Raw genomic sequence first — 115,077 nt, forward strand, 5'->3', positions numbered from 1 at the left:
CGTTTGGAATGTGGACCTCCTCGGCGAACGCGCCGGGAGCCTGGTTCATGAACCCGAGGCCGATGTGGTTTTCACAGATGTTTTCGCGCCCGTTACGACAGAGGTCACAGGTCCCGCAGGCGAAGTTGAACGGGATAGCGACCGCCTGGCCCTCCTCGACGTTTTCGACGTCCTCGCCGACGGAGACGACTCTGCCTGTCGGCTCGTGACCGAGGACGTGTGGCGGGTCGGGCCGGTAGCCGAACCAGTCCCAGTCCCCCTGCCAGCAGTGCCAGTCGGACCGACAGATACCACAGCCGATGACCTCGGCGACGGCACCGTCCGGCTCGGGCTCGGGGCGTTCGACATCCTGTACTGTTAGCGGTTCCTGAAACTCTTCTAGTAGTACTGCTTGCATTACAGTATTAACATTGAATATCTTACTAATGAATATTATGGTTTTTCGACTACACTATTTTTATACGAAGGAAGTGTCCTGTCCAGAGTATCGGAGATATCTGGTGGCTGCCGAATAAGTCTAGATATATTTAAAAAGGCCAGCCACTACTTCGAGGACCAGTAGTATATGTCAACGATATCTATGTCGGCTCAATCGGAGGAGCTTCGAGAAAGCAGGCGAGAAACGATTGCGTCAGCGGGCAATCCTCAGTTCAGCCAGCCGTAGTCGCCGTCGGCGTCGCCAAAGCGGCCATCCGGCGGGTCGAAACGATAGAGGTCCTGTCCGAGTGCGGCCCACGCGAGGCCGTAGACGGTTGCCGTTGCTGGCTGGAGTTCGAATCCGAGAAACGCGATGGTCCCGACTCCCAGCAACACGCCCAGCCAGGGTGGCTGGATGCGTGTCCTGACGAGGCCGGCAGCGACCAGTATCGACCCGCTGACCAGCACGAGCACGCCGATTCCGATGACCGCCTCGCCACCACCGTCGAGGAGGCGGACCAGTTGCCCGGCCGCGAAGACGAGGCCGCCGAGGCCGCCGACCCACGCGCCAACGGTCCCGGGCCGCTTCATCCGTGCGCCGTAGAAGTCCTCGACGGCGTAGTGGCCGACCACGATACCGAGTGTAGAGATGACGATACCGGCTATGATTGGCAGGTTCGTTGCTGTCTGGTCGGTCGCGGACAGCGCAACGGCCCAGCCGATCCAGACGATACCGCCAACGGCAGCAACCATACCAGCGCGCTGACACCGTAGCTTCGCCATACGGGCGAGTTGGCGGCGTGCTACAAATGCACACCGGACCTGTAAACGGCGTCGCTGGTGACCCGGGTTCGGTGTGGCTCGGTCGCACGCCACAGACCGGCCGGGGGTTTCGCAACAACTTTGCACTGGCCGGTCCGTCGGTCCCACATGAAACTCGCCGGCATGGCCAGCAACCGCGGCCGAAACCTCATGAACATCGCGGACCGCGCCCCGGGCGGGGCGTCCTTCGCCGTCGTTCTGACCAATGACGCCGACGCGCCGGTGCTCGAAGCAGCCGCCGAGCGCGGCATCCCGACCGAGGTCGTCGAGCGTGACGCGGACGAGTCGCGCGAGTCCCACGAGGAGCGCGTTCTCGACGCGCTCTCAGAGTACGACTTCGACCTCGTCACGCTGGACGGGTACATGCGCGTCCTCAGCGAGACGTTCCTCGACGAGACACCGACCGCGTTGAACGTCCATCCGAGCCTCCTGCCGAACTTCACCGGGGCGAACGCCCACGAGCAGGTGCTCGACGCCGGCGTGAAGGTCACCGGCTGTACCGTTCACGTCGTCGACCAGAGCGTCGACGGCGGCCCCATCGTCACGCAGGAACCCATCCCCGTCTTCGAGGGTGACGACGAGGACAGCCTCAAAGAGCGCGTGCTGTACGAGGGTGAGTTCACCGCTTACCCGCGGGTCATCGAGTGGTTCGCGGAGGACCGCGTCACCGTCGACTGGGATGCAGGCACGGTCTCAGTGGATGGCGACGACGGCGGCGACTTCCCCGCCCGCCGCATCGTCTCGGACGACCTCGCCGCGAGCCTGCGCTACGGGGAGAATCCACACCAAGACGCCGCGCTGTACACTGACACGACCGTTTCCGAGGCCAGCGTTGTCCACGCTGACCAGCTCAACGAAGGCGCGAAGGCGCTGTCGTACAACAACTACAACGACGCCGACGGCGCGCTGAATCTCATCAAGGAGTTCGAGGAACCGGCCGCCGCGGTCATCAAACACACCAATCCGGCTGGCTGTGCGACCGCCGACTCCGTGGCCGACGCCTACCAGAAGGCCCTGTCGACGGACCCGATGAGCGCTTTTGGAGGGATTGTCGCCTTGAACCGCGAGTGCGACGCCGCCACCGCCGAGCAGATCATCGACTCTTTCAAGGAGGTCGTCGTCGCGCCCGGCTACACCGACGCCGCGCTCGACGTGCTGTTCGAGAAGGACAATCTCCGCGTGCTGGATGTGAGCCCCGGGGACGGCCGGACGGGCGAGTCCGGTCGGTCCGAGAACTTCGAGGTCACGGACAGCCTGACCGAGAAGCCCCTCGTCGGGGGGCGACTGGTCCAGGAGCGTGACTCCCAGCACCTCTCGGCCGACGACTTGGAGGCCGTCACCGAACGCGAGCCGACCGACGAGCAAATCGAGTCGATGCTGTTCGCCTGGCACACGCTCAAGCACGTCAAATCAAACGGCATCCTCTTCGCCGACAGGACGGAAACGGTCGGCATCGGCATGGGGCAAGTATCCCGCGTCGACGCCGTCCGGCTGGCCGCGATGAAGGCCGACGAACACGCGGAGGGGAAAGATGCCGAGGGCGCAGTGATGGCTTCGGACGCCTTCTTCCCGTTCCCGGACGGTATCGAGGAAGCCGCCGACGCCGGCATCGAGGCGGTTATCCAGCCCGGCGGCTCGAAGAACGACGAGAGCGTCATCGAGGCCGCGGACGAACACGACATGGCGATGGTGTTCACCGGGCAGCGGTCGTTCAGACACGACTGAGCGACAGTCTAATACTCGATAGACGAGTCCAAAGTCTATCGGTGGTTTAGACGGACTGACGGCGGGCTTTTCGGCAAGTCTTCTCCGGGCTGACTGTCGGCAACGAAAGACGTTTCATACCGGCTATTCAACCAGCGACCGATGGCAGACAATGACGAAAGGGAAGAGGCGGTTCGCGACGCTGTCGATGTCTCCCGGAGCGGCGCACCGGCGGGCGGTCGCGTCATCCGGGACCGGTTCTCGGCGGACGAGATCTTCCAGCGCATCATCGTCGCGGCCGACGAGGAGGTGACAGTCGGGACTCGTGAACTGTTCTTCGCCGGCGTCGCGGGCGGGTTCGCTATCACGGTCACGTTCATGTTGTACGCGTCATTGTACGCGAAGACCGGCGGCGACCCGATACTGAGCGCGCTGTTGTACCCGCTCGGATTCGTTTTCATCATTCTTGGGGATTACCAGCTCTACACCGAGAACACGCTCCCGCCGGTCGCGCTCGTCCTCGAACGGCTGGCGAGTATCCCGTCGCTGCTCCGTATCTGGGTCGTCGTCCTGGTGTCGAACGTTTTCGGCGGAATGCTCGGGGCGCTCGCGCTGGCGACGACCGACGTTCTCTCCGAGGACGCGGCGGCGGCCGCCGCCGGCTTCGCGCAGAAAGCCATCGCGACGTCACAGCTAACGCTGTTCTCGAAGGCGGTGTTCGCCGGCCTCATCGTCGCCGGCGTCGTCTGGGTCGACTACTCGTTGCGGGACAGCATCTCCCGGCTCGTGTTGATCTACATCGCCTTTCTGGCGATTCCGTTCGGGAACCTCTACCACGTTGTCGTCTCCGCGACGGAGATGTTCTACCTCGTGTTCATCGGCGAGCTGGCGCTGTCTGTCGGCCTCTGGCAGTTCGTTCTCCCGGTACTTCTCGGCAACTCCGTCGGCGGCGTCGTGCTCGTGACCGTCGTCAACTACTTCCATACGACCGAACGGCGGCTCGAAACGGCGCGGGATCAGGGGTCCAAGCGCCAGCTCACAATTCGGGAGTGGATCTGGGGCGGGTGGTCCGCTTCGGGCCGCTCGTACGTGCCGGCGACCGACGAAGTCCCCCGAAGCGATCCGGAATCGCGAGAGAACAAGCGCTGACACAAACCATTTCAACGCCCTCCGGCTATCGTTGGTGTGAACTGGGTGAGAGATAACCGGCTGCTGCTTCTGTTTGCCGCCGTCGTTCTGACGACGCTGGGGGCTGTCGGGCTGGGAATCGTCGGTGTCGTCGCGACAGTCGGGGCGCTTCTCGGCGGCGGCGCGGTCATCGAGACCTTCGCCGGGTTCCTGCTTGGCACATTGCTCCTAGTGGGCGTAGACATCGTCTTCTCGGTCGCGCTGGTCCGTGCGCTGGCCCGGCGGGCGTCGGTGCCGAAGAGCCAGCGCGTCGCTGGTGGGCTCACCCGTCTCGAATCAGTCGTGCCACCGCTCGCGTCGCTCGGCCTCTCCGACGTGTTCGCACCGCCGGAGCCGACAGTTGAGGAGCGACACGAGGCGTTGACGCGCCGGTACGTCGAGGGGGACCTCTCCGAGGCCGAGTACGAGCGGGAACTGCAGGCGCTTCTCGGCGAGTCAGAGAACCCGGATTCTGAACTGCTGGACGCCGTCGACATGGAGACCGACCTGTCGCGGACCGCGGCGACCGACGCCGAGTACGAACCGGCCCGGGAATAGCACTGAGCGGGTTTTACATAGTCGCCCGACGACGGGTCGCGTATGGACGCACCCACGTTTCTCGAAGTCGAGGTGGAGCGGGACGCTGTCGCCTCGGCGCTCGACGCCGTTCCCGGCGTCGCCGTTGCCGACGACGACGCTGCTGTCCCATCACCAGCGGGGCCGGACGGAGCCGAGGATTCCGGCCCGGGTCTAACGGACCGCCTCAAGTCGCTGTGGCGACAGTGGGGACTCCTCGGCACGGGGCTGTCCCTCATCGCGCTCGGCGCGGCAACGGCCGGGCTCTGGTGGTACCGCCGCCGCAACGCCGACGGAACCGATGCCGGGAGCACCGCCGGGGACGCGTCGGAATGGGCCACGGAACGTCCGGACGAGACGCCACCACCGGCTGAACCGAGCGTTGACACGCCATCACCGGCCGAGACGGAGTTCGAGCCGACAACCGTAGTGGAAGATGTCGACGAAACGCCGACTCCGGAGGCGCAGGAAACGTCGCTGGCCGCAGAGATGCCACAGACTGAGTCCGAGTCCCGACAGCAAGACACTGAGACGGGTTCGGAGCTATCTGGCGCTCCCAAGTCAGAGACCGAGACGGACACTCTGGAGCAAGCGGAGACGGAGCCCGCTGAGACGGATACGGACGAGCGACCGGAGGCGAAGATCGACCCGGCACCGCTGCTGGGTGCCGCGTTCCTGATTCTGTCGAGCGCGCTCGGTCGGTGGGCCACGCGCGACCGCAGCGACCAGCCGTAATTTCGCCGGCAGGTCAGTGGGGGACCAGTTGGCTACGCGGGCTGTTCGTGGCGTCTTCGCGGCGGACACACGTAACAGTCCGACAGGCTAAAGCGAACGGCTCCGATAGCCCGACCATGGAGTTCCACGAGGCCGCGAACTTCCTCTTCGAGTTGCGCCGGTTCGCCTCGCGACCCGGTACTGCTGCCACGCAGGACCTGCTATCGTCGCTCGGTGACCCACAGGAGGGGCTTCGCTGCGTCCAGATTGCGGGGTCCAACGGGAAGGGGTCAACCGCGCGAATGGTCGAACGAACGTTGCGGGAGGCCGGCCTCGATGTCGGACTGTACACGTCCCCGCATCTCGACGACGTGCGCGAGCGGATCCGGATCAACGGAAGGAAGCTCTCCGAGGCCGCGCTCGTCGAGTTCGTCGAATCGGTTCAGGCGTACGTGACCGAACAGGGCGCGGCCAACGATTCGCCTACCTTTTTCGAGACGATGACTGCGATGGCGCTGTGGGAGTTCGACCGCCAGGACGTAGACGTTGCAGTGCTGGAGGTCGGTATCGGCGGCCGATACGACGCCACGAGCGTGGTCGACCCGGTCGCAAGCGCCGTCACGTCCGTGACGCTCGAACACACCCACATCCTCGGCGATACCGTCGAGGAAATCGCCCACGACAAGGCCCACGTCGCCCCGGACGGCAATCCGCTGGTGACCGGGACGACAGGCGACGCGCTCGCGGCCGTCCGCGAGTTCACCGACGATGTCGTGACCGTCGGGAGCGCCGTCGAGACAGACCAGAACCCGTCCGAGAGCGAGGCCGATATATCCGTGAGCTACGGCGGTCGTGAAGGCCTGGAGGGGGCGGTCTCGGTCGACGGCCCCGACTGGAGCGTCGATACCTCCCTCCCGCTGCTGGGCGCTCATCAGGCACAGAACGCCGGAATCGCGGCCACGCTGTGCCGTCAGGTCGCGGACGTCTCGCAGACGGACCTCGAACGCGGACTCCGAAACGCTCACTGGCCCGGTCGGTTCGAGGTGATGAACGAGTCGCCGCTGGTCGTCCTTGACGGGGCACACAACCCCGGGAGCATCGAGCGCACCGCGGAGACGCTGTCCTCGTTCGACTACGACGACCTCCACGTCGTCATCGGCGCGATGGTCGACAAGGACCACGAGCGTATCGCCGCGGCGTTACCGGGCCCTGACCACGTCGTCGCTTGCCAGCCCAACGTCGACCGGGCCGAGTCCCACCACGTCGTCGCGACCGCGGTGGAGAACACGACCGACGCCACCATCGAGACGCGAAGCGACGTCTCCGGGGCGCTCGATATCGCACTCGACGCCGCGGACTCCGGTGATGCAGTCCTCGTGACCGGGTCGCTGTACGCCGTCCGGGAGGCCCGGACCGGCTGGTCGCGCTCGCTGGTCCCCAAGCAGGTCGACTCGCTGGCCGAGGCCCGCGAGACTATCGAGAGCGCCCACGTCACCGACACCGGGGCCTGGCGGATGCGGGGGAAGGGCGTCCACCGCGTCCTGCGCACCCGCGTCCAGCCGCGACAGGCCCAGTACCTCAAGGAGGAACTGCTGTCCCTGGGCGGCGAGTGTGCGATTTCCGGCCTGAACGACCAGGACGAGGAGTCCCTCGACGTGGTCATGATGGCGACGATGGCCCAGTACAAGCGCCTCGCGGAGAAGCTGGACGGCCAGCCCTACGGGCTCGCGTCGTTCGCCGACGAACTGCGGGCGGCGCTGTCCATCCAACAGTCCGAGCCCGACACGTCGGCAGCGTATCCCTGGGACGACGGGACGGCCGTCATGGGTATCTGCAACATCACGCCGGACTCCTTCCACGACGGCGGCGAGTACAACGCCGTTGAGGACGCTGTCGCCCGCGCTGAGCAAATGGTCGAGGACGGCGCGGACATTCTCGACATCGGCGGGGAGTCGACCCGGCCCGGTGCCGAACCGGTCCCGGTCGAGGAGGAGATCGACCGCGTGGTGCCGGTCATCGAGGCGCTTTCGGAGCTGGACGTCGCCATCTCCGTCGACACGCGGAAGGCCCCTGTCGCGCGGGCGGCACTCGACGCCGGGGCAGACATCCTGAACGACGTGTCCGGCCTCGAAGACCCCGAGATGCGCCTCGTCGCTGCCGAGTACGACGTGCCGGTGGTCGTGATGCACTCCATCGAGACGCCGGTCGACCCCGACAGCGACATCCACTACGACGACGTGGTGCAGGACTGCATCGACCAACTGACAGAGCGCGTCCTGCTCGCCGAAAAGGTCGGACTCGACCGCGAGCAGATCATCGTCGACCCGGGCATCGGCTTCGGGAAATCTGCCACGGAGAGCTTCGAACTGCTCGACCGCCTCCCGGAGTTCGAGGCACTCGGCTGTCCCGTCCTGGTCGGCCACTCCCACAAGTCGCTGTTCGGACTGGTCGGGCAGGAAGCGGGCGACTGTCTTGAGGCGACTATCGCCGGGACAACGCTGGCGGCCGAACGGGGGGCCGACATCGTTCGCGTCCACGACGTCCCGGAGAACGTTGCCGCGGTTCGGGTCGCTGAGGCAGCTCAGAACCCGGAGAAATTCGAGGACTGAGCGGCGCTGTTTGTCCGTAATGCCACCGGACCGAAAGCACTTACGCCACCACCGAGCACCGCTGGTATGGATCAGCGAGACGTTGTCCGCGAGGGGTACGACGAAATTGCGAGTACCTACGCCGAGAAGCGGGACGGGAACGGTCGCGAACGGACCCTTGTCGAATCGCTTGCAACGGCCCTCCCTGATGGTAGTCGTGTCCTCGATGCGGGCTGTGGTGCGGGTACGCCGGCAATGGAAGTTCTCGCCGATCAGCACGATACCATCGGACTGGATATCTCAGCCGAACAGCTCCGTACCGCTTGTGATACTGTCGACTCCGACGGACTGGTCCGTGGTGACCTGGCGACGCTCCCGTTCGCTGACGGTACGTTCGACGCTGTTGTCTCCTACCACGCCGTCATCCACGTCCCGAAAACCGAACACACCGCCGTCTTCTCGGAATTCAACCGCGTGCTCCGGTCCGGGGGACGACTGCTGGCCGCACTCGGTGACGACCCGTGGGAGGGTACCAACGACGACTGGCTGGACACCGGTACCGCCATGGCCTGGAGCTTCCACGGGCGAGAGCGTAACGCTGACCTGCTGACTGACGCCGGCTTTCACATCGAGTCGGCCGAGTCGGTCGACGACGAGCTTGGGGAGACCTTCGCTATCTTTCAGGCACAAGGGTAGAGCGCCAGCGTTCCCAGACTCCGGGCAGCCGTATCAGAAGGACCGTCCGAATCGCGATTGGTCGGGAGATTCCGTTTCGAATTACTGACGAATATGTATGATACCACCATCCCACCCGTAATATTCGGGGTGTCCCTCGATAATACTTTCAACAATGAGAATCGGGAGCGAACATATAAGGTTTGTATCGGTGGAGGTCCGCCATGGAATTACGGGACGGGAGTAAGAACTCCCGAGAGCGTATCAACTCTTCTGACAGAAAAGGGGTCGACGGCGGAACGCTTACCGATCGTATCGGACTGGACGCCGAAGAGATCCGCTGGCGGAAGGAATTCACTGGATTTGACGAGTCGGATATCGATAATCTCACTGCGATGGAGGCGAAGACGAACGCCCGGGCCGAATCTGTCGTCGACGACTTCTACGATCACCTCGAATCGTTCGACGAAACCGTCGAGATTTTCGGGCGGTCCACCAAGTCGGTCGACCAGCTCAAAAACACCCAGTCGCAGTACCTCCGCGACCTCGTCGCCGGGACCTACGACAGACAGTACTTCGAGAACCGGGCCCGTATCGGGAAGATTCACGACATGCTCGACCTCGGCCCGAAGATCTATCTCGGGGCCTACAGCATCTACTTCGAACATTTCCTGCGGACAATCGTCGAGGACTTGCAGTCGGGCGACGCCGCCCGGGACGAGGCACTCGAAGAGATGCGGTCGCGTGCGCTGTCCGTGTTCAAACTCCTCAACCTCGACCAGCAGGTGGCGATGGACACCTACATCGACTCGTACAGCCAGCGCCTGGAATCGGCAATCGACGACCAGCAAGCGCTGATGGAGGAGGTCGAGAGCGGACTCCAGCAGCCAATCGACGAACTGAGCGCCTCAGCCGAGGAAGTCGCCCAGACGAACCAGCAAATCACCGACACAGCCGAGACACAGTCCGAGTCGATGGACGAGGTGGCGGGCGAAGTCGCGGATATGAGCGCGACCATCGAGGAGATCGCCTCGACCGCCGAGGAGGTCGCGAGTACCAGCACGTCGGCCGAGCGGAAGGCCGAACGCGGGAACGAAGCCGCACAGCAGGCCGCGGCTATGATGAACGACGTCGACGACGCCGTGGACACGGTTTCCTCGGACATCGCCGGCCTGCAAGAGCAGGCCGACGAGATCGACGACATCGTCGAAGTGATAAACGATATCGCGGACCAGACGAACATGCTCGCTCTGAACGCGTCTATCGAGGCCGCACGCGCCGGAGAAGCCGGCGACGGATTCGCCGTCGTCGCCGACGAAATCAAGACGCTCGCCGGGGATTCTCAGGAGCACGCGAACCGGATCGAAGACACCGTCACGGAGATCCAGGACGAGACCGTCGACGCCGTCGAGAGCCTCGAAACCGTGACAGAGCAGGTGACGGAGGGCATCGATCAGGTCGAGACGGCGGCCGAACAACTCGAAGAGATCGTGTCGGCAGTCAACGAGGCAGCACAGGGCATACAGGAGGTCTCGGCGGCCACCGACGACCAGGCGGCGTCGACCGAGGAGGTCGCCAGCATGATCGACGAACTGTCGAGCGGCATCGACGACATGACGGCACAACTGGACGACCTCGCGGCGACGAACGAAGAACAGACGGCGAAGATTCAGGACGTGGCCGAGACCGCGCGCCGGCTCGATACCGACACGGAATAAGATCGACCTACAGTCAGCGCGTCTGGCTTACTCCTCGACTTCGGGCGGCTCGACGGCCTCGGCCTCCGTCTCGGTCACGCGGATGCCCTTGGAAGCGAGGTGGCGCATCTGCCGGCGGACGAAGTCCTCTTCTGTCGTCCCCCGCGTCGCGAGAATGACCATCCGGGCGTCGCCGGCGGGGCGCATCGTCCGCCCGGCCCGCTGTGCGCCCTGCCGACGGGACCCGCCCAGTCCAGACGCGACGAGCGCGAGTTCGGCGTCCGGCAGGTCGATGCCCTCGTCGCCGACGCGGGAGACGACCAGCGTGTTCAGTTCGCCGCGGCGGAACTCGTCGAACAGCTTTTCCCGGCGGGCGTGTGGCGTCTCGCCGCTGATAAAGGGCGCGTCGATGGCCTCGCTGATGGCCTCGCCCTGGTCTAAGTACTCGATGAACACGAGCGCCTTCGCGGCCGGATTCTCGGCCAGTGCGTAGCGTATCTCGTCGATTTTCCCGGTGTTGCTGGCGGCGGCCTGCCGGCGGTCGTGGCCCGACGTGGAGCTGTATTCGGACTGCTCGGTCTCGTTGCCCCACGGTACGAGGCGGATTTCGACCTCGGGTTCGGCCACGTAGCCCTCGTCGAACAGTTTCCCCCAGTCCGTGCCGATTGGCGGGCCGATGAGCGTGAATATCTCCTCCTCGTCGTCGCTCTCTCGGGTCGGCGTGGCGGTCAGGCCCAGGCGGTGTTTGGTCTGGAGGTCCGCGCTCCGGCGGTGGATGGGCGACGGGACGTGGTGGACCTCGTCGAAGACGATGAGTCCCCACTTGCGCTGGTCGAACAGTTTCCGATGGCGGTCCATCCCGGCGGTGCGGTAGGTAGCGATGGTGACCGGCCGGATGTTCTTCTCGCCGCCGTGGTACTCGCCGATGTCGTCGTCGGTCAGCGAGGTATGCCGGACCAGTTCGTCGTGCCACTGCGTCGCGAGTTCGCGCGAGGGGACGAGAATCAGCGTCTCGCCGCCGACGGCGGCCATCGCGCCCATCGCGGCGACGGTCTTGCCCGACCCGGGCGGGCCGACGAACACGCCCGAGCCCTGTTCGGTGAACCGCTCCACCCAGTCCTGCTGGTAGTCCCGCAGGCGCAGGCGGAGGTCCATCTCGATGGCGTCGCCGGTCTCCAGGTTCCGGTCGTCCCGGACTGGATAGCCCGCCTCGTACAGCGTGCGCTTGATCTCGGCCGTGGCGTCCTCGTTGACCCACGACTCCGAGTCCGAAATCGGAGCCCGGAGGTGGTCGTCGTCGAGTTTCGGCCGGGCGACGTTGCCCATCAGGTCGTCGCTCTCGGCTTCGAGGACGACGTAGCCGTCCTCGTGGGTCGTCAGGCGGAACTTCCGGGCGCGTTCCCACTGGCTCGTCACCCACTCTTCGAGGTGGGGCGAGCGCTCGCCCAGCACGTCCCGCATCGTCGTCAGGAGGTCATCAAGGGACTCGTGGGGGGCGGCCCAGATGTCCTCCTCGCGGAGTTCGTACACGTAGCCGCCCGAACGGTTGGTGTCCTGCAGGCGCGCGAACTGTGAGAGTTGCGCCCGCGTGAACTGATCGGGGTGTTCGACAACGACTTCGCGGCGGTCGGGAAACAGGACGACGCGTTCGCGGTCGGTCACCTCGGCGATATCTGCCGGATACCATACAGACTCGACCTCGGACACGTCCTGGCGCTCGATGTCACCGTCGTCGGCGAGGCGGTCCAGTGCTTCCCGCGCCTCGTCGGGCGTCAGATCCGTCTTCCGGGAAAGTTCTGTCGCCGTCAGGTGTGGACGGCCGACGGCGTCGATAGCGTCGTAGACGGCGTCGAGTTCGAGTTCCGCGAGGTCCGAGTCGTCGTCTCGGTCGGCTGGCTCCTCGGCTGTCACTACTGATTGGTGGGTGTCGACGCTCAAACGGGTTTCGTCTGGGCGACCGCCCCGTCGGTCCGAACACGTACATTAATATAGCGCCACTTAGACCTGCCGGCATGGTTGAGGGAATCGCGGCTGGACCGTGGTCGATCGTGCCTGCGCTCGTCGCCATCGGTCTCGCCTGGTACACCCGGGACGCCCTGATCGGGCTGTTCGTGGGCATCGTCATCACAGGCGTGCTGGTCGGCGCGTTACACCCCCAGGCGGTCGGGGTCCCGTCGGACCTGATCACCGCTGGCGGTGAGGTGGCGACAGTCCAGCCACAGGCCGAGGACGGCAGTCCCTGGACGGTCGGCGTCGGTGGTATCGTACTCGGAGCGATCTTCGGGCTGAAGCTCGTGCCGGAGATAATCGCCACGGCCCCGCTGTTCGGGGAGTGGTACGTCAAGAACGTCCTGCTCGCCATCTTCGCAATCGGCGGGCTGATCGGACTGATGATCCGAGCCGGGGCGATTCAGGGCGTGCTGGAGGCGCTGGTGGCGCGGGCCGACTCCGCCGCAGACGCCGAGAAGGCCGCGTTCCTAGCCGGGATCGCCATCCACATCGACGACTACTTCAACTGCCTCGTGGTCGGCTCGATGATGCGGCCGCTGACCGACAAGTTCGACGTCTCGCGGGCCAAACTGGCCTACTACGTCGACTCAGCGGGGTCGCCGGCCTCCCGGCTCGCGTTCTACTCGACGTGGGGGGCGGCGATGGTCGGCTTCATCGGGGGCGGCCTCGTCGAGGCACAGCAGCAGGGGACGCTGCCCTCGGGCATGACCAACTTCGTGAACACCGGCGGCGAGCAGGTCACCGCGGCGACCGGTGCCGTCTGGCCGCTGTTTTTCAACACGCTGTTTACCGGCTTCTACTCCTGGATCGCGCTCGGTCTCGCGGGACTCGTCGCGTGGCAGGTCGTGCCAAACATCTACGGGATGGGGACGGAGGAATCCCGAGCGAGAAACGAGGGGAAGGTCGTCGGCGACGACGCCGACCCGATGATTTCCGCGGAGATGGACGAGTACGAGGTGTCAGAGACCGCGACGCCGGACTGGCGGAACTTCGCCTGGCCCATCCTCACTATGATCGTCGTCGGCCTCGGCGCGATGTTCTGGCGGGCCAGCCCCGTCATCTACGTCAAGGGGAAGGAAGGGATGGGGGCCACGCTGCTCCAGCTCGGCAGCTGGCAACTCATCACGCCCCCGAGCGGTCCGTGGGCGTTCAACATCGGCGGCGTCCAGTTGGGTCTCGCGTCCTTCTCGGCACTCATCCTCGCCTTCCTGCTGTATCGCTGGAAGGGCGACATCCCGTCCAACGACGATGCCACCGACGCGATGATGGTCGGCTTCAAGGGCATCCTCCTCGCGGCTGTCATCCTGATGTTCGCCAGTTCCATCCAGAACGCGGTGACGATACTGGGTATTTCGTCGTTCGTGACGAACGTCTTCGGCGGCGTCCCGGCGTTTATCATCCCGGTCGGCGTCTTCCTCGTGACCTCGTTCGTCAGCTTCTCCGATGGCTCGTCGTGGTCGACCTACGGCATCATGTTCCCAATCGCCATCCCGCTCGCGTTCTCGACGGGCGCGAACCTCCCGCTCGTCCTCGGCGCGGTGTTCAGCGGCGGTATCTTCGGCGACCACACCTCGCCCATCAGCGACACGACCGTCCTGGCGTCGTCGACGAGCGGCAGCGACCACATGGTCCACGTCCGGAGCCAAGCGCCTTACGCTCTCATCGCGGCGGGTATCGCGGCCGCGCTGTTCCTCGTGTTCGGGCTGGTGCTCCCCGAAGGGTTCCGCGTCATCCCGTACTGACTGGTGGCGATTGTTCGCGTCATCAGCGCGTCTGAGCGGTGTTCCGATTAGAAAAGACCGGTCTCCTCGATACGCGACTCGTACAGGTCCTCGTACTCTGCCCGGACCTGTGCGTGGTCGAACTCGGCGCAGGACTCGTCGACAGTCCGGCGCTCGAAGTCGGCCGATTCGGCGATTTTGTCGGCGATCTCCTGCGGGTTCGTCACCCGGAACGCGCGGTCGCGCTGCTCGATGAGTTCGTGGGCCGACGACTCGGCCTGGTACTCCACGATACCGATACAGCCACAGGCCATCGCCCAGAGGAGATCCGTGGCAAAGCACTCCCGAAACGCCGTCTGGACGAATACGTGCGCGCCCTTGTAGATCGAGACGCGCTCCTCGATGTCGCACGCGCCAGCGAAGGTCACGCGGTCGTCGATACGGAGGTCGGCCGCCTCCTGTTCGTAGTACCCCCGCTCCGGGCCGTCGCCGATGATCGTCGCCGACCAGCCCTTCTGTCTGAGTTCCGCCAGCCCGAGCAGCAGCGACTCGACGTTCGCGCTGCCGTCCAACCGGTGGGCGTACACCACGTCGATCTCCTCATCCGTGTCGGCGTCCCGGACGAGGTCCATGTCGATGCTCTGTGGGAGGACCGTGGTCTGGTCCGCCGTCGCTCCCCGCTCTCGGACCCGCGTGCGGACGAGTTCGGAGGGGGTGACGAGACAGTCCGACGCGCGGAGCGCGAGGTCGGCCCGGCGGCTCTCGGGCACGTCTTCGTCCCCATACCACTCCGTGAGAAGCGGGGCGCGAGACAGCGTTGCACCGGTCTTGGCCGCGAGTGCGACCGACGACGGCGTCGGGTGGACGTGGACGACGTCCGGGCGGAACCGGGCGAGCATGGCCGGGAGGCGGACACAGAAAGAAGGGACAGTCGGCGAGACGGTGACGGCGCGGTACGTGACGCCGTCGCGCTCGCGCTGATTGTCGAACCCCGGCCACCACTGCGAACAGAACACGGTCACGTCGTGGCCGGCAGCGGCGAGTTCGGTAGCCACCCGCTCCAGCCGGGTCCGGCCCACTGTGTCCCGGTACTGACTCGTCTCCATGGCGACGACCGCGACACGCATACAGGTGCGACGACGTGGCCGCTCAAAAATCCACCCGTTCGCGGTTGACGGCGACAGATGGCGGATTGGCCGCCGGAACTGTCGTTCGACTGGATGTTTATTACAGCGACCGCGCAACGTGTCAGTGTATGAGTGATGATGACGACCTCGAAGCGGAAGTACGGGACCTCCGCGCCGAGGTCGATGCCCTCCAGACACGTATCACCGCCCTGGAATCGGCACTCGACACCGACCCGCCTCCGTCTGCCGGGGACGAAACTGCAACCACTGAAGCGGACGCAGCGGCTCCCGGATCGGAGGCCACACACGGTTCGGAGTCAGGGACAGCGACCGGCGAGACAGCCGACAGCGGAGCGCCGTCCGGCGAGCGGAACTGGGAGCGCGACATCGGGATGAAGTGGCTCGGCGGGGTCGGCGGACTCGCGCTGGTGGTCGGCGTCGTCTTCTTCATCCGCCTGGCCATCGAGGCGGGCTACCTCGGTCCGCTCGGGCGCGTGCTAATCGGCACAGCAGGCGGGCTCATACTGCTCGCTGGCGGCCGGTACGCCGCCGAGCGGCAGGGCTACGACCGGTGGGGCCGACTCGTCGCGGGAACCGGCCTCGCAATCGCGTATTTCAGCGTCTACGCGGCCTACGGCTTCGAATCGTACCGCGCCGCCATCGGAGCGCCGCTGTGGGTGGTCATGCTGGTCCTGACAGCTCTCGTGGCCGCCACAGCGGTCGTCTCGGTGCGGGACCACGCGCCGGCCGTCGCTGGCGAGGCGTTCCTGCTGGGATACGTCACTGCCTACGTCGGACTCGACGCCGGTTCCTTCGTCGTCTCGCCGGCCTACGTCGTGCTTCTCACGGCCGGGCTGGTGACCATCGCAGCCGTCCGGCCGTGGAGCCGGCTCGTCCTCGGCAGCGTCGTCCCGGCCTACGTGCTCCACATCGCCTGGATGAACAGGCTAGAGCCACCCGAAGCGGTTGCCACCGCCATACTCACCGCGACGTTCGCCGTCTACGCCGCTGGTGTGTACGTGCTCCGTGCGAGCGACCGAACAGACCGATGGCACCGCCGACTGGTGGAAGCGACGACCGGTCTCAATGCCGTGTTCGCCGCGATCCTGCTGGAAGGCGTCGTTCGTCGACTCATCCCGACAGCGCCGGACGGAGTGGCTGTCGGCGCAGTCGGACTCGCCCTCGTCGGCGTCTACGCCGTCACGGGGTCACGCCTCGGACAGCAAGACAGCGCCGCTGGGATGCTTGCCGTCGTGCTCCTCGCCGTCAGCGTCGTCCTCGCGGCCGACCCGTTCTTTGCGACCGCCGGACTTCTCGGCCTGCTCTGTGGGGCGCTGACGGTCGGGTCCCGCCGCGACGCGAGGGCAGTTCGTATCGGCGGGCACCTCGTCGCTGTCGGGACCGTCGCCAAACTGCTCGCCGTGGACGCGACCGAATTGCCGGCGTTCTCGCTCGCGGACCCGCTGGCGACCGCGATGGGGCGACCAGCCGCCTATCTGCTGGGAATCGCGGTCTTCTACGCGCTCGGTCGGTGGTTCGGCGGGGCATCGACAACGGTTCCCGGCATTGACCGCGAACTCTCTATGGCTGCTCCGTACGCCTGGACAGCGACCGGGCTCGCGGTGGTGTTCCTGGGACTGGAGCTTTCGGGGGCCGGGCTATCGGTCGCATGGGCCGTCCTGGGGCTCGCGTTCGTTGGGGCTGGCCTCGCGTTTGACGCCCGCAGTCGCCGGCTCCAGGGCGTCGTCGTCCTCGGCCTGGTGACAACCAAGGTGTTCCTCTACGATACGCAGGGGCTCGATACGCTCGCCCGGACCCTCTCGTTCCTCGTGCTGGGTGGCATCCTCCTCGTCGCTTCGTACGCGTACGCCCGCTGGCAGGGTGAGGAGCCGCTCAAGCGGCTTTCTGGGTAACAGCCGCCGCGTTCCGCTGAATCAGACCACGGCCGCCACAAAGGGTTTTGCCGGTCCCTGCCCTCCCTCCGGTTGTGACCGCGTACGACCTTTCGCGCTATCTCAACGTCCGGAGCGCCTACGGCAGCTCGTTCGCGCCGGACGGGACGCTCGCTTTCCTGATGAACACGACCGGCGTTGCCCAGCTCTGGTCGCTCACCGAGCCCCACGGCTGGCCCGAGCAGCTGACCTTCTACGATGACAGCGTCAGTTTCGTCGACTACTCGCCCGAGCGCCAGGAACTCGTCTTCGGCATGGACGAGGGCGGCAACGAGCGGGCGCAGCTGTACCGGCTCGACGCGGACGGGCGCGTCCACGAACTCACCGGAATGCCCGACGCGAAGCACCGCTGGGGCGGCTGGTCGCCCGACGGCGAACGCTTCGCCTTCGCGTCGAACCGCCGCGACAAGGCCGTGTTCGATATCTACGTGCAGGACCGCGCCGCGACCGGCGACGACGCGGACCTGGTCTGGGAGGGCGACGGCTGGCTCTCCGTGGGCGGGTTCTCGCCCGACGGCGAGCGCCTGCTGGTCAGCGAAGCCCACTCCAGTTTCGACCAGGACATCTACGTGCTGGACATCGACAGCGGGGACCTCAGCCATCTCACGCCGCACGAGGGGAAGGTCCGCTACACGAGTGCGTCGTGGGGACCAGACGGCGATTCGGTGTATCTCGTGACCGATGCGGAGAGCGACACGCTCGAACTGGCCCGCCTCTCGCTCGACGGCGACCTCGACGTCGTGCGCTCAGACGACCAGTGGAACATCGACGGCGTCGCGCTGGACGAGGACAGCGGCCGCCTCGTGTACTCGCGCAACGTCGACGGCTACAACGAACTCACCGTCGGCGAACTGACGGGGCCGACGACCATCGAGACGTTCCCGACGCCGGACCTGCCGGGCGGGCTGGCTGGCGGCGTCGCCTGGGGACCCAACGCCGAGCGTTTCGCCGTTAGCGTCACCGGGCGGCGGGTCAATACCAACGTGTTCGTCGTCGAGACCGAGACGGGCGAGAGCGAGCAGTGGACGGCCGCTTCGACGGCCGGCATCCCGCGCGAGACGTTCATCGAGCCAGAGGTCGTCCGGTTCGACTCCTTCGACGGGCGAGAGATTCCGGCGCTGTTCTCGCTGCCGGACGGGGCAGCTAACGGGGCCGGTGCTGACGGCGACACGCCCGTCATCGTCGACATCCACGGCGGCCCGGAGAGCCAGCGCCGCCCGTCGTTCTCGGGCCTGACCCAGTACTTCCTCTCGCGAGGCTACGCGGTCTTTGAGCCCAACGTCCGCGGGTCGACCGGCTACGGGAAGGCTTACACGCACCTCGACGACGTGGAAAAGCGGCTGGACTCGGTGAAGGACCTGCGGGCCGGCGTCGACTGGCTCCACGACCACCCGGCCGTCGACCCCGACCAAATCGTGGCGATGGGCGGCTCCTACGGCGGCTTCATGGTGCTGGCGGCGCTGACGGAGTACCCCGACCTCTGGGCGGCCGGCGTCGACGTGGTCGGCATCGCCAACTTCGTGACGTTTCTTGAGAACACCGGTGACTGGCGACGCGAACTCCGCGAGGCCGAGTACGGCTCCCTTGACGAAGACCGCGAGTTCCTCGAATCCATCTCGCCCATCAACAACGTCGACCGCATCGACGCGCCGCTGTTCGTCCTCCACGGGGCCAACGATCCGCGTGTTCCAGTCGGCGAGGCCGAGCAGATCGCCGAGCAGGCGGCCGAACGGGGAGTTCCCGTGGAGAAACTCGTCTTCGACGACGAAGGACATGGCATCAGCAAGCGGGAGAACCGCATCGAGGCCTACACCGCTGTCGTCGAGTTCCTCAACAAGCACGTCTGAGAGGTCCGACCGAATGCTGTGACGGGCGGTATTACAGGGAATCACAGCCGGCGCACAGGGTAGTTTCAAACTATGAGAGCGTTCAGGCGGATTTATTACGCTGCCGAAGCACCGTTTCGTATGGAGATAGCCGAGCGCTCGCGAGCGCGGGTGCAGGAACGCCTCGCCCGGCTCGAACAGGAGTTCGGCTCGACGCCGGTGGACCAGACCACCTTTTCGGTGGGGGCGGAGGGGTACCAGCGCGCTGTCGAACGCTCGCGAGAGGGGCAGGTGGATGTACACGCGTTCGTCCACAACGAGTCGGGCGACGTGCTACTCAGCGACGCCGACGGGTCCTGGGAGATCCCACAGGGACAGACACAGGGGGCCGAGCGGCCGGCGGCAGCGGCCGAACGAGTCGTCACCGAAACAGCCGGCGTCTCGTGTACCATTCGGGACGCGGTTCGGGCGACCATCTGTGGTGTGCGAAACGAGACAGACCAGAACGCCGAGACGGTGTATCGACTCAGTATCGTGTTCGACGCCGAAGTCAACAGCGCCGCACTCGAAGGCGATGACACCGAGACGGTCGATGGGGCCGACGCGTCGATTCGATGGGACGACTCGAGCGATGTCGCGGTCGCAGAACTAGTTTAGATAACACCAGTGACTGTTGCTGCTTCTATCGCCGCTTCTTCGCTCATCCCGTCGCCGAGCACCGTGTAGCGGTCCCGTATCTGGTGGGCCGTGGTCAGCGCCTCGATCACTGTCTCGTCGTCGATGCCGAGCTCGTCCGCCGTCGTCGGCGCGCCGATGGCCGCCAGCGCGTCTCTGGCGTCTTTCCACTTGCCTTTCTGGCCGCTGTGGAGGTACTCGGTCATGATCGAGCCGACACCGACCTGATGGCCGTGGAGCGCGCCGTCGGGGACGAGCCGGTCCAGCTGGTGGGAAAACAGGTGTTCCGCGCCGCTTGCCGGACGCGAGGAATCGGCGATGGACATCGCGACGCCGGAGGAGACGAGCGCTTTCACGACGATCCACGAGGACTCCTCCAGACCCTGTTTTATCGAATCGGCGCTCTCGACGAGCATCTCGGCAGTCATCTGGGAGAGCGCACCGGCGTACTCGGAGTAGTGGACGTTTTTCAGGCGGTGGGCAAGCTGCCAGTCCCGGACCGCGGTGTAGTTCGAGATGATGTCGGCACAGCCGGCGGTCGTCAGCCGCCAGGGGGCCTCTGCCAGCACCTCGGTGTCGGCGATGACGGCCAGTGGTGGTTCGGCAGCGACGCTGTGGCGCGTATCGCCTTCGGGGACCGAGCCACGGCCCGAGACGATGCCGTCGTGGCTCGCCGCCGTCGGCACCGAGACGAACCCCAGCCCGAGGTCGTCGGCTGCCATCTTCGTGATGTCGATGGCTTTCCCGCCGCCGACGCCCAGTAGGAAGCCCGCGTCGATCTCCGACGCGTGGTCGATGACCTGCTGGACGGCGTCGAAACTGGCCTCCTCGATGACGATCTCGGATGGGTCGTACCCCTCGTCCTCGAACTGTGCGACCACTTTCTCGCCCGCGACCTTGTGCGGCGTCGGACTGGAGACGATGAGCGGCCGCCCGGTCAGGTGGAGCTCGCTCACGGCCTCGATTGTCCGGCCGAGGACGCCGTGCCCGACCACGACGTTCCGGGGGAGGCGGATCCAGGTGCGTTTCTCGAACATGGTTGCCTGTCTCCGGGCACGCGTGAAAACAGTTTAGGTGCAACTGGCGGTCCGACTGTGCGGTAACCGAAATCTTTTGACAACAATCACACGCCAGTTTTCCAAAAACAATTATTAACATCACTGTTTGGGTGTGCCTGTCATGCCACATGACACGACTGACGACGGTATGCGGGCGTCTCGGCGGACATTTCTGAAAGCGACCGGTGTGGCCACGGCAGCGGCCGCAACCGGCGCAGGTGTTGGGACCGCCGCGGCGCAACCGGACGTCGATTCGCTCGTCGGCGACCTCACACTGGAACAGAAAGCGGCCCAGATGACACAGGTCGCGATCAGCTCCTTCGAGGCGGAGCCGGAGGAATCGAACGTCCCCGACAGCTTCGGGGTCGACACGGTCGGCGAGTACTTCAGCGAACTCGGCGTCGGGTCGATCCTCTCCGGTGGGGCCGAGCCGCCGAGTTTCGACGCCAACGCCGTAGTCCAGGGAATCAACGCCCTACAGGAGTACAACCTGACGAACGCCGACCACGACATCCCGTTCCTCTACGGCGTCGACGCGACACACGGGAACGGCCTGCTGGAGGGGGCAACGGTGTTCCCCCAGCGGCTGAACATGGGTGCGACGCGAGACCTGAGCCTGATTGCAGAGGCTGAACGCCACACGAGCGACGCAACGGCGTCGATGGGCGCACACTGGACGTTCGCGCCGACGACGGACCTCCAGCGGGACCCCCGGTGGGGGCGCTTCTTCGAGGGCATCAGCGAGGACCCGAAACTCGAAGCGGATGTCTCACGGGTACGAGCGCGAGCGCTCGAGGACGACGACCGGCTGACGGCGTGTGTCAAACACTTCGCGGCCTACTCGGTCCCGAACAACGGCAACGACCGCGCACCGGCCTCGACGTCGCTGCGTGACCTCCGGACGAACATCCTCCCGCCGTACCGGGAGGCACTGGAGTCCGAGCCCGGGACGGTGATGGTCAACAGCGGGTCGATAAACGGAGTTCCGGCCCACGCCTCCCACTGGCTGTTGACGACGCTGCTCCGGGACACCTACGGCTACGAGGGGATGGTCGTCTCGGACTGGGACGACCTCAACCGGATGGTTACGAACCACGACTACGCGCCCGATTTCGAAACGGCGACCGAGATGGCCATCAACGCCGGTGTCGACATGTACATGATCGGCAACGGCGGCGACGCGCCGGGACCGGTCCAGTTCATCGACACCGTCGTCGGACTCGTCGAGGACGGCGCGATTCCCATGGAGCGCATCGACGAGGCTGTTCGGCGGAGTCTTGAACTGAAGGCTGACCTCGGCCTGTTCGAACAGCCGACGGTCGACGAGTCCCGCATCGGGAACGTGCTCGGCGGCGCACAGGAGACCGCTGAGACGATGGCAAAGGAGTCGCTGGTCCTCCTGAAAAACGACGACGACACGCTCCCGCTGTCCGGCGACGAGAACGTCCTGCTGACCGGGCCCGGCGTCGACGGCGACGGCAACAACACCCGCGCGCTGATGCAACACGGCGGCTGGACGCTCGGCTGGCAGGGGGCCAGCGCCGGCGGCCCGTACCCGCGCCAGAACCTCCTCGAAGACGAACTGGGCGCTCGCGTCGGCAGTCTCACGCACGTCCCAACCTCGTACGAGAACACCACCTGGTGGGCCGGAGAGGGCGACGGCGAAACCAGCAAAGCGACGAGAACGGCAACTTCGACTTCACCGACGAGCAGCGGTCACAGGTCGAATCGGCGGCCCCCGAGTCCGACGCCGTCGTCGTCGTTCTCGGCGAGGGAACCCACAACGAGGGCTTCGGCGACCGTGACGAACTGGTACTCGACGAGTCCCAGCAAGCGCTTCTGGACACCGTCGTCGCGTCCGCCGACGATTCGACGCCGATCATCGGCGTCATGCTCGCCGGCGCGCCGCGGGGGTCCCCGGAGACGTTCAGCCGGCTCGACGCCCTCCTGTTTGCCGGCCAGCCCGGCAGCGACGGCGGGGTCGCCATCGCCGAGACGATGGTCGGCGAGTACAACCCCTCGGGCAAGCTCCCGTTCAGCTGGCCCGAGAACGTCGGCACGACGCCCGTGCAGTACAACCGCTACGAGCCGACGTCGACGGGCGGGACGGACAACACTGCGATCTACGAGTACGGCCACGGCCTCTCCTACACTGACTTCGAGTACGGGAGCGTCTCGGTCACACAGCCGACCGTCGGCAACCCGGCCAATCAGTCCGAGGTGACCGTCGGCGTCGAGGTGACGAACACCGGCGACATGCCCGGCGAACACATCGTCGAGGTGTTCAACACCCAGTCCTACGGCTCGGTGCTCCAGCCGAAGCGCCGCCTGCTCGGCTACGAGCGCGTCTCGCTGGATTCCGGCGAGTCAGCCACGGTGGACGTGACCGCTGACCTGACGGCGCTGGAAGTCGTCCCCGGTGACGTGCTCGGAGTCGGGCCGAAGGTCGTCGAAGCCGGCGAGTACGAACTCACTGTCGGTCAGGACGGCCCGACGACCACGCTCACCGTCCAGAACACGGCGAGCATCACCGAACCGGACCCCGTTCCGGGCCTCCTGAACGGGTCAGGGGGCAACCCCGGTCGGGGCAATGGGAACGGGAGCGGAAACAACGGCAACAACGGGAACGGAAATGGCAACGGCGACAACACCAGCCGCGACCCCACCATGAAAGACGTCGTCGACCTGCTCGACGAGGTTCGGCAGCGTTCCTGACCAGGCCGCCGCGGTCCCGCTCTGCTGGTGCTCCCCGTGCTCTGGAGCACCACAACGTACAGACACACGCCGGCCCGCTCGCACGCCCACGAATCATTATATATTCTCAGTAACATTATCTGAAACAGCGATCCAATGACACGAAGCCAGCTAACACGGTTTGAGCGGGACAGTTATGCCTGACTCCACACGCCAACCCAACGCGGCCGTCCGGGACCGACTCCAGCAGTACGGCCTCTCCGAAACAGCGGCCGATACGTACCTCGCCGTCGTCGAAACGGGACCGGCAACGGCCCGGACGGTGGCCGAGACGGCAGGGGTCTCCAAGAGCTACGTGTACGACATCTGTGATTCGCTGGCCGCGGACGGCTTCGTCACCGTCGACGACCACCGGACGCCGACGGTCATCCGTGCGACGCCCCCGTCGGAGGCATTCGGCGCGCTGAAACGCGAACTCGACACGCTGGAGGCAGCGGTACAGACCCGGTACGAGGACACCTCGTCCGACGACAACGCCTTCGAGGTGGTCAAATCCAGACCGACTATCGTCAAACGGCTGGAACAACACATCGACGCCGCCGAGTGCGAAGTCGTGCTCCAGGTCCCGGCCCGCCGACTCCCAGATATCCGCGACACGCTCCGCCGCGCCCGCAAGCGGGGCATCCTCGTGCTCCTGACGCTGTCGAGTTACGACCCGGCAACGATAGAACTTGAACTGGAAGGGGTCGCCAACGCCGTCCGTCTCGGCCTCGACGGCGCGCCCTCGTTGCTTGCGACGGACCAGCAGCGCGGGTTCGTCTCGCCGTCGACGATGCTCAGTTGGGACCACGACGAGACGAACGCGATCACGTTCACGCAGGAGGCGGTCGCGGCGGTGTTAGTTGGTTCCTACCTGGGCAATTACTGGCCGATAGGCGAAGAGGTCCTGGTTTCGCGGCCGCCATCGCTTCCGGCCCGGTACGACATGTTCCGTCCCGTCGTGTTCACGACCACGCTCGCGCTCCGGGCCGGGAAGTCCGTCGTCGCAGACCTGTACGCGCGACCGACAGGCTCGGATGACGATTTCGAAGTGATATCCGGCACGGTGGTCGATATCCGACAGAATCTCGTCGAGCCACACAACAGCGATTTCGGCTTCGAGAACTCGCTGGTCGTCGACACCGGACAAGGCCGCATCACCGTCGGCGGATACGGCGCGTTCTTAGAGGACTACGAGGTCAAGCACACGACGCTCCGCCGGGCGTAGTGATCACCCGGTCAGGCGGTCGATGAGCGTCGCTTCCGTGTCCCGGTCCGGGCCGAACTCCCGGCCGGTTCGGTCGTTCTCCCGATGCTCGGCGACGGTCACGGCCAGCGCCGTCTCGTGGGGCGTCGACGACCAGCCCAGGTCACGGAGCTTCGCCGTCGACAGCAGATGCGGCGAGTCGCGGTAGATGGGGAAGTCGTCGGAGTCCAGTCCCGCCGCCGCGAGTTCGCGCTCGCCGACACCGATGGTCTCGACGTCCGTCTCGTGGACCTTGGCGAGCAGACCGATCCACTGCCGGAGCGTCGGCGCGTGCTCGTCGCCGACGTTGTACGCCTCGCCGGCCGTCCCTCGCTCCGCGACGAGGCGAAGCGCGCTCGCCACGTCCTCGACGTAGGCCATCTGCCACAGACTGAGGCCGTCGCTGGGAACGACGATTCGGTCGTACTCGGCCACGCGGTCGACCCAGTAAGCGAACCGCTCGGTGTAGTCGTGGGGGCCGTACACGACTGTCGGTCGGACGCTCATCGCACGCACACCGTCCTCCGCGGCGGCGAACACCTCGCGGTCACCCTCGGCCTTCCGCGGCCCGTAGGTCTCCGCGCTGTCGGTTGTGGCCTGCTCGGCAGTACAGCCCGCAAGCGGCGTCTCTCCCTCCCGCTTGGGCGTCCGTTCGACGCCGTAGGCCGCGCCACTTGAGATATACACGTACGCGTCGACGTCGGCAAACACGTCGGTCGCCACCCGGACATCCCGCGGGAAATACGCTACGCAGTCGACGACTACGTCGGGATCGATCTGCTTGCGGGCGGTTTCGAGTGTGTCCCGCTCGTTCCGGTCGCCCTTGATGTGAGTGACATCGGAGTTCGCGAACGGATTCGAGCGCTGGCCGCGGGTGAGCATCGTCACGTCGTAGCCCGCGTCGCGGAACTCGGTGACCGTGTGTCGACCGATGAACCTGCCGCCGCCGATGACAAGGACGCTGTCCATAGCTGTGTCTGTCCCGGCGGCATCAAAAAACGGCACGTCCGAGTCGGCTCCCCGCCGCAATGACGAGGCTATCGTCTCAGTCGTCTGTCGAGGCGGCGAAGTCGGCTTCGGCGGCTTCGGCACTCGGTGCGGCCTTGGCCGGCGGCTCGTTGCGCACGTCGTCGCGCTCGCGGTCGGCGATGACCTCGGCGTAGGCGTCGGGCATCACCTTCGTGAAGTGCTCCACTTCGGCGTCCCAGTCATCGAGCAGTTCCGCCGCGCGGTCGGAGTCGGTGTAGGCGGCGTGGTTCTCGACGAGTCGGGTGATCATCTGGCGGTCCTTCCCTTCGAGGGTGTCGGACAGCGACACCATGCCGGTGTTTGCCTTCTCGGCGAACTCGCCGTCGGGGTCGTAGACGTAGGCGACGCCGCCGGACATCCCGGCCGCGAAGTTCTTGCCCGTCTCGCCCAGCACGACGATAGCGCCGCCGGTCATGTACTCACAGCCGTGGTCGCCGACGCCCTCGACGACGCCCTTGACCCCGGAGTTGCGGACGGCGAAGCGCTCGCCGGCCATGCCGTTGACGTAGGCTTCGCCCTGGGTCGCGCCGTACAGCGCGACGTTGCCGATGACGATGTTCTCCGCCGGGTCGAAGGGAGCGTTGTCCGGCGTGTTCAGGATCAGCTTCCCGCCGGAGAGGCCCTTGCCGACGTAGTCGTTGGCCGTGCCGGTCAGCTCCATCGTCACGCCCTGTGCGAGGAACGCGCCGAAGGACTGGCCGGCCGTGCCGTCGAAGTCCACCCGGATAGTGTCGTCCGCGAGGCCGTCGCCGCCGTGCTCGCGGGAGATGCGGTTCGAGAGGGTTGCCCCGACCGCACGGTCGACGTTGTTGATCTCGGTGTCGATAGCGACCGGATCACCGTCGTAGATGGCGTCCTCGGCTGCGTCGATGAGGTCCCAGTCGAGCTGTTCGTCGACTTCGTGTGTCTGTTCCTCCTGCTTGTAGCGGCCGTCGTTGTCGGCCGGCTCCGCGATGACTCCCGAGAGGTCGAGCTTCTGGGCCTTCGGCTGGGACACGTCGTCGCGCTGTGCCAGCACGCTCGGTCGGCCGATCATCTCGTCGACCGTCTCGAAGCCGAGTTCGGCCATGATCTCCCGCAGTTCCTGTGCCACGAACGTCATGTAGTTGACGACGTGCTGTGGCTCACCGGGGAACCGCTCACGGAGGTTCTCGTTCTGCGTGGCGATGCCGACCGGGCAGGTGTTCTCGTGGCACTGTCGGGCCATCACGCAGCCGGAGGTGACCATCGAAGCGGTCCCGAAGGTGTACCCCTCGGCACCGAGCAGGGCGGCCACGGCCACGTCGCGGCCGGTCTTCATGCCGCCGTCGGTGGTCACCTTGATGCGCGAGCGCAGGCCGGTCGCCCGGAGCATCTGGTTGGCCTCCGAAACACCGAGCTCCCACGGGAGGCCGGCGTTCTTGATCGAGGTCTTGGGCGACGCGCCGGTCCCGCCGTCGTGGCCCGAGATGTGGACCACGTCGGCGTTGGCCTTGGCGACGCCGGCCGCGATGGTCCCGATGCCGTCCTCGGAGACCAGTTTGACGTTGATGTCGGCCTCGGGGTTCGACGCCTTGAGGTCGTGAATGAGCTGCTTGAGGTCCTCGATGGAGTAGATGTCGTGCAGCGGCGGCGGCGAGATCAGGCCGACGCCCGGCGTCGCGTAGCGGACGTGGGCGATCATCTCGTTGACCTTCTTGCCGGGCAGGTGACCGCCCTCGCCGGGCTTGGAGCCCTGGGCCATCTTGATCTGGAGCTCGTCGGCCGACGCGAGGTAATCCGAGGTGACGCCGAAGCGACCGGAGGCGACCTGCTTGGTCGTACACTCCTTTTCGGTGTCGAAGCGCTCGGGCGGCTCGCCGCCCTCGCCGGTGTTGGCGTTGGCCCCGAGCCGGTTCATCGCGATGGCGTTGTTCTCGTGCATCTCGGGCGACAGCGATCCGAGCGACATCGCCGCGGTCTCGAAGCGCTCGACGATGTCTTCGACCGGCTCGACCTCCTCGATGGGGATGGACTCGCGGTCGGAGTCGAACTCGAGCAGGCCGCGCAGCGTCTGGAGCTCCTCGTTCTGGTCGTTGACCAGCTCGGCGAACTCCTTGTACGTGTCGTAGTCGCCCATGCGGACGGCCTGTTGAATCTTGCCGACCGTGTTGGGGTTCCACTGGTGGTGGATGCCGTTCGAGCGGAACTCGTACTCGCCCTGGCGGGGCATGTCGGGCTCCTCCTCGCTCCAGGCCACCTCGTGGCGCTGGGAGAGGTCGTCCTCGATTTCCTCGATGCCGATACCCTCCGTTCGGCAGGTCGTTCCCTCGAAGTACTCGGCGATGAAGTCCGAGGAGAGGCCGACGGCCTCGAAGATCTGAGCACCCTGGTAGGACTCGACCGTGGAGATACCCATCTTGGCCATCGTCTTCAGGAGGCCGTCCTCGACGGCGGTGATGTAGGCGTCGATGGCGTCGGCGAGGTCCGCGCCGTCCGGGCCGGCCACCAAGTCCTCGATGGTTTGGTAGGCCAGGTAGGGGTTGACCGCGCCGGCCCCGTAGCCGATGAGCGTCGCGAAGTGATGGACGGCTCGCGGGTCGCCGGACTCGACGACGATGCCGACGTGGTTGCGGAGGCCGTTGCGGACGAGGTGGTGGTGGACGCCACCGACGGCCAGCAGGCTGGGAATCGGGACGCGGTCCTCGCTGGCCGCGCGGTCCGAGAGCACAAGGATGTCGTGCTCTTTGGCAGCGGCGTCGGCTTCGGCCCGCACGTCTTCGACGGCCTGCCGAAGGTCGCCACCCGACTCGTAGGTGATGTCGATGACCTTCGTGGACATGTCGTTCGCGTCCAGGTCCTTGATCGACGCCGTCTCTTCGTCGGTGAGGATCGGCGAGTCGAGGACGAGTTGGCGGGCGTGATCTTGGCTCTCGTCGAGCATGTTGCGCTGGAAGCCCAGCCGGGACTCCAGCGAGGTGACCAGTTCCTCGCGGATGTAGTCGAGCGGCGGGTTCGTCACCTGGGCGAACAGCTGCTTGAAGTAGGTAAACAGCGGGCGGTTGAACTGCGAGAGGACCGACAGCGGCGTGTCGTCGCCCATGGAGCCGACGGGGTCTTTCCCCTTCTCGGCCATCGGCTCGATGAGGTGGTCGACCTCGTCGTACGTGTAGCCGTACATGGCCTGGTGGCTCCGGAGGGCGTCCGCGGGGTCCTGTGGCTCGTTGTCTTCGCGGTCGGCGACCTCGTCGAGGGCGACCTGTTCCTCGGCGACCCACTCGCCGTACTTGTCGTCCGTGATGTCGTCGAACACTTCCTCGTCGGGGATGACACGCCCCTCTTCGGGGTCGGCGAGGAAACACTGTCCGGGCTGGAGCCGGCCGCGTTCCCGAATCTCGCTCGCGTCGTGTTCCAGCGCGCCGGCTTCCGAGGACATCACGAGCGTGTTGTCCTCCAGCACGTCGTAGCGGCACGGGCGCAGCCCGTTCCGGTCCAGCACGGCACCGATGCGGTCGCCGTCGGTGGCTGCGACGAGCGCCGGGCCGTCCCAGGGCTCGACCAGCGAGGCGTGGTAGTCATAGAAGTCGCGCCGGTCGCCGGTCACGTCGTTCATCTCGCCGCGCCAGGCTTCGGGGATGAGCATCCGGAGGGCGTGGGGGAGGTCGCGGCCGCCCTGAAGCAGGAGTTCGAGCGCGTTGTCGACGCTCGCAGTGTCTGACTGCTCGGGATCGTCGATGATCGGTTTGATCTTCTCTAAGTCGCCCTCAAACTCGTCGCTCTGGATGTCGGTCTCCCGAGCGCGCATCCAGTTGATGTTCCCCTGAATCGTGTTGAACTCGCCGTTGTGGATGACACGGCGGTAGGGGTGGGCAAGGTGCCACGCGCCCAGCGTGTTCGTCGAGAAGCGGGCGTGGACCATCGCGAACGTGGACTGCAGCCGCTCGTCTTCGAGGTCAGGGTAGTAGTCTTCGAGCTGTTCGGCCTTGAGCAGGCCTTTGTACACCACTACGTCGGTGGCGAGCGAGACGACGTAGAAGCGCTCGTGGCCCGGCGGTTTCTCTTCCTTGACGGTGTTTTCGAGCGACCGGCGGCCGATATACAGTTGGTTCTCGAAGGCGTCGCCGGTCTCGCCCGTCGCGGAGGTGACGAAAAACTGGACGATGGCGGGCTCTGATTCGAGCGCCGTTGCGCCCAAGTCGCTGTTGTCCGTGGGAACGTCGCGCCAGTCGAGGACATCGAGGCCCTCCGCGGCGAGTTCCGTCTCGACGAGGTCCTTCAGACTCCCGGCGACCTCGTCGTCTTTCGGGAGAAAGAGCGTGCCAACGGCGTATTCGCCGGCAGGCGGCAGGTCGGCGTCGACTTCGGCAGCGAAAAACTCGTGGGGGATCTGGAGCATGATGCCCGCTCCGTCGCCCGTATCTTGCTCGGCTCCTGTCGTCCCTCGATGTTCGAGGTTGTCGAGGAGTTCGAGTCCGTCCGATACAACCCAGTGGTCGCTCTGGCCGTCGAGGTCCATGACGACCCCGACGCCACAGTTCGACCGTTCGTCCGTGGGATCTGCAAGCCCGGCGTCACCTGCAGAGAGACCTGTCTGTCGCTCAACCATGTGTTTCACGACTGGGGATGCCACTATAAGAGGGTAATCCTAATGGTATTAGTGTTGTTTAACCCCACATTAGGGAGTATATATTTATAACGATTGTTGGGGCTGTATCATGGTTTATAAACGGTCGTCCGCGGGCTGGCGGTTCACACGCTGTTCAGCCGAGCACAGGAGCGGATGACTGCTCGATACCCGAAACGTAGGCCGTCATGTCAGTCGTCGTCAACATTCCGACGACTCCTTCCGTCTCATCGACGACAGGAAGGTGGTGGACACTGTGGTCCAGCATCAGGCTTGCGGCCGCCTCGATGGGGTCGTTTGCCGTTACTGTAACCGGCTCCGTCGTCATGAAGTCAGACACGTCTAGCGCCGTCGTATCGCCACCTTCTGCGGCGATTTCGACGAAATCCGTGGAGGTGAGAATCCCCAACAACGCTCCGTCAGCGTCAACGACAACAACAGAGCTGATGTTCTCGTCGAGCATCCGCTTGGCGACCGCTTTCGCGTTCGCGTCAGCAGCAACAGTGGTGACAGGCGATGACATAATTCGTCCGACAAACACGTCGTCCATGACAGCCGATAACATAGGGCGAGGTATAACCGTGTTGGTTCCGGATATTTACCGATTGCAGCGATGCAGAGAAATATATAAGGTCTTAATATTCCGCGCTCGCGACGACGAATGCACCACCCAATCAGTCGCCCACTGTCTCCCCGACGCCGCACCCCAGCTGGTCGATCATCTTGGGGCTGTCGGCCCACCGCTGATGACCCAGAATGGGCGATACATCCACGGTTCCCACGACGGTATCTGTTCGCCGTTTGGCGTTTGTATGACTGTAGTCTGACGGCGATTTATATACATAGAGACAGCAGTGATCATCGGGGGCACGGAGGAAAATGTCACACGCTCCCCGACCCCATCCTTCCTTCATACTGCCGGCTGTGTTAGTGAAGATGCCCGCTACCCAGAGGTGGCAAGACACTTCACCGGCTCACAGCCGGCAGTATCGGTGGGCCGGCAACTATCTATGCAAGCCCCTCGTATATGAATTAAACCATGTCTGGTCATGGACCCAGCGTCGCCATCGCCTGTCAGGGCGGCGGCAGCCACAGTGCGTTTACCGCCGGTGTGCTGCAACGACTCCTGCCAACTGTCGACGACGAGTACAATCTCGTGGGGTTGAGTGGTACTTCCGGTGGCGCGCTCTGTGCGGTCACGGCCTGGTACGGACTGCTCAGTGATGGCCCCGACGACGCCGAGAAACTGCTGGGAGACGTCTGGCGTGACGTCGCCGCCACGACACCGCCCTCAGTCCTGCTGAACGAGTCGCTCGTCTGGCGCAAGCGACTACAGAATCTCATGGTCCCTGCGGCCGACATCTCGCCCTACGCGACGCCAGGAGCAGTCGGCCACGACTGGTTCCTATCGCTGCTCGACCGCCACATCGAGTTCGACGAGTTCGACAGTCTCGCCGACGAGGCACCACCACATGTGACCGTCGGCACGGTCAACGTCAACAGCGGCGTGTTCGAGACGTTCACCGACGATGCCATCACAGCGAGGACGGTGCTGGCCTCGGCCGCGTTCCCACTGCTGTACAAAGCCGTCGAACTGAACGGCCACTGGCACTGGGACGGCCTGTTCTCACAGAACCCACCGATCCGGGAGTTCCTGACCAGCGACCGACCGAAACCGGACGAGATCTGGGTCATCCAGATCGAGCCACAGACCCGCGACGACCGCCCGACATCGCTTGCGGAGATCACCGACCGCCGGCAGGAACTATCGGGGAATCTCTCGCTGAATCAGGAGCTGTTCTTCGTCCGGAAGGTCAACGAATGGGTCGAAAAGGGGTATCTCCCGGACGATTTCAAACACATCGAGATACGGCGACTGGGACTCGATGAAAAGCTGACAGCAGCTTCGAAGCGCGACCGCGACCCTCGGTTCATCGAGGACCTCATGGAAACGGGCCGGGCCGAAGCCGGCGCGTTTCTGGACCGGATACCGGAGTAAGCACCCGCCTTCTCAGTAGCTCTTCGCGAAGTACGCCGTCTCCTCGGCGTCCTCACCGCAGATGGCGCAGTCGTCGTGGATCGGCTCCTCGTCGCGGTCGAGGGGAACCATCACGATTTCGGCCGCGATAGCGTCTTTGATCGGTTCCTCACAGTCCGCGTCGCCACACCAGCCACACTTCACGTAGCCGCCGTGCTGGCCGATAGTGCCCAGAATCTCCTCACGGGACTCAGCCTCGCGGATTTCGCCCTCCAGCGTCTCCTCGGCGTCGGCGTACAGCTTGGCGTGGACAGTGTCGAGGTGGTCGGTAACGGTGTCGGCGATGCCCTCGCGGTCGACGGTCGCGTTCTCACCGTCGGGCCGGTGGACCAGCGTGGCTTCCCCGTCCTCGACCTCGTGGGGACCGATTTCGATTCGGAGAGGAACGCCGTGTAGTTCGTGCTCGTTGTACTTGAAGCCGGGATTGCGGTGCTCGCGGTCGTCGAGTTCGACGCGGACGCCGGCCTCGTCCAGTTCGGCGGCGAGGTCGGCGGCGTAGTCGATGACTTCGTCCTTGTTGTCCTCCTGCCAGATGGGGACGACGACGACCTGATCGGGTGCGAGCGCGGGCGGGAGCACGAGCCCCTGGTCGTCGGAGTGGGTCATGATGAGCGCGCCCATTGCACGCCAGGACAGCCCCCAGGAGGTCGTGTGGGCCGTGTTTTCTTCCTCGTCGGCGTCGGCGTAGGTGATGTCGAACGCCTCGCCAAAGGAGGTCCCCAGGTAGTGGGAGGTGGCGGCCTGCACAGTCTTCCCGTCCGGCATTAGCGTCTCGATAGTCGTCGTGGTGTGTGCCCCGGGGAACTTGTCGTGCTCGGGCTTGCGGCCCTTCAGCGGCGGCATCGCCATGACCTCCTCGTAGAGGCGCGCGTACTGGTCCAGGCGGGTCATCGTCTCCTCCCACGCGCCGTCCTCGTCGGCGTGGGCGGTGTGGCCCTCCTGCCAGAGGAACTCCTTGGTTCGGAAGAACGGCTTCGTCTCGGTGGCCTCCCACCGGACGACGGAACACCACTGATTCAGCCGCATCGGGAGGTCCCGATGCGAGCGGGTCCACTGGGCCATAAACGGCGCGATGATGGACTCACTGGTGGGCCGAACGGCGAGGCGCTCTTCGAGTTCCTCGTGGCCGCCGTGGGTCACCCACGCGACCTCGGGGTCGAACCCCTCGACGACGTCTTTCTCCTTCTCCAGATAGCTCTCGGGAATAAACAGCGGGAAGTAGGCGTTCTGAACGCCGGTGTCCTTGAACCAGCCGTCGAGGTTGTTCTGGATACGCTCCCAGATGGCGTAGCCGCGTGGGCGCGTGACGATGAACCCGCCCATGGGGGCGTAGTCCGCGAGGCCGGCCTTCTGGACGACCTCGGCGTACCACTCGCCGGGTGAATGCTCCTTGCTCTCGGTTATGCCGAGTTCCTGCTCGCCACTCATTAGGTGTGTCGTGGCCCACGGCGCTAATAAACTCCCCGAAGGGTGGTGAGCCGCTGGCACGCCGACCGGACCAGTTCTATGCCCCGCTTCGCGCCGCGAGGACCGTCGTAGCGGAGGTCGATCTCAGCTCTATTCCGCCCGTATAGAGAGACTATCTCCGGGCTCCGGGGTACCGAAGGCCGATGCCGCGGAGCCGCCGCGCAAGAACAGCTCCTGATACGGGTCGCCACCTCCAGCCGACCCCGGGACGATAGCGAGGGACCCCTCCGGAACGTCCGATACAGCGTCCCTGACGACGACCTCTCGGGATGCGCCGTTAAGTTCGACAGCGACTGTGTCACTACCGGGTTCGAACTCCGAGGTTCGAATCGAGGTCTTGACGTTCCCGTAGCCGTCGACGTGACAGACCACGGACTCGGGCGGGGCCGGGACGTCGTCGAGTGAGCGCTCCGCCCCGAGCGAAGAGCGATTGCCGCTTGCGATTTCGGCAACGCGGCGCGGGAACACGTCCCGCGACCGGAACTGGCCGGTGTCGGCCGGGAGCTCGATTTCGCGGAAGGTCGTCGCGCGGCCGGCGATAAACGAGAGGTTGTAGCCGGCGTCGACGGCGACGACGGGGACGCCGTTGTCCAGTTCGAGATAGCACAGCGCCCCGCCGGTGTCGGCCCGCTCAGGCGTTGATTCCGTGGTTCGTGGTGCGGTGTTCGAGTAGATAAGCAGGTCGTCGAACGCGGGGTTGTGGACGCCGAGTTGTGCGATCCAGAATCCCGTTGCGACGGTGGAGAACGGCTGGATTTCGGTCGACTGGACGGAAATGGTCGGGTCTGCGGCGGTGAGGCGGTGGACGACCTCCGAAAAGGCCGGGTCTGACGGGCCGTAGTCCGCGATGAGATGGACGAACGTGCTCATGTGAAGCTCCGGTCGCTACCACGTCGGTGAACCTGTATAATCTTGTGCCTCAGTAACAGAGCCAGCGCTGTCAAACGCACCCCGCGCCGACACTCAGGCACCGATTGTCGTCAGCGAGGCGATAGAGTCAGCGACACGGCGTTCCATTCCCGTCCCGGTGAATCCCGGCGCGGGGTCGACAGCCTGCGCGTAGAACCCCTCCTCGCCCGCGACGAACTCGACGCAGAGTGCCCGCGCGCCGAAACGGTCCAGCAACTCCCGGACGCGGGCCGCGAGCGTCACCTCGACGGTTTCCTCGCTGATGACGTGGTCCAGCCCGGTGACTTCCGACCGGACCTGAATCGCCCGAAGATGGGTTTCGCGGCCGTCGTTGACGGCGAAGTACTTGTACTCGACCGGCTCCGCCCGGACCCGAGCCTGGTAGAAATCGCCCTCGTCACTGTTCGCCGGCATCCCGTCCCAGGCGTAGCGAGTCCGGGCGACGTAGTCTCGATCCGGCTTTTCGAACCAGACGGTCGGGACCTGACAGCCGACCTGCTCCAGTCCGTGGAGGGCGACGAGTCGGCAGGCCAGCGCCGTCGTCGGCAGGAACCCGTTCCACGTCTCGACGCCGACCCTGTCGGCGTAGCGAAGGGCGCTGAACGACTCGGGCCGGAGCGTCGTGTTGACGAGTGCGGCCAGGTCGTCGATATCGGCTCTGGCCACCGGGTTTCCGGGGCGGAGAAACTGGACGTCGAACCCCCGGGCGGAGAGCCGCTCTGCGACGGCACCGAACACCGGGTGTTCAGGCTCGCAGATGAAGCCGATGCAGTCCATACCGCCACGTCTCAGCGGTCCGATAAAAAAGTCGCGCAAAACCGAACGACTGAGGCACCGTGGTTCCGAAGTAAACGCCTGATGAAACCGCTCAGTATTGGGGGCCATCTCGGTGCCGGGAGCTGGGACATCGCCGCCGTCGTCGTCCTCTCCGCTGTGGCCGGGGCAGTCCTGTGTGGGCTCGCCTTGGTTGCGTACCGCCAGCGCAGGACGCGTCCGTATCTGTTGATTGCGCTGGCACTCACCGCGCTGTTTGCCCGCCCGCTCATCGCGCTGCTGTCGGGGTTCTCACTGGTCTCAGGACCGACCCACCATTTCCTCGAACACGCGCTCGATACCCTCTTTGTCGTCCTCGTCCTCGGCGCAGTGTACTACGCCCGGACCGTCGAGAAACGACTCGACGAGGAGGGACTATGAGCGACACCAGAGCCCGCATCTACCGACACATCGAGTCCCATCCCGGAGTCCACTTCCGGGAGCTAACGCGGGCACTGGATCTCGCAACGGGACAAGTGCAGTACCATCTGGGCCGACTCGACGGCGTTCACAGCGAGTCGGTCAACGGGCGCACACACTACTACACGGCGTCGTTCGACCCCTGGGAGCGCCACGCCATCGCCTTCCTCCGTCGCGAGACGGCGAGAGACGTTCTCGTCACGCTCATAGAGCGCGAAGCCGCTCACCCCGGCGAAGTGGCCGACCACCTCGACATCGCTCGGAGCACGCTCGAACACCACCTCAGCGGCCTGGTCGAACACGACATCGTCGAAAAGCGTCGGGACGGGGGACGGGTGACGCTGGCGCTCTGTCGGCGTGACCAGACGGTCGAACTGCTCGCGACGGTCGACCCCACGGCCCCCGACCGCCTGTCTGACCGCTTCACCCGGTTACTCGACCGCCTCTTCGAGAGCGGCTAGTTCGACTACCCGCGGACAGTGGCCGATTTCGAGTCCCGTACCACAACCCAATTGCACGGGCAGTCCATAGGGTTGGTGATGACTGAACGCGGAATTTCCCGACGCGAGTTCGCCAAGAGCGCCGTCGCCATCGGCGGCACCGCGGCGCTGGCCGCCTGTCTCGACCGCGGGTCGGGAACGGTGCCCGAGGGTACCGACGACCCCTCGTCGCTCCCGGAGCGCCAGCACGCCTGGGACGCGTCGCTGGCGACCGACGACGCGGGGAACCACCGACTGTCGCGCCACCACGTCCTTCTACTACTGGATTACACCGGCGACGGAACGCCGACAGATGCCGACCGCGATCAGGTCGAGACGGCGCTCCGAGACCTCGAACAGGCCTACGAGTGGAGCAACGAGGGGCTGCTGTTCACCCTCGGGTACAGCCCGACCTACTTCGACCGCTTCGAGGCCGACGTAGCCGGCGTCGACCTGCCAGAGCCGATGGCGCTTGCCCCCTTCGAAGACCCCGAACTCGACACGCCGGACGCGCTCCTGCACCTCGCCAGTGACGACGAGCGGGCCGTCATCGAGGCCGAAGAAGCGCTGAAGGGCAATCGGGACGCTGCGAACGACCACGAAATGAGCGCGACCTTCCAAGGCGTCCTGCACGAGGCAGAGCGACGGACGGGTTTCGTCGGAGCCGGCCTCCCCGCCGAGAATCAGGATGTCGACGGGGTTCCGGACTCCGACCCGGTCCCCGAAGAGGCCCCGCTGTTCATGGGGTTCAAGTCCGGATTCAAGGAAAATCAGGCCTCCGAGGACCGCGTAACGGTCGATTCGGGACCGTTCGCCGGCGGCGCGACCCAGCACCTCTCGAAGATCCGGCTGCAACTCCAGCAGTGGTACGAACAGGACTCCCGGGACCAGCGCGTCTCGAAGATGTTCTGTCCGGCCCACGCCGACGAGGACAGGGTCGAAGGCGTCGGCGAGAACCTCGGCACTGACAACGGTGCCGGCGAGTGCCCCGAAGACGTGGTCGACAGCGGTCGACGGGAGGGTGTCGTCGGCCACGCACAGAAGATGTCCCGCGTCAGGGACGACGGAACACCGACCCTTCTCCGCCGGGACTTCAGTTCGACCGACGGCGGCGAAGCGGGGCTGCACTTCCTCTCGCTGCAGCGCTCTATCGCCGACTTCGTCGCGACGAAACAGGCGATGAACGGAACGGACGTCGCTAACGACTCGGCTGTCGGCCAGCGGGTGAACAACGGTATTCTCCAGTACATGACAGTCACCCGACGCGGGAACTACCTGCTCCCGCCGCGTGCCCTGCGGGCGCTCCCACCGGCCGACCCGGCTTGACTGGCCCGGTGCCGTCAGGATACCGGGTCGCGGTTCTCGACTGATTCACGGGATAGGCCGTCGGCGCTGACGCTGTAGCGATACGACTGGGTGAAGTAGTCGGATATCGGGCCGTCCGTCGCTGTCGAGTCGGCCGGCGGGTCGGTCGTCGACGATCCTGTACAAGTGATGACGACGTCGTACCCCCACGACCGTTCGGTGACGTTGTCGACGCGGCAATCGAGGCTCATCTCGGTGTGTTCGCCCTGCCACAGACCGTTGTAGACGCTCCGATACTGGTACTCGTAGACGAACTCACGGGCGGAGAACTCGTTCAGTGTCGTGGGTCGGGCGGGCGGGTCCTTCGGACCGTCATGGAACTCGACGGTCCCTGTCGGGGATGCACCGGTTGTCGCTGTTTCTGACGAGGCCGGTGACTCCGGTGACGGCGCGCCGAAACATCCCGCGGTCAGGACGACGAAGCCGAGGACCGCAGTGCGGGCGATTTTGGAGGACACGGCCGGGATTGCACCGACCGATAGCAAATATCTTGTGCCGTCTAGGTCCCGCCACGGCATTCGGCTATCGTACCAGAACGGTCTTTCAGACGAGGACCCAAAGGCGGTGCATGAATCGCCGACAGTTCCTCGCCAGTGCCGGCCTCGCCGGCACGACGGTCCTGGCGGGGTGTGGTTCGCTGAGTTCCCAGTCGACACGCGCTCCCCCGCTGGTCGAGAACCGCCCCGACGCCACGTACCGCCCCACCCACGCTGAGGGCATGGGGATGGCGGGGATGGCACAGGCAGGCGAGTACATGGTCGGGCTGAGCTACTCCTTTCCCCACCGCTTCTGGACGGTAACCGGGACGACAGCCGAAAAGGTCGACATCCGGAGCGAGGACAGCGTCCACCTGATGGCGACCGTCTGGGACCCCGAGACCGAGATGGTACTCCCGGTGTCTGCCGGCCTCTCGATCACCATCGAACGCGACGGCGAGACGGTCGCCGACAAGTCCCCGTGGCCGATGATCTCCCAGAACATGGGCTTTCACTACGGCGACAACTACGCGCTCGACGGCGACGGCGTCTACCAGCTTTCCGTCCGCGTCAACGGGATGGGGGAACGCCGACTGGGGGCCTTCGACGGTCGGTTCGGCGAGGCCGGCGAGGCAACGGTCGAGTTCGACTTCGCACAGAGCACCCGCGACCAACTCTCCTTCGAGGAGTTCCCGGACTCACAGGGCGAGCGCGGGGCGGTCGACCTGATGAACATGGACATGGTACCGACATCGCGGGTCCCAGAAGTGTCGGCCCTGCCCGGAACGGTCCTCGGGACGGACAAAGGGAGCGACGGCGTGTACGCCGTTACGTGGGTACAAGACGCCGCGTTCCTCTCCGATGGCGAGTCGTATCTCGCCGTCTCGGCTCGGACGCCGTACAACCGCGTTCCCCTCCCGATGATGTCCCTCGACGGGAGTGTTGAGGCCGACGGCGAAACGGTGTTCGACGACGCGCTGACCGCTGGGGTCCACCCCGAACTCGGGTATCATTACGGCGCAGTCGTCGAGACGGCGACCCAGGAGCCGTCTGTCGGTGTCGATGTCGTCGCCCCGCCACAGGTGTCCCGCCACGAGGGGTACGAGACGGCGTTCCTGACGACGCCCTCGTTCTCGTTTTCGGGTAGCTGACCGCCTCGACCAGTCGTTTGGTTGCGAGAGCGGACCACGGCTCACTCCACGGCGAACGGACTCTCTGTCTGTTGCCACGGCCAGCCCGGGACCCGCGTCTGGACCCCGGCCGCGAGTGCGGCGTCGAGGTCATCAGCGCCCGCCGCCTCCCCGTCGTTTCCGTGCGTCCGAACATCTGCGACGTGGAAGGTCGCCTCCGCAAGCAACCGGAGCGGTTGCTCGCCGGCGATCATCGCTGCCAGCTCACGGCCCAGCAGTTCGTCGACGACGAAGCCCGGGTAATCGCTCTCGACGTCCAGTTCTCGAAGCAGACGAACCAGCGCGGCGACGTTGACCGCACGGTCGCCGTCGGCGAACACCTCGTCGATGGCGGCCGTGTAGGCGTCGTCTGTGAGCGGGTCGACGTCGACGTCGAACTGGGACCCGAGATGGGCTCGCGTTTCGTTCACCAGCGGGACGACGTCGCTACGACGGTCCTGTACCCATTCGTACTCGTCGCGGACTGTGTCCGGTGTCAGTCGCATGGCGGCGTCTCACACGGTGTGCGTTTACTCCTTTGGACTCCTTTGGGCAACAGCGCGTCGACCGCGGTCCGGCCCCCTACCCTCCGTATTGCGAAGGCTTTTATAACACGAGGGGAATACTGAGAAATAGAGGTCGGTTTTCCGGACATCTCTCCACGTCCGGAGGCAACTCACCGATAACTGATGACTTTATTAGAGAGCGTACATCCCGCGGCTCCAGGTCGGCCCGCACCAGCCGTGGACGGCCCCGCTACCGGGATGATACCCCGTTTTGAGCTATGAGCACTGTAGACAAGCAACTCGAAGACGTGAAGGCAACGATTGACGAGGAAGTCCCGCGCCGTATCTCCGTCTCGGATGTCACGTACGAGGGACCGGAACTCGTCATATACACGCGGGACCCGAAGGAGTTCGCCGCGAACAGCGACCTCGTTCGCCGGCTCGCATCGAAACTCCGCAAGCGAATTACGGTCCGCCCGGATCCTGACGTACTGGCTCCGCCAGCAGAGGCCGAGGCGGCGATTCGGGAACTCATCCCCGAGGAGGCCGGCGTCATGGACCTGAATTTCCACACCGACACCGGCGAAGTCGTCGTCCAGGCACAGAAGCCCGGCGTCGTCATTGGCCGGCGCGGCTCGACCCTGCGTGACATCACGCAAGAGGTCGGCTGGACGCCCGAAGTCGTTCGAACGCCCCCCATCGAGTCCTCGACAGTCGAGAACGTCCGGAACTTCCTCAAACAGGAGCGCGAGGACCGCCGGGACATCCTCGAACGCGTCGGCCGGCAGATCCACCGCGAGCCGATGTCCGACGACGAGTACGTCCGCATCACGACACTGGGCTGCTGCCGAGAGGTCGGCCGCGCCGCGTTCATCCTCTCGACGCCGGACACGCGCATCCTCATCGACTGTGGCAACAAGCCCGGGGCCAACGGCGAAAAGCCGTATCTGGACATCCCGGAGGCGTTCGGGGCCGGGACCAACGGCATCGACGCCGTCGTCCTGACCCACGCGCATCTGGACCACTCCGCGCTGGTCCCGTTGTTGTTCGAGTACGGCTACGACGGTCCCATCTACTGCACCGAGCCGACGCGGGACCTGATGGGCCTGCTGACGCTCGATTACCTCGATACCGCCGCGGACGACGGCCGGACCCCGCCGTACGACTCCGAGATGGTCCGCGAAGCGATCAAACACACCATCCCGCTGGAGTACGGCGACGTGACCGACATCGCGCCCGACATCAAACTGACGCTGCACAACGCCGGCCACATCCTCGGCTCGTCGGTGTGTCACTTCCACGTCGGCGACGGCCTGTACAACGTCGCCTTCTCCGGCGACATCCACTACGATGACACGCGCCTGTTCGACGGCGCAGTCAACGACTTCCCGCGGGTGGAGACGCTCGTGCTGGAGTCGACCTACGGCGGCCGCAACGACTACCAGACCGACCAGGAAGACTCGGAGCGAAAGCTCAAACAGATCGTCCAGAACGCCTACGACCGCGACGGGAAAGTCCTCATTCCGACCTTCGCCGTCGGGCGGTCACAGGAACTCATGCTCGTCCTCGAAGAGGCGATGCGGAACGGCGACATCCCCGAGATGCCGGTCCACCTCGACGGGATGATCTGGGAGGCGACGGCCGTTCACACGACCTATCCCGAGTATCTCCGCGACGGTCTGCAGGACCGTCTCTTCGACGAAGACGAGAACCCGTTCCTGGCTGACCAGTTCAACCCCATCGACGGCGGCGACGAGGAACGACAGGAGATCGCCGATGGCGATTCCGCTATCATCCTCTCTACTTCGGGGATGCTCACCGGCGGGCCGGTCATGTCCTGGCTCGAACAGCTCGGCCCCGACCCGGACTCGACGCTTACCTTCGTCGACTATCAGGCGCAGGGAACGCTCGGCAACCGAATCCAGCGCGGCATCGACGAGGTACCCGTCGGCGGCAGCGGGCGCAGCGAGAAAGTCCCACTGGAGATGACCGTCGAGACAGTCGACGGTTTCTCCGGCCACGCCGACCGACAGGGGCTGGAAAACTTCGTGAAGACGATGAACCCCCGACCCGAGAAAATCCTCTGCGTGCACGGCGACGAATCCGCGACACAGGACCTCTCCTCGTCGCTGTACCACGACCAGAACATCCGGACCTTCGCGCCGGAGAACCTCGAAACGTTCCGCTTCCGCTAATCCAGTCACCGTTGCGGTTCGTTCTCACTCCCCGATAGCCGGACGAACCTCTATACGGCAGGCGGGTGAACTACCGCGTATGGACATCATCCAGTATCTCGACGAACTCGAACCGGTCGGAATGGTGCTCATCGGACTCGTGCTGTTCATCATCCCGGAGCCGGCCACCTCCACGCTGGGTATCGGACTGATGGCACTGGGCGGCGCGTGGTGGTTCTACGAGTGGAACCGGTAAGATAACCCACAGCAGTTCTATGGATCACGACCGCATTCACGCACAGGAACCGTCACACCACCGCGACCGATGGACCGTCGGCACAATCACGGAGATAGCGGAGCGAGACGGTCACTGTGTCGTCACCGTCGAAAACGAGTCCGGTGCGCCGACTGAACTCGTCGTCACCATGGCCATTCGCGACCTGTTCGTCAGTCGGCTGGACATCGGCGACGACGAGAGTCCGGTCGGCGAGCGCGTCTGGTTCCGGAAACGCGGCGGGTCGTAGCCCGCCGCTGACGCGTCCGGTCAGCGTTCGACGCCCCGGACTTCTTCTGCTGGCGCGGGACGCTACGACAGGTCGACGGTCCGGTCGGCCCAGCGCCGGAGCCTATCGAGCGCGTCCCGCTCGGCCCGTGACACCGGGTCATCGACGCCCAGTTCGTCGCTATCGAAAGCGTTCAGCACGGCCACGTCCGCCTCGTCACAGTAGTCGGTGAGCCGGCTGACCGCAGCGGAGTCGTGCTGAAACGGAATCGTCGCGTCGTTGACGAACACCGCACGGGGATTCCCCGGGAGCGTGTCCATCTGGTGCTCGGCACGGCGGGCGTTTTCCCGGGCGAGGGCGACCGCTTGGTCGTTCGTCTCGCTCTCGGCGCGGGGCGCACTGGCATCGGTTCGGCCTATCCAGACCGACTCTGGGACGGTGATGAATCGGTCAAGACGGCCGCCCAGCACGGTTCCGTCCCGTTCGAGTTCGGGCGCGAAATCGAGGACGACAACGCCCTCGGGTCCTTCGCTGTCGAGCCAGGCATCTATGGCGGCAGCGGTCGTCCGCGTCTTGCCGGCGTTCGAGGGACCGGTGACGAGCGTCGACCCCGAGAGCGGGAACCCGACGCCGGTCACGCGAGGAGTTCCTCCCGCAGGAACTTCCCGCCGAGCCCGGCCATGGCGAGGCCGAGGACGACGGCGAAGGCCAGCACGAACCCGGAGAGCGGTCCGATACCGCCGCCGAGCTGTTCGACGACGAAGTTCGCGGCGAGCCCGCCCGAGACAGCGATGAGCGCCAGCCCACCGACGTTCGCTACCAGCGAGTTCGACTCCGGAACCGCGTCGGAGTTCAGGAGATAGAGGACGAGGGCGATGACGAACGGGGTACCGACGGTGCCGAGCGCGAGCACGAGGACGAGTTGGCCGAGCACGTTCCCGCCGATGAACGCACCGGGCGCTGACAGCAGCGCGACGGCGACGAGTAGCCCGCGGTAGCGGCTGTCCTCGATAGTGGTGCCCCAGCCGAGCTTGTCGGCGAGCAGGAACGGCGGGACGATGGTGTTGCCCCCAAGCGTCGACACGGCAGCGCCCCAGAGGCCCAGCAGGAACAGCCAGCGGGCGCTGTCGCCGACCAGCGGGCCGAGGGCCTCCGCAGCGCCGACCGTCGTCAGGTCGCCAGAAGTGAGCACGCTAGCCGTCACCAGGAAGATGGCGAGGCTGTAGATGCCGAAAGCCACCAGCATGGACGCCCCGACGTCGACCGTCGCGAGGTCGTAGTCATCGCGGGTCCAGCCCCGCGCCCGCATCGTGTAGGAGTGCATCGTGATGAGCGTGATGTGGACCGCGCCGCCGAGGATGCCCGCCGCGACCAGCGCGCTCCCGGACGGGACGGACGGGATCAGCCCGGTCGCCGCCGCGCCGGCGTCGATGGGGACGACGAACAGACTGGCGACGAACGCGACGACGACCAGCAGAACGAGGACTTTCGCGGCCAGTTCGAGGAATCGATAGCCGCCGCCCGCCAATCCCGCCGCGAGGATGAGCGCCCAGGCGACGCCCCAGACGCGCGCGTCGATACCGGTCACCGTCGCCGAGACCGTGGCGACGGTCTTCATGATGACGAGCTGTGCGACGCCGGCCGCAAGCACCGCGTCGCCGACCAGCAGCCATGCCCACGTTTCGCCAAGGTGGTCCTCGACGACGGCGACGATGCCCCGCTCGGTCAACAGTCCCAGCCGCATCGCGAGGTACTGGGCCAGCGCCCCCGCCCCCGCGGAGAGGACGACGACCCATAGGAGGCTGTAGCCGAACGCACCGCCAGCGGTGACGAGGCTGGCAATCGTCGCCGGGCCGGCGGCGATTGCACCTGCGATCCAGGACGGCCCCATCGCTTCGGCGTATTCACCGAGCGTTCCCTTGCTAACAGCCGAACTGTCGACGGTTTCGGTCGAACTCATACCTCCGGCTTGGGTGAGGCCCCCTGAAAACCCTGCCGACATATCGTTCGGTGGTATTCTTCGGTAATTCAGCTGCTGTACAGCGGTTGTGCGAAAATGACAGCACTTACCGAATTGGCACACTATCCGCTCACCGGGTGAAACAGTGCCGCAGCCGACAGTGGCTGAGCCGACTCAGAGCTCGACGGTTCCGAGGTCCGATTCCAGTTCGTCGACGTGGTCGTTGTACGCGTCGACGAAGTCCGCGAACTGTGGGGCGTACTCGCGGATGTCGGCGGCCGAGGGCGGTTCGTACTGCGAGAGGAGATAGAGGCCGTTGCTCCCGCCGACCCGGAGATACGACGCGCCGTCGGTGTCCCACTTCAGTTCCCAGCGCGTGCCGCCGATTCGGTCGGTGAAGGTCCCGTAGTCCCCGCCCTCGTAGCGCTGGAGTTCCCGAGCGATCTGGTCGCAGATCTCGCGGATGCGACCGAGGACGCGGTCGCGTTCAGCCACGACACCGTCGGTCGTCGCGATGTCCGGAAACTCCGTCGACACGTCGTCGAGAACGCCGTCGAGGGACGCGACGTAGTCGTTGAACCCCTCGACGAAGGCGTCGTAGTCGGCGAGTGCGGCAGCCAGCGGCTCCGGCTCCGGCGGCTGTTTGGTCGAGATGACGTACGTGTCGGAGCCACGCGACGGCGAAAAGCGGAGGTACTCCAGGTCGCCGCCCTCGTACTTGACGGTCCACTCGCCGCGGTCGGTCTCGATGTCCGCTTGTCCGTAGTCGCCGCCCTCCAGCCTGGCGAGCTGGTAGGCGACCTGTCCGGCGTGGTCCCGGACCGCCGCGACCAGTTCGTCACGCTGCTGTGCAACGGCCGTTGCGTCGGCGGGGTCCACCGGTGGCCACTCTGTCACAGTAGACGGAAGCGACGGGACAGCAATAACAGGCTCGGTCGGCTACTCGGACTCGAGCAAGGCGTCGTCGCCGTGGCGCTCGCGGAGGCCCTCGAAGTACTCGCGCTGTTCATCGATGTTCTGCGTGGATTCGGCGTAAACGTCGGCAAAGAGGTCCGTCGGGTCCGCGGCATGTGCTTCGGCGTTGTCGATAATCTCGCCGAGTCGCTCGCCGATGGTGTCGTCCATCACGTCGATCTTCTCGTCGTCCAGCAGATTGCAGTTCCGCAGAAACGCCTCCATGCGGTCCAGCGGGTCGCGTTCGCGCCACTGCTCGACCTCCGCGTCGTCCCGGTACACGTCCGGGTCGTCGGCGGTCGTGTGCGCGCCGAAGCGGTACTGGACGGCCTCGATAAAGATGGGTTCCTGCTCCTCTCCGTCGGCACCCACCGCTCGCTCCCGGGCGGCCTCGGTGACGGTGTAGGTCGCCAGCGGGTCCATGCCGTCGACCTGTACGCCGTCGAAGCCGTACGCGTCGGCTTTCTGTGCCAGCGTCTGGCTGGCGGTCTGGCGCTCCCGCGGGACGGAGATGGCCCACTGGTTGTTGTTGCAGAAGAACACCGTCGGCGTCTCGAACACGCCGGCGAAGTTCATCGCCTCGTGGAAGTCCCCCTCGCTGGTGGCCCCGTCGCCGAAGTGGACGACGCCCGCGCGCTCGTCGCCCTTTTTCTTTGCCGCCCACGACCACCCGACGGCGTGGGGCAGGTGCGCGCCGATGGAGATGTTCAGCGGGAACACGTTCACGTCACCGATAGCGGCGTTGCCCGCTTCGTGGCCCATCCAGTAGAGGACGTACTCCCAGGGGAGCCCGCGGGCGACGAGCGCGCCGTGCTCCCGGTACTGGTAGAAAATAGTGTCCTCGTCGGCCAGCGCATACGTCGACCCGACCTGAGACCCTTCCTGGCCCGCCAGCGAGGAGTACGTGCCGAGCCGGCCCTGCCGCTGGAGGCTTATCATCCGCTCGTCGAACCGCCGCGCAAAGCGCATATCGCGGTACATCGACACCAGTTCCTCGTCGGACAGGTCCGGGATGAGGTCTGGGTCGACGATTTCACCGTCTGAATCGAGCGCCTGTACCCGGTCGTCGGGTGCCCGACTGAGAACGTCATATGACATGTCGTACCACCACACTCGAAGCGGACGAGCAAAAAGCTGTGTCAGTTTCGGTCGGTGGTGTTTAGTTTAGCAGTGACGACTGCAGAGAGCCAGAAAGCCCTCGCGTTCTCAGCTTTGGCTCGCGGCTCCGCCGCTCGCCGAGACGAGGGACCGCCGGTCCCTCGCGACCCGCGGCTCGTTGCGCTCCAGTGGGTGCTTACTTCGCCGGGGTTCGCTGAGAACGCGACCCCTTTCAGTCCCACCCAGCATCGCTTTCCCAACCGGCTCGGGTGGGATTGAAAGGGGCGGCTGGCTGAACGACGTTCGCAAGAGCGAAGCTCTTGCGCAGCCCATCAGAAATCTTTGATTTCTGAGGACGGCGGACGACGCAAGCACTGCAACGAACGTAGTGAGTGAAGCGCGCAGCGAGGTCGTTCGAGAGAGCTTTGCTCTCTCGTGATGACGAAAGACGCGACGCGTCTTTCGAACCACCCCCGAGTTCAGCCAGGACGAGAGCTTCGCTCTCGCGGGCAATCGGACGCTGCGCGTCCGATGACAGCCGGGGCTTTCTGGCTGTTCGTAACTTCTATTCACTCACTAAACACTGCCTTTTGATCTCAGTCGAGCCACTCCAGCACACGCCGACGGGCGTCGGCCTGGTCGTCGGGCATGACCTCAAGCACGACGTCGCCGTCGAACTCCGAAGCCAAAATTTCGGCCGTTCGTTCGAGGGGTATCTCCCCGTTGCCGAAGGGGAGGCCGTCGTTCAAGAGCGTTCCGTCGGTGAAGTGAACGACCTGAATCTGGTCGCCGTAGCTTTTCAGGAGGTCCGAGAGTGACTCCAGATACGCTGGCTCGGACATGAACAGGTGGGCCGTATCGAGCACCAGATCGTGGCCGCGGTCGAGCAGGAGGTTGGCGAGCGAGAACTGGCTCGCGCCGGGGTTGTTCTCGTAGCCGCAGGGGGCGGCGAGGTCGTAGCTGTCCAGCAGGGTGGTGTGCGTGTGCTGGGCGTACTGGCTGTGGACCACCAGATAAGCGTCGAGTCGCTCGGCCAGCGCGTCGCTCCGGCGGAACGGTTCCGGATCGTCCGGGCGAGCGTGAAGCGTGTGGACCGACGCCGCCGAGACGGGTGACTGTTTGACCATCGCCGCTGTAGCCCCAACATCGTCGAGGTCCGACGGCCGGAGGTGGAGTTCCACGCTGTCGAAGCCCCGGTCGGCCGCGGCGTCGAGCTTGGCTGTGGTCGGCGGGCACTTGCCGACGAGATTCATTGGAGGGAGATTCCACGACGGCAAAAATAAAACAGTCCCTTCGTCGACACGGCTGGCCCGAGTATTCATGCTGTTTCCGTCCAATATGTCGGTGATGCCCGGCAAAGAGAGCGCAGAGACAGACGAGAGTGGGGTGACGCTCTGGTGGGAACACCACCTGTCGCACACACATGCAGTACTCTGGACCGTCATCCTCGTCGCAACAGTCGGGGACATCCTCCTGACGATGACCGGGCTCACGGTCGGACTGCAGGAGGGGAACGTCGTCGTCGTCCGCAGGATGCTCGCGGAGTTCGGACTGGCGGGCTTCTGGCTGGTGAAGTTCGGGGCGATGCTGTGGCTGGTCGCCGGGTGGCGACTGCTCTCCGAGCGCAACGCGACGGTGTTTCTCGCCCTGTTCGCCGTGGTGACGCTCGCGGTCGTCGCCTACAACTCAGTCACCATCCTGCAGTACCGTGGGGTAATAACGACTGCTGCGGTGCTTTGAGACGCTGAGACGTTAGGATTCTGGAACACCGGGGTTAAGTACCACTGGGTGTGACCACGGAGTAATGGATAGACGTTCCTTCCTGACAGCGGCCGGCGCGACGGTGTCCGTCTCGTTTGCCGGCTGTGCCGGGCTGGGCGGTAGCGACGAGTCGAGCACTGAGGCGTCGAGTACGGACGAGTCAACCGCGACCGGGACGAGTACCGGCGACGCCGGCGATGTAGAGGAAACGCTCGTCGTCGGGACCTACAGCGCCTTCGTCGACTCGCCGTCGACGAGTCCGGGCGCGTGGGTGAAACAGCGCTTCGAGGAGGAGTTCGACGCCCGCCTGATCTGGCAGACGCCGAGCAACGAGGTCAACCACTACATCGAGCGCCGGAACGCCGGCGTCGACATCGAGGCCGACATGTACCTCGGGCTGAACACGGATCACCTCGTCCGGATCGACGAGAACCTCGACGACGGGCTGTTCGCCGACGTCGGCGACGTGGCCGGGCAGGACGACATCAAGCCGGGACTGCAGTTCGACCCCGACGGCCGGGCGATCCCCTACGACACCGGCTACATCAGCCTGGTGTTCGACGGCACGGAGACCACCGCGCCGGAGACTTTCGACGGCCTGCTGGCCGAGGAACACGCCGGCGACCTCATCACGCAGAACCCAGCCAGTTCGGCCACCGGACGGGCGTTCCTGCTGCACACGGTCAAGGAGTTCGGCCCCGACAGCTATCTGGACTACTGGAGCGACCTGCAGGACAACGACGTTCGGGTGCTTGGCTCCTGGAGCGACGCCTACAGCGCGTGGTCGGGCGGCGAAGCGCCGATGGTCGTCTCCTACTCCACCGACCAGGTGTTCGCCGACCAGAACGACGCCGACCTCGAGGAACACCAGATCCGCTTCCTGAACGACCAGGGCTACGCCAACCCGGAGGGGATGGCGGTGTTCGACGGGGCCGACACCCCCGACCTCGCCCGGGAGTTCATGGGCTTCCTGCTGCGCCCGGAGATCCAGGGCGAGATCGCCGTCCGAAACGTCCAGTTCCCGGCGACCGAGTCCGCCGATCTCCCCGAGGACTACGCCGAGCTGGCACAGGAGCCCCCGGAGCCGGTCACCTTCGGCTACGACGAGCTCAAGGGCTCCGTCTCGGGCTGGATCTCAGACTGGGAACGGCAGTTCGCCTCGAACTGACGACGACGGACTGTGGCCCGAGATTTCAGCGACGGTGCAGATGGTGTCGACAGTGGTAGTGGCGACAGTGAGGAGTCAACGGAGACAGCGAGCAGTCCGTCCCGGGAGCGAGGCCGGACCGTCCGCAACACTGTCGAGCGTCGGGCAATCGTCGGGTTCGCGGTCGCAACTATCGCCCTCTTGCTCGGCATCTTCTACTACCCGGTGGCGACAGTCTTTATCGACAGTGTCCTCGTCGACGGCCGCTGGACGGGCCGGGTGTTCGCCTCGATACTTCGGGACCCGTTCTACCTCGGTGAGCCGGCGCGGTTGCTCGTCGGCGAACCAGTGGGAGCCGTCATCGAAAGCATCCGCTCACCGGACCGGCGGCTGGGCGTCATCGGCTTCACGGCGTACCAGGCGGCGCTGTCGACGGTAGCCAGCGTCGCCCTCGGCCTGCCGGCGGCGTATCTGCTGGCCCGCTACGAGTTCCCGGGCCGGCGGACGCTCCGATCGCTGACGATTCTCCCCTTCGTCCTCCCGTCGATAATGGTCGGGGTCGGCTTCGTCGCCACGTTCGGCCGGAACGGGACGCTAAACGCCGTGCTCGGCGCGCTCGGTCTGGGACAGGTGAACCTCCTGTTCACGCTGGAGGCCGTCGTCATCGCTCACGCGTTCTACAACGCCCCGCTCGTCGCCCGAGTGACCACCGCCGCCTGGGAGTCCGTCGACGCCAGCGCGGTCGAGACGGCGCGGAGCCTCGGCGCGAGTCCCTTCCGGGCGTTCCGTGACGTGGTCGCTCCGCAACTGTACCCGTCGGTGCTGATGGGCGCGGCGCTGACCTTCGTGTTCACCTTCAGCACGTTCCCCATCGTCCTCGCGCTGGGCGGGTTCCAGTTGGCGACCGTCGAGGTGTTCGTCTACCGACTCATCCGAGACCTGGAGTACGCCGAGGCGGCCGCCCTCGCGCTGATTGAACTCGGCATCTCGCTTGGGCTGCTGTACGCGTATCTCCGGTACGAGGCCAAGCACACCGTCCGGTCGCGGGGGATTCGCCCGCTCCCGCGCCGACCCCTGACGCCCCCGTCGTTCTCGGTCCGTGAACTGCTCCCTCGGCTGGGGCTCACCGTCTACGCCGTCGTCGCGCTGGCGGTGTTCGTCGCGCCGATAGCGAGCATGATCTTCGCCAGCCTCAGCGGGCCGGAGGGCCTGACGCTGGCGAACTATCGGTTCCTCGTCGACCGCCAGACGACCGGCGCGTCGTTCCAGGTCCAGCCGTGGGACGCCGTCCGGAACTCGCTGCTGTTCGGCGTCGCCTCGCTCGCCGTCGCGCTACCGATGGGCGTCGTCGTGGCCGTCCTCACGACGCGGGACTACCGCGGCCGGAAGCTCATCGACGCCGTCGCGATGGCCCCACTCGCCGTGTCGGGTATCGTTGTCGGCCTCGGCCTGCTCCGGGGCCTCGTTTTCGGTGTCGAGGTCGGCGGCTCGCGAATCGCCGTCGGCGGCGGCCTCGCCATCATCGCCGCCCACGCCGTCGCCGGCTACCCGTTCGTCGTCCGGACGGTCGCGCCCGGCCTCGAAGGTATCGACCACACGCTGGTCGAGTCCGCCCGCGCACTCGGCGCGCCGCGAGCCAGAGCGCTCGTGGACATCGAACTGCCGCTGGTGTGGCCGGCCGTCATCGCCGGGGCCGCCTTCGCCTTCGCCATCTCTATCGGGGAGTTCTCGGCGACGATTGTACTCGCCTCCGGAACGAACCAGTTCACGATGCCCATCGCCATCGAGCGGTTCATCGGCCGCCGGCTCGGCCCCGCGACGGCGATGGGCGTCGTCCTGCTCGTGGTCACCAGCGCGAGCTTCCTGCTCATCGACCGGCTTGGGGGTGACGACGTTGGGTTCTAAGGAGCCGCCCCCGGACGGAGCTGACTCGGACCACGCCGCCCCGACGGCCGTCGAACTCGACGGCGTCACCAGACGCTACGGCGAGACGACTGCCGTCGATGACCTTTCGCTCTCCGTTCGGGAGGGCGAGTTCTTCACGCTGGTCGGCCCCTCCGGCTGCGGGAAGACGACGACACTCCGGCTCATCGCCGGCTTCGAGGAGCCGACGCAGGGCGAAGTCCGGTTCAACGGTGAATCCGTCACCGGCGTCCCGCCGGAGGACCGCGACGTGGGCGTCGTCTTCCAGAACTACGCGCTGTTTCCACACATGACCGTCGGGGAGAACGTCGCCTACGGGCTCTCGTTCACCGACCCGCCCGGCGGCGGCAGCGACGAGGAGCGGGTGCGAGAACTGCTGGAACTGGTCGACCTCGGTGATATGATGGACAGAGACCCCGACACGCTCTCTGGCGGCCAGCAGCAGCGGGTGGCGATGGCCCGCGCACTGGCCCCTGGCCCCGACGTACTCCTGCTCGACGAGCCGATGAGCGCCCTCGATGCGAAGCTCCGGGAACGCCTCCGGGTGCAGGTCCGCGAGATTCAGCAGGAACTGGGCATTACGACGATTTACGTCACCCACGACCAGGAGGAGGCGCTGGCGGTGTCCGACCGCGTGGCGGTCATGCGCGACGGGACGCCGGAACAGGTCGCACCGCCGCGGACCATCTACCGTGAGCCGGCGACAGAGTTCGTCGCCACCTTCGTCGGCGACAACAACGTTCTCAGCGGTGAGGTGACGGCAGTTCGGTCGACCGACAGGGTTGACGATTCCAGCGACGAGAGTGGACGATCCATCGCGGACGTGACGGTCGACAGTACGACGCTCTCAGTGGCCCTGGATGGTGACAGCGACCCGGAGGCCGCTGTCTCGGCCGGGGACCGGCTCACGTTCTGTGTGCGACCGGAGCGGCTTACCCTCGGTGCCGACCGGAACGCGCTGACGGCGACCGTCACGAGCGCGGAGTTCCTCGGGGAGACGACGCGCGTTCACCTCGACTGGGAGGGCCGAGAACTCCTGTTACGAGCCGAAGACCCGCCGACGGGCACGGTGACAGTCGGCTTCGACCCGGCGGACGCACACACTGTCGACAGACAGTAGTAAGCTACCAATCCCCACGCCCACGCCGGAATGGAGCCTGTTTTAACCCACCTGTGGTTATCGCCGATATAAATATGACACGCGGGGCCGTCGCAGGTGGTCGGCAGAGGCGTATCGGAGCGTGTCGACAGGGCTGGCGGGAACACCCAGCTTCAAACCAAAGCCATGTCGGAGTCCGGCCGGCTAGGCGCGACGGGGTACAGTGATGGTCGAGTTCGAACCCCGGCTGTTCGACGATATCGACCCGGCTGAGCGGCCGTCGCTGGGTGCCGCTCTCGTGCCGATCGCGGGGATGATCGTGTTCCTCAGTGTGGGCCTCATTGCCTTCGACTTGGACCCACAGTTCCCGCTGTTCTGGGGGATCGCCTTCACCGGCCTGTTCGCACGGTATCACCTCGGGCTGACGTGGGAAGACCTGTACGACGGGATCGCCAGCAGCCTGCTCATGGGCATGCGGGTAATTCTCATCATGTTCACCGTCTACGCGCTCATCGCGTCGTGGATCCAGGCGGGCACGATTCCCAGCCTGATGTATTTCGGTCTGGAGCTGTTCACGCCGACGGTGTTTCTCCCTGTAGCGGCTATTCTCTCTGCCATAATCTCCTTCGCCGTCGGCTCGTCTTGGACGACGGCCGGGACGCTCGGGGTGGCGCTCATCGGTATCGGTTCGGGACTGGGTATTTCCGAGCCGATGACCGCCGGCGCTATCCTCAGCGGGGCCTACACGGGGGACAAGCAGTCCCCGCTCTCGGATACGACGAATCTGGCCGCCGCAGTGACAGATACCGACCTGTACGAGCACATCAACGCGATGCGGGCCGGCACGCTCGTGGCGTTCACCATTGCCGTCCTCCTGTACGCCGGCCTCGGACTGCGGGCCGCTGGGGCCATTCCTGTGGACCGCGTTGCGTCTATCCAGGCGGCAATCGAGAGCACGTACGTCGTCTCGCCGCTCGTATTTTTGCCAATCGTTGTGACTTTCGGGCTTGCGCTGCGTGGCATCCCCGCACTGCCGACGCTCGGAACGGGCGTGTTCGCTGGCGTCGCGACCTCGATGCTCGTGCAGGGAACCGGATTCGGTGCCGCCTGGTCGGCGGCACAGTCCGGGACAGCCCCGGAGACGGGCATGGAGCTCGTGAACGGACTCTTAGAGAGCGGGGGGCTGACCGGCGGGGCCTGGATCGTGACGATTGCGATCGCCGCGCTCGCGCTGGGCGGCCTGCTCGAACGTGCTGGCGTGCTCGCGGTCCTCTCTCACCATCTCGGGCGACTCTGTCACAACGTCGCGAGCCTCACAGGCGTGACCGCTGTTTCCGCTGTTTCGATGAATATTCTCGCAGCAGAGCAGTACGTGAGTATCGTAGTCCCGGGGATGACGCTCGGCAATCTGTACAACGAACAGGGGCTTGAGAGTCAGAACCTCTCCCGGGCCATCGAAGCGTCCGGAACGACGACAAGTGCGCTCATCCCGTGGAGTAGCGGCGGGCTGTTCATGGCCGGGACACTTGGCGTCCCGACGCTGGAATACGCGCCGTACTACTTCTTCGGCTTTCTCTCGCCGCTCGTGCTCCTGTTCATGGGGGTCACTGGCTGGCAGATCGTCTATGCGGATCGAACCGACAGCGAAGACACGGGTGTGCAGTCCAGTGGTGCCGGGTCGGTGACAGCAGGCGAGGACTGATTCGCCTGACACTACCGACAGTGGCGGCTAATCATGCCTAGTACCGGCTAATCATGTCTTCTAGTTCGCGTGTGCGCGAAGGCCTCATAAGCCTACAGCACCTACGTTAAACGATGACACCACAGAAGCCATCCGCTGACGGCGAGCAGGCGGCCGACGGTCGGGCGACCGATGCAGGTCCGGCGGTCGACTACGAGACGGTGTCGGTACCAGTGCTGGTCGTCGGCGCTGGCGCTGCCGGGGCGCGGGTCGCTATCGGACTCGCCGAGAACGGTGTCGAACCGCTGGTCATCGGCAAGCGGGACCACGGCGATGCGCACACGACCTGGGCGGCCGGCGGCATCAACGCCTCGCTGGGGTCGCTCGACCCGAAGGACGACTGGACCATCCACGCGGCAGACACGCTGGACGAGGGCCATTTCATCAACGACCCGAAAGCGGTCGAGCTGACGACCAAGCACATGCCCGACCGCATCCGGGAACTCGACGACTGGGGCATGCCCTTCGACCGGACCGAAGACGGCAAGATCAATCAGCGATACTTCGGCGCGCAGTCGTTCCGCCGGACCTGCTTCGTCGGCGACCGCACGGGCGAGGCGATGCTCGACACGCTCGTCGACAGGGCCCAGTCGCTCGAAATCCCCTACCGCGACAACGTGATGATCACGCGCCTGCTCTCGGATGGCGATCATGTCTACGGGGCGGCCGGCTACGACATGGAGAGCGGCGAGTTCATCCTCTTCGAGTCGGACCACGTCGTCCTGGCGGCGGGTGGGTCCTCCGCGCTGTACAACCGCCACTCCTCGCGTGACGAGGAGAACAACGGCGACGGTCCGGCGCTGGCGCTCGATGCCGGCGCGTCGCTGATGGACATGGAGTTCGTCCAGTTCCACCCGACGGGGATGGTCGGCGACCGCTACGGCGAGGACTGGGACGGCCGCCTTGTCACCGAAGCGGTCCGGGGCGAGGGCGGTCGACTGCTCAACAAAGACGGCGAGCGGTTCATGGAGGAGTACTCGCCTGACCAGATGGAACTCGACGCGCGGGACGTGGTGGCCCGCGCCATCGCTCAGGAACTGCGTGAGGGCCGCGGGACGGAGAACGGCGGCGTCTATCTGGACATCTCGCACCGCGACGACGACTACATCAAATCGCGGCTCCCGCGGATGTACGAGCGGTTCATGGATCTCGGCGTCGACATCACGGAAAAGCCGATGGAAATCGCGCCGACCGCCCACTACTCGATGGGGGGCGTCGATATCGACTTCGAGACCGGCGAAACCGGCGTTGGTGGGCTCTACGCCGTCGGCGAGACGGTGGCAGGCGTCCACGGCGCGAACCGCCTGGGCGGGAACTCGCTCGCGGAGACGGTCGCCATCGGCGCGCTCGTCGGCGACCACGTCGCGGCGCAGGTGACAGACGACCGCGACACCGCCCTGCCGGCTGGCCAGCGTGCCATCGCCGAGCGCGAGTTCCGGTCGCTGCAAGAACTGGAGGCGACGGACGGCGACGAAACACCAGAAGAGCTACTCGCGGACCTCGGCGACCTGCTGTGGGACCACGCCGGCATCCTCCGTAACGGCGAATCACTGTCGGACGGGCTCGCCGCGCTCGATGTCCTCCGTGAGCGGACGGGGAACATCGGCATCGATGGCGACCGGACCAGCCTGTCGTTCGAACTCGCCGTCGACCTGTTCTTCAGCCTCACGGTCGCCGAAGCTCTGCTGCTGAGCGCGCGAAAGCGCGACGAGTCCCGCGGCGCGCACTACCGCACCGACGCGGCCGACGTGGACCCAGACTGGCGGCGGAACATCCTCGTGGACCGCGGCGACACCGGGCTCGAACTGACGACCCGCGGCGTGGCCGAGCCGAGCGAGGCCGTCAGCGAGGCGGTCGACGTCGGCTACGAACTCGACTACCACCATCTGGAGTGAGGCCGACTCCCGGGGACCGAAATTCAAGGCGGTCCCCGTGTAACTGTCCCCATCGTGGCTCCGACCCGCCGAACCGTCCTCGCCAGCGGTGGCCCCGCCCTCGGGAGTCTCACCGCTCTCTCGGGCTGTCTTGGTGCTGCTGGCGACGCGGAGGTGGCGTGTCCGCCGTCGGTCCCGACGGACGCGTCGGTGCGCATCGGGTTCGTCGGCGACGTGATGCTGGGCCGGAGCGTCGACGAACGCTGGCGCGATGCCCCCGACGGACCGACGGCCGTCTGGGGGTCGATGCTCGACGAACTCCAGTCACTCGACGGGCTGGTGGCGAACCTCGAATGCTGTCTCTCGGACCGCGGCGAACCGCGGCCCGGCCGTACGTTCCACTTCCGAGCGAGCCCGAAATGGGCCGTGGCCGCGCTGGACCGCGCCGGCGTCTCCTGTGCCGGACTGGCGAACAACCACCTGCTCGATTTCGGACCGGCGGCGCTCACGGACACGCCGGCGCATCTCGCCGACGGTGGCATCGCCTCGGCCGGCGCTGGGGAGAGTCGAGACGCCGCATTCGAACCGGCGGTCATCGACGTCGGTGGACTCTCTATCGCCGTCGTCGCCGTCACCGACCAGTCGCCGAGTTACGCCGCCGACGGCGACAGCCCCGGCACGGCCTACGCGCCGCTGGACCCGACCCACCCGCTGACTCGCCGCCGCGTCGGGGGTGCGCTGGCGGCGGCCCGCGACGCCAACCCGGACCTGCTCGTCGTCACCGCCCACTGGGGGCCGAACTGGGTGACAGAGCCAAGCAAGACACAGCAAGCGTTCGCCCGCTGGCTCGTAGACAACGGTGCCGACGTGGTCCACGGCCACAGCGCCCACGTCATCCAGGGCATCGAGGTGTACCGCGGTCGCCCAATCATGTACGACACCGGCAACTTCGTCGACGACTACGCAGTTAAGGACGGCTACCGCAACGACCGGAGCGTCCTGTTCGAACTCCATATCGTGGACGGCCGGCTGGCCGCGCTCGAACTCACGCCGGTCGAGAACGCGTACACGCAGGTCGGACGTGCCGACGAAGCGGTGGCTGAGTGGCTTCGTGAGACACTCCGGGAGCGCTCTCGGCCCTTCGGAACGACTATCGAGCGTGACGGCCTCGGGCTTCGGGTTCCGCTGTCATGTCCGGCATAGCATCCGCTGGGTGTTTCCGGGCCGACTCGTGGTCAGTTGCTACTCGTCGACAGCCACAACCGCCGTCATGATTTCGTCGACCAGCCGTGGGTTGTACGTCCAGAGACCACGAAACGGTCCGTCCTCGGTTTCTTCGGCGACGAGTGCACACTTGTTCTGGTCGTCGCCGGCGGCGTCGAACGCCAGCAGCCACACCTGTTCGAGGGCGGTGTCTGTGAGCGGATGGAACGAGATTCCGGGAATCGCCGGTGGCTCCCAGTCGTCTCGTCCGTAAACGTGGATGTCGAGTTCCGTGTCGCTGGCGAGCGTCTGGTATCGGGCGCGCTGAGAGCGGAAGATCGACAGCGACTGGAAGCTCACTCGAAGCGTTCCCTCCCCGACGCGGTAGGCCCTGTCCTCGAACTCGTGCGACGTTGCGAGCAACTGTGCCGGCGTGAGCGATGCGAGGAGCGTGTTCGCGAGCGCCGAGCGGAGAAGCTGTCGACCCGGATCACTGTCAGGCGCTTCGCTGTCGCCGATACCGGCCGTCGGATCGCACAGAAACGCCTGCAGCGCGGTGAGCGGGACTGCCTCGGCGAACACACCGTCCCGACGGATGACGGCAAACGCGTTCCGGTGTCCGGTCGGGAGTTTCTGCCAGGTGGCATCGATCCCCTGAGTTGCCAGACGCTCGCCCACAGTCTTCGTTGCGGGCGGACCGTACACAGTTATCTCCACGTCCGAGTCCTCGAAGCGTCGGAGGAGGGTACGAACTGTCATCGGCCCACGATCAGTCCTCGTGGTCTGTCTCGGCGGTATCCAGATCGGTTATCGTCGCCAGAACCTCGGCCGTGGATGGCGACAGCGATGCCAGCGTCGCGGTCCGCTGGGCAGCGTCGTAGCTAATAACGCCAGCGTCATCGAGAACAGGGAGGTGGCGGTGGTGGAGCGACGTGCGGGTATCATCCCAGTTGCAGGCGTCGGTGTCTCGAGCACGCGCGCTGGACCAGCCCACGACCACGTCAGTGAGTTCCGCGATTGAGGCCGAGTCGTGTTCGGTGAGGTAAGTGTATATCATCCGCCGGGGCTCGGCTGCCAGCGTCCGTAATAGCGTATCGAGTCGCTTGGACGAGAGTCCCGGCGTCTCCACAGGCTGTTCGTGCTGATCCATGTCAATCAATTATCCACTCTCAGTATTAATATCATTGGCCGATAGGAGATTACAGATGTGACGGAATCCATTTACGTGCCAGCACCGTCTAAGATGTATGAACTACGAGTCCGCCCTACAGCGAGCGTACGACGTACTACCAGACCAGCCCCGGGAAGCCGGTGAACGGCTCTCGATTCCCGACCCCGAGGGCCAGACCGACGGTGCGTTCACACGCCTGACGAACTTAGAGGCAATCGCCGACGCAGTCTCGCGGGACGCCCAGCATCTCCACCGAGCCATCCAGCGCGAGTTCGGGACCAACGGCCAGTTCGACGGCGGCGAAGCCCGCTACAACGGCTCGTTCGACACTGCTGATTTCGAGGCCGCCATCGACGCGTACGTCGCCGAGTACGTCACCTGTTCCGAGTGTGGCCTGCCCGACACCGTCCTCAAGAACGAGGACGGCGTCGACATGCTGCGCTGTCAGGCCTGTGGTGCGTTCCGCCCGGTCGCCAAGGGCGCGAGTTCGAACACGCAGCAGGACCGACCCACGCTCGAAGAAGGCGAGACCTACGAGGTCAAGATCACCGGCACCGGCCGCGAGGGCGACGGTGTCGCCGAGAAAGGGAAGTACACCATCTTCGTCTCCGGAGCGCGCGAAGGGCAGGTCGTCGAGGCCTACATAGAGAGCATCAGCGGCACGCTAGCGTTCGGTCGCGTCGCCTGAGGGCTGTTTTCCCCGCCGCGCGGCTACGTTTCTCGCTTATTCCCACAGGTCCGTCGAGAGGTATCGTTCGCCGGTGTCCGGCAGGACGACGACCACCGTCTCGTCGGGGTTCTCGGTAGCGTACTCCGCGGCCGCGTGCAGCGCCGCACCCGAGGAGATACCGACCATGATGCCCTCCTCGCTGGCGAGTCGGTGGGTCGCGTCGATAGATTCCGTCTTGCTCGCAGTCCGCACCTCGTCGACGAGGTCACGTCGGAGGATATCCGGAACGAATCCGGGACCGATACCCTGGATGTCGTGGCTGTCCGGGTCATCCGCCGAGAGCAGTTTGGACTGTTCAGGCTCGACGGCGACCGAGGTGAGGTCCGCGCCGACCTCCTCTTCGATGTACTCCGAGATGCCGGTGATCGTGCCGCCGGTCCCGACACCGGCAACGACGGCGTCTACGTCGCCGTCGGTATCGGCCCATATCTCCGGACCCGTCGTCTCGCGGTGGGCGCGCGGGTTCGCCTCGTTCTCGAACTGCCGGGCGCGGACAGTTCCCGGCGCATCCGCGAGTTCGTTCGCGCGCTCGATTGCGCCGCTCATGCCGCCGTCGGCCGGCGTGAGTTCGAGGTCCGCGCCGAGCCCCGACAGCAACTGCCGGCGCTCCTCGCTCATCGATTCGGGCATCGTCAGCACGCAGTCGTACCCCCGTGCGGCACAGACGGCGGCCAGCCCGATGCCGGTGTTGCCGCTGGTCGCTTCGACGACCGTCCCGTCGTCGGGGAGGTCACCGGACTCGGCGGCCGCCTCGACCATGTACAGCGCGATGCGGTCCTTGACGGAGTAAGGATTAGCCGCTTCGACCTTGCCGAGCAGATTGTCCGCGAAGCTGTCGAGACAGACCAGCGGCGTGTCGCCGATGAGCTCAGTCACACTGGACGCGACAGTACCGTCGTCTCGCTGGGCGTACGACTGCATACACCGGGAGAAGGAGATTAGCCCCCGTAACGACGCACCCAGAATATTGTGGGACGAATACATTCACTCGGTTCCGAGTCTCCAGAAGCTTATGTTGCCTCCACACGAGCGTTCCAGTAATGCCCGAGATTACCGTCTCTGAGGGCCTGTACCGTCAGCTATCCGCCGCCGAAAACCAGGTCGAAGAAGAGACGCTCTGGAAGATGTTGCACCAGTTCAAGCGCCAGAACACGCCGAGCGAGTAACGCCGTCGCTATCCGACCGGTTCGATGAGTTCCGGCGAGTCGTTAGCGGGACTGTTGACGGCCGTCGAAACCGGATAGGTCTGCATCGGCCCGTCGTACGGGTCGAGCAGTGCAGTCACGTCGCCGACGCTCCCGCGCAGCCACGTCGACTCCTCCGACGGATCGAGGATGACAGCCATCCGGTGATGGAGGTCGGCGACGGCGTCGTTCGGTTCGGTCGTCACAATCGTGAACGACTCGACGATATCGTCTTCTCCGCCCGAATCGCCGCCGCTCCCGCCAAACTCCCCCAGCCCGGTCTGGCGCTGTGGGGGCTCCCACCGCTCGTACAGCCCCGCCATCGCGAACAGGTCGTCGTCCGGCAGCGCCACGCGATACGGTTGCTTGCCGTCGCTCGTTTCGACCCACTCGTAGAACCCATCAGCCGGGACGAGACAGCGCCGGGACTCGTATGCCTCGGCGAACGAGCGTTTCTCGGCCAGGGTCTCGGCGCGGGCGTTGATGTGCCTGTGGTCCGTGCGGTTGTCAGCCCAGGACGGAATCAGCCCCCACTCCATCCGCTGGATTGTGCCGGACGACTCGGCAGTGATGACCGGCAGGTCCTGACTCGGGGCGGCGTTGTATCGCGACCCGTAGTCGAAGGAAAACTCGGCGTCGAACCGCGCCTCGATGTCTTCTCGGGGGGAAAACAAACTGTAGCGGCCACACATGGGCTACTTTTGTCGTCGCCGGTGGATAAATCCACTACTCGCGCATCCACTCACTCGCCTGCGGTTCCGTCGGGTCGGTCCTGACCTCGACGAGCGTCGGCGCGTCCGTCTGCACCGCCTCGCGAACCGCCGTGCGGATTTCGGACGCCGTGTCGGCTTGCACGGCTTCCATCCCCATTCCGGCAGCGACAGTTCCGAAGTCAATCGGCGTCGTGTCCCATCCGTACGCCTGGTGGTCGAGGTCGTAACTCCGGCCGGCCTCCTCGCTGATAATCGCGTAATCGTCGTTGTTGAGGACGACGACGGTGATCGGGAGGTCCTCGGCGACCGCAGTATGGAGCTCGTGCACGCACATCATGAGGCCGCCATCACCAGTCAGCGCAACGACGGGTGTGTCCGAGTTCGCTAGCTGTGCCCCAATCGCCGACGGCAGTCCGGTTCCCATCGTCGCCCACGACCCGGGGTTGACGTAGCTGCGCGGTCCGTACGCCTCGAACGTGTTCAGCGCCCAGACGCGGAACCCCCCGGCGTCGACGGCCGTAATGGCATCCGAAGGGACTGCGTCCCGGAGGATTTGCAGCACACGGACGGAGGTGAGCGGTGGTTCCGAATCCACGAGCGGTTCGATACGACGCGCAGTGGCATCACGGACAGCCTGTGCGCGTTCGGTTCCGGCCGTCTTCGTGGCAGGAGCGGTATCGGCCGCCGCGATTTTGTTCTCGATCGCCGTCATCGCGTCCGCGGCATCTGCGAGGATGCCGACAGTCGGGTCATAGCCCGTGCCGAGGTCGTCGGCGTCAATCGTGACGTGAACGAGCGTCTCAGGGAGTTCGACGGACCACCCGCGTGTCCCGTGTGCGTCGAGGTCGGAGCCGACGGCGAGTACGGCATCGGAGTCGGCGAGACAGTCCAGTAGTTCTGGGCTTGCACTCCCGCTCAGGACACCGGCACTGAGGTCGTGGTCCTCCGGGAGCACGCCCTTGCCTTTGTACGTCGTCACGACGGGCGCGTCAAGTCGCTCGGCGAGGCTTCGGAGCGCCGCCGTCCCACCCGACGCTCGCACACCACCGCCTGCCATGATAACTGGCATCTCGGCCGCGAGCAGGTGCTCGGCGGCTTCCGCAACCGCCTGCTCCGGGACGGTGCTGGTGGACGGTGTCGCAGGTGTGCTTGCACCGGCGAGTGGCACGTCCATCTGCAAGTAATTCTTGGGGAGCCCGACTCTGACTGGCCCCTTCGGCGGTGTCTGGGCGACCTGTACCGCCCGGTCGATCGTCGCCGCCGTCGTCTCGGGGTTTTTCAGTAGTATGTTCTCTTTGACGACGTTGTCGTAGGTGTCCGGCGGGGTTTCGTGAATCGCATCGCCGCCCCGGAGCGCCGGCTCGGTTTCGATAGCGAAGTGCACCAGCGGCGTGCAGTCGTTCAGCGCGTTTTTCAGGCCGTTCATCGCGTTCATGTCGCCCGGGCCGGGGACGACAACAGTGCTCGCTATCTGCCCGCTCGTCTCTGCATAGCCCCAGGCCTGATGTGAGACCGCAGTTTCGTGTCGTGCCACGACGAAACGGATGTCGTCTCGCTTGCCGATGGCCTCGTTCAGCGGGAGGGACTGCTTCCCCGGGATTCCGAAGACGGTATCGATGCCGTTCGCGACGAGACGGTCTACCACCGCCAGACTAACGCGCATACTGATTCCTCACTCCGGAGACAATTCACTCTCATGACTTTAGTTCGCCACCGGTCATGCTAGACCGCGTCGGATCGACGCCACAGACACAGGGGAGGTTATACTACCGAGCCCTGCATGGCCCGCGAATTTAAATCCGAAAGCGCCCAACTACGTGACAGATGACCACGGACCCCTCGTTCAGCATCCCCGCACACCCACAGCGGCGCTTTCCCCACGGGAGTGGGGTTGAATACGAGGGCGGGACGGAGTTCCGACTTGTCCCGGAACAGGAGCGGGCGACGCCGGAACTCGCCGAGACAGTCGTCGACATCCTCGAGGCCGGACCGTACCGCTACGGTGATTTCCACGACCTGCCGATGCCGCTGTGGCTGGTCCGCGACGAGGAGACGACCGACGTGTTCCGCGTCGCCGTCCGCGACGGGACGGTCCGACTGCACGTCCTGCCGACCACGGAGTCCGACGGGCTACAGCGGTTCTTCGAGCGGCTGCGTGCGGCCAGCGAGGGAGAGTCGTGGGCCGTGCAACGACACGTTGACGGGCGGTAGCCGGGCCGCCGGGGTAGCACAGACCCAAAACCGTCTTACACACCTGTCTCCATGTCTTGGCCATGACCGTCTCTCGCGAAGTCGAGCTAGAGGGCCACATCATCGACTCCGGGATGATGCAGTCCTGTTTCGGCATCATCATGGACCTTGGCGGCTCCTTCTCCGTTCAGGAGTTCGATATCGGCCGCCACAAAGACGAGGAGTCCTACGCCCGGATGCTCGTCGAGGCCGACGACGAGGACCAGTTGCAGTCGATCGTCCACGAACTCCACCAGCACGGCGTCAACCCCTCGGACCCGAAAGACGCCACGCTCGTCCCCGCGCCCGACGACCAGGTCGTCCCGCACGGCTTCTACTCGACGACGAACCACCCGACGTTCATCCGCCACAACGGCGAGTGGATCGAAGTCGAGGACATGGAGATGGACTGCGCCGTGGTCGTCGAAGACGGCGAAGCGCACCGCGCCTCGGAACAGTCGAACGGTGACGACGAGGAACCGAGAGACTACCCCCGAGCTTACACCAAGGTCCTGAACGCTATCGAGGAGGGCGACATGGTCGTCACCGACGAAACCGGCATCAAGGTCCAGCCGCCGGAGCGGCCCCGCGATTCGGGCGGCGCGTTCGGCTTCATGCAGGGCGGCGTCTCCTCCGAGCGGCCGTCGGAGTCGACCATCCGCAAGATCGCGAACGCCATCAAAGAGACGAAAAAGGAGGGTGGCAAAGTGATGGCGGTCTGTGGGCCAGCCCTCATCCACTCCGGGGCGCGCGAGGACCTCGCTCGCCTCGTCCGGGAGGGCTACGTCGATATGCTCTCGGCCGGCAACGGCTTCGCTGTCCACGACATCGAGCGGGACATCTACGGCACCTCGCTGGGGATGGACACAGAGAGCCTTGACCATCCCCGCCACGGCCACAAGCACCACATCTACGCCATCAGCGAGGTCATCCGCGAAGGCGGCATCGAGGAGGCCGTCGACTCCGGCACCATCGAGTCCGGCGTGATGTACGAGTGCATCGAAAACGACCGGCCGTTCGTTCTCGCGGGCTCTATCCGCGACGACGGCCCGCTCCCGGACACCATCACCGACGCCGTTGAGGCCCAGAACGCCATTCGGGAGCAGGCCCACGAGGCCGACATGGTGTTGATGCTCTCGACGCTGCTGCACTCGGTCGCCGTCGGGAACTGTCTCCCCTCGACGACCCGGGTCGTCTGCGTCGACATCAACCCCGCGACGGTGACCCAACTCCTCGACCGCGGCTCCGCACAGGCAGTCGGGATGGTCACCGACATCGGCACGTTTGTCCCGATTCTGGCCGAGCAGTTGCTCGACGAGGAGTAGGACGACCACGAGCAGCGCGAGTGGTCGCTTTTTCGCCCACGTTTTTTACCGAGTGGTGTGCGACCACTGGGAGCACACCCGGCGGTAAAAAAGGTGGATTGCGGACGTTTGTCCCGATTCTGGCCGAGCAGTTGCTCGACGAGGAGTAGGACGACCACGAGCGGCGCGAGGGGTCGCTTTTTCGCCCACGTTAGTCGAAAGAGCGAGGAGACGCGAATCGGTGTTTCGTGGACTGTCTTCGGTTGTCACGCCCGTGTTCTCGCGAGATGCTTATTACCCGCCATCCGATACTCTCTCTATGCCCTCTCCTTCGCGGCAGTTCACGCGCCTTTCCAGCGGTATCTCCGGTCTTGATTCGCTTCTCAGAGGCGGGCTTGTGGAAGGGCGGCTGTATCTCGTTATCGGGCCGCCCGGAACCGGCAAAACACTGCTTGGCACGCAGTTTCTCGAAGCAGGGCTCGAAGCGGGCGACGACGTGCTGTTTATTCACGCCGAAGAATCGGCTGCCGATTTGCTGGCGAACACTGCCGAACTCGGCATCGATATCGCCGACGCGACGTTTCTGGATGTCGGCCCCGATTCGGAGTTTTTCATGGAGGCCGAGTCGTACGACGTGGTCAAGCCCCGAGACGTCGAGGACGGCCACCTGATTTCGGATATCCGCGAGACAATCGAGCGGGTGGACCCGGACCGCGTCCTCATCGATCCGATCACACACTTCCAGTATCTCGAACCGACCGAGTACCAGTTTCGCAAGCGCATCATCTCCTTCGCGCGCTTTTTGCAAGACAGGGAGACGACCGTGCTGGCGACCAAGACGCCGAGCAATCAGATGGACAGCCAACTCAGGTCGCTCAGCGACGGAATCATCTCGCTCAGTTACGGCGACGAGAAGGCGGGTCGGCGTATTCGACTGCGCAAGCATCGCGGCATCGGCCAACAGGACGGCTCACACGGGATGGAAATCCGCGAGTCCGGTGTCGAAGTGTATCCGGCGCTCGAACCGGAACAGCGGACGCGGTCGTTCGACCCAACGCAGTTCTCCGCCGGGGTTCCGGGACTGGACTCGCTCCTCGATGGCGGACTCGAACGCGGGACAGTGACGATTCTCAGTGGTCCGTCCGGCGTCGGCAAGTCGACGACGGCGACTGAGTTCCTGGCCTCCGCAGCGGCAGACGGGTCCCCGGCGCTCGCCTACCTGTTCGACGAATCCATCGAGACGTTCACCTACCGCTGTGAGACGTTCGGGATGCCGCTCTCGCAGTTGCGTGACGAGGGGACACTCCACATCGAGGAGGTCGAGTCGCTGGCGCTGTCCCCCGAGGAGTTCGCGAACCGCGTGAAGACCCAGGCCGCGGAGCGCGGGGCCGAACTCGTCGTCATCGACGGCATCGCGGGCTACAAGAACGCGATCAAACACGGGCAAGACGACGTGGAACTGCGCCGACGGCTCCACGCCCTGACACAGCATCTCACGCGTGGGAACGTCGCCGTCGTCCTGATCGACCAGCGCAGAGACGTGACGGGCCTGCACGAGCCGACGAGCGAGAACGTCAGCTACCTCGCGGACAACATCGTCTTCGAGAACTACATCGAGGTCGAGGGAGATCTCCAGCGCGTCATCGGTGCGCTGAAAAAGCGCGTCGGCGGGTTCGAGACGGTCCCTCGGCGGTTCGAGATAACCGCCGACGGCCTACAGGTCGGCGACCCCGTCTCGGGGATGCACGGCGTGTTCGAGGGCGTCCCTGAACAGCATGGAGATAGCAGCGGGCGGTCGCCCACTCGCTAACCACCGATGGCCGACGTCCAATTACTGCTGGCCGGCGACGGCAACCGGGAGGCACTCGCCTCCGTCGTCGCCGAACACCACACGCCGATCACGGACGACGAGTTCCGGGAAGTCGACCTCCACATCGTCGACGAGTCGTCGTTTCCGAAGTACAGAGAGTCGATAGAGCGGTACAAACACCGGGCAGATCCGGTGTTTTGCCCCGTGATTCTGGTCCGTCGTGAGGAGACGCCAGTCAGGATTGACCTGCCCGATATCGACGCGGCCGAGCAGCCACTCGTCGTCGATGATATCATGACAGCGCCGCTGGACACGCAGGCGCTCTTTCGAACCATCACGAACCTCCTCGCCCGGCGCAGCCACACTGAGGACCTCGTTGCGGACCTCAGAGAACAAAACAGCGAACTCCGGCGGTTCAGGAACGCCGTGGAGCACGCGGGCCACGCGATTCTGATAACGAACACCTACGGTGTCATCGAATACGTTAATCCGGCGTTCGAGGAACTCACCGGGTTTAGCGCCGAAGAGGCGATTGGCCGGACACCGCGGATACTCAAGTCCGGTGAACAGGGCGAACAGTTCTACGAACGGCTCTGGGACACGATCTGTCGCGGCGAGGTCTGGACGAGCGAGATCGTAAACGAGCGCAAGTCCGGCGAGCGGTTCATCATCAACCAGACCATCGCCCCGATTCAGGACGCGGACGGGACGATCCAGGGGTTCGTCGGGATGCAGGACGAAATTACCGGTCGCCGACTACGCGAGCAACAGCTCACCGTGTTCCATCGGATTCTCCGGCACAATCTCCGGAACAACGGAACGACCATCAGCGGACGTGCGGATATCCTGTCAGAGTTAGTCGACGACGACGACGCGCTCGACCACCTTGAGACGATCAAAGCGAACGTGCAGTCCCTGCTCGACATCAGTGAGAAAGCGCACCACGTACAGGAACTGCTCGCGGACTCGCTTACCGACGATGTCGAGCGCAAACTCGAAGACGCCCTCAGTGACATCACGGACGGGCTGGCCGCAGCGTACCCCGACGCCGAGTTCGTCGTCGAGAGCGACTCCGTCCCGTCGCCGACGATAGACGCGAAGGTCATTCCGGCGTTGCAGGAACTCATCGAGAACGGTATCAAGCACTCGGACGCATCGGCACCGCGGGTCACCGTCCGGACGGAGCGCCACGACTCGACAGCGACAGTGACGATTGCGGACAACGGGCCGGGGGTCCCGGACCAAGAGCGGCGGGTCATCGAGGCGGCGGAAGAGAAGCCGCTCGAACACGGGTCCGGGCTGGGGCTGTGGTTCGCGTACTGGCTCATCAGCTACGTCGGTGGCGATATGGATATCCAGGCCGATACCGACGGGACGAGAATCACTGTGACTGTGCCCGTCCGGTGACGACGGACGCGCGTTCAGATAGCGACCCAGGCCAGCACGATGACAGCAGCGCCGACCACCGTCGACCCGACGGCGTGCGTTCGGAGTTCGTCGAGCAGGTCGTGGGAGTGGTCGTGGAGTTCACAGACCTCGTCGATCTCGCTGCCGGCCTCGCAGTTCGGCAGGAAGTCCATCGCGACGTGGAGGAAGATACCGGCGGCGAACCCGAAGATAACTGCGTTGAGAAGGGCGGACTCCGGGACCGGAAGGAGCGCGGACGGGATCGCCGTCAGGCCGACGCCGGCCGCGGGGAGCAACAGGGCAGTCGCGGACTTGCCGCTACGTCCGAGCCGCCGGGCGGCGGCGTAGCCGGCCGGCCCTTTGTGTGAGACGATAGCGAGGCCGAGCAGGATACCCAGTTCGGGCATCGAGGCGTAGACCAGCCCGATGACCAGGCCGGCCGAGAGGGCGTGGGCGGCGATGGCAAGCGTCGTCATGTCGAAGGCAGTCTCGACGTGGGTCAGCCGGTGGCCGATAGTGTGGGTGCCGTAGCCGGTGACCAGTCCGGCGGCGATGCCGACGCCGCCGATACGCGCTGCCCCGGCCTGGCCGCCCAGTCCCATCGCCTGCGGGACGAGGAACATGGCCGCCGACGTGACCATCGCCCCGCTCGCGAGCCCGTAGCCCCAGACCAGTCGGTAGGGGTTCGTTTCATCGGCCCGCGCCCCGAGCCACGCGCCCAGTGCCATTGCCACGAACGCGACCCAGGAGATGACCAGGACCTTACTCGCCCCGCCGGTGACTGCGACGCCGGACAGGATCACCAGGCCGACGACACTCGCGATGCCGGCGGTGGAGATTCGGCCAGCGTTATTAAAAATTGAGTTCGAGTTAATAGACATTATCTACAATCACTGGGCTGTTGCTAATAAACCCATCGGTGGCGGTTACCGCGTCGCCGACCGATAGTCGCCCCAGTCGATGACGCCGCCGTCCAGTGCCGACGGGTCAGCGTCCCGGAGCGCCCAGAGGACCATTTCGGCGACGGATTCCGGGTCGCGTCCGCCGTCACCGGAGAGGTCCGTCGCGACCTGTCCGGGGTCGACTGCACCGACCGGGACGTCGAGGTCGGCGGCGAACCCGCGGGCGACAGCCTCCGCGGCGGCCTTCGAGACGGCGTAGGAGCCGTAGCCGGGCATCCCTTCGCGGGCGACGACGCCCGTCGGGACGACGATGCGGGCGTCCGGACCGAGGTGTGGGACGGCTTCGCGGATCGTCGAGAACACGCCCCGAGCGTTCGTCCGGAGGTGGTCGTCGAATGCGGCGTAGGATTCCTCGGTGAGCGGTGTCTCGCCGGCGATCCCGTGGTAGACGCCGGCGTTGGCGACGACGTACTGTATCGCACCGTTCCCCTCCCGCGTCGCAGTTTCGACCAGTCGTTCTACGTCGTACTCGTCGCGCACGTCCGTCCGAATCGCGGTCACGGAGCCGCCTGCATCCCGTATATCGGCTTCGACACGTTCGAGGGCCTCCGCGTCGCGAGCACAGATGACTGTATGTGCGCCCGCACCCGCTACCGCGTGGGCTATCTGCTCGCCGATACCTTTACTCGCACCCGTGACGGCAGCGGTCGCGCCGTCCATCGCTGGGACCATAGCGGTGGTACCGCTGCCAGCCACAAGGTCGTTGCTCCCGCCGTCGGTGGGGTGAGAGAGCGGTAGCCTCTTGTCGAACGCCCGCTACCGACCGGGCATGGACATCACGATTGCCGAATCGACGGTCGAGGGGACGGCGCAAGCGCCGCCGTCGAAGAGCTACACGCACCGGGCGGTGCTGGCCGCGGGCTACGCCGACGGCGCGGTCGTCCACGACCCGCTCGTGAGCGCAGACACGAAAGCCACGATGCGCGCCGTCGAGGCCTACGGCGGCAGCGTCTCGCTCGCTGAAGACGAATCGACGGTCGAAGTCACGGGCTTCGACGGCCGGCCGGGGACGCCGGACGACGTTATCGACTGTGCCAACAGCGGGACGACGATGCGGCTGGTCACCGCCACAGCCGCGCTGCAGGACAATCTCGCGGTGCTAACTGGCGACGGCTCACTCCGGTCGCGCCCCCAGGGGCCGCTGCTCGATGCCATCGGACAACTGAACGGCGACGCCGAATCGACTCGCCGGAACGGCCAGGCCCCGCTCGTGGTCGGCAGCGGCGTCGACGGCGGCGCGGTCGAAATCCCCGGCGACGTCTCCTCGCAGTACATCACCGCGCTCCTGATGGCCGGCGCTGTCTCGCCGGAGGGCATCGACATCGACCTGACGACGGAACTGAAATCGTCGCCGTACGTCGACATCACGCTTGAGGTGCTGGCGGACTTCGGCGTCGACGCCGAGAAGACAGATAACGGGTTCACCGTCGAGGGCGGTCAGTCCTACACGCCAGCGGGCGGCGACTACAACGTCCCCGGGGACTTCTCGTCGATGAGTTACCTGCTCGCGGCCGGCGCACTCGCCGCCGAGGACGGCCTGCGCGTCACGTCGGCGTTCCCCAGCGCTCAGGGCGACGCCGCCATCGTCGACATCCTTGACCGGATGGGAGCCGACCTCGACTGGGACGAGGACAAGGGCGAAATCACCGTCTCACAGTCAGATCTGACTGGTATCGAGGTCGGTGTCGAAGACACGCCTGACCTCCTGCCGACCATCGCGACGCTGGGGGCCGCCGCCGACGGCGTCACCCGGATCACCGACGCCGAGCACGTCCGGTACAAAGAGACCGACCGCGTGAGCGCGATGGCCGAGGAACTCACGAAGATGGGCGCAGAGGTCGAGGAGCACCAAGACGAACTGTTCGTCTACGGCGCTGACAGCGACCTCGTCGGCACGACCGTCGAAGGTCGCGCGGACCACCGTATCATCATGTCGCTGGCCGTCGCCGGCCTCGTCGCCGACGGCGAGACGACAGTGACCGGGGCGGAACACGTCGACGTGTCCTTCCCGGACTTCTTCGACGTACTCGATTCGCTCGGCGCGGCCGTCGAGCGGTAGATAGCGGGGATACCGACGCTATCGTCGCCTATAGCGGGACAAGCACCGGCCACATCTACAAGGTTCAAATGCCCCCAACCCCGACACCACTGTAATGAACGGCAACGAGTTCGGTCGTCTGTTCCGCATGACGACCTACGGCGAGTCCCACGGGGAGGCGATGGGCTGTACCGTCTCCGGCGTCCCGGCGGGTGTCGAACTCTCAGAGGAAGAGATACAGAAAGACCTCGACCGGCGCAAGCCCGGCCAGTCGATGATCACCACCTCCCGGGGCGAACCGGATAAGGTGACGATCAACTCCGGGATTCAGGACGGCTACACGACGGGCACGCCCATCGGGATGGTCATCCAGAACAAGGACGCCCGCTCGGGCAAGTACGAGCCGTTCATCACGGCTCCGCGGCCGTCCCACGGCGACTACACCTACTCCGCGAAGTTCGGGACCCGGAACTGGGGCGGCGGCGGCCGCTCCTCCGCTCGCGAGACGGTCAACTGGGTCGCCGCCGGCGGCGTCGCCAAGCAGGTCCTCGAACAGTCCGACTACGACGTCCAGATCAAGGCCCACGTCTGTCAGATCGGTGATGTCGAATCGGGGCCGGTCACCTTCGAGGACATGCTCGAACACAGCGAGGAAAACGAAGTCCGCTGTGCCGACCCCGACGCGGCCGAGGAGATGCGCGACCTGGCCGACAAGCACCAGAAGGAGGGCGACTCCATCGGCGGCGCGATTTACTTCGAATGTCGCGGCGTCCCGTCCGGCCTCGGCGCGCCACGGTTCGATAGCTTCCCGTCCCGCCTCGGCCAGGCAATGTACTCGATTCCGGCGGTCAACGACTTCGAGTACGGCATCGGCCGTGAAGCCCGGACGACCAAGGGCAGTGAGTACACGGAGAACTGGGAGTTTAGTGAGGACGGCCACCCGACGCCGGTGGGCAACGACCACGGCGGCATCCAGGGCGGCATCACGACCGGCCAGCCTATCTACGGTGAAGTGTCGTGGCACGCGCCGGTGTCGATTCCCAAGTCCCAGAAGACGGTCGACTGGGAGACGGGCGAAGGCAAGGAAATTACCGTCACCGGTCGCCACGATCCGGTCCTGCCGCCGCGGGCGGTCCCAGTAGTCGAGGCCATGCTGGCCTGTACGGTCCTCGACTTCATGCTGCTCGGCGGCCGCATCAACCCCGACCGGCTCGACGACCGCCCGGGCGAGTACGACACCAACTACCACCCGTCCAGCCCGCAGAACGACCCCGAGGACGCGGACACCCACGCGAAAACCATCGACGACGAGTAAGATGGACGCACAACAGGAGTCCAAGTCGAACCCGTTCGGGATGGACGAGGCGTGCCAGAACTGCCCCGCGCTGTGTGAGACGCGCGAGAACGTCGTCCACGGCTACGGCGACGTGGGCGCCGAGTTCATCGTCCTCGGCGACTCGCCCGCAGTCGGCGCTGACGAGTCCGGTATCCCCTTTACCGGCGAGCAAGAGCGCGAACTGCTCGACATCCTCGCCGCGGTCGACATGTGCTCGGACCCGAACGCCGACAGGCCGCAGCTACAGAACACCTTCCTGACGTACGTGACCCGCTGTCGCCATCCCGACAGGGCGGCGACCGACGAGGAGGTCGTCAACTGCGAGCCGTATCTCAACAGCGAGATACGGATGATAAACCCCGAAATCCTGCTGCCGGTCGGACAGCGCCCGCTCGAAGAGTTGGCCTTCGAGTACACGACGATGAGTGAGGACGAACTCGATATCGAGGACCGGCACGCGACGACGATCCGCGGCCGCGGGTTCGAGATCCTCCCGATGATTCCGCCGAGTGAACAGACCGACGAGGAACGGACAGCGTTTCTGGAACACTTCAGCGAGACGCTCGGACAGGATTACCGGCAGACAAAGGGCCGGCGCGGACGGTAGTCAGGTATCAGACTTGACCTCGCTCTCAGTGGTCTGGAGCAACTCTTCCGGGCTCGACACTGTCCCGTACTCCGTCGCTGCCTGTAGCCGGTTTTCGGCGTCGTGGCGGTACTGGCTCGCCTGTGTCGATTCACCCTGTTCGCTGGCGTAAGTCATGCCGCTGAGCCACTCGGCGGCCTGCCAGAGACAGGTCGCTTTCTTGCGCGCCCGTTCCGCTAACTCGGTCAGCGAGTCGTCGTCCGCTTCGCGAACAGTCGTCGTGAACTCCTCGACGCTTTCCTCGAAGTCCGACGCGGCACTGTCGAACCCACCGCGAGCGAGCGCCATCTCCCCGTCTTCGACGGTCGCCAGCGCGTCGGATAGCTGCCGGCGCGCTTCGCGATACCGCGTGTAGCCGATATGGTACGCCCGCTGTGCCGCCGCAGTCCCGGACAACGTGGCTTCGCGTTCGCAGTCGCGGCATACGATCTTGGGTCGTGGCTCCCCGAGAACCCGGTACTCCGACCCACATCCGTCACATCTGTAGGTCTGGGATTGCTCCATATAGTTTCTCTTAGTTATCAAATACTGCTCACATCTTATAATTGTTCTGTAGCTGCGTCGGAACACAAGCGACTAATCACAGTCGGGCCGAGAAGACAGTATGACTACGGTAACTGTACTGGCTGATCCGCCAGTCGAAGGGGTCGTGTTACAGGACCTGGCGGGCGACCTCTTGGACGACGCCGAGGCGGCTGGACTGTACGAGGCAATGCTGCTTGACGTCTGTCGTGCGGTGGAGATCAGCGGGGCCGAACTGTTGGTGAACTACCGTCCCTCGGAGCAGGTCCCAGACGGCGTAGACCCCGAGACTGCGGTGCGAGAGCCAGTGACAGAGGCCCTCGAATCGCCAGGCAACGCCCGGTTCGAGGTACAGGTCGGCTCGACGTTCGCCGGTCGGGTCGGGAACACTGTCACACACCTCCTCGACCGGGAAGACGTCGCAACCGTCGCCGCCGTCGAACCGACAGCGGCACTGTTGAACCGCCAACTCATCGACAGCGCGGCGATGAAACTCCGATCCAGCGGCGTGGTACTCGGCCCTGCTGAGGGCGGCCGTGTCTACTACGCGGGTTTCGGCGAGCCGATAGATTTCGAGGACAGCTACGCCACCCCAGCGGTCGAAACCATCGGCGAGCGCGCCGCGGATGCCGGCCTCGACGTGGACTTTCTCCCGTCGACGCCGGTCCTCGAAACGCAATCGGATCTCAAAACGATGGTTCCGCTGCTACGCGCCCGGAACCGAGCTGGTCGGGTCGTACCGGAACGGACGATGACGTTCCTCGATGACCTCGGAATCCGTGTTGTCGACGACGAGGGCGAGCCGACCGTGGTCCGAGAGACCGACAGGTCTTAGAAGGCCCACGCAGTATGCCCGACTGCGGTGGGATGGCAGAGCGGCCTATTGCGCCTGCCTTGAAAGCAGGTATCCTCACGGATTCCTGGGTTCAAATCCCAGTCCCACCGTATTTTGCCACGAACAAACCGTGAGTGGCAAGTACACCAGCTGAGATTTGAAGCCGACGAGTCGCAGCGCACACAGTGAGTGCGACCGTCTTGCTCTGGTTCGAATGCAACTACAGCAACGTTCGGTCCAGTCCGAGAGCCTACAGAAGAGGTGGACAGAATTCGCTGCCTTCCGATGTGTAGGCACAGTTTACCGAATCGAAGCAATCGGGCGGTTTTATGTCGATGGTCTGGATTATATTTGCGTAATGGTACGTGAAGATAGGTCCCCAAAGCAGCATCTTCCGGGTCTCCTAATCGTCTGTGTCGTCTCTCTCCTCCTCGCAGCCACGGTAGCGGGCCCCGCTGTTGCTGAACCGAGTCTGTTCGTGTCCGGCGCGTCGAAAGACGCGAACACGATACTGGCCGGTGAATCGGTAAACGTCACGGCAACGGTCCAGAACACCGGCAGCTCGGGCGGCGCGTTGAGCATTGAGTACGTAGTAAACGGCACAACCAGAGCAACCGATCGAGTGGTCGTCGACGCCGACTCGTCGGTCGAGCGGACGCAGGCACTGGAGTTTGATACCCCTGGAACGTACAGAATAAAAGTCAAAAGCCCAGGGAAATCAGCTGGTCGAGTCAAGGTTAAGCCGGCACTAGTCGAGACAACGCGTACGGACTCGACTACGCGGCAGCTCAAGATACGCGGTGGGACAGTCCCGACGAACGAACCCTACGAACTGAACGTATCGGAACAAACGAACCGATCCTTTGCCGTCCAGTCCTGGACAGTCAACGCATCACGGCAGGCATTCACGCAGGACGTGACCGAGTACACTGATCCCAGCGCGGCAGACCTTGCGGTACCGTCCGGTGACGACGCATCGGTGTTCGGTGTGGTGACTGTCGGGTCGTCGGACGGCGTCGAGCCGTCGTCGATGCAGTTCGCGCTGGACCGCTCAACACTCCAGTCAGCCGGAATAACACCACAGGATGTCCGCGTGTATCATCGCGTCAACGGATCCTGGAAAGCCGCCGAAACGACCGTCGCCACGGAGCAGCCCGACCGTATTGTTTACGAGGCGGATACCGTAGGGGCGACGGCCTACGCCATCGGGAAAATTGAGCCGTCGTTCTCCGTCACGCGAACGTCAGTCGTCAGCGAACAGGCGACAGACGGATATCGGGTCAGCGTCAGAGGAACTGTCGAAAACGCCGGCAGTGCCCCAGGCACGTACGACGCGCAGATGCGGGTAGACGACGAGGTCGTCAACCAGACCTCGGTGACTGTGCCGGCAGACACCGAACAGACAGTGACGCTGTCGACGGTCGTGACGACGCCGGGGACGTTCCAGATCGGCTTCAACGACGTCAACGCCGGTGAAATCAAAGTAACCGAGAGCCAACTCCAGACCGACGAGAACGGCGGTGCCGAGCCGAAGACGGAGCCGACTGGAACGGAGCCAGCAGTCCAGACCGAACCCGCGGGTGACGGTGACGGCGGACTCGGGCCGCTCCCGGCGACGGTCATGGGCATCAGTACAGTGCTGGTCATCGGCGGACTTCTCGGTGCGTTACTCCTGTTCGGCGTCGTCATTGCGCTCCTCCGACGGGGTGGCAGCCGGAACGACAGCGGCTTCGAACTGTAGGCGGGGAGAGAAACCCTTTTTGTGCCAGTGTCCAGAGAATCGCGTATGGATTGGCCACACGATCCGGACGGTGAGGAAGGAAGCGAGGGCCGGCGCAAGTACGGCCACGCTGTGCTGGCGAAGAAAGTCGACGAGGACGAGGACTTCCCACTGACTGCCGAGGAATACGTCGAACAGTACGGGGACCACCCGGTTCGGATCGACTACGAGACGGTCGTCAGCGTGGCGGACATCTTCGAGTACGTCGATCAGGAGGAGTTCGAGGACTTCCCGGACTTTCACAAATCTCTCGGGCGCGCGCTGCGCGAGGCGGACTGGTGGCCGTACAGACTCGAACAGGCCTGACTGTGTGGAGTGTGTGGGCACGACACATACTTGTGGGAGGCCGGTGTAGCGTCGCGTATGGCGACGACATCTTCAAGCGGCGACCGCACCGAGCAGGGACTCCCCGAGGAGGTTGTTGCCGATCTGTTGTCGGACGACACTCGCCGTCGCGCGCTCTCGATACTGGCAGACCGCGGTGAACCGGTGGTCGTCGCAGACCTCGCGGCGGCGGTTCTGGCGGCCCAGCGTGACATCGAGCCAGCGGCAGTCCCTGACGCTGACAGGGACGAACTCACCGAGGAACTGTTCATCGAGCACCTCCCGAAACTAACGGCAACGGACGTCGTCGCGTACGATTCGATGATCGGGACCGTCGAGATACAGCGCCCCGACGCGGTGCCGACTGACCCCCGTTGAATCGGCTCGCATGTCCGGAGTCCGACACCGGCCGGACCGGCCTTCAGTCCACTCTGCCGGTTAATTTCGACAGAGCAATACCCGTTGCTTCTAAACGAACGATGGACAGTGACCAACACCCAGATCACCCATATACAGATTGATAACTACGGGCCGTGGACTGTGACACCTGAGCCCCGCCGTGAAGTCGACTTGCAGACGCTCCAGTCCCGGTTGTACGCTGACCTCGCACAGTTGTTCGGGAACCGCGACGGCTACATCTTCTTCTCGCGGTTCGACAACATGATCGCCGTGACGAACGGACTGGACGAGGCGGCACACGCACTCATTCAGGAGTCCGTCGGCAATCGCTACCCGGTGACGATGAGCCTCTCGGTCGCGACGGGAACGACACCCGTCTCGGCGCTGGGAACGGCGACAGAGCAGCTACAGGAGGCCGGTAGCGCACAGGACAAGGGCCGGCGAGAAGTGCTACGCGGCCAGACGATCGGCGAGGAGTTCCGGAAGCCCACAGACGTGCAACTCGCGCATTTCGATGTCGACGACGCCACCGAGAAGTACACCGACCAGCTCAACGAGTTCGACACGTTCATCCAGATTGAGCAGGGGTACGCGGCGCTCATGAAGTATATGCGCGAAGCCCACGACTCGTTGTCGTTTTTCGTCGGCGGTGACAACGTCATCGCGGTCTGTCCGGACCTGGACGAGGCAGACTACCACGATGCAATCAACCACGTCCGTGACGCGGTCGACGTAGAGTTGAAAGTCGGTGTCGGACGCGGGCGGACGGCAGCTACGGCCGGGATGGACGCCAAGCACGCGTTAGAGACCTGTCGGGCGACTGGCGAGGCCGTTAGCATCGAAACCGAGACAACCGAGTAAGTTGTGAACCACGCGATATAAACGTAGTGGAGGTATCTTTTAGACCGGTCGTGTGGTACTTAGGCACATGAACGGTGAGGTCACTGTGCGGGAGGTTATGAACAGAGAGTACGTCGGCGCAAGCGAGTCCGACGACCTCCTCGAAACGACGGAGTTGCTGATCCGAGAGGACCAGCATCCGATTCTCGTGTTACGGGGGAACGAACCGGTCGGCGTCGCGACGGACAGGGACGTGCTGGCGTACATCGTCGACGGCGGCGACCCGGGGACTGCCACCGTCGGCGACGTGATGCGTGAATCCATTCCGACAATCGGACCCGATGCTGGACTCCCGGCGGCCCGGGACCGAATGGCGACACGGTCCGCCGAATTTCTCCTGGTAACGGCCGACGGAGAGCCTCTCGGAACGCTGACCGAGCACGACATCCTCTCGACTGCGAGGTTAGAGAGCGAGTCGACGGAGGTCGCCGAGCAACCCTCGACGGTTGCGACGACCGGGCAGGAAGCCACCACCGACGGGATGCAGTCCGCCGCCGAGGATTCGTTCGATAATCAGGGCATCTGTTCCGCCTGTAGCACGTTTACACGGGACCTGGCGTCGTTCAACGGGCAACTCCTCTGTGCGGACTGTCGTGACGTCTGACCCACGCCAGCCGGTCCCACCTCTCACAGCGGACGGATACGGCGGCGTAGCCGAACTGTTTTGACCGTACGACACGGAGTAGCACCGTGGAAATCGCCACCGCCTCGATGGACGACGTGGACACCATCGTCGACCTGTGGGTCCGACTGGCGGAGAGCCAACGTACCCACGGCTCACATCTGTTCGGGGACCGGAACCGGACCGCGGTCCGGGAGACTGTCGTACAGCGCGTTGTCGCCGAGAACGTCCGTATCGCCCGTATAAACCGGCAGATCGTCGGGTTCGTCATGGTGACCATCGACAGCGGCCGGTACGAACAAGACGAGACGCGGGGTATCATCGAGAACATCTTCGTGGAACCGGTCCACAGGAGTCAGGGAGTCGGTAGCGAACTGCTCGATACGGCGGAGGAGCTACTTCGCGAGGCCGGTGCGGAGATCCTCGCGCTGGAGGTGATGGCGGACAACGAATCCGCCCGACAGTTCTACCGAGCACACGGCTACGCACCACACCGAATCGAGCTCGAAAAGCCGACCGAAAACGATACTCTCTAAACGGTCCCCACACAACGCAGGTATACAACCGCGCCAGGGGAGCTTGGGTGGTCCAAGCACTCGACTTGTAATCGAGAGTTCGTGGGTTCAAATCCCACCCCTGGCTTTAGGTTTTTACCACTGGAAAGCGTACGGTAGCCCATGAGTGAATCCAAAGGAGAACTCCCGGACAACGACGAAGAGTGGCGCGAAATTCTCTCCGACGAGGAGTACCGAATCCTCCGCGAGTCCGGAACAGAGCCGCGGTTCAGCAGCGACCTCATCGACGTAGAAGACGAGGGCGTGTTCACCTGTGCCGGCTGTGGGACGGAACTGTTCGATAGCGACAGGAAGTTCGAATCGGAGACCGGCTGGCCGAGCTTCTGGGACGTGTATCAGGAAGGCAACGTCGAGACACAGGCAGACAACAGCCACGGGATGGAGCGAACGGAAGTCGTCTGTGCCGAGTGTGGCGGTCATCTGGGCCACGTATTCGACGACGGACCGGAGCCGAGCGGGAAGCGGTACTGCATCAACGGCGCGGCGCTCGACTTCGAGTCGGAGTAGCGACCACCGGAACCCTTTTTTCCGTCATTGAAGTTGATACGGCTAGACGTGACTGAACACGGGACCGACGAGGCGGACGGCGAGGGGGCCGGGGTACCGGTCGACGAGTCGCTGGTGGACGAGCCACCGACCGCCACTGCCGAGCAGCCACAGCCGGAGAGTCACCTGCTAGCCGAGAGCCTCCGAACGTTTCCGTGGCTCCGGGCTGCCGGCGTCGCCGCCGGGACGCTGGCTGTCGAGTATCTGCTCGTCACGCTGCTGTTTCTCGTCGGCCCGCCGGAGGTCGGCCTGCAGGAGCTGTCGGACCGGCTGGTCCAGTACGGGTTCGTGCTGTACAACGCCCATCATGTGCCGACACTGGTGACTGCGACAGGTGCCGAGGTGTACGGCTCGGCCGCGCGGAACGTCCTGTACGGTGTTGAGAACGCGAGCATCCCCCCTATCGTCTATTTCCTGATACCTATCGTCTCGCTGCTCACCGTCGGCGCACTGTTCGAACGCTACCGCGGCGATTCCCGGTCAGACAGCCTGCTCGAAGAGGCAGCGCTCGTCGGAACCGGCATCGGATTTGGCTACGTCGTCACTGGGTTTATCGGGAGCTTCGTGTTCGTCCGGACAGTTATGTTCGACGGCGGGGGCGAGGGACAGGCCGCACCAGCGGTGCTGTGGCTCCTGATTCTGATGTTCTTCCTCCCATTGCTATTTGCGAGCCTCGGCGCGGCCGCCCGCTACCTCTACACCGACTGGGCTTCGGGCGCGTAGGTCGTCTCGATAAATTCGAGGATGCGCTCGGACTCTGCCATCGTGACGCCGCGGTCGTCGTCGACCAGCACCGGGACGCCCCGCTGGCCGGAGACCCGCTTCACTTCGTCACGTTCTGAGTGCAGCGCCTCGACCCAGACGCTGTCGTAGTCGATCCCGAGTTCGTCCAGTCGGTCGGCGACTTTCTCGCAGTACGGACAGCCGTCGAGCTGGTAGAGCGTCAGGCTCATACTGAGCGGTACGGACGCCGCCCTCAAGGTGGTTGTGCTCGAAAAAACGCGACAGCCGATCTGGCGTTACTCGTACAGCCAGGGCGCGTCGATCTGGTCCCAGTCGACGAGTTCGTCCTCGTCGAAGAACAGCTCGATTTCGCGCTCGTTTGCGCCCTCGTCCTCGTGGTCGGAGCCGTGGATGACGTTCCGACCGAGGTCGAGCCCGTAGTCACCGCGGATGGTGCCGGGAGCCGATTCGGCGGGGTCGGTCTCGCCCATCATGGTGCGGACCTGCCGGGTCGCGTCCTGGCCCTCCCAGACCATCGCAAATACGGGTCCGGAGGTGATGAAGTCGACGAGTCCGTCGAAGAACGGCTTGTCCTCGTGCTCGCCGTAGTGCTCCTCGGCGAGCTCCTGGTCGATCTGCATGAACTTGCCACCGACCATCTTCAGGCCGCGGTCCTCGAAGCGGGAGACGATGTCCCCGATGAGACCGCGCTGGACGCCGTCAGGCTTGACCATCACGAACGTACGCTCGTGTTCGGACATCAGGCCTCGGCCTCCTCGGCTTCTTCGTCCTCGACGTCTTCGTCAGCGTCCTCGTCGGCGTCGGCCTCGTCCGCAGCCGCTTCCTCGGCGTCTGCTTCGGCCTCGTCAGCGTCAGCTGCCGGTTCTGCGTCCGCCTCTTCGGCTTCGTCCTCGACCGCTTCCTCGACCTCACCGGCCTCGCCGCGGGCGGTGTCGGTCCATTCGAGGTTGCGGGCCTCGCGGCCCAGGTCGGCGTTGTTCTCGCACTTCGAGGAACAGAAGTGCGTGGTCGCACCGTCCTTGTGGACGAACATCGTCCCCGTGCCGGGTTCGATGTCCGTGCCGCAGTAGTCACATTCGCGTGTCCGGGGCATGGTTACTGCCCTCCGATGGTGTCGGCCTCGCGAGCCGTCTCGCGGAGCTGGAGCACGTCACCTTCGCGGACCGGGCCGAGAACGTTGCGCGTGATGATGCGCCCCTGGTTCTCGCCTTCGCGGATGCGGCACTTGACCTGCATGGCCTCGCCGTGCATCCCCGTCCGGCCCACGACTTCGATAACCTCGGCGGGCGTGGAACCGCTGCTTTCGGATTCCTCAGCGCTCATCCGAGGTCACCTCACCGAAGCTCCTCGACCTTGTCGGCGATGTCCTCGACATCGGCGTCAGCCTCACCGGCGTCGGTGACGGCTGCGGCGGCCGAGCCGACTTCGAGCCCGGCGGCGTGACCGAGGTCGTCCTGCTGCTCGACGAAGATGAAGGGAACGCCCTTCTCGTCGGCAAGCTCCGGAATGTGCATGACGATTTCCTCGGGCTGGACGTCTTCGGCGACGAAGACGAGCTCAGCGGAGCCGCGCTCGATGGCTTTTGTCGTTTCGTTTGTACCCTTCTTTACCGCGCCTGTGTCCCGGGCGACCTCGAGCGCCTCAAGGGCGTCGTCTTCGAGGTCCGCGGGAACGTCGAAATCTACGTATACTGGCATTTGTATGTTCACCTCCTGCGCGCGAGCTCAGGCTCCCCCGCCGTGTCCGGGCCGCGAGGCCCGTCACACCGTGATGGTGTGTATCCTGAAAAGGCTGGGAGCATCATCAACTCGGCGCAGGCTGTACCCCATTCTGTGCCACCGGCCCTAAAAGCGCTTTCGAAGCCGAAATCGCGTGCCAGGCCGGCACACGGGTGCTGTCGGGTGGTCTGTCTATTCCGCGGCCGCCGACGCATCGGCCAGCGCAGCCCTCGCGTCGGAGACGAGACGGGCAACCACCTCGCCGGCGGGCCGAACGTCCTGTGCGAGCCCGGCGCTCTGGCCAGCGTAGTGGGGCAGGGCTTCGACGTCGCCGGTCATGTCCGCAAGCGGAGGCATATCAGCAAGCCGACTGATCGGATCGCCGTCGGGCATCCGTGCGACCTGTTCGGAATCGCTGCCGCCGGTTTCCCCATCTGAATCGGCACCGGGCTGCTGTCTGACTTCGTCGGTTTCGAGGACCCGATGTGGCTGGTCCGGCCAGCCCCGGTCGAACAGTTCGGTGAACCGCGTCGCCGTCTCGGGCGCATCAACGATGCGTTCCCGGTATGTTTCGTGAGCGCCCGATTCCTCGGTCGCCACGAACCGAGTCCCGAACCAGCCGCCGTCGGCGCCAAGCGTCAACGCCGCTGCGAGGCCGCGACCGTCGCCGAGACCGCCGGCTGCGACGACTGGCACTGGAACCGCGTCAGCCACCCGCGGGAGCAGTGCCATCGTCGTCACGTCGCTCTGGATGTGGCCGCCGGCTTCCCGGCCCTGGGCGACCACGACATCCGCTCCGGCGTCGGCGGCAGCCTCGGCCTCGGCGGCACTTCCGACCGTTACCATCGCCGTCCCACCGGCCTCGTGGACCCGGTCGATGTACGGTTCGGCGTCGCCAAAGGAGAAGGAGACAACCGACGTGCCCGCGTCCAGACACGCATCGAGACACGCCGACGGCGAGAGCACGCCCGTCGATTCGTCGAGGACGACGTTGACGCCGATCACGCCGTCTGTCGCGGTTGCGGCTTCCGTGTATGCATCACGAATCGCGTCGGCATCGCGCCACGACATCGCCAGCATCCCGAGGCCACCCGCGTCCGCGACCGCCGCGGCCAGGGCCGGCGTGGAGACGCTTCCGACCGGTGCCTGCACAACTGGGTGGTCGATACCGATTTTGGCACAGAGCGGGGTCTGGAGGGGTGCCATACCGGCCACTGTGTCCGGTCCGGTGAAAAGCGTACCTCGATGGCGCCGTGACCGTCAGGTCCATACTGACTCGTCCGCCACCACCGGTATGGACATCGCGCGCTCGCTCCGAGCCGAGGCCCGCCGCGCAAACGAGCGGCGACTGCTCGTGCTGGCGGGCGACCCCGACCGAACCCGGGCGCGAGCGAGGGCAGCCCTCGACGCTGCGGATATCCCCAGCGCTGAGACGACCGTCGTCGGGCCGGAGTCGTTCCTCGACTGTGAACACCACGAGCAGTCCCGCGCCGAGGAACTCCTCGGGCGGACCCGGACGGCCGTCGTCGTCGATGCGCACGAGGAACTGCGGCCGGACGCGGTCGGGCGGACCGTCGGTGCAGTCGACGGCGGCGGCCTCTACGTTATTCTCGCGCCGCCGCTGGACCGATGGCCCGAGGAGCGGGACGGGTTCGACGCCTCGCTCGCGGTCCCGCCGTTCGGCGTCGAGGACGTGACCGGCCACTTCCGCCGTCGGTTCGTCGAGACGCTCCGGGCACACCGGGGTATCGCCATCGTCGACGCCGACACGGGCACTGTCGAGCAGGATGGTCTGACGAATCCGCCGCCGAGTCACCCGGTTCCAGACCCGGAACTGCCAGCCGACGCGCGGTTCCGCTCCGAGACCTACGCCCAGTGTCTCACCGACGACCAGCAGGACGCGGTCCAAGCGTTCGAGGCCCTGCAGGGCGACGGCGCGGCGGTCGTTGTCGAAGCCGACCGGGGCCGGGGAAAGTCCAGCGCCGCCGGGCTGGCCGCCGGCAATCTCGCCGCGGCGGGCAGGGACGTGCTGGTGACCGCACCGCAGTACCGGAGTGCCGGCGAGGTGTTCGCGCGGGCGGCACACCTGCTAGAGACGCTCGGTATCGATTTCGCGCGCGACCAGGTGTCGAATCCTCAGCGGCTCGACGTTTCGGGGGCGGGCCGGGTGCGGTACTCGTCCCCCGACGAGGCCGCGGCGTTACCGGACGATCCTGACGTGGTCATCGTCGACGAGGCCGCGGCCCTGCCAGTCCGGCGACTCGAACAGTTCCTCGACGCCCCGGCGGTCGCCTTTACCACGACCGTCCACGGGTACGAGGGGGCGGGCCGGGGCTTCTCGGTGCGGTTCCGGGACCGCCTGGCGGAAAGCGACCACACGGTCACCGACGTGTCGATGACGACGCCGATCCGGTACGGCGACGCCGACCCCGTGGAGGTGTGGGCGTTCCGGGCGCTGTTGCTGGACGCGCGCCCGCCGGTCGACCAGCTCATCACCGAAGCGACGCCGGAGAGCGTACAGTATCGCCGGCTCTCGACGGCTGACCTGCTCGCCGACGAACACCTGCTCCGGGAGACCTTCGGCCTACTCGTGCTGGCCCACTACCGGACGGAACCCTCGGATCTGGCTCGACTGCTCGACGCACCCAATCTCACTGTCCGGGCACTGACCCACGAGGGCCACGTCGTCGCGGTCGCGTTGCTGGCTCAGGAGGGCAGGCTCTCGGCGGACACGCGAGCCACGATGTACGAGGGAGGGCGGGTCCGCGGGAACATGCTTCCGGACGTGCTGTCGACGCAGCTCCGGGACGAGGCCGCCGGGATTCCGGTCGGCCAGCGGGTCCTCCGCATCGCGACCCACGCCGCGGCCCGGTCCCGCGGGCTCGGCTCCGAACTCCTCTCGGAAATCGAGACGGAGTTCGCCGACCAAGTGGACTGGCTTGGGGTCAGCTACGGTGCGACGCCGGAACTCGTCCGCTTCTGGGCGGACAACGGTTACAGTACCGTGCACCTCGCCACCTCGCGAAACGCGACCAGCGGCGAGTACTCCGTCGTGATGCTGGACCCCTGTTCCGACGACGGGGCGGCGCTCTCGACCCGACACGGTGGATGGTTTCAGGACCGCATCGCGGCGGTGCTGTCAGACTCGCTCGACGACTGCGACCCAGACGTGGTCCGGGCCGTCATCGAGGCGACCGACGTGGAGCCGACGCTCTCGCTCTCCGAATGGGAGTGGCGACTGGTCGCGGGCGTCCCCGGCGGCGCGTCGGTTCTCGACACGAACCCGAAGCCGTTCCGTGAACTCACCCGTCGACACCTCTCGGACGCGGCGGAGCGGACCGCGCTGTCACCGCGAGAGGAACGCCTGCTTGTCCGAAAAGTCCTGCAAGCGCATCCGTGGCCGACTGTTGCCACGGAACTGGATTTCGTCTCTGAGCGGGAGTGTATGCGAACGCTGGGCGGAATAGTCGAAAGATTGACGCGTCTGTACGGCGACGATTGGGTACAGGAGGAACTCGACAGACACCAATGAGCCTGCTCGGCCTCGAAACGCTGCTGTTCGTGCTCGCGTTCGCCCTGCTGGTCGGCGGTGTCATCGGTAGCCTCACACCGCAGGTCCCCGGCGCACTCGTCTCGCTCGCCGGCGTCTATCTCTACTGGGTCGCCAGCGGCATGACCGAGCCCGGAACGATCGTACTGGCCCTGTTGACGCTGGTCGGCCTGCTGACGTGGGCCGTCGACATTGCGGGCGGGGCCGTCGCCGCACGCGTCGGCGGGGCGTCGAACTGGACGGCGGCCTTGGCTGGCGTCGTGGCGCTCGTCCTCTTTTTCGTCACCGGCCCACTCGGCATCCTGTTGGGCGTCGCCGGCACGGTGTTCGTCGTCGAGTTCTACCGGCAGGAGGACGCTCGCGGGAGCGCGAAGGCCGCCCTGGTGACGACCGTCGGCATGCTCGCCTCGGGCATCGTCCAGGCCCTGCTGACGGCGTCGATACTGGTCACTATGGTCGCCGTCGCGCTCCTATGACTCGGTGTGCCGAGGACGACTGCGGGAACGAGGCCGCAGTCGAACTCCACATCCCCTGGGACGCGAACCGCGAAGTGTGTCCGAACCACGCTCGCGTCTGGGCGCAGAAGGACGGCGTCGTCCCCGCGCCGATGGACGGCCACGAGGACGAGTGGCCGTAGGCTGTTGTTCTCCCGATAGACAGATTAGTTCACACGAAGGTATCGGTTCGGGTGGCTGTCAACCGTTCACGAAGAAAATATAATAATAATTGGGATTGAATACGACAAGTGAGGCGTGTTATCATGAAACGCGAGATGCTCACCACCGACTTCATCGACCGTGCAGCGGACATCTACGACGACGTGACCGGTATCGTCGCCCACGACGGCACCGAGTACACGTACGCCGAGGTAAACGAGCGGGTCAACCGGTTGGCCCACGCGCTGTCGGACCGGGGCGTCTCGAAGGGGAGTCGCGTGGCCGTCCTCGCGCCGAACACACACTACTTCATCGAGACGCTGTACGCGACGAACAAACTCGGTGCCGTGTTCGTCCCGCTGAACTACCGGCTCGACCCCGCGAAAATCGAGTATATTCTGAACGATTGTGAAGCGGCGACGGTAATCGCCGACTACGACTTCGCGGAGAAGGTCCAGCCGGTACGGGACGACATTCCTGCGGAGACGTTCATCGGGTACGAGCCCGACCGTATTGACGGGGAATGGGAAGCCTACAGCGGTATCCTCGACGGGCAGCCGACAGCCGAACCGGACCGGCCGGACATGGCCGAGGACGACGACGCCAGCATCAACTACACGTCCGGCACGACAGGGGACCCGAAGGGCGTGGTCAGAACCCATCGGACAGAGAGCTGGCACGCGCTGGTGCTCAATCAGCACATGGAGATACGGGACGACGACACGTACCTCTGGACGCTCCCGATGTTCCACTGCAACGGCTGGGGCCACACCTACGCCATCACCGGGACCGGCGGCACTCACGTCTGTCAGCGGACCTTCGACGCCGCGGACACCTTCCGGCGAGTGCGAGAGTACGACGTGTCGTTCATGTGCGGCGCGCCGACGGTGCTGAACAAACTCATCCAGCACTACCGGGCTCACGATGGCGACGTCGTGACACAGGGTGACCGCGAGGTACGGATCGCGACGGCCGGCAGTGCCCCGGCGACGGCGACCATCGAACGCGTCGAAGACGAGTTCGGCTGGCGCATCATCCACATCTACGGCCTGACCGAGACGGCCCCGATCATCACGACCAGCAACTCCCCGCGGCGCATCGCCGAGCGGGGCCGGGAACTCAAGGTCACGCAGGGGTCCCAGGTGCTGTGTACCGATATCAGGGTCGTCGACGAGGACGGGAACGACGTGCCACGCGACGGGACGACCATCGGCGAGATCGTGGTGCAGGGCAACCAGGTGATGGACCGCTATCTCAACAAGCCCGAGATCACCGAGGAGGCATTCAACGACCGCGTCGAAGGGTACTTCCACACCGGCGACCTCGCGACGTGGGACGAGGACGGAATGGTACAGATCATGGACCGCCGGAAGGACATCATCATCTCCGGCGGTGAGAACATCTCCTCTATCGAACTGGAAGACGAACTGTACGACCACCCCGATGTCCTGAAAGCCGCGGTCATTCCGGCCCCGAGCGAGGACTGGGGCGAGACGCCGATGGCAATTGTCGTCCCGACGGCCGACAGCGACGCGACCGAACAGGATATTCTCGAGTTCCTCAGGGAACGCGTCGCAAGCTACAAGGTTCCTGCAGGTATCGACTTCCGGGACTCGCTCCCTGAAACGGCGACCGGGAAAATCCAGAAGTACGAACTCCGCGAGGAGTACTGGCAGGAGCAGGAGCGGATGATTGGCCAGGAGTGAGGGTGCCAGGGTAGAAAGGAACGGCAGCGAGCTACCAACACGATTCTTTATTAGGTTTCCGGCGGTCGGTCACACCATGCATCTGGGAGTCGTCGTGCCACGCGTCGAGGACCACAGCACAATCGACCTGGCCGTCGAGGCCGAAAACTGGGGCTACGACTCGGTCTGGCTGAACGAACTGTGGGGTGCCAGTTCCGTCGTCGAACTCACGGACATCGCGACCCGGACTGACGACATCGAAATCGGGAGCGCGATACTCAACGTCTTCTCGCGGTCGCCGGCCGTGCTGGCGATGACAGCGACGACCCTCGACAGGGTCTCAGACGGGCGGGCAGTCCTGGGCCTGGGAACGAGTACAGCCCGATCCATCGAGAACATGCACAGCATGGAGTTCGAGCGACCGGTCCGTCGCGCCCACGAGACCATCGACATAGTCAAACAGCTCATGACGAGCGACGAACGGGTGACCTACGACGGCGAGGTTGTGTCGGTCAGGGGCGTTCCGCCGCTAGACCGCGACGTGCCGGTGTATCACGCCGCGCTCGGGCCGGCGAACAGGCGAGTCGTCGCCAGACTCGCCGACGGCTGGCTGCCGCACATGATTCCGTTCTCCGAACTGGAGTCGGCGTTCGACTACATCACGGAGACGGCACGCGATGCCGACCGCGACCCGAGCGAGATTTCCGTCGCCCCGTACGTGCCGGCGGTGGTCCACGAGGACTCCGAGCGGGCGACCGAGGAACTCCGACAGCACATCGCCTACTACGTCGGCAGCGGCGAGGGGTATCGCCGGGCCGTCGCGGAGACGTATCCGGACCGGGCGGAGCGCATCGCCGACGCCTGGCAGGCGGGTGACCGCGGGGAGGCGACGGAGCTCGTCACTGACGAGATGACGGCTGACCTCGGCATCGCCGGGACGCCGGCTCAGGCCCGCGAAAAGAGAGATTCGATAGCGGAGAGGGAGATAATCGACAAACTCCTGCTGACAGTGCCACAGCAAGTCGACGGTGACCTGGCTCGGGAGACAATTCGGGCGCTGGGTCGGACGGAGTCCTAGAGGTCGACTTCCATCATCACCTCGTCGGCGTACTCGTCGCCGAACTTGTAGTGGTCTTCACGGACGGCTTCGGTGTCCCAGCCGTGGCCTTCGAGGAACTCGATCGCGTCCTCGTTCGTCGATGGGACAGAGTTGTACAGCTTCTCGTAGCCGTTCGACGCCGCCCACTCGGTGCCCCGGGCGAGCAACTGTGAGCCGATACCGTGGCCCCGATAGCGGTCAAGCACGCCCAGCGTTAGCTCTGCGGTGTGGCTGAGTTTCTCCACTTCAGGGTGTTTGAGGTGGACCCACCCGACAACGTCGTCGTCGATGCAGGCGACGAAGAAGATGCGCGACTCCAGTTCGTTGTGTCGGAGCAACACGCCCTCGCTGTCCACCACGTCAGCGACGGTCTCCGCGTCGACGTACTCGCCGCCGCCGATAGCGGCTCGGATGGCCCCGACGAGGCCGGTCAGGTCCTCCTGACGGGCCTGCCGAATGGTGAACTCGATGTCGTCGGCCTCGAACTCCTCCTCGACGGTGTCGTTGTACGCGATGCGGAGTTCCCCGTCGATTTCTGCCAGCACGCCGTCGCGTTTGAGTATCGCGACGTGGTGGCCGAACGGGCGCGGGTCTATCTGCAGCGACGTCCGTGCGGCTCGTGGCTCAACTGACCCGTGCGATTCGACGTACTCGTAGATGTCCCGTCGGTCCTCGTGGTCGAACTGCAGTGGCTCTGTTAGCTCCATGGTATCTGCTACCACGACACAGTACTTAGTCTTTTATCAAAGATCGTGTAATTCACAGTAGACAGTCGCTACTGCTCCGGAACGCCGGTCAAAAGAACCGCCACGTCGCGGGCGTTGTGCGTATCGACGAGCAGCTCTGCGGCCGCTCTGACACTGTAGGTGCCGGCTAACTCCACGCCGTAGCAGGTGGCGTAGCAGTCAAGCCAGTCGTTCATCGTCCGTTCCAGCCGCTCGAACTCCGCTTCGGAGAACCGGACCCACGACCCGCCGGTCCGGGCCTCGCAGTACAGGGCTACTGTGGGACCGAACCCCTCCCGAACGATTTCCATCGCGCGCTCCTCGTCCGGCGGGTCGGGGTCCAGCGACTCGTGGGCCTCCTCGGCCCGGCGGGAGAGCGCCCGGATTCGGTCGTCGTACTGGCCGCGCATCGCCGAACAGGTCACCCCTGATTGAACTCCACCCCTTTCCCGCCAGCGGGGTGCTCCCACTCGGTGTCGGCGACGATGGCGCAGGTCCCGCACTCGACGCAGGGCTGGGTATCGAGGCTCACGAGGTGTTCCTCGCTGCCGTTAGTTTTGACCGTCTCGTCGCGGTAACAGCCGCCGCCAAAGTCCTGGGCACTGACCGGGCAGGCCGTGACGGCGGTCCCAGACGCCTCGAAGGAGTTGTCGACCAGTTCGATGTGGGGGTCGCCCACGTCGTAGGTCAGGTCGCCGATGCGGTCGGCCAAGTCGGGTGGCGAGACGGTGTTCTCGTCGGTCACGGGCTCGCCCAGTTCCTCGGCGATGACCGTCGGCAGCGTCACGTAGGGCAGTTTCGTGTCGGGAATCATCGACACCAGCCGCGGCGACGAGTAGGCCCGTTCGAGCAGGCCGCCTGCCGCGCGGACCCCGAACCGGCCGACGGCGGACTCGGCGATAGCGTTCGAGAGGTCGTCGACGGGACCGAGTTCGCCGAGCTGGCCGAACACCCTGTACCCGGTCGGCCGGAGCTTGTCCATCACGCCCTCGTCGTGGAGTTTCTTCTCGTACAGCTCACCGGCCTGGGACGGGTCGTTCCGCGCCCTCGCGTCGGCGAACGCCTCGGCAGCCAGCGCCCCGGCGGTGACCGCGTGGTTCATCCCTTTGATGATGGGGCCCTGAGCCTGCATCTGGCCGGCGGCGTCGCCGACCAGCACGAGGCGGTCCTTATGCGGCGAGGGATGGGCCGCCTTCTTCGAGTCGGGGACCAGTTTCGCGCTGTACTCGCGTTCGTCGTACTCACCGCCGAGCCACTGGGCCATGAGCGGGTGCGTGAGCAGGCTGTCGAGCAGTTCGTGGGGCTCGGCGTGCTCCTCGGCGATTGAGTCGAGGTGGAACACGGTCCCAATAGAGAGCGAATCCTCGTTGGTGTAGAGGAAGCCACCGCCGCGGACGCCGTCGAACAGGTCGCCCGAAAACAGGTGGGCCGCGCCGTCGTCGGGAGCCACGTCGAAGCGGTCGTTGATGACTCCGGGCTCCATGTCGACGACCGCCTTGACACCCTGGAACCACTCGTCAGGGTCCTCCCAGTCCATCAGGCCGGCGTCGCGGGCGAGTTCGGAGTTGACGCCGTCAGCGGCTACCACGAGGTCGGCCTTGATCGGATCCAGTTCCTCGGTCGTCACGCCGACGATTTCGCCCCGCTCGCGGAGCAGGCCGGTGACGTGGACCTCGGTCAGCAGGCCGCCGCCGGTCTCGCGGGTGCGCTCGTGGACCTGCTGGGCGAGCCACGAGTCCATCTTCCGGCGGAGCACGGCGTCGGCCCACGCCGTGTCGTGGTGGTGCAGGTCGCCGATGTCGAACGATTTCACCTTGTCGCCGGCGATGTTGTGGATGACGTTCTCCGTCACCGGCCGCTCCGTCGCTTCCTCGCGGAAGTCCGGGAACAGCCCGTCGATGGTGTAGGGGGCCGACTCCTCGGCGTAGATGAGCCCGCCCGAGACGTTCTTCGAGCCGGCGTCGACGCCGCGTTCGAGCACGAGCGTCTCGACGCCGTTTCGCGCGAGCGTCGCCGCCGCGGCGGCCCCGCCCGGTCCGCAGCCGACGACGACCGCCTCGTACTCCTCAACGGCGTCAGTCATCGCTGGCCTCCATCATCGCACCCAGTTCACCGGCTTCGACCGCCTCGGTCAACTGCGGGAGCACCTCGAACAGGTCCCCCTCGATGAGGTAGTCCGAGAAGTCACGGATGTCGGCGTCCGGATTAGTGTTGACGGCGATTATCGTGTCCGACTCGTCGCAGCCGACCTTGTGCTGAATCGCGCCGGAGATGCCCGCCGCGATGTACACGTCAGGTTCGACTTCCTGCCCGGACTCGCCGATCTGGCGCTCTTCGGTGACGTACTGCTCGACGTGGCTGTCGAAGGAGTACGACGAAGTGATGACGCCGCGGGACAGTCCCAGGTCAGCCTCGTCGAAGGCGTCAACGAGGTCCAGCGCCTGCTCGATGCCCTGTGTCGGGTCGTCGCCGATGCCCCGGCCGACGGCGACGACGACGTCGTTGCCGGTGAGGTCGACGCCGCCGGAGAGGCGGTCGTACTCCTCGACCTCGACTGTGAACCACTCCTCGTCGAGGTCCATCTCGTAGTCGACGACCTCGCCGTCGCGCTCGTAATCTGGGTCGGGCATCTCGAAGCTCCCCGGAATCACCGACGCCCCTTGCGGGTGGAAGTCCCGGTTGGGCTTGTCGATACAGAGAATCGTCGAGTACTCGAACCCGGAGAAGTCCGGGCGCTTCATGTGCAACACCCGTTCGAACTCCTTCTTGTCACCGGCGGTGCCGACTTTCGCGGGGTTGGAGATCATCGCGCTCTCGATGTACAGCCCCGAACAGTCGGAGGCCAGCCCGGAGTCGAGTTCGCCCTGGACGAGCGCCGAGAGGTCCCGGCCGTTGTTCGTCGCCGGGAAGACAGCGTAGCGCGGCTCGTGGTAATCCTTCCACGCCACCTCCTCGCGGCCCTCGGCGGCGAGTTCCCCGCCAGCGCGGGCCATGTCACAGAAGATTTCGGTGTAGGGCTGGTGGCGGAACCGTTCTAAACGAGGGTCCTCGTGGTAGACGACGAGGTCCGCGCCGTAGGCGATGACGTCCTCGACGTGATCACTTGCATCGGCCCCGATGAGGACGGCGACGACGCGCTCGTTCTCATCGTAGTCCTCGTTGTACGTGTCCATTAGCTCCCGAGCCTTCCCGAGCATCTCCTTCGACACGTCGACGAGTTCGCCGGCCTGGGTCTCGCAGTACACCCACATGTCGCGGTACTCCGCGCCGACGGTCCCCTCGACCCACTGCTTGTCGTTGGTCGGGTGGTCGAGGTCCGGGTATTTCTCTTCCGGTGGGACGTACTCGACTTCCGCCGTCTCCTCACCCTCGTCCTCCTCGGTTCCTTCGACAGATTCGATTCGGCTCTCAATCTGCGATTTCGCCGTCTTGCGGTCCTCACCCGCCTTCTCGCGTTCGAGCAGGTCACGGAGGACGTCGGCGTCGTCGATGTCCCGCACCATGTTCGCCACGTCGGCGACGGTGAGGTCCGAAAGGTCGACAGCTTCCGGGTCGATTTCGCCGTCGTCTTCGGCCTCGACCTTCTCGATGCGGTCCTCGATGAGCGTCTTGACGGGCATGCGGTCCTCGCCGTCCTCCTCCAGTTCCAGCATCGCCCGCAGTTCGTCAGCGTCGTCGACGTCTTTGATTTTCGGTCCCAGCTCGGCGATCTCGTGGTCTGTGGGGTCGATGTCAGGCATGGTCAGTCACCTGCCGCGTACGGCGTGAGTTCGTCCAGTACCGGTTCCAGCGCCTCGCTATCGTCGGCTTCGATCATCGTCGCCTCCCGCTCGGAGGGAGCCTTGGGAATCGGGTCGACGCCGGAGACGATGGTCGGCGAGCCGTCCAGGCCGATGTAGTCCGGGTCGAGGTTGAGGTCTTCGTGGTCCCAGACCGTGAGATAGTCCTCGTACTCCTCGGCCCGTTCCTGAGTCTCATCGCGGAGATCCTTGTGTTTCAGCCGGTGGCTCGCCTTCCGGTAAGTCGGTTCGAATTCGGGGTCGGCGACGATGAAACACGGCATCGGCGCTTCGACCGTCTCGATCTCGGAGATATCGCCATCGACCAGCCGCTTGGCCCGGACGGTGCCGGCGTTCTCGTCGATGTCGAGCGAGACGACGTGGGTAATCATCGGCCAGTCCAGACACCAGCAGGTCTGTGGGCCGGTGTGACCCGTCTCGCCGTCGGCCGTCTTGAACCCGGCAAACACCAGATCGGGCTGGTCGTCCAGTTTCTGCAGGCCGGTGGCGACGGTCATCGCAGTGGCCCACGTATCTGCGGCCCCCATCTCACGGTCCGAGAGGAGATACAGGTCGTCGGCGTACACGTCCCGCATCCCCTCCTGTAAGACCTCTTTGTATCCCGGTGGCCCCATGCTCATCAGCGAGACGTGCCCCCCGTTGCGGACTTTCGTCTGGAACGCCGCCCGAAGCGCGTGCTTGTCGTTGGGGTTCATCACCGTCGGTGTCTTCCCGCGTTCGAGATGGCCATCCTCGTCGAACGATACCTGTCCCTCGCGGAAGTCCGGTACGCCTTTTGTCATGACGACTGTATGCATGGTATCACGACCCTCGTGAGTGTATCTCACACAAGAATCTATAATAAATGTATGTTTACAAATCTGTATGACAGGTCGGCGTCTCTGTCTCAGGTGAGGTAGAATCCGGCAGCACGCTGTATGACGACAGGCTGACAGCTACAGGGCGTTTATATCTGGGGTGTAGAACGCTGCAATCCCGCGGAAACAGGACAGTCCGATAGTTCAGATACGACCGGCACGGCCTGGGTCCACGTCGATGGCGTCGACCGGACACACGTCGACACAGAGCATGCAGTCGATGCACTGCTCCTCGTGGGCGGGGTCGGCCTTGATTTCGCTCTCCGGGTGGTCCGGCGTGTCGACCCACTCGAACACGTCAACGGGGCAGTCCTCCAGACACGCGCCGTCGGCGATGCAGATGTCGAAGTCGACGGCGACGTGTGTCCCGTGGATGCCCAGTTCCTCGGGCTCGTCGACCGGCCCCCAGACGTCGTGTCCGTCGTGCTGTTCGACAACGTCGCGGTTCTCCTCGAACTCCGGATCTATGGCCATTGGTATCTTATCTCACTTTTGCGAGCTACTTAACTTTTCGACCTAACCGTCAGAATCCGGGGCCGTCGCGGCGATCCGGGCCCCGAGTGTCCTCCGGTCCGAGATCGTCGATACGGTCGGCCGGTCCCGGCAGGTCGCCGCCGGGCAAGCCGGTTTTCTCGCCTGTACCGGCCGTTTCATCCGTATCCGGGCCGCCGACTCCGACTCGCCGGATGAACTCGACGGTCCGTTCGTACACGTCATCGTAGTGCGTCCCGTGGAAGGGGAAGCCGTGATCCGACGGCACCGTCTCGTGGACGACATCGGTCATCGGCCCGAGCGCGTCGGCCAGTAGTTCGGACTGGGCTGGCGGGATGACGTCGTCGTCGGTCCCGTGGAGCAACAGCGTCGGCGGAGCGTCGGTGTTCACCTGTCCGACCGGCGAGGCGAGGTCGTAGGCCGCGGGTTCGTCATCGGGTCCGCCGCCGAGATACGCGCGATGGCCCTCGCCTGCTGGGACGTCGGTGGTGCTGTCGAGCGCGTGGAAGTCGTAGACGCCGGCGTAGCCGACAGCGGCCGACAGCGCCGAAGACGCGCCGGGGTACAGTTCGGGTTCGAACCCGGGTTCATCCGCCGTCAGCGCTGCCAGGACAACGAGATTCGCGCCCGCCGAGTGGCCGACGCCGACGATGCGGTCAGTGTCCGCGCCGTAGTTCTCGCCCTCCGTTCTGGCCCACTCGATAGCGGCTTTCACGTCGACCAACGCCGCCGGGAACGTCCACTCCGGCGCGAGCCGATACTGAGGCTCGATAACCAGAAAGCCGTCCGCAGCGAGGTCAAGCGCGTGCCGGGCGAACTCGCCCTTGTCGCCGGACGTGAACGCGCCACCGCGGACAAGCACGGCGACCGGTTTCGGGCCGCTGGCCGCTGGCGAGTCGTACAGATCGAGCGTCAGCGTCTCGCCGTCCCCCTCGTGGAACGGGATGTCACGCTGCACTGTCACTGACTCCGGGGCGCGGTCTGTCACGGGCTACAGTCGGGCCGTCGCGGACATAAGCCCGACGCTATTCGCTCTCGACGCTGGAGTCGAGCGAGGCATCGGCATCGCGGGCGGCCACCGACGCCGCAGCCCCAACCAGCGCCATCACAGCCGCTGGGCCACACGTTCGCGATACCCGACTGGTCACTGCTGCGTTCCTGCAGGCGAACGAAGTCACCGCTGGAGAACCCGCTGTCCGCCGGAGCCTGCTGGCCGATGACTGCCATCCCACTCGCCGGCTCTCTGTTCTTGAGGGATTGACAGTCAGTTACATCGTTCTGAACGAAGCGAAAAAGCTCGGTTATCGGGCGGTACACCTGCGGCCCGACGGTTAGCCTTCGACCTCGATTTGCTTACCGCGGGCCGTTGCGCCCGTCTCGACGGGCAGGCGCACTTCGAGGATCCCGTTCGTACAGGCCTCAGTCGGGTTAGAAGGAATGATGCGGATAATGGTGGACCGGCTACAGGCAAGCGCTATTTTTACTAATAATACCCATCTACCGATAAGATAAAGTGGGAATAGGCGTATCGTTACTGGAACGATGTACGGCCGCTTCGTGACGGCCCTGTGGGTCCTGACGGGCCTTTCCGCGGTGTTTTCGCTGCTCGCGTGGCGCAAGCGGGAGGACCCTGGCGGGACGCCGATGGTGGTGTTTCACCTCGCTCTATCAGTCGGTGCTGCCAGCTACGCCGTCGACATCACCGCGACGACGCTGTCGACCCAGTTGCTCGCCCGACAGGTCGCGACCATCGCGCAGGGCGCAGTCGCCATCGCCTGGCTGTACGCCGCGTTGCAGTACGCCGACTTCGGCCGGGCGGTGACGCGCCGGGCCGTCGGATTACTGTTGCTTGACCCACTGATGCTGGTGGCCGTGTTCGCCTTTCCGGGCGTCTCGCTGTTCGACCTCCCGCCCAGCGGCTCCGTGGGGTCGCTGATGATGACGCCCGGGGCCGGCCTCACAGCAGTGTTTGTCGCCCACATGGCGACGATTCTGATTGCGGCGCTCGCCGGGACAGTCGTTCTCGTTCAGTTGTTCGTCCGCTCGCGACACCTGTACCGAACACAGGCCACGGCCGTCCTCATCGCGGCACTGGCTCCCTGGACCATTGCGCTGACCCAGCAGTACTTCCTGCAGATCCCCGAGGACGCCACGATTTTCGCCTGGGCAGTCTCGGGAATAGCGATGACGACCGGCCTCTACACGTTCAAGACACTCGATCCGGTGCCAGCCGCCCAGGAAACCATCGTCGAGCAGATGGGCGACGCAACGCTCGTCCTGGACGTCGACGGCTGTATCAGCCACGCGAATCCGGCGGCCGAAACCCTCCTCGCTGGATCCGAGGAAACGCTCGTGGGGAAGCAGGTAGACGCCGTCATCCCGACCTGGGACAAAGTCGCGGTCGACGACGACGGACAGTCAGACTGGTCGGAACTCGCCCTCTCCGTGGACGGCCAGCAGCGGTTCGTCGAACTCGAAGTGACGCCGTTTACCGACCGGTTCGACGCGCTCGTCGGCCGGCTCGTCGTCCTCCGGGACGTCACGGAGCGAAAGCAACGCGAACAGCGGCTGGCGCAGTACAAGACGATTTTCGAGGGCGTCAGCGAACCCGTCTACGTCCTCGACGAGCGCGACCGGTTCCTCACGTACAACGACCCGTTCGCCGAACTGGTCGGTACTGTCGAGGACAGTCTCGTCGGCGAACGCTTCGAGACGGTGCTGGGACAGATGGAAACCGAACCGATGGACGACGGGCCGGGGGAGTTCCTGATCCGGACCGCGTCCGGCGAACAGGTCCCCTGTGAAGTCGACGCGGCGGACATCGAACTGGCCGGTGGTGAGTCCGGCCGCGTCGGTATCGTCCGTGACATCTCACAGCGAAAGGAAATCGAGTCCGAACTCGCAGTGACGACCGAGCGCCTAGAGACGCTCGTCGAGGCCGCCCCGCTCGCGATTGTGGCGATGGACACCGACGGGGTCGTCGAGGTCTGGAACCCCGCCGCGACAGAGCTGTTCGGCTGGTCTGCTGACGAGGTTCTGGGCGAAACAGTCCCCGTTATCCCGGCCGAGAACCGGCGGCGGACCGCCGAACTCCACGCGCAGGTACTCGAAGGCGAGCGTCTGGCAGGCCACGAAACGGAACTCCAGCGAAAAGACGGAAGCCGCGTCGACGTGAGCCTTGCCGCGGCCCCGATTCGCGGCCTCAGTGGCTCTGTGGTCGGCAGCGTCTCCGTCATCACGGACATCACCGACCAGAAGCGGCGGGAGCGACAACTCCAACTCCAGAACGAGCGGCTGGACGAGTTCGCCAGCCTCGTCAGCCACGACCTCCGGAACCCCTTGCAGGTCGCCAGCGGCCATCTGGAACTGGCGTCACAGGACGCTTCGGCGGACGTACGCGAGTCGATAACGGCCGCAACGGACGCCCTCAATCGGATGGAGACGCTCATCGACCACACCCTGACGCTGGCCCGCGAGGGGCGTGACATCGGCGACCCCGAACCGGTGTCGCTCCGAGACACGTTCGCTCGGGCGTGGGACGCCGCGCCAACGAGCGCGGCCGAGCGCCGGATTCGGGACCCGCCGGAGCGCGTACTGGCCGACCCCGACCGCCTCGTCGAACTGTTCCAGAACCTCGTACGAAACGCCGTGGAACACGGCAGAGACGGTGCTACTCCCGAATCCGGGCCAGCGGTCGACGGGGCAGGGGCGGTCACCATAACGCTCGGAGCCACGCCGGACGGCTTCTACGTCGCCGACGACGGCCCGGGGATTCCGCCGGACCAGCGCGACGCCGTTCTCGAATCGGGCTACAGTACGAGCGATGACGGCACCGGGTTCGGCCTGTCGATAGTCGAAACGATCGCTGAGGCCCACGGCTGGGAACTGAAAATTACCGACAGCGAGGACGGCGGCGCCCGGTTCGAGTTCAGCGGCGTCGAGATCGAGACACAGGGCGAAGAACCGACCGCAGAGTCGTCGTGACGGCGGCCTCAGGGATGGGTGAAGTACGCGACGGACTCCGTGTCCGGGTCGTCCGCGACCTCGTCGAGGCGGGCGAAGCCGATACGCTCGAACTGAACCACCTCGTCAGCGTCGTAATCGAGCAGTCCCGGTTCGGCCACGCCTGACACGTCACCGTCCATCGTCCGGAGGCGGACCTGTGGCCCATCAGCCGGTGCCCAGTGAATCACGTCGACGCCCTCCTCGCGGACGGCGTCGATGTCGTCGCCGGTGTACTCGAAGGCGTCGCGGGTGTGGCGCACGCAGCCGTACCCCTTGAGCCAGATACGCTCGCCGTGGCTCGGCAGGTCGTCGCCCTCGACGACGACACCGCTGGTCACGGGAATCTCGCGGCGGCCACGCTCCTCGAAGTCCGGGTGCAGTGGCGGTTCGCCGGCGTCCGGCCCGCCGACGACCTGCCGCTCGACGAGGCCGCCGTGGTCGTCGCTGTTCCGGACGAAGAACGCCCGGTCCGAGTCGTCGTCGATCAGGTCGCGGTTGTTCGAGTAGATCGAGGACATCGCCAGATCGACGTTTGACGTGGAGGTCCCGAGTTCGATCATCGCGTCGACGACGGCCTCGCCGCGAATGCCGCGCCGTTCGAGGCTGGCGACGGTCGGCGCTCGCGGGTCGTCCCAGCCCGCCAGTTCGCCGTCCGCGATGCGTTCGGCGATGCTCGACGTGGAGAGGGGCACGTCGTAGGCGTCGACCTGAACGTGGCCCCAGTGGATGACCTCGGGGTACTCCCAGTCGAAGTAGTCGTAGACGAACTGCTGGCGCTTCGCGGAGTCCTGCAGGTCGATGCCGCGGATGATGTGCGTGACGCCTAGCAGGTGGTCGTCCAGCCCGCTCTGGAAGTCGAGCATCGGCCAGCAGCGGTACTCCGCGGCCGCCTCGCGGGGGTGGGGCGTGTCGACCATCCGGAAGGCGACGAAGTCCCGCAGCGCGGGGTTCTTGTGCGTGATGTCGGTCCGGACCCGCAGCACCATCTCGCCGCTGTCGTACTCGCCCTCGACCATCGCCTCGAACTCCGAGCGCGTGGTCTCGGCGTCCTTCTCGCGGTGGGGACAGGCCTCGCCGTTGTTCTTCAGGTCGGAGAACTCACCCTGCGGGCACGAGCAGGTGTAGGCCCCGCCTTTGTCGATGAGTTCCCGGGCGTACTCGTAGTAGGTCTCGACCCGGTCGCTGGCGTTGACCACCTCGTCGGGCTCGAAGCCGAGGTAGTCGATGGCGTCCAGAATCGCGTCGTAGGCGTCCAGGTCCGGCCGCTTGGTCTCGGGGTCGGTGTCGTCGAAGCGGCAGATGAACTCCCCGTCGTAGCGTTGCTTGTACGTCCCCACGACGGCGGCCATCCGCGCGTGGCCGATGTGCCACGGGCCGTTGGGGTTGGGCGCGACCCGCATCCGGACGGTGTCGTACTCGTCGGCGTTGGGCAGGTCCGGCAGCGGGTGGTCCTCGCCCTCGTCCTCGCTCTCCAGTTCTTCGAGTTTATCCGGCGCAAGTTCGGCCAGCCGCTCGCGGCGTTCAGAACTACGCATCCCGTTGACCCGCTCGACGACCGGCGCGATGACGCCCGGAATCTCGTCGCCGTACTCGCGGAACTCCGGGTTCTCGCCCATGAGTGGCCCCATGATCGCTCCGACCTGTGCCTCGCTGTCGTGTTTGACCGCGTTCAGGAGGGCGCTTGTCTCCGCCGCCTCCGTGATTCGGTCTCGCAGCTCGTCGTCCATTACCGGGACCTGCGACTGGGAGGGTCAAAACGCCGTCGGACCACCTTTTTCAGCGTCGCCGTTCCTCGCTCGCTTCGCTCGCTGCGGGACGGCTCTCTGCTCACGGGCGCGAAGCGCCCGTTCGCATGGTCAGCGGGACCTTCGGTCCCGCTCGACTCGAAAAACGTGGGCGAAAAAGGCCGGAAGCGCCGCCGGCGCTTCCGGTGAACCGCGCTCGCTCCGCTCGCGCGGATGCTCGTCCCTGCCTGTCGTGTTTTTACCCACCAATATGCGTCCCTATCTTCTCTAGCGCGTCGAGGCCGGTCACCTCGCCGGACTGGTCGGGCACCGTCCACAGGCCCAGTTCGGGCAGTGACTCCCGAAGTGTAGCAATAGCCTCCTCCTGCACGGCCTGCTTCCCCTGACAGCGCTGGCAGTCGCCGGGGTCCTCGATGACCTTGTTGACGACCAGCGTCGTCACCGGCACGTCGAACTCGCGGAGCTTCTGGACGAGTCGTTCCGTCTCGCGGACGGCCATCGTCTCGGGAATGGTGACGACCCGGAACGCCGTCTGCTCTGGGTCTCGCAACACTGTACCGACCCGCTCCATCCGCTCGCGCATCGCGGTGAAGTCGTCCGGACCGTCGTCGCGTCGGCTCGCCATCGGGCCAAACATCATTGTCCGGGCGGTGTTGACCTTCCGGCGGACCTGATCCCGGAGGTCCATCGCCGTCGCGACGCCGCGGTCCATCACCGACGGCAGGTCGAGCAAGCGGAGCGTGTGGCCGGTCGGGGCGGTGTCGAACACCACGCGGTCCCAGCGGTCGCTCTCGATATAGGTCGCCATGCCCTCGATGGCCGCCAGTTCGTCGCTGCCGGGCATCACGCCGGCGGTGAACAGTTCGGCGATTTCCTCTTCGTCCATGCGGAGGCCGGCGTCGTCGAACTCCGTCGCCAGCGCCTCGAACAGCGACCGGTAGCGGTCGATACCGGTCTGTGGGTCCACCTCGACGCCCCACAGGCCCGCCCGGATTTCTGTGGGGCCGCCGCCGACCGCAGTCTCGACGGCGTCGGCCAACGAGTGCGCGGGATCGGTCGAGACGACGAGTGTCTCGTGGCCCGCCTCGGCCAGCCGATGGCCGGTCGCCGCGGCTACAGTCGTCTTGCCGACGCCACCCTTGCCGCCGTAGAGGAGGAATCGGGTCACACGACGGCCTAGGGACTGAGATGTCTTAGTTGCTGACCAGCACCAATCAGGGTCGAAAAACGCGGGAAAAACGGGCCGCCGAACTGCCCTCAGTAGTCGCGTTCGACGAGGTAGTTCGCGATGCCTTCGAGCAGGTAGCGCGACTCGTTGTCGGGCAGGACTTCGAGGTTCTGCTTGCCGCTAGCGATGAGGTCCTGCCCGGTCTGGCGGGCATACTCGATGGATCCCACCTCTCGCAGGCGCTCGACGGCCGCGTCGATTTCGGCCTCCGAGACGGCGTCAACGGAGTCCGTATCGATCAGGTCGCCAACGTCGACCCCCTGCTGGCGAGCGTGGAGCGTCACAAGCGTCTGCTTGTTCTCGACAAGGTCGGAACCGCGCTGCTTGCCCAGTTTCTCGGAGGGCGTCGTCAGGTCCAGCAGATCGTCCTGGATCTGGAACGCACGGCCCACGTCGATCCCGTAGTTATACAGAGCGTCGACCGTCTGCGCGTCGGCCCCGAGCAGCGTGGCCGGAATCGAGGCGGCTGCGCCGTACAGCACAGCGGTCTTGAGTTCGACCATCTCCAAGTACTCCTCGGGCGTGACGACATCGCGTTGCTCGAACTCGATGTCGAGCGATTGGCCCTCGCAGATGCGGGTACACGTCGTCGCGAGTCGCTTGTTCGCGTCGACGGTTCGCTCTGGGGCCGCGCCCGTATCGAGCAGGAACTCGAACGCCTTCGAGTAGAGCGTGTCACCGGCGAGAATCGCCGTCGAGAGGTCGTACTCCTTGTGGACGGCGGGCACCCCGCGACGGAGCGCGTCGTCGTCCATGATGTCGTCGTGGATGAGCGTGAACGTCTGGATGACCTCGATTGCGAGGGCGGCCGACATCACGTCGGCCGGCCCGCCGTCGAGTGTCGGGAACTCGCGGTAATCTGCCGTCAGCGGGTCGACATCCAGTAACGACTCCGCGACCAGCAGCAGGACTGTCGGGCGGAGTCGCTTCCCGCCAGCGTCCAGCAAGTAGCGCGACGCCTCATAGAGGTGGGCCGGTTTCTTGACCGGCAGGTCCTCGGGAAGGGCGTCGTTGACCCGGTCCCGTCGGGCGACAATCGCGTCTTCGACCTGCTGATGGCGTTCGGACATCGGTTTACTCTGTGAGCTTGATCATGTTGCCGTTGCGGGTGATGTGGAGGTCCCGTCCGGCTTTGTAGCCCATGTCTTCCGCGAGGTCGACGTACGGTGCGAACCCTTCCAGGCTCTGGTGGGCCGGGATGACGTTCTTGGGCTGGAGCGCGTCGAGCATCTCGTAGTGGCCCTCGTTCCGGAGGTGGCCCGAGACGTGGATATCGTCGTAGATGCGCGCACCCTGCATGCCCAGCAGTTTCTCGGACTGGTAGCGCTGGCCCTCGTTGGTCGGCTCCGGAATGACCCGGGCCGAGAACAGGACCTTGTCGCCGTCGTCTAGCTCGTAGGGCGTCTCGCCGCGGCCCATCCGTGTGAGCATCGCACGGGGTTCGCCCTGGTGGCCGGTGACAATAGGGAAGAAGTTCTCCTTGCCCTCGTTCATGATTCGCTTGAACGTGCGGTCGACGGACTTGCGGTGGCCGTACATCCCGAGGTCCTCCGGGAAGTCCACGAAGTCCAGCCGTTCGGCGGTGCCGGAGTACTTCTCCATCGAGCGGCCCAGCAGCACCGGCTGACGGCCGATGTCGTCGGCGAACTCGACGAGGGTCTTCACACGAGCGATGTGTGAGGAGAACGTGGTGGCGACGATACCGCCGTCGTAGTCCTCGATGCTCGTCATGACGTCCTTGAGGTGGCGGCGAGCGACGGACTCGGAGGGCGTGCGGCCCTTCCGTCCGGCGTTCGTACAGTCCTCGATGTAACAGAGAACGCCCTCGCGACCGATCTCCCGGAACCGCTTCATGTCGATGGGGTCGCCGATGACCGGCGTGTGGTCCATCCGCTTGTCAAGCCCGTAGACGACTGCGCCCTCCGGCGTGTGGAGGACTGGGTTGATCGCGTCGATGATGGAGTGAGTGACGTTGACGAACTCCAGTTCGTTGCGCTCGCCGATGGACATCGTCTCGCCGGCTTCCATCTTGACGAGGTCGTTCTGAACCCCGAACTTCTCCTCGCTTTTGATCTGCTGTTTGACAAGCTCGATAGTGTACGGCGACGCAACGACTGGGGCGTCGTAGCGATGGGCGAGCTTGGAGATCGCGCCGATGTGGTCGAGGTGGCCGTGTGTCGGCACAATGGCCTTCACGTCGCCTTCCAGGTCGGACATGACCCGGTCGTCCGGGATGGCACCCATATCTATGAGGTCCAGCGAGTGCATCCGTTCCGTCTCGACGTTGTCGTGAATCAGTACCTTCGAGAGGTTCAGGCCCATGTCGAAGATGACGACGTCGTCCCCTGCACGGACGGCCGTCATCTGTCGGCCTACAGCCTCGTAACCGCCAATTGTCGCGATTTCGACTTCCATGGTTGTAGCTCCGAGTGGAAAGCCGGCCGCGGGTCTGCGGTGGGGCACGGCAACGACGGTATCTGCAATGTAGGCGACCTCGTCCGCGTCGGCGCTCCAGGCCGGTCGGGTACGCCCGTAGCCTGTGCAACCGCAGTGGGAGGGACTTCCGTCCCGCAACTTACATCCGCCGTCTGCCGGCCGCCAAACCGCAGTCCGCGGGCGGCCGTGCGCTCGGTTACTCCGGACTACAACGGCGCTTCTTAAAACGGTGTGGGTTCGTCGCTACTCGTCGTCTAAGGCGTCGGAAAGCGGGTCGTCGTCACTGGAAACGTCGAAGCCGGTGATGCCGTCCTCCGCGAGCGTCGACTCCTCGTCAGCGTCCGAAGTGGCGTCCGTCTCCGCAGTTGCGTCCGAATCCGATGGTTCCGTTTCGGCCGGGGCGCTCTCGTCGGTCCCGTCGCTGGTCCGCTCGTCGTCAGCGTCGTCGCCGAACAGGTCGTCTGTCGTTCGCGGACCACTCGATGTGTCCGAATCCCCGGACTCGTCAAACAGTCGCGTGTCTTCTGTCACGGTGTCGTGTAGGCTCGTCCCGTCAGCTTCCGCGTTACCGGTCTCCACGGACTCGGACTCTGTCCCGGCATCGTCACCAGCCTCGGTGTCCCAGTCGTCTGTCTCCGCTGATTGGTCGGCTCCCCAGTCGTCGGCCGCCACCGGCTTCTCGGTCTGTGTGTCGAACTCCTCGGGATCCGGCGGCGTCCATTCCTGTGGCTCTGTGCCTGTCTCCGGCTCCTCGACTGATTCTTCCGCAAGCAGGTCGCGGTCCGACTGCTCGCTGGGTTCGGACTGAGGCGCTGCCGTTTCCGAGTCGACGGAGGGTTCCGACAGGGACGACTCCGCAGTGGAAGCCTCGTCCGTCGTCTCTGGTTCTGGGCCGGCGACGTTTTCCGCCGGCTGTTGGTTCGGTCGCTGTTCGTCCTGATCCGCCGCGGCTGACGGCATCGCGTCTCCGTCTGTCACCTGCGGCATCGTGTCATCAGCCGCAGGCGTCGGCGATGTGTCCTCGTCGACCACCGGAGTGTCGTCATCCGTCACTGGTCGATCAGCTGCTAGCGGGCCAGCATCTGCCGGTTGACTATCATCCGCCACAGTCACCGGACCCTCGTCCGTTTCGGCCGCCGCAGGATCGGAAGCCTCGGACGGTGCTTCTACGTCGGACTGGGCAGAGCGGTGCCCTGTGGCCGCCCGTATTCCCGGCTCACTGGAGGGGTCGGTGTCCGGATCGGCTTCAGCCATCGGTTCCGACCCCTCAGTTTCAGCCGTTGCCGGCTCGACAGCCCCTGAGTCGACAACTGGCTCCGGCTCCTGGGGAATCTCTGGCTCGGACTCCGCTAGCTCTGAAGCCGATTCATCGGCTTCCGTATCCGATTCAACAGATTCCGTATCCGATTCAGCGGCGGGTACAGCACTATCGTCGGTTGCTCCAGTTTCTGCCTGGTCGTTCGCTGCGGACTCCGCAGTTGACTCACTGCTCGCATCACGCTGTGCGGTCTGCGCTGCGAGCACGCCCGCCATCGTCGCGTCAGCGACGAGTTTGTGAACCAGACCGAACAAACCAGAGAGCAACAGGAACCCTCCGAGCGCGCCGACAACGATACCGAGCACCGCGCGATAGCCCGCGTTCCCTCCGAGTGCATTGAACGAGCCGTTCTGTATCAGAACGTACCCTGCAGTGATGAGGCCGCCACCGACGCCGGCGACGACGAGCAATGTCCCGAAAAACTTCGTTCCGTATCGATAGACGTCGGTCAGACCTACTGCAGACATAGTCGCATAATTGATAACAGAGGACAAATATGTTACGCCGGGTTTCGAAGTGATATTTAGTTTACTTGTCCCGGAATGGTGATCGAGAATATAGCGATAACAAGCACCAGTAGACCTCTACGGCCGAGTAGCGTTCGGAAGCGGACGACCGTTAGCGACTGGTACCGCAAGTCCTGTCAGTCGTCGTCATCACCAGCGATAGTCGTCCCCGGACTCTCACCAGCGAGAAACGCGGGGAGCGCGTCGGGGCCGAACACGACGGCTGGAGCCGAGAGTGCGAGGAGCGCACGGACCTTGCCGGCCATCCCGCCCGACACGTCCGTCGCGTCGCTCCCGCCCAGCGCCGACGCCACCGCATCGAAAGACTGGATTCTGTCTATAACAGTCCCCTCCTCGTCAAGGACGCCAGGAACGGTCGAGCAGACACCGATGCGATCCGAATCGACGGCGGGCGCGAGTTCGACGATTAGTTCGTCGCCGCTGAGGACTGTCACGCCCGCACCGGCGTGGGCGACGAGGTCGCCGTGGAGGACCGGAACGAACCCTTCGTCTAGCAGCGTCGTGACCTGGGCTGTCGGCAACGAGAGGCCACCGTCGGCATCGCGGGCGGCCGCGGAGAACGGGTGGACCGGAACGGCTGGCACTCCCTGGTCGGTCAGTTCATCCACGACGGCTGCGTTGAGCCGGCACATTGCGCCGTGAATTGTCTGTACGCCGGATACGTCGTGGGTCCCCTCGGTCGTGCTGACGCCGTATTCGGCGGCGTGATGGTGGCCGAAGCTCCCGCCGCCGTGGACGAGAATGATGTCGTCACTAACTGCCGATTCGGCGATAGCCGAGACAGCCGCCGACAGGGCCGCCTGGTCGACCGTCTCCGGTTCGTCTTTCTCTGTGATGACGCTCCCGCCGAGTTTGAGGACGACCGTCATTCCCGCCGAACCCCGTCGGTGTCCAGTTCGGCTCGGAAGACGTTCTCACACCCCGGTGTGTACTTCAGCGCCGTGAGGGCGTCGTCCGTCTCGTCCAGCGCAACGATACAGCCACCGCCGCCGGCTCCGGTGAGTTTCGCGCCGTGTGCGCCGGCGTCGCGGGCCGCCCACACCATCGAATCCAGCGACCGCGAGGAGACGCCCAGCGCCGAAAGCAGTCCGTGGTTGAAGTCCATCAACTCCCCCAGCGTCTCGTAATCGTCCGTTCCCAGCACTGCCTCGCCCTCGCGGACGATGTCACCGGTTGCCTCGACGGTGTCGGCGGCGAAATCGTACTTCTCTCGGAGGTCTCGAACGCCGGCGACCAGCGCCCCGGTGTCGCCGGCTCCGCCGTCGTAGCCGATGACGAAGGGAAGGGTATCGATACCGTCCAGCCGCCGACAGTCGTCACCCTCCACGCGGACCGCCCCGCCCATCGCCGAGCAGAACGTGTCCGCCCGCGAGGCCTGCCCGTCCTGTACCTCGTGTTCGACCTGATAGGCACGGTCGGCGATTTCACTGGCCGGCAGTTCGACGCCGAGTTCCCTGGTCGCCGCGTCTATCGCCGCGACGACGAGCGCGGCAGACGACCCCAGCCCTGCCCCGAGCGGGATGTCGCCCTCGACGGAGATCTCGAAGCCCGCTTCCGGCGCGTCGGCCGCGTCACGGGCCTGTGCCACTGCCTCGTTGACGTACCCCATGCCGGCTTCGACGAGCGATTCGGCGACGTCCACGTCCGGATGGCTCTCCCCGTCACCGGAGTACTCGACGGTAAAGCCGTCCAGTTGCAAGTCGTTCGCGTGGATTCGCAACCCCTCGTCGATCTCGGTTGCCGTCACATGCACTCGCCGCTCGATAGCGCAGGGCACCGCCGGCTCACCGTAGACGACCGCGTGCTCCCCGAACAGGTACACCTTCCCGGGAGCGCTCGACGTGACCATACCCGCTCGTGTGCACCCAGGGCGTTAGGCGTTTTCGGAGTCGTCGGTCAGGAGAACGCCGGGGGACTACTCGGACACAGTGTCGACGTCGGTGAACTCGAACCGCGCGCCGCCGTCGGCCCCGCTCTCGATACGGACCGTCCAGCCGTGGGCGTCAGCGACCTGTTTCACGATGCTCAGGCCGAAGCCGGTCCCTTCGGCTGCTGTCGAGTAGCCGGCGTCGAACGCGTCTCCGCGGTCGGCCACAGGGATACCGGGACCGTCGTCCGCGACGTAGAAGCCGTCGGCCAGTTCGCCCACGGTCACGGTCACGTCGTCACCGCCGTGTTCGACCGCATTGCGGACGAGATTCTCGAACAGTTGACGGAGGCGGCTCTCGTCGGCGCGGATGGGGCGGGCTATGTCAGTGCGGAGCGTCGCGGCTTTCGTGTCGACGTTTTGCCAGCACGTCTGGACGAACGGTTCGAGGTCAACCACGACGGGCGACGCGGGTGACGTACCGTCGCGTGCGAGCGTGAGCAGGTCGTCGATGAGCGTATCCATTCGCTGGTGTGCGCCGTCGATAGCGTCGATGTGCTCGCTATCGGACTCCTCACGCAGTAGTTCGAGGCGTCCGCGGGCGACAGTCAACGGGTTCCGGAGGTCGTGACTGACGACGCTGGCGAACTGTTCGAGCTGTTCGTTTTGCTGTTCGAGTTCCTGCTCGCGTTCCTTGCGCTCCGTGATATCACGGCTGATCGCCAGGAACCGGTCCTCGCCGTCGAGGCTGAGTCGGAGCAGATGTACTTCGACCGGCATCGTCGACCCGTCGCGGCGTTCGTACAGGCCTTCGAACTTCCGGCGCTCGTCGACACTGAACCCGGAAAGCTGGGTCTGCACGTCCTCGGCGTCGAACGTCAGGTCGAACTCCCAGATCGACCGTCCGAGCACCTCGCTCTCGTCGTACCCCAGCTCCGCACAGAACCGCTGGTTCACGTCGCAGATCGTCCCGTCAGCGTCAAGCACGTCGATCATGTCCGGTGAATTCTCGAAGAGGGCTTCCAGCCGCGACGACGTTTCCTCTAATCGTTTCTCGCGTCGTTTCCGCTCCGTGATGTCCTGCTGGAACCCGACGTAGTTGACGACTGTCCCGTCGTCTTCGTCTCGAACCGGCGCGATCCGAACCCTGTTCCAGAACTCGGTCCCGTCCTTCCGGTAGTTCCTGAGTTCGACCGTCACCCGCTCCTCTGCGTCAATCGCGTCCCGCATTGTAGCGACGGACTCCGGATCGGTGTTCTCGCCCTGTAGCATTCGGCAGTTCTTCCCGAGTAACTCCGGAAGCGAATAGCCAGTCAGGTCGCGGTAGTGGTCGTTGGCGTAGATCAGCGGATTGTCCGTCTGGCCAGGGTCGGTGATAACGACACCGACCGGGGCCTCGTCTATCGCGCGTTTGTTCCGGAGTAGCTTCTGTTCGCGCTCTTTCCGGTCGGTGACGTCCCGAGCGACGCCGACGATGCCGTCGATAACACCATCGACGACCAGCGGCGTTAGCTGGTACGCGACCACCGCGTGTCCGTGGCCGGGGAACTCCGCTTCGATTTCGCCGCTAAGCTGCTCCCGCGTTCCGTCGAGCAGTTCCTGGTAGCGGTCTGTTTCACCCTCGGCTCGAATACGCGGAACGAGTCTACTGGTCTGTCCTTCGAGCGCAGCGCGCGTCGTGTCGTACCACTCTGCTATGGTCTCGTTGACGATTTCGAACCGCCCCTCCGCATCGTAAATACAGGCGGCCTCCTGCATGGAGTTGACCATCCGCTCGTAGCTCCGGAGCGCTCGGTTCCGTTCGCTGACCGCCTGCTGTGATCGGGAGTGGTCGACGGCGTCAAAGATTCGGTTCGTCAACTCCACATGCTGTTCGGTGCCCGGCTCTTTCCTGAGGTAGTCCGTGACACCGGCCGAAATCGCCTCGCTGGCGACCGCTTCGCTCCCCTGTGCGGTGTAGATAATAAACGGGAGGGTCGGGTGCTCGTCACGGACCGTTTCCAGAAGCCCGATACCGTTCTGTTCGGGCAGGTCGTAGTCGGAGACGAGACAGTCTACGGTATCGTCAGCCAGCCTCGCCACAGCCTCGGGAGCAGTGCGCACCGTTTCGACCGTGAAACGGCCGTTCTCGCGTTCGAGCGCCGTCGACAGCGTTTCGGCGTCGTCCGAATCGGTGCCGACGTAGAGGACCTGAACCCTGTCGTCCCCGTTGACAGCGGTCTCAGACGTCATTCGGTATCCCGTTCGAGTCCGGCCGTTGCGCCGGGATAGATATCGTTCCCTGCTCAAGAGCAGTCGAAGCGATATGGCTCTGGGAACTGTCTCGGGACAGGTCCGGTCGCAGGACAACTGCAAACGGCGCGGGACGATTGCCGCCAGTGGTGTTCTGCAGCAGTGTCATGATGGTCGAGTAGTCGGCTGTGAACGGGGCCCTCCCACCGTGACCGCGGCTGAAATCGGTCACCGGAGAGACGTTCAGCCCGCTGTTCTTGTACGCTTACACGGGGTTCTGCAGTAAATAGCTGATGACCAAGTCCCTGTCACGTCGAACCCGCACTGTGAGGCGACGACGGCACCGGAGTGGTCCCATCGGAGTCCGTGCTACCGTTCCTGCACGCGCATCGACATTTCCTGCCGAGGATGGGCGGTCAGCGACGGCAACAACTCCAGAGGCGTCTCCCCCTGAAACTCCAGTCGGTACTGGCTAGCCGTCGTCGCGGTGATGAGTTGTGCTTCGAGCATGGCAAGATGCTTCCCGATACAGTGGCGCGGGCCACCACCGAACGGGAAGTAGGCGAACCGGGGCCGCTCGCTGGCTCGTTCGGGCTTCCAGCGCTCCGGGTCGAACGTCTCTGGGTCGTCGTAGAACCGCTCGGAGCGGTGGACGCCCCACTGCGGGACCATCAGCGTCGTCTCCGCCTCGACCTCGTAGCCCGACAGCGTCACGTCCTCGGTTGGCTCCCGGAATATGGTGTACACCGGTGGGTAGAGCCGCATCGCTTCCTGAATCACCCATTCGAGGTAGTCCAGTTCGCGGACGTGCTCCATCCCCGGCCGGTCGTCGCCGATGACGTCGTCGAGTTCCTCGTGGACCCGCTGTTCGACTTCGGGGTGTTCCGACAGCAGGAACCAAGTGTAGGTCAGCGTCAGCGCCGTCGTGTCGTGACCGGCAAGCAGCATGGTCATCATCTCGTCGCGCAGTTGGTCGGGCGACTGGTTCCCCTCGTCGCGGGCACGCAGGAGCACCGACAGGAAATCCATCGGGCCGTCCTCAGCCGTCCCAAGCGAGTCCTCGCGGACCGCGATGATGTCGTCCAGTACCTCGTCCAGCGTCCGCACGGCGCGGTCGAACTCGGCGTCGTCGGGCATCGGCATCCACTGGGGCATGGCGAACCGGATAGGGTCCGGCTCGAACCGCTGACCCAGCGGCAACAGTTGCTCCTCGATAGTCTGGACTCGCTGCTCGGAAAGCTCGACGCCCATCATCAGGTCCAGAATCACGTCCAGCGTGACCCGGGTCATCGACTGCTCGGCGTCGATGACGTCGCCGTGAGACCAGTCGGCAATCCGGTCCTCCGCGTGGCCGGTGATGCGGTCGGCCATCCCAGACAACCGAGCCATCGAGAACGCGGGGTTGGCGAGCTTTCGCTGCTGCTCCCACGTCTCTCCCTCGCTCAGCAACAGCCCGTCACCCAGCAAATCACCCAGCGCATCGCCCTGGAAGTCGGGCTTGCGGAACTGGTCGGCCTCCGAGACCAGTACGCGCTCGATTGCCGTCGGGTCACACAGCATGACCGTGTCCATCGGCCCCATGTCGAATCGGGCAACGTCGCCGTATGCTCGCTCCAGCGCCGAGATAAACCGGAACGGGTCCCGAGCGTACGTACGGCTACTGCCGAACAGCGGTTCGCCCTTCGGTCCGGGCGGCGTCTTTGACATCGGCTGACGTTAGTGTCGGACACGCTTGAATGGCATGCCAAATGTCGGGAAGAGCGCGGTTCAGGCACGTTTAGAGCCAGCGGTTGGCGTCTAGGTTCCAGTCGGTGTGTCCCCTTACCCAGACGCCGCCGAGACCACCGAGGGCGCTGAGACCGACAGTGTACAGCAGAAAGAAGCTGAACACGAGCGCCAGAAACAGGTCGTACCCCGGTGCGCCGGGTGGAATCCCGAACCCGAGGAGACCGGCGATGTACAGCGCCGGGAGAAAGAGGGCGAGCAGCGGCACCATCGCGCAGACGCCGGCCAGCGCCCCCAGCCAGAGGCCGGTCCGGTAGCCGCCGCCGTGGTTCGCCGCGGCCACGGCACCCCCAGCCACCGACGAAAAGGGAATAAAGGACAGGGCAACCGTGACGAGCGCCCCGATACCAGCGTTAGTCACCGACTCACGCATATGCGTTCTCGGTAGTGGCGTCCCCCGTGATGTAGTTACCGACAGCGCGGCTGGCCAGTCAGTCGCCGATGGTCGTGTCGTACTTGACGTAGTTGCCCAGCCAGCCGCCGAGTGCGCTCAATCCGAGGAAGTACGCGGCCGTCATTACCGTTCCGAGGGCGAGCACGAGCAACCCCATCGCACCGAACACACCCAGTGCTTCGGGAACGAACGCCAGAAACGCGGCCAGGAAGACGAACACGACCACGAAGAAGATCAGCGAGATCGCCAGCCCGATGACGCCGGACAGGAACCCGACCCGGACCCCGTCGTCTCGCTCGCCACCTTCGAGATAGCCGGCGATACCGCCGCCGAGCAGCGGCGCGAGCGGGACGAACCCACTCAGCAGAGCGGTCGCGACGGCACCGATGACGGCGTTGACGAACGTGTCTCCCTCTTCCATTTCCCGGTGGTACTCCGGGCCTCGTGGTAGGTCTTGTGTTGGCGACACCGGCGTCGCCACTTGTGCGTCAACGGGCCGGAAAACGAAACAGTTCAGCGACGTTAGATGTCGGACTCGAAGTCGTCGAGTCCGTACGTCGGCTCGGCACCGCGGCGGTCGAGCGTCTCGTTGGCCAGCAGCCAGTAGACGACCGACAGCGCCTTGCGCCCCTTGTTGTTCGTCGGGACGACCAGGTCGACGTTCGACGTGGTGTTGTTGGAGTCACACATCGCGATGACCGGAATGCCGACCGTGATGGCCTCCTTGACAGCCTGGGCGTCACCGATCGGGTCGGTGACGACCACGATGTCGGGTTCGATGTAGCCGTCGTAGTCGGGGTTGGTCAGTGTGCCGGGGATGAACCGGCCGGTGCGGACGCGCGCGCCAATCGCTTCGGCGAACTTCTCGGCCGGGAACCGGCCGTACTGGCGCGACGACGCGGCCAGGATCTGCTCCGGCTCGTAGTTGGCCAGGAAGTCCGCGGCGGTGCGGATGCGCTCGTCGGTCATCGAGACGTCCAGCACGTAGAGCCCGTCGGTCCGGACGCGGTGGATGAACCGCTCCATGTCCTGGGTCTTCTGCTGGGTCCCGATGTGGACACCGGCGCCGAGGTAGTCCTCGACGGGGATGAGGAGGTCGGCCTCCGACTGCTCGTCGGGCATGACGTCCTCGTCCAGCTGTGGGCCGGCGGCCTCGTCGGCCTCGGCCGCTTCGTCGGCCTCTGTGTCGGCATCGGTTGGTTCGGCCTCCGTCGCCTCCGCGGCGTCGTCGGCGGGCTGTTCGGCTTCCGTTTCGGTCTCCGCGTCGGCCGCTTCGTCGTCCTCGTCGGACGGATCGAAGTCGGAGTCGGACGCGTCGAGACCTTCTTTTTCGTTGCCGCTCATACTGCGTTGTCCTCGATACGGATTAGTTCGTTCAGCTTGGCTGTGCGCTCGCCGCCGACCGCACCGGTCTTGATAAACGGTGCGTTAGTGGCGACAGCGAGGTGTGCAATCGTCGTGTCTTCGGTCTCGCCGCTGCGGTGGGAGACCACGGATTCGTAGCCGTTTGCCGTCGCCAGTTCGATGGCGTCGACGGCGTCGGTGAGCGTCCCGATCTGGTTCGGCTTGATCAGGATGGAGTTGCCGGCGTCGGCGTTGATGCCGGCCTGCAGGCGCTCGACGTTCGTGACGAACAGATCGTCACCGCAGACGAGTGTCTGGTCACCGACCTGTGCGGTCAGGTCCGCGAAGGCCTCGTAATCGTTCTCGTCGAGTGGGTCCTCGACGTAGACGAGGTCGTACTCCTCAACCTTCTCGGCGATGTACTCTATCTGCTCCTCGGTAGACTTGATACCGTCGTCGTAGACGTAGCCGTCCTCCTCGTCGTCGTAGAGTTCCGCGCCGGCGACGTCGAGGCCGAAGGAGATTGCGAAGCCGAAATCGTCGGCCACGGTCTCGACAGCCTCGTCCATGATCTCGAACGCTTCGTCGTCCGAGATGGATGGCGCCCAGGCCCCTTCGTCGCCCTTGCCCGCGGGCAGGTCGCGGTCGGCCAGGATGTCGTGGACCTCCTGGTGGACCGCGGCGTTGGCGAAGACGGCCTCTTCGACGCTCGGTGCGCCGACGGGGGCCGCGAGGAACTCCTGGATGTTGGTCGCGTCCGCGGCGTGCTCGCCGCCACCGATGATGTTGCCAAGCGGCGTCGGGTACTCGTTGCCCCGGAAGGTGCCGCCAAGATGCTGGAACAGCGGTGCGCCCAGCACGTCAGCACCGGCTTTCGCGGCGGCCATCGAGATGGCAACCGCGCTGTTAGCGCCGATACCGGAGAAGTCGTCGGTGCCGTCGGCGGCGTGGAGTGCTGCGTCGACGTCACGCTGGTTCCCGGCGTGGACTTCACCGATGAGCCGCGGGAGCGCTTCCTCGCGGGCGTTGGCGATGGCTTCGTTGGCGGGGAGTTCGATAGCTTCGTACTCACCCGTGCTCGCACCGCTCGGTGCCTTGCCACGACCGAAGCCCCCACTCTCGGTGAGAACGTCGGCCTCGACGGTCGCGTTTCCACGCGAGTCGAGGACGCGGCGGAGTCGTACGTCAGTGATGAGCGTCATCGTTAGTCACTCCTGTTGACCGTAAACGGTAGGACGCCAGCGTCGTACTCCTCGGCTGCGATGAGGATGGGCTGGGTGTGTTCCGTCTCGATGAGCACAGGCGCACCGTGGGCTAGCTGCAGCGCTCGTGCGCCGAGTTTGCGAGCCTTCTCGTAGCGGCTTTCCTGTGCGTTCATTGGTATGGTGAGACGATATCGACGAGGTCTTTATGCGAGACGAGCATCCGGCGACAGCAGT

Annotated in this window: 106 protein-coding genes, 2 tRNA genes and 1 pseudogene (2 of these 109 cut by a window edge); 54 read left to right on the forward strand and 55 right to left on the reverse strand. The window is 65.2% G+C overall.

Translation table 11 applies throughout. From position 1 onward, the window contains the following. Positions 1-397, reverse strand: the start of a protein-coding gene (locus VI234_RS08500) for a zinc-dependent alcohol dehydrogenase family protein (RefSeq protein WP_336329742.1). Its footprint begins 671 nt before the window's first position; the window shows 397 of its 1,068 coding nt (coding positions 1-397); the start codon lies at positions 395-397; the stop codon falls past the left edge of the window. Positions 398-645: 248 nt separating this feature from the next. Then, positions 646-1,200 carry a hypothetical protein gene (locus VI234_RS08505; protein WP_049942933.1) on the reverse strand — a complete coding sequence of 185 codons (555 nt, stop codon included), beginning with the start codon at positions 1,198-1,200 and terminating at the stop codon, positions 646-648. A 147-nt stretch (positions 1,201-1,347) separates the two neighbouring features. On the opposite strand from VI234_RS08505, the gene purH reads away from it, so the two are divergent. From purH to VI234_RS08540, 7 genes are all read left to right on the forward strand, one after another. Then, positions 1,348-2,964 (forward strand): bifunctional phosphoribosylaminoimidazolecarboxamide formyltransferase/IMP cyclohydrolase, encoded by a 1,617-nt coding sequence (purH, locus tag VI234_RS08510; RefSeq protein ID WP_336329743.1) that lies wholly within the window; start codon positions 1,348-1,350, stop codon positions 2,962-2,964. A gap of 141 nt (positions 2,965-3,105) precedes the next feature. Then, complete coding sequence (locus tag VI234_RS08515) at positions 3,106-4,092, forward strand: formate/nitrite transporter family protein (RefSeq protein ID WP_336329744.1); 987 nt, start codon at positions 3,106-3,108, stop codon at positions 4,090-4,092. Positions 4,093-4,128: 36 nt separating this feature from the next. Beyond that, positions 4,129-4,668: a hypothetical protein gene (locus VI234_RS08520; protein WP_049942934.1), complete on the forward strand. Its 540-nt coding sequence runs from the start codon at positions 4,129-4,131 to the stop codon at positions 4,666-4,668. A 42-nt stretch (positions 4,669-4,710) separates the two neighbouring features. Next, positions 4,711-5,421: a hypothetical protein gene (locus VI234_RS08525; RefSeq protein WP_008310188.1), complete on the forward strand. Its 711-nt coding sequence runs from the start codon at positions 4,711-4,713 to the stop codon at positions 5,419-5,421. A 116-nt stretch (positions 5,422-5,537) separates the two neighbouring features. Next, positions 5,538-8,009, forward strand: coding sequence for a dihydropteroate synthase (gene folP, locus VI234_RS08530; RefSeq protein ID WP_336329745.1), 2,472 nt, complete (start codon positions 5,538-5,540; stop codon positions 8,007-8,009). A gap of 66 nt (positions 8,010-8,075) precedes the next feature. Continuing rightward, positions 8,076-8,684, forward strand: a complete 609-nt coding sequence (locus VI234_RS08535) for a class I SAM-dependent methyltransferase (RefSeq protein WP_336329746.1) — start codon at positions 8,076-8,078, stop codon at positions 8,682-8,684. A gap of 203 nt (positions 8,685-8,887) precedes the next feature. Beyond that, on the forward strand, positions 8,888-10,381 hold the full coding sequence (locus VI234_RS08540; RefSeq protein WP_336329747.1) for a globin-coupled sensor protein: 1,494 nt from the start codon (positions 8,888-8,890) through the stop codon (positions 10,379-10,381). Between the two features lie 27 nt (positions 10,382-10,408). On the opposite strand, the gene VI234_RS08545 is transcribed toward VI234_RS08540, so the two are convergent. Further along, entirely contained in the window at positions 10,409-12,271 is a 1,863-nt protein-coding gene (locus tag VI234_RS08545) for a DEAD/DEAH box helicase (RefSeq protein WP_336329748.1), read from the reverse strand. Between the two features lie 101 nt (positions 12,272-12,372). Between VI234_RS08545 and VI234_RS08550 the strand changes: the two genes are divergently transcribed. Further along, positions 12,373-14,112, forward strand: a complete 1,740-nt coding sequence (locus VI234_RS08550; protein WP_008310198.1) for a Na+/H+ antiporter NhaC family protein — start codon at positions 12,373-12,375, stop codon at positions 14,110-14,112. Between the two features lie 47 nt (positions 14,113-14,159). Here VI234_RS08550 and VI234_RS08555 read toward each other — a convergent pair whose 3' ends face one another. Further along, entirely contained in the window at positions 14,160-15,218 is a 1,059-nt protein-coding gene (locus VI234_RS08555; RefSeq protein WP_336329749.1) for a glycosyltransferase, read from the reverse strand. Positions 15,219-15,346: 128 nt separating this feature from the next. Between VI234_RS08555 and VI234_RS08560 the strand changes: the two genes are divergently transcribed. The 3 genes from VI234_RS08560 to VI234_RS08570 all read left to right on the forward strand — a co-directional run bounded on the left by VI234_RS08560 (position 15,347) and on the right by VI234_RS08570 (position 19,653). Beyond that, positions 15,347-17,131 (forward strand): DUF2339 domain-containing protein, encoded by a 1,785-nt coding sequence (locus VI234_RS08560; RefSeq protein WP_336329750.1) that lies wholly within the window; start codon positions 15,347-15,349, stop codon positions 17,129-17,131. A gap of 74 nt (positions 17,132-17,205) precedes the next feature. Next, on the forward strand, positions 17,206-19,017 hold the full coding sequence (locus tag VI234_RS08565) for a S9 family peptidase (protein ID WP_336329751.1): 1,812 nt from the start codon (positions 17,206-17,208) through the stop codon (positions 19,015-19,017). 120 nt (positions 19,018-19,137) lie between these two features. After that, a complete protein-coding gene (locus VI234_RS08570; RefSeq protein ID WP_336329752.1) occupies positions 19,138-19,653 on the forward strand; it encodes an NUDIX domain-containing protein in 516 nt (171 codons plus the stop codon). On the opposite strand, the gene VI234_RS08575 is transcribed toward VI234_RS08570, so the two are convergent. Continuing rightward, the gene (locus VI234_RS08575) at positions 19,650-20,708 is read right to left on the reverse strand and encodes an NAD(P)-dependent glycerol-1-phosphate dehydrogenase (RefSeq protein WP_151146770.1); all 1,059 of its coding nucleotides are present in this window, start codon (positions 20,706-20,708) and stop codon (positions 19,650-19,652) included. The two genes, VI234_RS08570 and VI234_RS08575, sit on opposite strands and share 4 nt — an antisense overlap. 142 nt (positions 20,709-20,850) lie before the next feature. On the opposite strand from VI234_RS08575, the pseudogene VI234_RS21285 reads away from it, so the two are divergent. Further along, positions 20,851-23,444 (forward strand): annotated as a pseudogene (locus VI234_RS21285) (beta-glucosidase family protein). Between the two features lie 175 nt (positions 23,445-23,619). Continuing rightward, positions 23,620-24,690: a TrmB family transcriptional regulator gene (locus VI234_RS08590; protein ID WP_336329754.1), complete on the forward strand. Its 1,071-nt coding sequence runs from the start codon at positions 23,620-23,622 to the stop codon at positions 24,688-24,690. 3 nt (positions 24,691-24,693) lie between these two features. Here VI234_RS08590 and VI234_RS08595 read toward each other — a convergent pair whose 3' ends face one another. From VI234_RS08595 to VI234_RS08605, 3 genes are all read right to left on the reverse strand, one after another. Beyond that, a complete protein-coding gene (locus VI234_RS08595) occupies positions 24,694-25,677 on the reverse strand; it encodes an NAD-dependent epimerase/dehydratase family protein (RefSeq protein WP_336329755.1) in 984 nt (327 codons plus the stop codon). 76 nt (positions 25,678-25,753) lie between these two features. Continuing rightward, entirely contained in the window at positions 25,754-30,301 is a 4,548-nt protein-coding gene (gltB, locus tag VI234_RS08600) for a glutamate synthase large subunit (RefSeq protein WP_336329756.1), read from the reverse strand. A gap of 154 nt (positions 30,302-30,455) precedes the next feature. Next, complete coding sequence (locus VI234_RS08605) at positions 30,456-30,869, reverse strand: CBS domain-containing protein (protein ID WP_049942937.1); 414 nt, start codon at positions 30,867-30,869, stop codon at positions 30,456-30,458. 489 nt (positions 30,870-31,358) lie between these two features. Here VI234_RS08605 and VI234_RS08610 point away from each other — a divergent pair, with 489 nt between their 5' ends. Continuing rightward, a complete protein-coding gene (locus tag VI234_RS08610) occupies positions 31,359-32,318 on the forward strand; it encodes a patatin-like phospholipase family protein (protein WP_049942938.1) in 960 nt (319 codons plus the stop codon). A gap of 12 nt (positions 32,319-32,330) precedes the next feature. On the opposite strand, the gene proS is transcribed toward VI234_RS08610, so the two are convergent. The 3 genes from proS to VI234_RS08625 form a co-directional block, all read right to left on the reverse strand. Beyond that, on the reverse strand, positions 32,331-33,785 hold the full coding sequence (gene proS, locus VI234_RS08615) for a proline--tRNA ligase (RefSeq protein WP_008310230.1): 1,455 nt from the start codon (positions 33,783-33,785) through the stop codon (positions 32,331-32,333). Positions 33,786-33,914: 129 nt separating this feature from the next. Next, on the reverse strand, positions 33,915-34,694 hold the full coding sequence (locus VI234_RS08620; protein WP_336329757.1) for an SAM hydrolase/SAM-dependent halogenase family protein: 780 nt from the start codon (positions 34,692-34,694) through the stop codon (positions 33,915-33,917). A gap of 93 nt (positions 34,695-34,787) precedes the next feature. Then, positions 34,788-35,510, reverse strand: a complete 723-nt coding sequence (locus VI234_RS08625; RefSeq protein ID WP_008310232.1) for a hypothetical protein — start codon at positions 35,508-35,510, stop codon at positions 34,788-34,790. Between the two features lie 81 nt (positions 35,511-35,591). Here VI234_RS08625 and VI234_RS08630 point away from each other — a divergent pair, with 81 nt between their 5' ends. The 3 genes from VI234_RS08630 to VI234_RS08640 all read left to right on the forward strand — a co-directional run bounded on the left by VI234_RS08630 (position 35,592) and on the right by VI234_RS08640 (position 37,771). Beyond that, the gene (locus tag VI234_RS08630) at positions 35,592-35,927 is read left to right on the forward strand and encodes a DUF7471 family protein (protein ID WP_008310234.1); all 336 of its coding nucleotides are present in this window, start codon (positions 35,592-35,594) and stop codon (positions 35,925-35,927) included. Then, positions 35,924-36,427 carry a winged helix-turn-helix transcriptional regulator gene (locus VI234_RS08635; protein WP_008310236.1) on the forward strand — a complete coding sequence of 168 codons (504 nt, stop codon included), beginning with the start codon at positions 35,924-35,926 and terminating at the stop codon, positions 36,425-36,427. The genes VI234_RS08630 and VI234_RS08635 overlap by 4 nt, the downstream gene beginning before the upstream one ends. A gap of 78 nt (positions 36,428-36,505) precedes the next feature. Further along, positions 36,506-37,771: a DUF7405 family protein gene (locus VI234_RS08640; RefSeq protein WP_336329758.1), complete on the forward strand. Its 1,266-nt coding sequence runs from the start codon at positions 36,506-36,508 to the stop codon at positions 37,769-37,771. A 14-nt stretch (positions 37,772-37,785) separates the two neighbouring features. Here the strand turns inward: VI234_RS08640 and VI234_RS08645 are convergent, their stop codons facing one another. Next, a complete protein-coding gene (locus VI234_RS08645) occupies positions 37,786-38,268 on the reverse strand; it encodes a hypothetical protein (RefSeq protein WP_049942939.1) in 483 nt (160 codons plus the stop codon). A 110-nt stretch (positions 38,269-38,378) separates the two neighbouring features. Here VI234_RS08645 and VI234_RS08650 point away from each other — a divergent pair, with 110 nt between their 5' ends. After that, complete coding sequence (locus VI234_RS08650; RefSeq protein ID WP_336329759.1) at positions 38,379-39,437, forward strand: DUF7350 domain-containing protein; 1,059 nt, start codon at positions 38,379-38,381, stop codon at positions 39,435-39,437. A gap of 41 nt (positions 39,438-39,478) precedes the next feature. Here the strand turns inward: VI234_RS08650 and VI234_RS08655 are convergent, their stop codons facing one another. Beyond that, the gene (locus tag VI234_RS08655; protein ID WP_008310245.1) at positions 39,479-39,961 is read right to left on the reverse strand and encodes a hypothetical protein; all 483 of its coding nucleotides are present in this window, start codon (positions 39,959-39,961) and stop codon (positions 39,479-39,481) included. A gap of 278 nt (positions 39,962-40,239) precedes the next feature. On the opposite strand from VI234_RS08655, the gene VI234_RS08660 reads away from it, so the two are divergent. The 3 genes from VI234_RS08660 to VI234_RS08670 all read left to right on the forward strand — a co-directional run bounded on the left by VI234_RS08660 (position 40,240) and on the right by VI234_RS08670 (position 42,659). Beyond that, a complete protein-coding gene (locus tag VI234_RS08660; RefSeq protein ID WP_008310247.1) occupies positions 40,240-42,156 on the forward strand; it encodes a beta-CASP ribonuclease aCPSF1 in 1,917 nt (638 codons plus the stop codon). Positions 42,157-42,235: 79 nt separating this feature from the next. Beyond that, complete coding sequence (locus VI234_RS08665) at positions 42,236-42,391, forward strand: hypothetical protein (RefSeq protein ID WP_191906039.1); 156 nt, start codon at positions 42,236-42,238, stop codon at positions 42,389-42,391. 19 nt (positions 42,392-42,410) lie between these two features. Next, positions 42,411-42,659, forward strand: a complete 249-nt coding sequence (locus VI234_RS08670) for a DUF7861 family protein (protein ID WP_008310253.1) — start codon at positions 42,411-42,413, stop codon at positions 42,657-42,659. 62 nt (positions 42,660-42,721) lie between these two features. Here VI234_RS08670 and VI234_RS08675 read toward each other — a convergent pair whose 3' ends face one another. The 5 genes from VI234_RS08675 to VI234_RS08695 all read right to left on the reverse strand — a co-directional run bounded on the left by VI234_RS08675 (position 42,722) and on the right by VI234_RS08695 (position 47,903). Continuing rightward, entirely contained in the window at positions 42,722-43,276 is a 555-nt protein-coding gene (locus VI234_RS08675) for a hypothetical protein (RefSeq protein ID WP_336329760.1), read from the reverse strand. After that, a complete protein-coding gene (locus tag VI234_RS08680; RefSeq protein WP_336329761.1) occupies positions 43,273-44,598 on the reverse strand; it encodes a divalent metal cation transporter in 1,326 nt (441 codons plus the stop codon). Before VI234_RS08680 ends, VI234_RS08675 begins: the two co-directional genes overlap by 4 nt. A gap of 174 nt (positions 44,599-44,772) precedes the next feature. Next, positions 44,773-45,477 carry a hypothetical protein gene (locus VI234_RS08685; RefSeq protein WP_336329920.1) on the reverse strand — a complete coding sequence of 235 codons (705 nt, stop codon included), beginning with the start codon at positions 45,475-45,477 and terminating at the stop codon, positions 44,773-44,775. Between the two features lie 60 nt (positions 45,478-45,537). Beyond that, on the reverse strand, positions 45,538-46,650 hold the full coding sequence (pdhA, locus tag VI234_RS08690) for a pyruvate dehydrogenase (acetyl-transferring) E1 component subunit alpha (protein WP_336329762.1): 1,113 nt from the start codon (positions 46,648-46,650) through the stop codon (positions 45,538-45,540). A gap of 596 nt (positions 46,651-47,246) precedes the next feature. Beyond that, a complete protein-coding gene (locus tag VI234_RS08695; protein ID WP_336329763.1) occupies positions 47,247-47,903 on the reverse strand; it encodes a sugar phosphate isomerase/epimerase family protein in 657 nt (218 codons plus the stop codon). A 94-nt stretch (positions 47,904-47,997) separates the two neighbouring features. Here VI234_RS08695 and VI234_RS08700 point away from each other — a divergent pair, with 94 nt between their 5' ends. The 7 genes from VI234_RS08700 (at position 47,998) to VI234_RS08730 (ending at position 57,398) form a co-directional block, all read left to right on the forward strand. Beyond that, positions 47,998-48,390 (forward strand): DUF5658 family protein, encoded by a 393-nt coding sequence (locus VI234_RS08700; RefSeq protein WP_336329764.1) that lies wholly within the window; start codon positions 47,998-48,000, stop codon positions 48,388-48,390. 64 nt (positions 48,391-48,454) lie between these two features. Continuing rightward, entirely contained in the window at positions 48,455-49,579 is a 1,125-nt protein-coding gene (locus VI234_RS08705) for a thiamine ABC transporter substrate-binding protein (protein WP_336329765.1), read from the forward strand. A gap of 12 nt (positions 49,580-49,591) precedes the next feature. Next, the gene (locus VI234_RS08710) at positions 49,592-51,463 is read left to right on the forward strand and encodes an ABC transporter permease (RefSeq protein WP_336329766.1); all 1,872 of its coding nucleotides are present in this window, start codon (positions 49,592-49,594) and stop codon (positions 51,461-51,463) included. After that, complete coding sequence (locus VI234_RS08715) at positions 51,453-52,601, forward strand: ABC transporter ATP-binding protein (protein WP_336329767.1); 1,149 nt, start codon at positions 51,453-51,455, stop codon at positions 52,599-52,601. The genes VI234_RS08710 and VI234_RS08715 overlap by 11 nt, the downstream gene beginning before the upstream one ends. 205 nt (positions 52,602-52,806) lie before the next feature. Beyond that, positions 52,807-54,282, forward strand: coding sequence for an arginine/ornithine antiporter ArcD (arcD, locus tag VI234_RS08720; protein ID WP_336329768.1), 1,476 nt, complete (start codon positions 52,807-52,809; stop codon positions 54,280-54,282). A gap of 113 nt (positions 54,283-54,395) precedes the next feature. Beyond that, positions 54,396-56,216 carry an L-aspartate oxidase gene (locus tag VI234_RS08725; RefSeq protein ID WP_336329769.1) on the forward strand — a complete coding sequence of 607 codons (1,821 nt, stop codon included), beginning with the start codon at positions 54,396-54,398 and terminating at the stop codon, positions 56,214-56,216. Positions 56,217-56,270: 54 nt separating this feature from the next. Beyond that, on the forward strand, positions 56,271-57,398 hold the full coding sequence (locus tag VI234_RS08730; RefSeq protein WP_336329770.1) for a CapA family protein: 1,128 nt from the start codon (positions 56,271-56,273) through the stop codon (positions 57,396-57,398). A gap of 39 nt (positions 57,399-57,437) precedes the next feature. Here VI234_RS08730 and VI234_RS08735 read toward each other — a convergent pair whose 3' ends face one another. Both VI234_RS08735 and VI234_RS08740 read right to left on the reverse strand, forming a co-directional pair. Next, complete coding sequence (locus VI234_RS08735) at positions 57,438-58,157, reverse strand: DICT sensory domain-containing protein (protein WP_008310269.1); 720 nt, start codon at positions 58,155-58,157, stop codon at positions 57,438-57,440. A 10-nt stretch (positions 58,158-58,167) separates the two neighbouring features. Beyond that, on the reverse strand, positions 58,168-58,548 hold the full coding sequence (locus VI234_RS08740) for a DUF7344 domain-containing protein (RefSeq protein WP_008310271.1): 381 nt from the start codon (positions 58,546-58,548) through the stop codon (positions 58,168-58,170). 97 nt (positions 58,549-58,645) lie between these two features. Between VI234_RS08740 and VI234_RS08745 the strand changes: the two genes are divergently transcribed. Continuing rightward, entirely contained in the window at positions 58,646-59,257 is a 612-nt protein-coding gene (locus VI234_RS08745; RefSeq protein WP_008310273.1) for a translation initiation factor IF-2 subunit beta, read from the forward strand. 36 nt (positions 59,258-59,293) lie between these two features. Here VI234_RS08745 and cysK read toward each other — a convergent pair whose 3' ends face one another. After that, positions 59,294-60,220, reverse strand: coding sequence for a cysteine synthase A (gene cysK, locus VI234_RS08750; protein ID WP_008310275.1), 927 nt, complete (start codon positions 60,218-60,220; stop codon positions 59,294-59,296). 119 nt (positions 60,221-60,339) lie between these two features. On the opposite strand from cysK, the gene VI234_RS08755 reads away from it, so the two are divergent. After that, entirely contained in the window at positions 60,340-60,465 is a 126-nt protein-coding gene (locus VI234_RS08755; RefSeq protein WP_008310277.1) for a hypothetical protein, read from the forward strand. Positions 60,466-60,473: 8 nt separating this feature from the next. On the opposite strand, the gene VI234_RS08760 is transcribed toward VI234_RS08755, so the two are convergent. Together VI234_RS08760 and VI234_RS08765 are read right to left on the reverse strand one after the other, a co-directional pair. After that, on the reverse strand, positions 60,474-61,175 hold the full coding sequence (locus VI234_RS08760; RefSeq protein ID WP_336329771.1) for an SOS response-associated peptidase: 702 nt from the start codon (positions 61,173-61,175) through the stop codon (positions 60,474-60,476). A gap of 34 nt (positions 61,176-61,209) precedes the next feature. After that, positions 61,210-62,859 (reverse strand): thiamine pyrophosphate-binding protein, encoded by a 1,650-nt coding sequence (locus tag VI234_RS08765; RefSeq protein WP_008310280.1) that lies wholly within the window; start codon positions 62,857-62,859, stop codon positions 61,210-61,212. A 161-nt stretch (positions 62,860-63,020) separates the two neighbouring features. On the opposite strand from VI234_RS08765, the gene VI234_RS08770 reads away from it, so the two are divergent. The 4 genes from VI234_RS08770 (at position 63,021) to VI234_RS08785 (ending at position 67,946) form a co-directional block, all read left to right on the forward strand. Next, the gene (locus VI234_RS08770; RefSeq protein ID WP_008310282.1) at positions 63,021-63,407 is read left to right on the forward strand and encodes a hypothetical protein; all 387 of its coding nucleotides are present in this window, start codon (positions 63,021-63,023) and stop codon (positions 63,405-63,407) included. A 62-nt stretch (positions 63,408-63,469) separates the two neighbouring features. After that, positions 63,470-64,750 (forward strand): ornithine cyclodeaminase, encoded by a 1,281-nt coding sequence (locus tag VI234_RS08775; RefSeq protein ID WP_008310284.1) that lies wholly within the window; start codon positions 63,470-63,472, stop codon positions 64,748-64,750. Positions 64,751-65,048: 298 nt separating this feature from the next. Next, entirely contained in the window at positions 65,049-66,539 is a 1,491-nt protein-coding gene (locus tag VI234_RS08780) for an ATPase domain-containing protein (RefSeq protein WP_336329772.1), read from the forward strand. Positions 66,540-66,545: 6 nt separating this feature from the next. Then, positions 66,546-67,946, forward strand: coding sequence for a PAS domain S-box protein (locus VI234_RS08785; protein WP_336329773.1), 1,401 nt, complete (start codon positions 66,546-66,548; stop codon positions 67,944-67,946). A gap of 14 nt (positions 67,947-67,960) precedes the next feature. Here VI234_RS08785 and VI234_RS08790 read toward each other — a convergent pair whose 3' ends face one another. Further along, the gene (locus tag VI234_RS08790) at positions 67,961-68,827 is read right to left on the reverse strand and encodes a ZIP family metal transporter (RefSeq protein WP_008310290.1); all 867 of its coding nucleotides are present in this window, start codon (positions 68,825-68,827) and stop codon (positions 67,961-67,963) included. Positions 68,828-68,872: 45 nt separating this feature from the next. Next, positions 68,873-69,580: an SDR family NAD(P)-dependent oxidoreductase gene (locus VI234_RS08795; protein ID WP_336329774.1), complete on the reverse strand. Its 708-nt coding sequence runs from the start codon at positions 69,578-69,580 to the stop codon at positions 68,873-68,875. 97 nt (positions 69,581-69,677) lie between these two features. Between VI234_RS08795 and aroA the strand changes: the two genes are divergently transcribed. The 3 genes from aroA (at position 69,678) to VI234_RS08810 (ending at position 72,889) form a co-directional block, all read left to right on the forward strand. Further along, a complete protein-coding gene (gene aroA, locus VI234_RS08800) occupies positions 69,678-70,967 on the forward strand; it encodes a 3-phosphoshikimate 1-carboxyvinyltransferase (RefSeq protein WP_336329775.1) in 1,290 nt (429 codons plus the stop codon). Between the two features lie 94 nt (positions 70,968-71,061). Continuing rightward, entirely contained in the window at positions 71,062-72,261 is a 1,200-nt protein-coding gene (aroC, locus tag VI234_RS08805) for a chorismate synthase (RefSeq protein ID WP_336329776.1), read from the forward strand. Position 72,262: 1 nt separating this feature from the next. Beyond that, the gene (locus VI234_RS08810) at positions 72,263-72,889 is read left to right on the forward strand and encodes a uracil-DNA glycosylase (protein WP_008310294.1); all 627 of its coding nucleotides are present in this window, start codon (positions 72,263-72,265) and stop codon (positions 72,887-72,889) included. Here VI234_RS08810 and VI234_RS08815 read toward each other — a convergent pair whose 3' ends face one another. Further along, positions 72,890-73,432 (reverse strand): hypothetical protein, encoded by a 543-nt coding sequence (locus VI234_RS08815; protein ID WP_008310295.1) that lies wholly within the window; start codon positions 73,430-73,432, stop codon positions 72,890-72,892. It lies immediately after the preceding gene. Between the two features lie 100 nt (positions 73,433-73,532). Between VI234_RS08815 and VI234_RS08820 the strand changes: the two genes are divergently transcribed. From VI234_RS08820 to VI234_RS08870, 11 genes are all read left to right on the forward strand, one after another. Then, the gene (locus tag VI234_RS08820; RefSeq protein ID WP_008310297.1) at positions 73,533-74,285 is read left to right on the forward strand and encodes a hypothetical protein; all 753 of its coding nucleotides are present in this window, start codon (positions 73,533-73,535) and stop codon (positions 74,283-74,285) included. 26 nt (positions 74,286-74,311) lie between these two features. Then, positions 74,312-74,395 (forward strand) — tRNA-Ser (locus VI234_RS08825). A 368-nt stretch (positions 74,396-74,763) separates the two neighbouring features. Continuing rightward, positions 74,764-76,026 carry a PGF-pre-PGF domain-containing protein gene (locus VI234_RS08830; protein ID WP_336329921.1) on the forward strand — a complete coding sequence of 421 codons (1,263 nt, stop codon included), beginning with the start codon at positions 74,764-74,766 and terminating at the stop codon, positions 76,024-76,026. A 45-nt stretch (positions 76,027-76,071) separates the two neighbouring features. After that, complete coding sequence (locus tag VI234_RS08835; RefSeq protein ID WP_004593490.1) at positions 76,072-76,371, forward strand: DUF5785 family protein; 300 nt, start codon at positions 76,072-76,074, stop codon at positions 76,369-76,371. Positions 76,372-76,428: 57 nt separating this feature from the next. Further along, positions 76,429-76,767, forward strand: coding sequence for a DUF7344 domain-containing protein (locus tag VI234_RS08840; protein WP_008310303.1), 339 nt, complete (start codon positions 76,429-76,431; stop codon positions 76,765-76,767). Between the two features lie 108 nt (positions 76,768-76,875). Then, positions 76,876-77,649, forward strand: a complete 774-nt coding sequence (locus tag VI234_RS08845) for a GTP cyclohydrolase III (protein WP_049942942.1) — start codon at positions 76,876-76,878, stop codon at positions 77,647-77,649. 67 nt (positions 77,650-77,716) lie between these two features. After that, positions 77,717-78,292, forward strand: coding sequence for a CBS domain-containing protein (locus VI234_RS08850; protein WP_336329777.1), 576 nt, complete (start codon positions 77,717-77,719; stop codon positions 78,290-78,292). An 86-nt stretch (positions 78,293-78,378) separates the two neighbouring features. Beyond that, the gene (locus VI234_RS08855) at positions 78,379-78,846 is read left to right on the forward strand and encodes a GNAT family N-acetyltransferase (protein ID WP_008310309.1); all 468 of its coding nucleotides are present in this window, start codon (positions 78,379-78,381) and stop codon (positions 78,844-78,846) included. A 32-nt stretch (positions 78,847-78,878) separates the two neighbouring features. Next, positions 78,879-78,952: transfer RNA gene (locus VI234_RS08860), tRNA-Thr, on the forward strand. Positions 78,953-78,987: 35 nt separating this feature from the next. Next, a complete protein-coding gene (gene msrB, locus VI234_RS08865) occupies positions 78,988-79,392 on the forward strand; it encodes a peptide-methionine (R)-S-oxide reductase MsrB (RefSeq protein ID WP_008310311.1) in 405 nt (134 codons plus the stop codon). Positions 79,393-79,440: 48 nt separating this feature from the next. Continuing rightward, a complete protein-coding gene (locus VI234_RS08870; RefSeq protein WP_008310313.1) occupies positions 79,441-80,154 on the forward strand; it encodes a hypothetical protein in 714 nt (237 codons plus the stop codon). On the opposite strand, the gene VI234_RS08875 is transcribed toward VI234_RS08870, so the two are convergent. The 6 genes from VI234_RS08875 to VI234_RS08900 all read right to left on the reverse strand — a co-directional run bounded on the left by VI234_RS08875 (position 80,127) and on the right by VI234_RS08900 (position 83,099). Further along, complete coding sequence (locus VI234_RS08875; protein WP_008310315.1) at positions 80,127-80,384, reverse strand: glutaredoxin family protein; 258 nt, start codon at positions 80,382-80,384, stop codon at positions 80,127-80,129. The two genes, VI234_RS08870 and VI234_RS08875, sit on opposite strands and share 28 nt — an antisense overlap. A 66-nt stretch (positions 80,385-80,450) precedes the next feature. Continuing rightward, positions 80,451-80,915, reverse strand: a complete 465-nt coding sequence (gene ndk, locus VI234_RS08880; RefSeq protein ID WP_008310318.1) for a nucleoside-diphosphate kinase — start codon at positions 80,913-80,915, stop codon at positions 80,451-80,453. Then, the gene (locus tag VI234_RS08885; protein ID WP_008310320.1) at positions 80,915-81,268 is read right to left on the reverse strand and encodes a 50S ribosomal protein L24e; all 354 of its coding nucleotides are present in this window, start codon (positions 81,266-81,268) and stop codon (positions 80,915-80,917) included. Before VI234_RS08885 ends, ndk begins: the two co-directional genes overlap by 1 nt. Before the next feature lie 2 nt (positions 81,269-81,270). Continuing rightward, positions 81,271-81,498, reverse strand: coding sequence for a 30S ribosomal protein S28e (locus VI234_RS08890; protein ID WP_004516764.1), 228 nt, complete (start codon positions 81,496-81,498; stop codon positions 81,271-81,273). 11 nt (positions 81,499-81,509) lie between these two features. Continuing rightward, entirely contained in the window at positions 81,510-81,872 is a 363-nt protein-coding gene (gene rpl7ae / locus VI234_RS08895) for a 50S ribosomal protein L7Ae (protein ID WP_004516765.1), read from the reverse strand. A gap of 213 nt (positions 81,873-82,085) precedes the next feature. Then, positions 82,086-83,099 carry an NAD(P)H-dependent flavin oxidoreductase gene (locus tag VI234_RS08900; protein WP_336329778.1) on the reverse strand — a complete coding sequence of 338 codons (1,014 nt, stop codon included), beginning with the start codon at positions 83,097-83,099 and terminating at the stop codon, positions 82,086-82,088. Between VI234_RS08900 and tmcA the strand changes: the two genes are divergently transcribed. From tmcA to VI234_RS08925, 5 genes are all read left to right on the forward strand, one after another. Continuing rightward, positions 83,098-85,425 carry a tRNA(Met) cytidine acetyltransferase TmcA gene (gene tmcA, locus VI234_RS08905; RefSeq protein ID WP_336329922.1) on the forward strand — a complete coding sequence of 776 codons (2,328 nt, stop codon included), beginning with the start codon at positions 83,098-83,100 and terminating at the stop codon, positions 85,423-85,425. The two genes, VI234_RS08900 and tmcA, sit on opposite strands and share 2 nt — an antisense overlap. Next, complete coding sequence (locus VI234_RS08910) at positions 85,422-85,919, forward strand: DUF456 domain-containing protein (RefSeq protein ID WP_008310323.1); 498 nt, start codon at positions 85,422-85,424, stop codon at positions 85,917-85,919. The genes tmcA and VI234_RS08910 overlap by 4 nt, the downstream gene beginning before the upstream one ends. Continuing rightward, on the forward strand, positions 85,916-86,080 hold the full coding sequence (locus VI234_RS08915; protein ID WP_008310325.1) for a hypothetical protein: 165 nt from the start codon (positions 85,916-85,918) through the stop codon (positions 86,078-86,080). The genes VI234_RS08910 and VI234_RS08915 overlap by 4 nt, the downstream gene beginning before the upstream one ends. 123 nt (positions 86,081-86,203) lie before the next feature. Beyond that, positions 86,204-87,805 (forward strand): class I adenylate-forming enzyme family protein, encoded by a 1,602-nt coding sequence (locus VI234_RS08920; RefSeq protein WP_008310326.1) that lies wholly within the window; start codon positions 86,204-86,206, stop codon positions 87,803-87,805. A gap of 76 nt (positions 87,806-87,881) precedes the next feature. Then, positions 87,882-88,862: an LLM class flavin-dependent oxidoreductase gene (locus tag VI234_RS08925; protein WP_008310327.1), complete on the forward strand. Its 981-nt coding sequence runs from the start codon at positions 87,882-87,884 to the stop codon at positions 88,860-88,862. Here the strand turns inward: VI234_RS08925 and VI234_RS08930 are convergent. The 8 genes from VI234_RS08930 to VI234_RS08965 form a co-directional block, all read right to left on the reverse strand. Beyond that, positions 88,859-89,590, reverse strand: coding sequence for a GNAT family N-acetyltransferase (locus VI234_RS08930; protein WP_336329779.1), 732 nt, complete (start codon positions 89,588-89,590; stop codon positions 88,859-88,861). The two genes, VI234_RS08925 and VI234_RS08930, sit on opposite strands and share 4 nt — an antisense overlap. Before the next feature lie 68 nt (positions 89,591-89,658). Further along, positions 89,659-90,018 carry a hypothetical protein gene (locus VI234_RS08935; RefSeq protein WP_336329923.1) on the reverse strand — a complete coding sequence of 120 codons (360 nt, stop codon included), beginning with the start codon at positions 90,016-90,018 and terminating at the stop codon, positions 89,659-89,661. A gap of 11 nt (positions 90,019-90,029) precedes the next feature. Continuing rightward, a complete protein-coding gene (locus VI234_RS08940) occupies positions 90,030-91,691 on the reverse strand; it encodes an FAD-dependent monooxygenase (RefSeq protein ID WP_336329780.1) in 1,662 nt (553 codons plus the stop codon). Next, positions 91,684-93,348, reverse strand: coding sequence for an electron transfer flavoprotein subunit alpha/FixB family protein (locus VI234_RS08945; protein WP_336329781.1), 1,665 nt, complete (start codon positions 93,346-93,348; stop codon positions 91,684-91,686). Before VI234_RS08945 ends, VI234_RS08940 begins: the two co-directional genes overlap by 8 nt. A gap of 2 nt (positions 93,349-93,350) precedes the next feature. Beyond that, positions 93,351-94,205 (reverse strand): electron transfer flavoprotein subunit beta/FixA family protein, encoded by an 855-nt coding sequence (locus VI234_RS08950; protein WP_336329782.1) that lies wholly within the window; start codon positions 94,203-94,205, stop codon positions 93,351-93,353. A 204-nt stretch (positions 94,206-94,409) separates the two neighbouring features. Further along, the gene (locus VI234_RS08955; protein WP_004593526.1) at positions 94,410-94,739 is read right to left on the reverse strand and encodes a 4Fe-4S dicluster domain-containing protein; all 330 of its coding nucleotides are present in this window, start codon (positions 94,737-94,739) and stop codon (positions 94,410-94,412) included. A 49-nt stretch (positions 94,740-94,788) separates the two neighbouring features. Next, the gene (locus VI234_RS08960) at positions 94,789-95,745 is read right to left on the reverse strand and encodes an alpha/beta hydrolase (protein ID WP_336329783.1); all 957 of its coding nucleotides are present in this window, start codon (positions 95,743-95,745) and stop codon (positions 94,789-94,791) included. 37 nt (positions 95,746-95,782) lie between these two features. After that, on the reverse strand, positions 95,783-95,905 hold the full coding sequence (locus VI234_RS08965; protein WP_336329784.1) for a hypothetical protein: 123 nt from the start codon (positions 95,903-95,905) through the stop codon (positions 95,783-95,785). 394 nt (positions 95,906-96,299) lie between these two features. Between VI234_RS08965 and VI234_RS08970 the strand changes: the two genes are divergently transcribed. Further along, on the forward strand, positions 96,300-98,741 hold the full coding sequence (locus VI234_RS08970) for a PAS domain S-box protein (RefSeq protein WP_336329785.1): 2,442 nt from the start codon (positions 96,300-96,302) through the stop codon (positions 98,739-98,741). Between the two features lie 8 nt (positions 98,742-98,749). Here VI234_RS08970 and VI234_RS08975 read toward each other — a convergent pair whose 3' ends face one another. The 15 genes from VI234_RS08975 to VI234_RS09045 form a co-directional block, all read right to left on the reverse strand. Then, positions 98,750-100,489: a glutamate--tRNA ligase gene (locus tag VI234_RS08975; RefSeq protein ID WP_336329786.1), complete on the reverse strand. Its 1,740-nt coding sequence runs from the start codon at positions 100,487-100,489 to the stop codon at positions 98,750-98,752. 256 nt (positions 100,490-100,745) lie between these two features. Further along, a complete protein-coding gene (locus VI234_RS08980; protein WP_336329787.1) occupies positions 100,746-101,675 on the reverse strand; it encodes an ArsA family ATPase in 930 nt (309 codons plus the stop codon). A gap of 89 nt (positions 101,676-101,764) precedes the next feature. Beyond that, positions 101,765-102,805, reverse strand: a complete 1,041-nt coding sequence (idsA3, locus tag VI234_RS08985; RefSeq protein ID WP_336329788.1) for a geranylfarnesyl diphosphate synthase — start codon at positions 102,803-102,805, stop codon at positions 101,765-101,767. A gap of 4 nt (positions 102,806-102,809) precedes the next feature. Then, positions 102,810-104,150, reverse strand: a complete 1,341-nt coding sequence (locus tag VI234_RS08990; RefSeq protein WP_336329789.1) for a ribonuclease J — start codon at positions 104,148-104,150, stop codon at positions 102,810-102,812. A gap of 264 nt (positions 104,151-104,414) precedes the next feature. Next, a complete protein-coding gene (locus VI234_RS08995) occupies positions 104,415-105,956 on the reverse strand; it encodes a hypothetical protein (RefSeq protein ID WP_336329790.1) in 1,542 nt (513 codons plus the stop codon). A gap of 176 nt (positions 105,957-106,132) precedes the next feature. Beyond that, entirely contained in the window at positions 106,133-106,885 is a 753-nt protein-coding gene (locus tag VI234_RS09000) for an isopentenyl phosphate kinase (RefSeq protein WP_336329791.1), read from the reverse strand. Beyond that, on the reverse strand, positions 106,882-107,865 hold the full coding sequence (mvk, locus tag VI234_RS09005) for a mevalonate kinase (RefSeq protein ID WP_336329792.1): 984 nt from the start codon (positions 107,863-107,865) through the stop codon (positions 106,882-106,884). The genes VI234_RS09000 and mvk overlap by 4 nt, the downstream gene beginning before the upstream one ends. A gap of 66 nt (positions 107,866-107,931) precedes the next feature. Beyond that, complete coding sequence (locus tag VI234_RS09010) at positions 107,932-110,115, reverse strand: PAS domain S-box protein (protein ID WP_336329793.1); 2,184 nt, start codon at positions 110,113-110,115, stop codon at positions 107,932-107,934. Positions 110,116-110,484: 369 nt separating this feature from the next. Continuing rightward, complete coding sequence (locus tag VI234_RS09015; protein WP_008310354.1) at positions 110,485-111,822, reverse strand: cytochrome P450; 1,338 nt, start codon at positions 111,820-111,822, stop codon at positions 110,485-110,487. A gap of 70 nt (positions 111,823-111,892) precedes the next feature. Continuing rightward, on the reverse strand, positions 111,893-112,273 hold the full coding sequence (locus VI234_RS09020) for a DUF5518 domain-containing protein (RefSeq protein ID WP_336329794.1): 381 nt from the start codon (positions 112,271-112,273) through the stop codon (positions 111,893-111,895). A gap of 58 nt (positions 112,274-112,331) precedes the next feature. Then, positions 112,332-112,715, reverse strand: a complete 384-nt coding sequence (locus tag VI234_RS09025; protein WP_008310356.1) for a DUF5518 domain-containing protein — start codon at positions 112,713-112,715, stop codon at positions 112,332-112,334. 101 nt (positions 112,716-112,816) lie between these two features. Then, positions 112,817-113,638 carry a 30S ribosomal protein S2 gene (gene rpsB / locus VI234_RS09030; protein ID WP_008310357.1) on the reverse strand — a complete coding sequence of 274 codons (822 nt, stop codon included), beginning with the start codon at positions 113,636-113,638 and terminating at the stop codon, positions 112,817-112,819. Further along, on the reverse strand, positions 113,635-114,840 hold the full coding sequence (eno, locus tag VI234_RS09035; protein ID WP_336329795.1) for a phosphopyruvate hydratase: 1,206 nt from the start codon (positions 114,838-114,840) through the stop codon (positions 113,635-113,637). The genes rpsB and eno overlap by 4 nt, the downstream gene beginning before the upstream one ends. 2 nt (positions 114,841-114,842) lie before the next feature. After that, positions 114,843-115,016, reverse strand: coding sequence for a DNA-directed RNA polymerase subunit K (locus VI234_RS09040; RefSeq protein ID WP_004516796.1), 174 nt, complete (start codon positions 115,014-115,016; stop codon positions 114,843-114,845). Beyond that, on the reverse strand, positions 115,013-115,077 hold the final stretch of the coding sequence (locus VI234_RS09045) for a DNA-directed RNA polymerase subunit N (RefSeq protein WP_004516797.1). It continues 136 nt past the right edge of the window; only the last 65 of its 201 coding nucleotides appear in the window; the start codon falls outside the window, past its right edge; it ends in the stop codon at positions 115,013-115,015. The genes VI234_RS09040 and VI234_RS09045 overlap by 4 nt, the downstream gene beginning before the upstream one ends.

This window comes from Haloarcula sp. CGMCC 1.2071 (assembly GCF_037078445.1).
Lineage (GTDB): Archaea > Halobacteriota > Halobacteria > Halobacteriales > Haloarculaceae > Haloarcula > Haloarcula amylolytica.

Bases quoted from the DNA above. Each gene is read 5' to 3' on its own strand.
- VI234_RS08505 (WP_049942933.1), bottom strand. From the start codon at position 1,200: ATGGCGAAGCTACGGTGTCAGCGCGCTGGTATGGTTGCTGCCGTTGGC.
- purH (WP_336329743.1), top strand. From the start codon at position 1,348: ATGAAACTCGCCGGCATGGCCAGCAACCGCGGCCGAAACCTCATGAAC.
- VI234_RS08515 (WP_336329744.1), top strand. From the start codon at position 3,106: ATGGCAGACAATGACGAAAGGGAAGAGGCGGTTCGCGACGCTGTCGAT.
- VI234_RS08525 (WP_008310188.1), top strand. From the start codon at position 4,711: ATGGACGCACCCACGTTTCTCGAAGTCGAGGTGGAGCGGGACGCTGTC.
- folP (WP_336329745.1), top strand. From the start codon at position 5,538: ATGGAGTTCCACGAGGCCGCGAACTTCCTCTTCGAGTTGCGCCGGTTC.
- VI234_RS08535 (WP_336329746.1), top strand. From the start codon at position 8,076: ATGGATCAGCGAGACGTTGTCCGCGAGGGGTACGACGAAATTGCGAGT.
- VI234_RS08540 (WP_336329747.1), top strand. From the start codon at position 8,888: ATGGAATTACGGGACGGGAGTAAGAACTCCCGAGAGCGTATCAACTCT.
- VI234_RS08550 (WP_008310198.1), top strand. From the start codon at position 12,373: ATGGTTGAGGGAATCGCGGCTGGACCGTGGTCGATCGTGCCTGCGCTC.
- VI234_RS08555 (WP_336329749.1), bottom strand. From the start codon at position 15,218: ATGCGTGTCGCGGTCGTCGCCATGGAGACGAGTCAGTACCGGGACACA.
- VI234_RS08560 (WP_336329750.1), top strand. From the start codon at position 15,347: ATGAGTGATGATGACGACCTCGAAGCGGAAGTACGGGACCTCCGCGCC.
- VI234_RS08570 (WP_336329752.1), top strand. From the start codon at position 19,138: ATGGAGATAGCCGAGCGCTCGCGAGCGCGGGTGCAGGAACGCCTCGCC.
- VI234_RS08575 (WP_151146770.1), bottom strand. From the start codon at position 20,708: ATGTTCGAGAAACGCACCTGGATCCGCCTCCCCCGGAACGTCGTGGTC.
- VI234_RS08590 (WP_336329754.1), top strand. From the start codon at position 23,620: ATGCCTGACTCCACACGCCAACCCAACGCGGCCGTCCGGGACCGACTC.
- VI234_RS08595 (WP_336329755.1), bottom strand. From the start codon at position 25,677: ATGGACAGCGTCCTTGTCATCGGCGGCGGCAGGTTCATCGGTCGACAC.
- gltB (WP_336329756.1), bottom strand. From the start codon at position 30,301: ATGGTTGAGCGACAGACAGGTCTCTCTGCAGGTGACGCCGGGCTTGCA.
- VI234_RS08605 (WP_049942937.1), bottom strand. From the start codon at position 30,869: ATGGACGACGTGTTTGTCGGACGAATTATGTCATCGCCTGTCACCACT.
- VI234_RS08610 (WP_049942938.1), top strand. From the start codon at position 31,359: ATGTCTGGTCATGGACCCAGCGTCGCCATCGCCTGTCAGGGCGGCGGC.
- proS (WP_008310230.1), bottom strand. From the start codon at position 33,785: ATGAGTGGCGAGCAGGAACTCGGCATAACCGAGAGCAAGGAGCATTCA.
- VI234_RS08620 (WP_336329757.1), bottom strand. From the start codon at position 34,694: ATGAGCACGTTCGTCCATCTCATCGCGGACTACGGCCCGTCAGACCCG.
- VI234_RS08625 (WP_008310232.1), bottom strand. From the start codon at position 35,510: ATGGACTGCATCGGCTTCATCTGCGAGCCTGAACACCCGGTGTTCGGT.
- VI234_RS08630 (WP_008310234.1), top strand. From the start codon at position 35,592: ATGAAACCGCTCAGTATTGGGGGCCATCTCGGTGCCGGGAGCTGGGAC.
- VI234_RS08635 (WP_008310236.1), top strand. From the start codon at position 35,924: ATGAGCGACACCAGAGCCCGCATCTACCGACACATCGAGTCCCATCCC.
- VI234_RS08640 (WP_336329758.1), top strand. From the start codon at position 36,506: ATGACTGAACGCGGAATTTCCCGACGCGAGTTCGCCAAGAGCGCCGTC.
- VI234_RS08650 (WP_336329759.1), top strand. From the start codon at position 38,379: ATGAATCGCCGACAGTTCCTCGCCAGTGCCGGCCTCGCCGGCACGACG.
- VI234_RS08655 (WP_008310245.1), bottom strand. From the start codon at position 39,961: ATGCGACTGACACCGGACACAGTCCGCGACGAGTACGAATGGGTACAG.
- VI234_RS08660 (WP_008310247.1), top strand. From the start codon at position 40,240: ATGAGCACTGTAGACAAGCAACTCGAAGACGTGAAGGCAACGATTGAC.
- VI234_RS08665 (WP_191906039.1), top strand. From the start codon at position 42,236: ATGGACATCATCCAGTATCTCGACGAACTCGAACCGGTCGGAATGGTG.
- VI234_RS08670 (WP_008310253.1), top strand. From the start codon at position 42,411: ATGGATCACGACCGCATTCACGCACAGGAACCGTCACACCACCGCGAC.
- VI234_RS08680 (WP_336329761.1), bottom strand. From the start codon at position 44,598: ATGAGTTCGACCGAAACCGTCGACAGTTCGGCTGTTAGCAAGGGAACG.
- pdhA (WP_336329762.1), bottom strand. From the start codon at position 46,650: ATGTCATATGACGTTCTCAGTCGGGCACCCGACGACCGGGTACAGGCG.
- VI234_RS08695 (WP_336329763.1), bottom strand. From the start codon at position 47,903: ATGAATCTCGTCGGCAAGTGCCCGCCGACCACAGCCAAGCTCGACGCC.
- VI234_RS08700 (WP_336329764.1), top strand. From the start codon at position 47,998: ATGCCCGGCAAAGAGAGCGCAGAGACAGACGAGAGTGGGGTGACGCTC.
- VI234_RS08705 (WP_336329765.1), top strand. From the start codon at position 48,455: ATGGATAGACGTTCCTTCCTGACAGCGGCCGGCGCGACGGTGTCCGTC.
- arcD (WP_336329768.1), top strand. From the start codon at position 52,807: ATGGTCGAGTTCGAACCCCGGCTGTTCGACGATATCGACCCGGCTGAG.
- VI234_RS08725 (WP_336329769.1), top strand. From the start codon at position 54,396: ATGACACCACAGAAGCCATCCGCTGACGGCGAGCAGGCGGCCGACGGT.
- VI234_RS08735 (WP_008310269.1), bottom strand. From the start codon at position 58,157: ATGACAGTTCGTACCCTCCTCCGACGCTTCGAGGACTCGGACGTGGAG.
- VI234_RS08740 (WP_008310271.1), bottom strand. From the start codon at position 58,548: ATGGATCAGCACGAACAGCCTGTGGAGACGCCGGGACTCTCGTCCAAG.
- VI234_RS08745 (WP_008310273.1), top strand. From the start codon at position 58,646: ATGAACTACGAGTCCGCCCTACAGCGAGCGTACGACGTACTACCAGAC.
- cysK (WP_008310275.1), bottom strand. From the start codon at position 60,220: ATGCAGTCGTACGCCCAGCGAGACGACGGTACTGTCGCGTCCAGTGTG.
- VI234_RS08755 (WP_008310277.1), top strand. From the start codon at position 60,340: ATGCCCGAGATTACCGTCTCTGAGGGCCTGTACCGTCAGCTATCCGCC.
- VI234_RS08760 (WP_336329771.1), bottom strand. From the start codon at position 61,175: ATGTGTGGCCGCTACAGTTTGTTTTCCCCCCGAGAAGACATCGAGGCG.
- VI234_RS08765 (WP_008310280.1), bottom strand. From the start codon at position 62,859: ATGCGCGTTAGTCTGGCGGTGGTAGACCGTCTCGTCGCGAACGGCATC.
- VI234_RS08770 (WP_008310282.1), top strand. From the start codon at position 63,021: ATGACCACGGACCCCTCGTTCAGCATCCCCGCACACCCACAGCGGCGC.
- VI234_RS08775 (WP_008310284.1), top strand. From the start codon at position 63,470: ATGACCGTCTCTCGCGAAGTCGAGCTAGAGGGCCACATCATCGACTCC.
- VI234_RS08780 (WP_336329772.1), top strand. From the start codon at position 65,049: ATGCCCTCTCCTTCGCGGCAGTTCACGCGCCTTTCCAGCGGTATCTCC.
- VI234_RS08785 (WP_336329773.1), top strand. From the start codon at position 66,546: ATGGCCGACGTCCAATTACTGCTGGCCGGCGACGGCAACCGGGAGGCA.
- VI234_RS08790 (WP_008310290.1), bottom strand. From the start codon at position 68,827: ATGTCTATTAACTCGAACTCAATTTTTAATAACGCTGGCCGAATCTCC.
- VI234_RS08795 (WP_336329774.1), bottom strand. From the start codon at position 69,580: ATGGTCCCAGCGATGGACGGCGCGACCGCTGCCGTCACGGGTGCGAGT.
- aroA (WP_336329775.1), top strand. From the start codon at position 69,678: ATGGACATCACGATTGCCGAATCGACGGTCGAGGGGACGGCGCAAGCG.
- aroC (WP_336329776.1), top strand. From the start codon at position 71,062: ATGAACGGCAACGAGTTCGGTCGTCTGTTCCGCATGACGACCTACGGC.
- VI234_RS08810 (WP_008310294.1), top strand. From the start codon at position 72,263: ATGGACGCACAACAGGAGTCCAAGTCGAACCCGTTCGGGATGGACGAG.
- VI234_RS08815 (WP_008310295.1), bottom strand. From the start codon at position 73,432: ATGGAGCAATCCCAGACCTACAGATGTGACGGATGTGGGTCGGAGTAC.
- VI234_RS08820 (WP_008310297.1), top strand. From the start codon at position 73,533: ATGACTACGGTAACTGTACTGGCTGATCCGCCAGTCGAAGGGGTCGTG.
- VI234_RS08835 (WP_004593490.1), top strand. From the start codon at position 76,072: ATGGATTGGCCACACGATCCGGACGGTGAGGAAGGAAGCGAGGGCCGG.
- VI234_RS08840 (WP_008310303.1), top strand. From the start codon at position 76,429: ATGGCGACGACATCTTCAAGCGGCGACCGCACCGAGCAGGGACTCCCC.
- VI234_RS08850 (WP_336329777.1), top strand. From the start codon at position 77,717: ATGAACGGTGAGGTCACTGTGCGGGAGGTTATGAACAGAGAGTACGTC.
- msrB (WP_008310311.1), top strand. From the start codon at position 78,988: ATGAGTGAATCCAAAGGAGAACTCCCGGACAACGACGAAGAGTGGCGC.
- VI234_RS08875 (WP_008310315.1), bottom strand. From the start codon at position 80,384: ATGAGCCTGACGCTCTACCAGCTCGACGGCTGTCCGTACTGCGAGAAA.
- ndk (WP_008310318.1), bottom strand. From the start codon at position 80,915: ATGTCCGAACACGAGCGTACGTTCGTGATGGTCAAGCCTGACGGCGTC.
- VI234_RS08885 (WP_008310320.1), bottom strand. From the start codon at position 81,268: ATGCCCCGGACACGCGAATGTGACTACTGCGGCACGGACATCGAACCC.
- VI234_RS08890 (WP_004516764.1), bottom strand. From the start codon at position 81,498: ATGAGCGCTGAGGAATCCGAAAGCAGCGGTTCCACGCCCGCCGAGGTT.
- rpl7ae (WP_004516765.1), bottom strand. From the start codon at position 81,872: ATGCCAGTATACGTAGATTTCGACGTTCCCGCGGACCTCGAAGACGAC.
- VI234_RS08900 (WP_336329778.1), bottom strand. From the start codon at position 83,099: ATGGCACCCCTCCAGACCCCGCTCTGTGCCAAAATCGGTATCGACCAC.
- VI234_RS08910 (WP_008310323.1), top strand. From the start codon at position 85,422: ATGAGCCTGCTCGGCCTCGAAACGCTGCTGTTCGTGCTCGCGTTCGCC.
- VI234_RS08915 (WP_008310325.1), top strand. From the start codon at position 85,916: ATGACTCGGTGTGCCGAGGACGACTGCGGGAACGAGGCCGCAGTCGAA.
- VI234_RS08920 (WP_008310326.1), top strand. From the start codon at position 86,204: ATGAAACGCGAGATGCTCACCACCGACTTCATCGACCGTGCAGCGGAC.
- VI234_RS08925 (WP_008310327.1), top strand. From the start codon at position 87,882: ATGCATCTGGGAGTCGTCGTGCCACGCGTCGAGGACCACAGCACAATC.
- VI234_RS08930 (WP_336329779.1), bottom strand. From the start codon at position 89,590: ATGGAGCTAACAGAGCCACTGCAGTTCGACCACGAGGACCGACGGGAC.
- VI234_RS08935 (WP_336329923.1), bottom strand. From the start codon at position 90,018: ATGCGCGGCCAGTACGACGACCGAATCCGGGCGCTCTCCCGCCGGGCC.
- VI234_RS08940 (WP_336329780.1), bottom strand. From the start codon at position 91,691: ATGACTGACGCCGTTGAGGAGTACGAGGCGGTCGTCGTCGGCTGCGGA.
- VI234_RS08945 (WP_336329781.1), bottom strand. From the start codon at position 93,348: ATGCCTGACATCGACCCCACAGACCACGAGATCGCCGAGCTGGGACCG.
- VI234_RS08950 (WP_336329782.1), bottom strand. From the start codon at position 94,205: ATGCATACAGTCGTCATGACAAAAGGCGTACCGGACTTCCGCGAGGGA.
- VI234_RS08955 (WP_004593526.1), bottom strand. From the start codon at position 94,739: ATGGCCATAGATCCGGAGTTCGAGGAGAACCGCGACGTTGTCGAACAG.
- VI234_RS08970 (WP_336329785.1), top strand. From the start codon at position 96,300: ATGTACGGCCGCTTCGTGACGGCCCTGTGGGTCCTGACGGGCCTTTCC.
- VI234_RS08975 (WP_336329786.1), bottom strand. From the start codon at position 100,489: ATGGACGACGAGCTGCGAGACCGAATCACGGAGGCGGCGGAGACAAGC.
- idsA3 (WP_336329788.1), bottom strand. From the start codon at position 102,805: ATGTCCGAACGCCATCAGCAGGTCGAAGACGCGATTGTCGCCCGACGG.
- VI234_RS08990 (WP_336329789.1), bottom strand. From the start codon at position 104,150: ATGGAAGTCGAAATCGCGACAATTGGCGGTTACGAGGCTGTAGGCCGA.
- VI234_RS08995 (WP_336329790.1), bottom strand. From the start codon at position 105,956: ATGTCTGCAGTAGGTCTGACCGACGTCTATCGATACGGAACGAAGTTT.
- VI234_RS09000 (WP_336329791.1), bottom strand. From the start codon at position 106,885: ATGACGGTCGTCCTCAAACTCGGCGGGAGCGTCATCACAGAGAAAGAC.
- mvk (WP_336329792.1), bottom strand. From the start codon at position 107,865: ATGGTCACGTCGAGCGCTCCCGGGAAGGTGTACCTGTTCGGGGAGCAC.
- VI234_RS09010 (WP_336329793.1), bottom strand. From the start codon at position 110,115: ATGACGTCTGAGACCGCTGTCAACGGGGACGACAGGGTTCAGGTCCTC.
- VI234_RS09015 (WP_008310354.1), bottom strand. From the start codon at position 111,822: ATGTCAAAGACGCCGCCCGGACCGAAGGGCGAACCGCTGTTCGGCAGT.
- VI234_RS09020 (WP_336329794.1), bottom strand. From the start codon at position 112,273: ATGCGTGAGTCGGTGACTAACGCTGGTATCGGGGCGCTCGTCACGGTT.
- VI234_RS09025 (WP_008310356.1), bottom strand. From the start codon at position 112,715: ATGGAAGAGGGAGACACGTTCGTCAACGCCGTCATCGGTGCCGTCGCG.
- rpsB (WP_008310357.1), bottom strand. From the start codon at position 113,638: ATGAGCGGCAACGAAAAAGAAGGTCTCGACGCGTCCGACTCCGACTTC.
- eno (WP_336329795.1), bottom strand. From the start codon at position 114,840: ATGACGCTCATCACTGACGTACGACTCCGCCGCGTCCTCGACTCGCGT.
- VI234_RS09040 (WP_004516796.1), bottom strand. From the start codon at position 115,016: ATGAACGCACAGGAAAGCCGCTACGAGAAGGCTCGCAAACTCGGCGCA.